Annotated in this window: 87 protein-coding genes, 1 tRNA gene and 1 other RNA gene; 20 read left to right on the top strand and 69 right to left on the bottom strand. The window is 68.9% G+C overall.

Annotation, left to right across the window (positions count from 1 at the left end; genetic code table 11):
* Positions 1-159: 159 nt before the first annotated feature.
* From ACFVV0_RS05410 to ffs, 10 genes are all read right to left on the bottom strand, one after another.
* A complete protein-coding gene (locus ACFVV0_RS05410; protein WP_387059278.1) occupies positions 160-1236 on the bottom strand; it encodes an aspartate-semialdehyde dehydrogenase in 1077 nt (358 codons plus the stop codon).
* Between the two features lie 82 nt (positions 1237-1318).
* Positions 1319-2608: an aspartate kinase gene (locus ACFVV0_RS05405; RefSeq protein ID WP_387059275.1), complete on the bottom strand. Its 1290-nt coding sequence runs from the start codon at positions 2606-2608 to the stop codon at positions 1319-1321.
* Between the two features lie 222 nt (positions 2609-2830).
* The gene (gene recR, locus ACFVV0_RS05400; protein WP_387059272.1) at positions 2831-3427 is read right to left on the bottom strand and encodes a recombination mediator RecR; all 597 of its coding nucleotides are present in this window, start codon (positions 3425-3427) and stop codon (positions 2831-2833) included.
* A gap of 3 nt (positions 3428-3430) precedes the next feature.
* On the bottom strand, positions 3431-5755 hold the full coding sequence (locus ACFVV0_RS05395; protein WP_387059268.1) for a DNA polymerase III subunit gamma and tau: 2325 nt from the start codon (positions 5753-5755) through the stop codon (positions 3431-3433).
* Between the two features lie 75 nt (positions 5756-5830).
* Positions 5831-7096 carry an acyl-CoA thioesterase/BAAT N-terminal domain-containing protein gene (locus tag ACFVV0_RS05390; protein WP_387059265.1) on the bottom strand — a complete coding sequence of 422 codons (1266 nt, stop codon included), beginning with the start codon at positions 7094-7096 and terminating at the stop codon, positions 5831-5833.
* Positions 7093-8394 carry an acyl-CoA thioesterase/BAAT N-terminal domain-containing protein gene (locus ACFVV0_RS05385; RefSeq protein ID WP_387059262.1) on the bottom strand — a complete coding sequence of 434 codons (1302 nt, stop codon included), beginning with the start codon at positions 8392-8394 and terminating at the stop codon, positions 7093-7095. Before ACFVV0_RS05385 ends, ACFVV0_RS05390 begins: the two co-directional genes overlap by 4 nt.
* On the bottom strand, positions 8391-9743 hold the full coding sequence (locus ACFVV0_RS05380; protein WP_387059259.1) for an acyl-CoA thioesterase/BAAT N-terminal domain-containing protein: 1353 nt from the start codon (positions 9741-9743) through the stop codon (positions 8391-8393). The genes ACFVV0_RS05385 and ACFVV0_RS05380 overlap by 4 nt, the downstream gene beginning before the upstream one ends.
* Positions 9744-9771: 28 nt before the next feature.
* Positions 9772-10965: an acetate/propionate family kinase gene (locus ACFVV0_RS05375; protein ID WP_387059255.1), complete on the bottom strand. Its 1194-nt coding sequence runs from the start codon at positions 10963-10965 to the stop codon at positions 9772-9774.
* Positions 10962-13103: a phosphate acetyltransferase gene (pta, locus tag ACFVV0_RS05370; RefSeq protein WP_387059252.1), complete on the bottom strand. Its 2142-nt coding sequence runs from the start codon at positions 13101-13103 to the stop codon at positions 10962-10964. The genes ACFVV0_RS05375 and pta overlap by 4 nt, the downstream gene beginning before the upstream one ends.
* Before the next feature lie 164 nt (positions 13104-13267).
* Positions 13268-13364, bottom strand: an RNA gene (gene ffs / locus ACFVV0_RS05365) — signal recognition particle sRNA small type.
* A 91-nt stretch (positions 13365-13455) separates the two neighbouring features.
* Here ffs and ACFVV0_RS05360 point away from each other — a divergent pair.
* Positions 13456-13543 (top strand) — tRNA-Ser (locus ACFVV0_RS05360).
* A 39-nt stretch (positions 13544-13582) separates the two neighbouring features.
* Here the strand turns inward: ACFVV0_RS05360 and ctaD are convergent.
* The 3 genes from ctaD to ACFVV0_RS05345 all read right to left on the bottom strand — a co-directional run bounded on the left by ctaD (position 13583) and on the right by ACFVV0_RS05345 (position 17623).
* On the bottom strand, positions 13583-15322 hold the full coding sequence (ctaD, locus tag ACFVV0_RS05355; RefSeq protein WP_387059249.1) for a cytochrome c oxidase subunit I: 1740 nt from the start codon (positions 15320-15322) through the stop codon (positions 13583-13585).
* Positions 15323-15495: 173 nt separating this feature from the next.
* Entirely contained in the window at positions 15496-16977 is a 1482-nt protein-coding gene (locus ACFVV0_RS05350) for a DHA2 family efflux MFS transporter permease subunit (RefSeq protein WP_387059246.1), read from the bottom strand.
* 10 nt (positions 16978-16987) lie between these two features.
* Positions 16988-17623, bottom strand: a complete 636-nt coding sequence (locus tag ACFVV0_RS05345) for an MBL fold metallo-hydrolase (protein WP_387059243.1) — start codon at positions 17621-17623, stop codon at positions 16988-16990.
* A 381-nt stretch (positions 17624-18004) separates the two neighbouring features.
* Here ACFVV0_RS05345 and ACFVV0_RS05340 point away from each other — a divergent pair, with 381 nt between their 5' ends.
* A complete protein-coding gene (locus ACFVV0_RS05340; protein WP_387059240.1) occupies positions 18005-18673 on the top strand; it encodes a Type 1 glutamine amidotransferase-like domain-containing protein in 669 nt (222 codons plus the stop codon).
* A gap of 8 nt (positions 18674-18681) precedes the next feature.
* On the opposite strand, the gene ACFVV0_RS05335 is transcribed toward ACFVV0_RS05340, so the two are convergent.
* Positions 18682-19968 carry an APC family permease gene (locus ACFVV0_RS05335; RefSeq protein WP_387059237.1) on the bottom strand — a complete coding sequence of 429 codons (1287 nt, stop codon included), beginning with the start codon at positions 19966-19968 and terminating at the stop codon, positions 18682-18684.
* A 262-nt stretch (positions 19969-20230) separates the two neighbouring features.
* On the opposite strand from ACFVV0_RS05335, the gene ACFVV0_RS05330 reads away from it, so the two are divergent.
* A complete protein-coding gene (locus tag ACFVV0_RS05330) occupies positions 20231-21298 on the top strand; it encodes a peptidoglycan-binding protein (RefSeq protein WP_387059234.1) in 1068 nt (355 codons plus the stop codon).
* 21 nt (positions 21299-21319) lie between these two features.
* On the opposite strand, the gene ACFVV0_RS05325 is transcribed toward ACFVV0_RS05330, so the two are convergent.
* Entirely contained in the window at positions 21320-21706 is a 387-nt protein-coding gene (locus ACFVV0_RS05325; protein ID WP_387059232.1) for a PLDc N-terminal domain-containing protein, read from the bottom strand.
* Between the two features lie 232 nt (positions 21707-21938).
* Between ACFVV0_RS05325 and ACFVV0_RS05320 the strand changes: the two genes are divergently transcribed.
* On the top strand, positions 21939-22268 hold the full coding sequence (locus ACFVV0_RS05320) for a carboxymuconolactone decarboxylase family protein (protein WP_387059229.1): 330 nt from the start codon (positions 21939-21941) through the stop codon (positions 22266-22268).
* Positions 22265-22675 (top strand): hypothetical protein, encoded by a 411-nt coding sequence (locus ACFVV0_RS05315; RefSeq protein ID WP_387059226.1) that lies wholly within the window; start codon positions 22265-22267, stop codon positions 22673-22675. Before ACFVV0_RS05320 ends, ACFVV0_RS05315 begins: the two co-directional genes overlap by 4 nt.
* Before the next feature lie 23 nt (positions 22676-22698).
* On the opposite strand, the gene ACFVV0_RS05310 is transcribed toward ACFVV0_RS05315, so the two are convergent.
* The gene (locus ACFVV0_RS05310; protein WP_387059223.1) at positions 22699-22935 is read right to left on the bottom strand and encodes a hypothetical protein; all 237 of its coding nucleotides are present in this window, start codon (positions 22933-22935) and stop codon (positions 22699-22701) included.
* Positions 22932-23192: a hypothetical protein gene (locus ACFVV0_RS05305; protein WP_387059221.1), complete on the bottom strand. Its 261-nt coding sequence runs from the start codon at positions 23190-23192 to the stop codon at positions 22932-22934. The genes ACFVV0_RS05310 and ACFVV0_RS05305 overlap by 4 nt, the downstream gene beginning before the upstream one ends.
* Positions 23193-23232: 40 nt before the next feature.
* Between ACFVV0_RS05305 and ACFVV0_RS05300 the strand changes: the two genes are divergently transcribed.
* The 3 genes from ACFVV0_RS05300 to ACFVV0_RS05290 all read left to right on the top strand — a co-directional run bounded on the left by ACFVV0_RS05300 (position 23233) and on the right by ACFVV0_RS05290 (position 25462).
* Complete coding sequence (locus ACFVV0_RS05300; protein WP_387059219.1) at positions 23233-23886, top strand: TetR family transcriptional regulator; 654 nt, start codon at positions 23233-23235, stop codon at positions 23884-23886.
* Positions 23887-23940: 54 nt separating this feature from the next.
* Entirely contained in the window at positions 23941-24756 is an 816-nt protein-coding gene (locus ACFVV0_RS05295; protein WP_387059216.1) for an MBL fold metallo-hydrolase, read from the top strand.
* Positions 24757-24925: 169 nt separating this feature from the next.
* Positions 24926-25462, top strand: a complete 537-nt coding sequence (locus ACFVV0_RS05290) for a hypothetical protein (RefSeq protein WP_387059214.1) — start codon at positions 24926-24928, stop codon at positions 25460-25462.
* 22 nt (positions 25463-25484) lie between these two features.
* Here the strand turns inward: ACFVV0_RS05290 and ACFVV0_RS05285 are convergent, their stop codons facing one another.
* The gene (locus ACFVV0_RS05285) at positions 25485-26093 is read right to left on the bottom strand and encodes a GNAT family N-acetyltransferase (protein WP_387059212.1); all 609 of its coding nucleotides are present in this window, start codon (positions 26091-26093) and stop codon (positions 25485-25487) included.
* Between the two features lie 17 nt (positions 26094-26110).
* On the opposite strand from ACFVV0_RS05285, the gene ACFVV0_RS05280 reads away from it, so the two are divergent.
* Positions 26111-26944: a helix-turn-helix domain-containing protein gene (locus tag ACFVV0_RS05280; protein WP_387059208.1), complete on the top strand. Its 834-nt coding sequence runs from the start codon at positions 26111-26113 to the stop codon at positions 26942-26944.
* Positions 26941-27786, top strand: a complete 846-nt coding sequence (locus ACFVV0_RS05275; protein WP_387059205.1) for an aminoglycoside phosphotransferase family protein — start codon at positions 26941-26943, stop codon at positions 27784-27786. The genes ACFVV0_RS05280 and ACFVV0_RS05275 overlap by 4 nt, the downstream gene beginning before the upstream one ends.
* Positions 27787-27790: 4 nt before the next feature.
* Here ACFVV0_RS05275 and ACFVV0_RS05270 read toward each other — a convergent pair whose 3' ends face one another.
* The 8 genes from ACFVV0_RS05270 to ACFVV0_RS05235 all read right to left on the bottom strand — a co-directional run bounded on the left by ACFVV0_RS05270 (position 27791) and on the right by ACFVV0_RS05235 (position 38367).
* Positions 27791-29059: a saccharopine dehydrogenase family protein gene (locus ACFVV0_RS05270; RefSeq protein WP_387059203.1), complete on the bottom strand. Its 1269-nt coding sequence runs from the start codon at positions 29057-29059 to the stop codon at positions 27791-27793.
* Positions 29060-29127: 68 nt separating this feature from the next.
* On the bottom strand, positions 29128-29808 hold the full coding sequence (locus tag ACFVV0_RS05265) for a phosphatase PAP2 family protein (RefSeq protein ID WP_387059200.1): 681 nt from the start codon (positions 29806-29808) through the stop codon (positions 29128-29130).
* Positions 29809-29853: 45 nt separating this feature from the next.
* Entirely contained in the window at positions 29854-31083 is a 1230-nt protein-coding gene (locus tag ACFVV0_RS05260; protein ID WP_387059197.1) for a multidrug effflux MFS transporter, read from the bottom strand.
* Between the two features lie 230 nt (positions 31084-31313).
* Positions 31314-32516 (bottom strand): ROK family protein, encoded by a 1203-nt coding sequence (locus ACFVV0_RS05255; protein WP_387059194.1) that lies wholly within the window; start codon positions 32514-32516, stop codon positions 31314-31316.
* Positions 32517-32646: 130 nt separating this feature from the next.
* The gene (locus ACFVV0_RS05250) at positions 32647-35064 is read right to left on the bottom strand and encodes a beta-glucosidase (RefSeq protein WP_387059499.1); all 2418 of its coding nucleotides are present in this window, start codon (positions 35062-35064) and stop codon (positions 32647-32649) included.
* Positions 35065-35164: 100 nt separating this feature from the next.
* Entirely contained in the window at positions 35165-36037 is an 873-nt protein-coding gene (locus ACFVV0_RS05245; RefSeq protein WP_387059192.1) for a carbohydrate ABC transporter permease, read from the bottom strand.
* Complete coding sequence (locus ACFVV0_RS05240) at positions 36037-37062, bottom strand: carbohydrate ABC transporter permease (protein WP_387059189.1); 1026 nt, start codon at positions 37060-37062, stop codon at positions 36037-36039. The genes ACFVV0_RS05245 and ACFVV0_RS05240 overlap by 1 nt, the downstream gene beginning before the upstream one ends.
* Positions 37063-37071: 9 nt before the next feature.
* A complete protein-coding gene (locus ACFVV0_RS05235) occupies positions 37072-38367 on the bottom strand; it encodes an ABC transporter substrate-binding protein (RefSeq protein WP_387059186.1) in 1296 nt (431 codons plus the stop codon).
* A gap of 182 nt (positions 38368-38549) precedes the next feature.
* Between ACFVV0_RS05235 and ACFVV0_RS05230 the strand changes: the two genes are divergently transcribed.
* The gene (locus ACFVV0_RS05230; protein ID WP_387059184.1) at positions 38550-39581 is read left to right on the top strand and encodes a LacI family DNA-binding transcriptional regulator; all 1032 of its coding nucleotides are present in this window, start codon (positions 38550-38552) and stop codon (positions 39579-39581) included.
* Between the two features lie 16 nt (positions 39582-39597).
* Positions 39598-40848: an endo-1,4-beta-xylanase gene (locus ACFVV0_RS05225; protein WP_387059181.1), complete on the top strand. Its 1251-nt coding sequence runs from the start codon at positions 39598-39600 to the stop codon at positions 40846-40848.
* 6 nt (positions 40849-40854) lie between these two features.
* On the opposite strand, the gene ACFVV0_RS05220 is transcribed toward ACFVV0_RS05225, so the two are convergent.
* Genes ACFVV0_RS05220 through ACFVV0_RS05210 form a run of 3 tightly spaced genes read right to left on the bottom strand, consistent with a single transcriptional unit; the run spans position 40855 to position 43876 of the window.
* Entirely contained in the window at positions 40855-41952 is a 1098-nt protein-coding gene (locus ACFVV0_RS05220) for a Gfo/Idh/MocA family protein (RefSeq protein ID WP_387059178.1), read from the bottom strand.
* The gene (locus ACFVV0_RS05215; RefSeq protein ID WP_387059175.1) at positions 41937-42629 is read right to left on the bottom strand and encodes a ThuA domain-containing protein; all 693 of its coding nucleotides are present in this window, start codon (positions 42627-42629) and stop codon (positions 41937-41939) included. Before ACFVV0_RS05215 ends, ACFVV0_RS05220 begins: the two co-directional genes overlap by 16 nt.
* A gap of 56 nt (positions 42630-42685) precedes the next feature.
* Positions 42686-43876, bottom strand: a complete 1191-nt coding sequence (locus tag ACFVV0_RS05210) for a Gfo/Idh/MocA family protein (RefSeq protein ID WP_387059172.1) — start codon at positions 43874-43876, stop codon at positions 42686-42688.
* A 172-nt stretch (positions 43877-44048) separates the two neighbouring features.
* Between ACFVV0_RS05210 and xylA the strand changes: the two genes are divergently transcribed.
* Positions 44049-45239, top strand: coding sequence for a xylose isomerase (gene xylA / locus ACFVV0_RS05205; protein WP_387059169.1), 1191 nt, complete (start codon positions 44049-44051; stop codon positions 45237-45239).
* A 129-nt stretch (positions 45240-45368) separates the two neighbouring features.
* Complete coding sequence (locus ACFVV0_RS05200; RefSeq protein WP_387059166.1) at positions 45369-46838, top strand: FGGY family carbohydrate kinase; 1470 nt, start codon at positions 45369-45371, stop codon at positions 46836-46838.
* Between the two features lie 109 nt (positions 46839-46947).
* On the opposite strand, the gene ACFVV0_RS05195 is transcribed toward ACFVV0_RS05200, so the two are convergent.
* The 25 genes from ACFVV0_RS05195 to ACFVV0_RS05075 all read right to left on the bottom strand — a co-directional run bounded on the left by ACFVV0_RS05195 (position 46948) and on the right by ACFVV0_RS05075 (position 73535).
* Complete coding sequence (locus ACFVV0_RS05195) at positions 46948-47814, bottom strand: sugar phosphate isomerase/epimerase family protein (protein WP_387059163.1); 867 nt, start codon at positions 47812-47814, stop codon at positions 46948-46950.
* 92 nt (positions 47815-47906) lie between these two features.
* Positions 47907-49067 (bottom strand): dihydrodipicolinate synthase family protein, encoded by a 1161-nt coding sequence (locus ACFVV0_RS05190; protein WP_387059160.1) that lies wholly within the window; start codon positions 49065-49067, stop codon positions 47907-47909.
* A complete protein-coding gene (locus ACFVV0_RS05185; RefSeq protein WP_387059496.1) occupies positions 49067-50191 on the bottom strand; it encodes a Gfo/Idh/MocA family protein in 1125 nt (374 codons plus the stop codon). Before ACFVV0_RS05185 ends, ACFVV0_RS05190 begins: the two co-directional genes overlap by 1 nt.
* Before the next feature lie 117 nt (positions 50192-50308).
* Positions 50309-51010: a ThuA domain-containing protein gene (locus ACFVV0_RS05180; protein WP_387059157.1), complete on the bottom strand. Its 702-nt coding sequence runs from the start codon at positions 51008-51010 to the stop codon at positions 50309-50311.
* A gap of 89 nt (positions 51011-51099) precedes the next feature.
* Entirely contained in the window at positions 51100-51534 is a 435-nt protein-coding gene (locus tag ACFVV0_RS05175; protein ID WP_387059154.1) for a DUF5684 domain-containing protein, read from the bottom strand.
* Between the two features lie 29 nt (positions 51535-51563).
* Positions 51564-52583: a LacI family DNA-binding transcriptional regulator gene (locus tag ACFVV0_RS05170; RefSeq protein WP_387059151.1), complete on the bottom strand. Its 1020-nt coding sequence runs from the start codon at positions 52581-52583 to the stop codon at positions 51564-51566.
* A gap of 54 nt (positions 52584-52637) precedes the next feature.
* Complete coding sequence (locus tag ACFVV0_RS05165; RefSeq protein ID WP_387059148.1) at positions 52638-53234, bottom strand: hypothetical protein; 597 nt, start codon at positions 53232-53234, stop codon at positions 52638-52640.
* Positions 53231-54607, bottom strand: coding sequence for an aldehyde dehydrogenase AldH (aldh, locus tag ACFVV0_RS05160; RefSeq protein ID WP_387059146.1), 1377 nt, complete (start codon positions 54605-54607; stop codon positions 53231-53233). Before aldh ends, ACFVV0_RS05165 begins: the two co-directional genes overlap by 4 nt.
* A 47-nt stretch (positions 54608-54654) precedes the next feature.
* The gene (locus tag ACFVV0_RS05155; RefSeq protein ID WP_387059143.1) at positions 54655-55572 is read right to left on the bottom strand and encodes a BadF/BadG/BcrA/BcrD ATPase family protein; all 918 of its coding nucleotides are present in this window, start codon (positions 55570-55572) and stop codon (positions 54655-54657) included.
* The gene (locus tag ACFVV0_RS05150; RefSeq protein ID WP_387059140.1) at positions 55569-56588 is read right to left on the bottom strand and encodes an SIS domain-containing protein; all 1020 of its coding nucleotides are present in this window, start codon (positions 56586-56588) and stop codon (positions 55569-55571) included. The genes ACFVV0_RS05155 and ACFVV0_RS05150 overlap by 4 nt, the downstream gene beginning before the upstream one ends.
* On the bottom strand, positions 56585-57739 hold the full coding sequence (locus ACFVV0_RS05145; RefSeq protein WP_387059138.1) for a Gfo/Idh/MocA family protein: 1155 nt from the start codon (positions 57737-57739) through the stop codon (positions 56585-56587). The genes ACFVV0_RS05150 and ACFVV0_RS05145 overlap by 4 nt, the downstream gene beginning before the upstream one ends.
* Positions 57736-58446: a sugar phosphate isomerase/epimerase family protein gene (locus ACFVV0_RS05140; protein ID WP_387059135.1), complete on the bottom strand. Its 711-nt coding sequence runs from the start codon at positions 58444-58446 to the stop codon at positions 57736-57738. Before ACFVV0_RS05140 ends, ACFVV0_RS05145 begins: the two co-directional genes overlap by 4 nt.
* Complete coding sequence (locus ACFVV0_RS05135; protein WP_387059132.1) at positions 58446-60404, bottom strand: primary-amine oxidase; 1959 nt, start codon at positions 60402-60404, stop codon at positions 58446-58448. The genes ACFVV0_RS05140 and ACFVV0_RS05135 overlap by 1 nt, the downstream gene beginning before the upstream one ends.
* Entirely contained in the window at positions 60401-61219 is an 819-nt protein-coding gene (locus ACFVV0_RS05130; protein WP_387059129.1) for a GntR family transcriptional regulator, read from the bottom strand. Before ACFVV0_RS05130 ends, ACFVV0_RS05135 begins: the two co-directional genes overlap by 4 nt.
* Positions 61216-62256 carry a Gfo/Idh/MocA family protein gene (locus ACFVV0_RS05125; RefSeq protein WP_387059126.1) on the bottom strand — a complete coding sequence of 347 codons (1041 nt, stop codon included), beginning with the start codon at positions 62254-62256 and terminating at the stop codon, positions 61216-61218. The genes ACFVV0_RS05130 and ACFVV0_RS05125 overlap by 4 nt, the downstream gene beginning before the upstream one ends.
* Before the next feature lie 192 nt (positions 62257-62448).
* On the bottom strand, positions 62449-63222 hold the full coding sequence (locus ACFVV0_RS05120; protein WP_387059124.1) for a GntR family transcriptional regulator: 774 nt from the start codon (positions 63220-63222) through the stop codon (positions 62449-62451).
* A gap of 131 nt (positions 63223-63353) precedes the next feature.
* Positions 63354-64334, bottom strand: coding sequence for an NAD-dependent epimerase/dehydratase family protein (locus tag ACFVV0_RS05115; protein ID WP_387059121.1), 981 nt, complete (start codon positions 64332-64334; stop codon positions 63354-63356).
* Positions 64331-65125 (bottom strand): sugar phosphate isomerase/epimerase family protein, encoded by a 795-nt coding sequence (locus ACFVV0_RS05110; RefSeq protein ID WP_387059118.1) that lies wholly within the window; start codon positions 65123-65125, stop codon positions 64331-64333. The genes ACFVV0_RS05115 and ACFVV0_RS05110 overlap by 4 nt, the downstream gene beginning before the upstream one ends.
* A complete protein-coding gene (locus ACFVV0_RS05105; protein WP_387059115.1) occupies positions 65122-65790 on the bottom strand; it encodes a ThuA domain-containing protein in 669 nt (222 codons plus the stop codon). Before ACFVV0_RS05105 ends, ACFVV0_RS05110 begins: the two co-directional genes overlap by 4 nt.
* Positions 65791-65882: 92 nt before the next feature.
* The gene (locus tag ACFVV0_RS05100; RefSeq protein WP_387059112.1) at positions 65883-67544 is read right to left on the bottom strand and encodes an ABC transporter substrate-binding protein; all 1662 of its coding nucleotides are present in this window, start codon (positions 67542-67544) and stop codon (positions 65883-65885) included.
* Between the two features lie 39 nt (positions 67545-67583).
* On the bottom strand, positions 67584-68720 hold the full coding sequence (locus ACFVV0_RS05095) for an ABC transporter ATP-binding protein (protein ID WP_387059109.1): 1137 nt from the start codon (positions 68718-68720) through the stop codon (positions 67584-67586).
* On the bottom strand, positions 68717-70792 hold the full coding sequence (locus ACFVV0_RS05090; protein WP_387059106.1) for a dipeptide/oligopeptide/nickel ABC transporter permease/ATP-binding protein: 2076 nt from the start codon (positions 70790-70792) through the stop codon (positions 68717-68719). Before ACFVV0_RS05090 ends, ACFVV0_RS05095 begins: the two co-directional genes overlap by 4 nt.
* 3 nt (positions 70793-70795) lie before the next feature.
* Positions 70796-71770, bottom strand: coding sequence for an ABC transporter permease (locus ACFVV0_RS05085; RefSeq protein WP_387059103.1), 975 nt, complete (start codon positions 71768-71770; stop codon positions 70796-70798).
* Positions 71771-71777: 7 nt separating this feature from the next.
* A complete protein-coding gene (locus tag ACFVV0_RS05080; RefSeq protein ID WP_387059100.1) occupies positions 71778-72440 on the bottom strand; it encodes a ThuA domain-containing protein in 663 nt (220 codons plus the stop codon).
* 15 nt (positions 72441-72455) lie between these two features.
* On the bottom strand, positions 72456-73535 hold the full coding sequence (locus tag ACFVV0_RS05075; protein ID WP_387059097.1) for a Gfo/Idh/MocA family protein: 1080 nt from the start codon (positions 73533-73535) through the stop codon (positions 72456-72458).
* A 248-nt stretch (positions 73536-73783) separates the two neighbouring features.
* Between ACFVV0_RS05075 and ACFVV0_RS05070 the strand changes: the two genes are divergently transcribed.
* A complete protein-coding gene (locus tag ACFVV0_RS05070; RefSeq protein WP_387059095.1) occupies positions 73784-74749 on the top strand; it encodes a zinc-binding dehydrogenase in 966 nt (321 codons plus the stop codon).
* A gap of 112 nt (positions 74750-74861) precedes the next feature.
* On the opposite strand, the gene ACFVV0_RS05065 is transcribed toward ACFVV0_RS05070, so the two are convergent.
* The 5 genes from ACFVV0_RS05065 to ACFVV0_RS05045 all read right to left on the bottom strand — a co-directional run bounded on the left by ACFVV0_RS05065 (position 74862) and on the right by ACFVV0_RS05045 (position 82237).
* Positions 74862-76616 (bottom strand): cellulase N-terminal Ig-like domain-containing protein, encoded by a 1755-nt coding sequence (locus tag ACFVV0_RS05065; protein WP_387059091.1) that lies wholly within the window; start codon positions 76614-76616, stop codon positions 74862-74864.
* A 168-nt stretch (positions 76617-76784) separates the two neighbouring features.
* Entirely contained in the window at positions 76785-78212 is a 1428-nt protein-coding gene (locus ACFVV0_RS05060; RefSeq protein ID WP_387059493.1) for an MFS transporter, read from the bottom strand.
* Positions 78213-78284: 72 nt separating this feature from the next.
* The gene (locus ACFVV0_RS05055; RefSeq protein WP_387059490.1) at positions 78285-79265 is read right to left on the bottom strand and encodes a LacI family DNA-binding transcriptional regulator; all 981 of its coding nucleotides are present in this window, start codon (positions 79263-79265) and stop codon (positions 78285-78287) included.
* A gap of 96 nt (positions 79266-79361) precedes the next feature.
* Positions 79362-80708: an APC family permease gene (locus ACFVV0_RS05050; RefSeq protein ID WP_387059088.1), complete on the bottom strand. Its 1347-nt coding sequence runs from the start codon at positions 80706-80708 to the stop codon at positions 79362-79364.
* A 32-nt stretch (positions 80709-80740) separates the two neighbouring features.
* Positions 80741-82237: an arylsulfotransferase family protein gene (locus ACFVV0_RS05045; RefSeq protein WP_387059085.1), complete on the bottom strand. Its 1497-nt coding sequence runs from the start codon at positions 82235-82237 to the stop codon at positions 80741-80743.
* Between the two features lie 174 nt (positions 82238-82411).
* Here ACFVV0_RS05045 and ACFVV0_RS05040 point away from each other — a divergent pair, with 174 nt between their 5' ends.
* A complete protein-coding gene (locus ACFVV0_RS05040) occupies positions 82412-82933 on the top strand; it encodes a hypothetical protein (RefSeq protein ID WP_387059082.1) in 522 nt (173 codons plus the stop codon).
* 20 nt (positions 82934-82953) lie between these two features.
* Positions 82954-83742 (top strand): SDR family oxidoreductase, encoded by a 789-nt coding sequence (locus tag ACFVV0_RS05035; protein WP_387059079.1) that lies wholly within the window; start codon positions 82954-82956, stop codon positions 83740-83742.
* 13 nt (positions 83743-83755) lie between these two features.
* Here the strand turns inward: ACFVV0_RS05035 and ACFVV0_RS05030 are convergent, their stop codons facing one another.
* A complete protein-coding gene (locus ACFVV0_RS05030; protein WP_387059076.1) occupies positions 83756-84025 on the bottom strand; it encodes a hypothetical protein in 270 nt (89 codons plus the stop codon).
* Between the two features lie 20 nt (positions 84026-84045).
* Positions 84046-85161 carry a glutamate--cysteine ligase gene (locus tag ACFVV0_RS05025; RefSeq protein ID WP_387059073.1) on the bottom strand — a complete coding sequence of 372 codons (1116 nt, stop codon included), beginning with the start codon at positions 85159-85161 and terminating at the stop codon, positions 84046-84048.
* Positions 85162-85279: 118 nt separating this feature from the next.
* On the opposite strand from ACFVV0_RS05025, the gene ACFVV0_RS05020 reads away from it, so the two are divergent.
* Both ACFVV0_RS05020 and ACFVV0_RS05015 read left to right on the top strand, forming a co-directional pair.
* The gene (locus ACFVV0_RS05020; RefSeq protein ID WP_387059071.1) at positions 85280-86002 is read left to right on the top strand and encodes a histidine phosphatase family protein; all 723 of its coding nucleotides are present in this window, start codon (positions 85280-85282) and stop codon (positions 86000-86002) included.
* Positions 85992-86867, top strand: a complete 876-nt coding sequence (locus ACFVV0_RS05015; protein ID WP_387059069.1) for an NAD(P)H-hydrate dehydratase — start codon at positions 85992-85994, stop codon at positions 86865-86867. The genes ACFVV0_RS05020 and ACFVV0_RS05015 overlap by 11 nt, the downstream gene beginning before the upstream one ends.
* A 10-nt stretch (positions 86868-86877) precedes the next feature.
* Here the strand turns inward: ACFVV0_RS05015 and ACFVV0_RS05010 are convergent, their stop codons facing one another.
* The 7 genes from ACFVV0_RS05010 to ACFVV0_RS04980 all read right to left on the bottom strand — a co-directional run bounded on the left by ACFVV0_RS05010 (position 86878) and on the right by ACFVV0_RS04980 (position 93798).
* Positions 86878-87405: a GNAT family N-acetyltransferase gene (locus ACFVV0_RS05010; protein WP_387059066.1), complete on the bottom strand. Its 528-nt coding sequence runs from the start codon at positions 87403-87405 to the stop codon at positions 86878-86880.
* Positions 87402-88115 carry an alpha/beta fold hydrolase gene (locus ACFVV0_RS05005; protein WP_387059063.1) on the bottom strand — a complete coding sequence of 238 codons (714 nt, stop codon included), beginning with the start codon at positions 88113-88115 and terminating at the stop codon, positions 87402-87404. Before ACFVV0_RS05005 ends, ACFVV0_RS05010 begins: the two co-directional genes overlap by 4 nt.
* Before the next feature lie 83 nt (positions 88116-88198).
* On the bottom strand, positions 88199-88621 hold the full coding sequence (locus tag ACFVV0_RS05000) for a hypothetical protein (RefSeq protein WP_387059060.1): 423 nt from the start codon (positions 88619-88621) through the stop codon (positions 88199-88201).
* 137 nt (positions 88622-88758) lie between these two features.
* Positions 88759-89181 (bottom strand): hypothetical protein, encoded by a 423-nt coding sequence (locus tag ACFVV0_RS04995; RefSeq protein WP_387059058.1) that lies wholly within the window; start codon positions 89179-89181, stop codon positions 88759-88761.
* A 113-nt stretch (positions 89182-89294) separates the two neighbouring features.
* Positions 89295-91148, bottom strand: coding sequence for an alpha/beta hydrolase (locus ACFVV0_RS04990; protein ID WP_387059055.1), 1854 nt, complete (start codon positions 91146-91148; stop codon positions 89295-89297).
* A gap of 110 nt (positions 91149-91258) precedes the next feature.
* The gene (locus ACFVV0_RS04985; protein WP_387059052.1) at positions 91259-92407 is read right to left on the bottom strand and encodes a cystathionine gamma-synthase; all 1149 of its coding nucleotides are present in this window, start codon (positions 92405-92407) and stop codon (positions 91259-91261) included.
* A gap of 26 nt (positions 92408-92433) precedes the next feature.
* Positions 92434-93798, bottom strand: a complete 1365-nt coding sequence (locus ACFVV0_RS04980) for a cystathionine beta-synthase (protein WP_387059050.1) — start codon at positions 93796-93798, stop codon at positions 92434-92436.
* 48 nt (positions 93799-93846) lie between these two features.
* On the opposite strand from ACFVV0_RS04980, the gene ACFVV0_RS04975 reads away from it, so the two are divergent.
* Complete coding sequence (locus ACFVV0_RS04975) at positions 93847-94515, top strand: metal-dependent transcriptional regulator (protein WP_387059047.1); 669 nt, start codon at positions 93847-93849, stop codon at positions 94513-94515.
* A 10-nt stretch (positions 94516-94525) separates the two neighbouring features.
* On the opposite strand, the gene ACFVV0_RS04970 is transcribed toward ACFVV0_RS04975, so the two are convergent.
* Positions 94526-95776 (bottom strand): Nramp family divalent metal transporter, encoded by a 1251-nt coding sequence (locus ACFVV0_RS04970; RefSeq protein WP_387059044.1) that lies wholly within the window; start codon positions 95774-95776, stop codon positions 94526-94528.
* Positions 95777-95961 lie beyond the last annotated feature (185 nt).

The following is a 95961-nucleotide window of genomic DNA, read 5'->3' as shown; positions in this document are numbered from 1 at the left end:
TTTTCTTTTTCTCCCCTCTCCTTGCGGGGGTTTCGGGGCTGCGGCCCCCCCGCTCGCCCCGCCGTCCCCCGCCCCCCCCCGCCGCCCCCCCCCCGCCCCCCGCCCCCCCCCCCCCCCCCCCCCCGCGACTCGAGGGCGCTGAAGACGGAGTCAGCCGGGTCAGGCGGTGACGGATGCGGGCGCGGCCAGGCGGGCGGCCACCAGCTCGGCGATCTGCACCGCGTTCAGGGCAGCACCCTTGCGGAGGTTGTCGTTACTGATGAAGAGCGCGATCCCGCGGCCGTTCGGAACACCTTCGTCTTGGCGGATACGGCCGACGAAGCTCGGGTCTTTGCCCGCGGCCTCGAGCGGGGTCGGCACGTCGGTGAGCACCACTCCGGGCGCGCTGGCGAGCAGTTGCTCGGCGCGGGCCGGCGAGAGCGGCTTCGAGAACTCCGCGTTGATCGCGAGCGAGTGACCCGTGAACACCGGGACGCGCACGCAGATGGCGCTCACGAGCAGTTCCGGCAGGCCGAGGATCTTGCGGCTCTCATTGCGGAGCTTCTTCTCCTCGTCGGTCTCGTTCGCGCCGTCGTCGACGATCGAGCCGGCGAGCGGGACGACGTCGAACGCGATCGGGCGCACGTACTTCACGGGAGCGGGCATCTCGACCGCCGACCCGTCGTGCACGAGCTGCAGCAGGTTCTCGTCGGCGATGGCCGCGCGCACCTGACCCGCGAGCTCCTCGGCGCCGGCCAGACCGGATCCGGAGACCGCCTGGTAGGTGCTCACGATGAGGCGCTCGAGGCCGGCCTCCTCGTGGAGGACCTTCAGCACGGGCATGGCGGCCATGGTGGTGCAGTTCGGGTTCGCGATGATGCCCTTGCGTGCATCCGCGATCGCCTCGGGATTGACCTCGCTGACGACGAGCGGGACATCCGGGTCCATGCGCCAGCCGCTCGAGTTGTCGATGACGATGGCGCCGGCCGCGGCGAACCGCGGTGCCTGTGCCTTCGAGCCGGTGGCACCGGCCGAGAACAGGGCGATGTCGATGCCGTCGACGTCGGCCGTGGCGGCGTCCTCGACGACGACCTGCTCGCCCCGGAACGGCAGGGTCGTGCCGGCCGAGCGGGCCGATGCGAAGAACCGGATGTGCGCGATCGGGAACTCCCGCTCTTCGAGCAGGCGGCGCATCACGCTGCCGACCTGGCCGGTGGCGCCCACGACGGCGACGGTCAGTCCTGTGGTCTCGGTCACGATGATGTCCTCCGGATCGGTGGTGTTGAGAAGTCGAACGATGGAGGCGCCCCGGGGATTCCCGCCGTGGCGCGATTCGCGGCTAGCGGCCGGTTCCGGCGTAGACGATGGCCTGGGTGTCGCCGTCGAGCCCGAAAGCGGTGTGGACGACGCGCGCGGCCTCATTCACACTGTCGGCGCGGGTGACGACGGAGATGCGGATCTCGCTCGTGGAGATCATCTCGATGTTGATGCCCGACTCGTACAGCGCGGCGAACAGCTTGGCGGAGACCCCGGTGTTGGTGCGCATCCCGGCGCCGACAAGAGCCAGCTTGCCGATCTGGTCGTCGTACTGCAGGGCCTGGAAGCCGACGTCCTGCTGCTCGGCGTTGAGGGCGGTCAGCACGCGCTGGCCCTCCGATTTGGGCAGTGTGAACGAGATGTCGGTGAGACCGGTCGAAGCGGCCGAGACGTTCTGAACGATCATGTCGACGTTGGCTTCGGTCTTCGCGACGATCTTGAAGATCTGCGCGGCCTTGCCCGGCACATCCGGAACGCCGACGACGGTGATCTTGGCCTCGCTCAGGTCGGTCGCGATCCCGGCGATGATGGGCTCTTCCACGTGTTCTCCATCTTTCTGTCTCGCGGCGGCGGCCGCTGCTTCGTTGAGAACGAGCGTGCCCTCAGTGTTGTTGAACGACGAGCGCACGTGCAGGGTGACGTTGTGGCGGCGGGCGTATTCCACGGCACGGATATACAGCACCTTGGCTCCGGCCGCGGCCAGTTCGAGCATCTCTTCGCTGGTGATGCGGTCGATCTTGCGGGCGTTCGGCACGACGCGCGGGTCGGAGGTGAACACGCCGTCGACGTCGGTGTAGATCTCGCAGACCTCGGCGCCGAGTGCGGCCGCCAGGGCGACGGCGGTCGTGTCCGATCCACCGCGGCCGAGCGTCGTGATGTCTTTCGTGTCGCGGTTGAATCCCTGGAAGCCTGCGACGATGGCGATCGCACCCTCGTCGAGTGCGTCCCGGATGCGGCCTGGCGTGACGTCGACGATGCGCGCCGCGCCGTGCTGCGCATCCGTGATCATGCCGGCCTGGCTGCCGGTGAACGAGCGGGCGTCATAGCCCATGCTGCGGATCGCCATGGCCAGCAGCGCCATCGAGATGCGCTCGCCCGCTGTGAGCAGCATGTCGAGCTCACGCGGCGCGGGGATGGGCGTGACGTCGTGTGCGAGGTCGACCAGCTCGTCGGTGGTGTCGCCCATCGCCGAGACGGCCACGACGACCTCGTTTCCGCCCTTACGGGTTTCGACGATCCGCTTCGCCACGCGCTTGATGCTCTCGGCGTTGGCGACGGACGATCCGCCGTACTTCTGCACGATAAGGGCCACGGGCACTCCTGGGATAGGTGGCTGTCAAAGCCGGAAATCTCATTCTAGCCAAGGCCGGGTGCCTCGCCTGGCATGTGACAGAGGTTCGTAGTGCAGGAGAATTCGACCGCCACGCCGGTGATTCGTCCGTCATGACGGAGGAGTCGGGCTGCCCGGGTCGGGTTCTCCGACTTTGGGGTGGAGAGGGCGGTCGGGTGGCGGGCGCGCGGCCGGGCGGGACGGTCAGGAGACGACGCGGCGGCCCTCGAAGGCGCGCCCGAGGGTGACCTCGTCGGCGTATTCGAGGTCGCCGCCGACGGGGAGTCCGGAGGCGAGGCGGGTCACCCGGATCTCCAGGGTCGTCAGCAGGCGGCTCAGGTAGGTGGCCGTGGCCTCCCCCTCGAGGTTGGGGTCAGTGGCGATGATGACCTCTTGGACGGTGCCGTCGGCAAGCCGCTGCATGAGCTGGCGGATGCTCAGGTCGTCCGGTCCGACGCCGTCGATCGGGCTGATCGCACCACCGAGCACGTGGTACAGACCGCGGAACTCACGGGTGCGCTCGATGGCGACCACGTCCTTCGCCTCTTCGACCACGCAGATCAGGGCCGGGTTGCGGCGTGGATCGCGGCAGATCGAGCATGTCACCTGCTCGGAGACGTTGCCGCAGATCTCGCAGAAGCGCACCTTGTCACGCACCTCGAGCAGCACCTCGGCCAGCCGGGTGACGTCGAAGGTCTTGGTCTGCAGGATGTGGAACGCGATCCGCTGCGCCGACTTCGGCCCGATGCCGGGGAGCCGGCCCAGTTCGTCAATGAGTTCCTGGACGATGCCCTCGTACACGCGCTACCTCGATCCGGCAGGCGGAGCGGCCTGCTCTTCGATGAACGTGGCGCCGAGGATCTCGCGCACGACCGACTCGCCGTAGCGTTGCGGCTCCTGGAAGGTGGGGGTGCGGGCGCCGGAGGCGGGGGCTGCGGATGCGGCCTGCCGCGCCGGTGCAGCCTGTCGCGCGGGCGCGCGGGTCGCCGCCGAGGTGTCGGGAGCGGCGTCCCAGTCACCTGCAGGCTCCTCGGGGAGGGGAGGCTCGTACGGTGGCTCGGTCTCCTCCGGAGGGGGGACGTCGTCGTACGGCGGCTCGTCGTTGCGCTCGAGCGTTCCGACCGCCGAACGGTTCGGGCTCGAAGGAGCCGTCGCCGGACGTGCCGGGGAGGACACCTGCGCAACGGCCGGCGCGAGCACGGCGGTGTCGACGGTGGCGGAGGATGCGCCCGACCCCGGGATCGCGACGGTCGCCCATTCGGTCGTCGCTCCGGATGCGCCCGCGCCCGCAGCCGAGGCGGGAGCAGCCGGGGCCGCAGCAGCCGGGGCCGCCGAGGTGCTCGGAGCGGCCGTCGCGGCGCTGGCCGTCGGCGCGGCGGCCGGCGCAGTGCCCGCGGGAGCGGTCGGCGCTGGGGACGCCGCAGCACCGCCCGGCGCACTCGGCGCGTCCGGCGCCGGTGATGGAGCGCCACCGCCACCGCCACTGGCAGGGCCGGACGGCGCGCCGTCGGCCCTCGCGATGTACTTGACCCGGATGCCGAGGATGTCGACGATCGCCTGCCGGAGGTATTCGCTCACGCCGAGCGCTCCCCCGGACTGCTGCTGCTTGAAGCTCGCCACGTCGTTGTCGCTGGGGAAGGAGAGGGTGAGCACATCCCCGTTGAGCGAGCGGACCTGCGCGGTGAAGACGACCATCCAGGCGCTCCGTTTCGCCTTCTGCACGGCGTCGAGGATCTGCGGCCAGGCGTCTTTGACCTGCTGCGTGGTGACCGGCCCGACGGGGGCGGCGACAGGCGCTTCGGCCGGAGGCGATGGGGGCGCAGGCTCGGGAGCGGCTCGTCCGGGTGATGTCGCTGCAACGGGCGGCGCGGCAGCGGGGGCCGCGGCGGCAGGCACGCCGGCAGCAGCGCCGGCAGCAGCCCCTGCCACAGCCGGTGCGGATGCCCCGGCCGCGACGCCGTCGCTCACACCGACCCGGCGCTCAAGCCGCTCGACGCGGGCGAGAGCACCGCGCTCGGTCTCGTCACTCGACGGCACGAGTACGCGCGCGATCATCAGTTCCAGGTGCAGACGCGGAGAGGTGGCGCCGGTCATCTCGGTGAGCGCGGCGTTGACGATGTCTGCCGAGCGTGAGAGCTCGGCCGCGCCGAACTTCGCGGCCTGCACGCTCATGCGGTCGAGTTCGTCTTGCGGGATGCCGCGCAGCACGGCCGCGGCGCCCTCGGCGCTGGTGGCGGCGACGACGATGAGGTCGCGGAGACGCTCGAGGAGGTCTTCGACGAAGCGCCGCGGATCTTGACCCGTCTGCACGACGCGGTCGACGGCGTTGAACGCGCCCGCAGCATCCCGGGCCGCGATGGCATCGATGACCTCGTCGAGGAGAGCCGCGTGGGTGTAGCCGAGGAGGGCGACGGCGCGCTCATAGCCGACGGTGGCGTTTTCGGAGCCCGCCATCAGCTGGTCGAGCAGCGACAGCGTGTCGCGGGGCGAGCCCCCGCCTGCCCGCACGACGAGCGGCAGGACGCCGGGAGCGACCGTGACGCCCTCGGTGTCGCAGAGCGATTGGACGTATTCGAGCATCTGCGCGGGCGGCACCAGGCGGAACGGGTAGTGGTGGGTGCGCGAGCGGATGGTGCCGATGACCTTCTCGGGTTCGGTGGTCGCGAAGATGAACTTCACGTGCTCCGGCGGCTCTTCGACGATCTTCAGCAGAGCGTTGAAGCCCTGCGGGGTGACCATGTGGGCCTCGTCGAGGATGAAGATCTTGTAGCGGTCGCGGGCCGGAGCGAAGATCGCGCGCTCGCGGATGTCGCGGGCGTCGTCGACGCCGTTGTGGCTGGCGGCGTCGATCTCGACGACGTCGAGGGATCCGCTGCCGTCGCGGCTCAGCTCGATGCAGCTCGAGCACTTTCCGCACGGAGTGTCGGTCGGGCCCTCGGCGCAGTTGAGGCAGCGGGCGAGGATGCGCGCCGACGTCGTCTTTCCGCAGCCGCGGGGACCGCTGAACAGATAGGCATGGTTCACCCGGTTGGTGCGGAGCGCCGTCATGAGCGGCTCGGTCACCTGCGACTGCCCGATCATCTCGGCGAAGGTGTCTGGCCGATAGCGGCGATACAGTGCGGTAACCACCCCCTCATGCTACTTCCCGCGGCCGACATCACCCTGGGTGTCGTCCCCGGCGCTTCCACACCCCGACGAGGCCGGTCAGCGGCCCGGCAGGCTCGAGGGCGCGGAGAGCGCGGCAGCGATCGCCTTCCAGAGAGCGACCCGTGCATCCTCGGTCGCCTGGGCGTGTGCGGAGGCGAGGTAGAGCGGGGTGTACGGGGGCACGTAGAAGACGTGCGTGGCGTCCGGCGCCACGACGAAGGCGTCGCCGACGTGCTCGCCACGGGCCTTCCGCCCGGCGGCCAGCCAGGTGCATCCGTTGGCGAGCTGCTCGTCGTTGCCGGCGCAGCCGAGCACCACGGGCCCCTCGATGTCGCCGAGCGGGAGGACCGCGGCCGGGCTCACGTCGGCCGTGCCCGTCGTACACGGAACCCAGCTGCCGCCGAGGGTCACCACGGGGCTTGGAACCGGGGAGTTGCAGATCAGCCCGGTCGTTCCGGCCGGGGCGATCGCGCCGTAGACGAGGTTCGGAAACGCAACGGCCGCCCAGAGGGCGAGCTGGGCTCCGCGCGAGCTGCCGAAGGTGAAGATGCGATCGCGGTCGACGCCCGGCTGAGTTCGCAGCCAGGATATGGCCGAGAGAAAGGTCTCCGCAGCGAAGGTGTGGCCGGGATCCGGCCGGCCGGCCGATCCGTAGGTCGACAGAGCCAGGGTCGGGTAGCCGAGCGCCGCGAGCTGCGACGCGATGAGGCCGCCCGTCGACAGGCCGCTGTCGGTGTTGTCGAAGAGGATCACCGCCGGTTTGAGTCCGGTCGCCCGAACCGGCGGTTCGAACAGGGAGCCGGTCACCCCGTCGTCGAACACCGCCCGGGATCTCACCGTCGTGCTCAACCCGATCCGGTGCAGGCCCGTTCTGGCGACGGTGCGGGCCCCGATGGACGCCTCCAGGTCGACGGTGATACTCGATTCGCCCCATGTGTCGGCCGACGTCGCAGGAGCGCCCGAATCGTTGGCGAGCGACCAGAACAGGCCCATCCCGTCCGCTCCCGTGAACGGGGCCTCGACGGGCGCCTGTGTCGCGAGGTCGACCATCCCGTCGGCCGGCACCGCGTAGACGGCCTGCGACGACCACACGGATCCCTGGGACACCGTGGCGGTCACCGTGACGAGCTGCCCCGGCGGGAGGGAGCGGATCCGGATGTGCACGGGCTCCCACGCCGCGCTCGGATTGTCGTCGACGAGAAAGCGCGGGCCGACACGACCGGAGGCGGCCGCGCATCCCGAGATCGCGGTGACACTCAACAGCACGGCCGCGAGGGCCGCGAGCAAGCGGGTGAGAGGGCGCAGAGAGCGCTGCGTGGTCATCGCGAAGCCGCCTGCAGCATCTCGATGGCGCGCGCCCAGAAGGCGACGCGCGCATCCTCGGTCGCCTGCGCCGTCGCGGAGGACAGACCCTGCAGCCCGACGGGCACGATCGGCGGTGTGCTGATCGAGTGCCCGGCACCCGGCGCAACGTGGAAGACGTCGCCGGGCCGCTCACCGCGAACTGCGCGGCCCGCCGCAAGCCAGTCGCAGGCGTTCGCGAGGATCTCATCCTTCTCGCCGCACGCGAGCAGGACCGTTCCCCGGATGCGGTCGAGCCGCAACTGCGCGGTGTCGGCGATCGTGCGCGACGGGTCCTCACAGGGCACCGGGAGCCCGTCCGCCGTGAGCACCGGCGTCAGCGCGGCCGAGGTGCACAGGAGCGCTGTGGTGCCGCTCGCCGCGATGGCGCCGTAGATCTGCTGGGGCCGGTTGGAGGCGAACCAGAGGGCCAACTGCGACGCGCGCCAGGTGCCGTAGGTGAAGATGCGGTCGCTGTCGACGCTCGGCTGCAGCCGCAGCCAGCTGATGGCGAGATCGAACGATTCCACCGAGAGCGCGGCGGATCCCGGGATCTGGCCCTCGGGCCCGAACGCGGGGAGCACGAAGGTGGAGAATCCGTTGGCGGCGAGCTGCGCGGCCACGAACGCCGCCGACCCTCCGGCCTCGTCGCCGTCGATGAGCACGACGGCGGGACGAGGCACCTCCCGGTCCGGGTCGGGTTCGTAGTATGTTCCGATCCGCACGTCGTAGGTGGTGCCTCCGGGCGACCCTCCCGCCGTCGTGCGGATGAGGTCGCCGGCGAAGATCGCGCGCGTCGAGACCTGATGGGCGAACCCTGTGCGCCGGACGGTGGTCGCGGCGACCTGGCGCCCGCTCTGCACGGCGGTGAGCCGGATGTCCAGGTCGTCGCTCGCCCAGGCCGTCTCGAGCTCGCCCTGGCTCTGGGAGGGTCCGTCGAGATTCCAGATGAGGCCGGCCGGGTCGGGCTTCGAATACGGAGCGAGGAGCGGACGGGCGTTCCACAGGTCGACCTCGCCGTCCGGCGGAACGGCGTAGACGGCGCGGGAGTGGTACCGGCCGGACTCGGTCTCGGCCGTCGCGGTCAGCACGAGCGGCTGGCCGGCCTGCAATCCGAGGACGGAGATGGCGAGCGGGTCGGTGATGCCGGAACGCAGCTGGGTCACCACGAACCGGGTCGATCCGAGGCCGCCTGCCGACCCGCATCCGGTGAGCCCGACCACCAGCGCCGCGGCCACGGCGGCCGCTGCGACGCGCGCCCAGGTTCGGGGTCTCGTCATGACCGCCCCGCCCTGAGCAGGATCCGGGCGACAGCGTTCCAGAACGCGATCCGCGCCTGCTCGGTCGCCTCGGCCGTCACCGGGTCGGCCAGGTCGATCGGGAGCCCCGGAGGCACGGTGATCGGATGCGCTGCATCCCGGGCACGCACGATCCCGTCCCCGGCGTGGACGCCTCGCACTTCCACCGCCGCGTCGAGCCAGCGGCAGGCGTTCAGCAGCACCTCGTCCCGGCCCCCGCAGCCGAGAACCACCGGACCGCGAATGTCGTCCAGGGCGAAGATCGACCCTCGGTCGACCCTCCCCGCATCGGCCTGGCAGGGAACACCGATTCCGTTCTCGAACGCAGCGGACACGGGGCTGCCGGCCATACAGAGGAGTGCTGTCGAGCCGCCCGACCCGAACGCGCCGACGATCCGGTCGCTGAAGCGAACCGCCGACCAGAGCGCGAACTGCTCGGCCGGCCCGGAGCCGTAGACGAAGATGTTGCGGCCGTCGATGTCGTCGCGCGCGTCGAGCCAGTCGAGCGCGGCCTCGACCGTCGAGGCGTTGATCGCGTTCACGGTCTGCGCCCCGTTGGCCGCTCCACCCGACGGCAGCACGAGCACCGCCGCGCCGAAAGCGGCGAGGAGAGGTGCGACGAAATCGGAGGACGCCCCCGGCGAGGTGTCGTCGAAGACGATGACCGCGGGAGTGCGAGGGCGCTCGATGGATCGGGCGCTGTAGAAGTCGGCGACCGGTTCTGTCTCGCGCCCGCCCGACCAGGGCGGATCGGTTTCCGGCTGCGGTAGCTCCAGGTCGCCCGCAGCCACAGCGGCCTCGACGAACTCCCGGTCGTAAACGCGCGAGGGCCGCAGGTTCGCGCCGAGCCCGTCGAGTCGGAACAGCCGGCTCGCCACGATCCGCCCGCCCTGCACCGCATCGATCGTCACCTCGGCCGTCGATCCCATCCACTTCTCGATCTGGGCGGAAGGACTGAGCTCGGGACCGCGCAACGACCAGAACAGGCCGGCGGAATCGGGGCTCGCGAACGGCGCGAGCTGCGGACGGGCGCGCGCGAGGTCGAGAGTGCCGGAGAGCGGGATCGTGTACGTCGCCTCCGACGACCATCGCCCCTGGGGCGTCGGCATCGAGGCCACCAACCGCACGCGGCTGCCCGGCTCGGCACCGATCAGCTGGAGCGGCACGGGCCAGAGCACGGAGGTGTAGTGGATGAGCGGCGGCGTCACGAAGCGCGGCCCGACCTGCCCGCGCGAGCCGGGCGGTGCCGAGCATCCGCTGAGCACCAGGCCGGCGATGACCGTGAACGCGACGACGATCGCCGCCCGCCGCGCATCCCGTCGCCACCGCATGACCGCACCGTCATCCTCTGGCCGGCTGCTAGCCGGCTCCGACCGCCGTGAGCGTCTGCCGCGCGATCTCGAGCTCCTCGTTCGTGGGCACGACCAGCACCGTGACGGGCGAGTCGTCGGTGGAGATGACGCGCACGCCACTCCCCCGCTGCGCGTTCAGTGACTGGTCGATGCGGATGCCGAGCCCCTCGAGCCCCGCCAGAGCCCCGGCACGCACGGCCGGCGCGTTCTCGCCGACGCCGGCGGTGAAGCTCAGCACATCGAGTCCGCCGAGCACCGCGATGTACGCACCGATGTAGTGCTTCAGCCGGTGCAGGTACGTGTCGAGGGCGAGCCGGGCATCCGGATCGCCGTCGTCGGCCGCCCTCTGCACATCGCGCATGTCCCGGTGGCCCGACAAGCCGAGCAGCCCGCTCCTGCGGTTGAGCAACTCGTCGAGGGCGTTCGTGTCGAGGTGCGCCTTGCGCGCGAGGTGGATGAGCACGGCCGGGTCGAGGTCGCCCGACCTGGTGCCCATCACGAGCCCTTCGAGCGGCGTCATCCCCATCGACGTGTCGACCGAGCGGCCTCCGTCGATCGCGCAGGCCGAGGCGCCGTTGCCGAGATGCAGCACGATCTGCTTCAGCTCGCCGAGAGGCAGCCCGAGGAACTCCGCGGCTTTCTGCGACACGTACTTGTGCGAGGTGCCATGGAATCCGTAGCGCCGCACCCGGTGCTTGTTCGCGAGTTCGGCGTCGATCGCGTAGGTGTAGGCCGCGGGCTCCAGCGTCTGGTGGAACGCGGTGTCGAAGACGGCGACGTGCGGCACGTCGGGGAACGCCTTCTCCGCCGCGCGGATGCCCTCGAGGTTCGCAGGGTTGTGCAGGGGCGCGAGGTCGCTGAGGTCTTCGATGTTGATCTCGACCAGCGGGGTGATGACGGTCGGCTCGAAGAACCGCTTTCCTCCATGCACGACGCGATGACCGACCGCGACCGGCGGGAACTCGTCGAGGCTCGGGCCGTCGGACTCGAACGCGTCGAGCATCGCCCGGAAGCCGGCGGTGTGGTGGGGGATCTCCAGCGAGCGCTCGGAGGTGCCGTTCGGCCCGTCGTGGGTCGTGTGCCCGGCGCCCTCTCCGATGCGCTCGATGAGCCCGCTCGCGAGAGGACGCTCGGTCTGCATGTCGATCAGCTGGTACTTGATCGAGGAGGAGCCGCTGTTCACGACGAGGACGGCGCTCACGACAGCTCCGCCTGGATCGCCGTGATCGCGACGGTGTTGACGATGTCGTCCACGAGAGCGCCGCGGGAGAGATCGTTGATCGGCTTGCGGAGACCCTGCAGCACGGGGCCGATCGCGACCGCTCCTGCACTCCGCTGCACCGCCTTGTACGTGTTGTTGCCGGTATTGAGGTCGGGGAAGATGAACACCGTCGCCCGGCCCGCCACCGCGGAGCCGGGCAGCTTCGCCGCGCCGACCGCGGCATCCGCCGCAGCGTCGTACTGGATCGGGCCGTCGACCGGGAGCTCGGGCGCGCGCTGCCGCACCAGGGCCGTGCCCTCCCGCACCTTGTCGACATCGGCGCCCGTTCCCGACTCACCGGTCGAGTACGAGAGCATCGCGACGCGCGGCTCGATTCCGAACATCCGGGCCGTCTCCGACGACGAGATCGCGATGTCAGCGAGCTGCTCAGCGGTCGGGTCGGGGATGACCGCGCAGTCTCCGTAGACCAGCACCCGGTCGGCGAGCGCCATCAGGAACACGCTCGACACCACCGAGACGTCCGGCTTGGTCTTGATGATCTCGAACGCTGGCCGGATGGTGTGCGCCGTCGTGTGGGCCGCCCCCGACACCATCCCGTCGGCCAGTCCGAGATGCACCATCATCGTGCCGAAGTACGACGAATCGGTGACCGTGTCGGACGCCTGATCGAGGGTGATGCCCTTGTGGGCGCGCAGCTTCACGTACTCCTGGGCGAACCGCGCCCGGAGCACGTCGTCGAACGGGCTGAGCACCTCGGCCTTGGAGAGATCGAGGCCCAGCTCGACCGCACGCGAGCGCACCTCGAACGGCTCGCCGAGGATCGTCAGCCGCGCCACGTTCCTGGCGAGCAGGGTCGCGGCGGCGCGCAGGATGCGGTCGTCCTCGCCTTCGGGGAGCACGATGTGCTTGTGCGCCGCGCGGGCCCGTTCGAGGAGGTCGTACTCGAACATGAGCGGGGTCACCACGGAGCGCGGGCTCACATCGAGACGCGCGAGGAGCACATCCGCGTCGACGTTGCGCTCGAACAGGGCGAGCGCCGTGTCGTACTTGCGCTGCGAGTCGGCAGCCAGCCGGCCGCGGGCGTGGATGATGCGCACGACGGTGTCGTACGTGCCGAGGTCGGTCCTGATGATCGGCAGGGTCGAGCGAAGGCCCGAGATGAGGCGCTCGATCGGCTCGGGCAGGTCGAAGCCGCCGTTGAGCAGGATGCCCGCGATCGACGGAAAGGTGCCCGAGGCGTTGGCCATCAGCACGGCGAGCAGGACCTCGGTGCGATCGCCCGGTACGACGACGACGGCGCCCTCGATGAGTCGGGGCAGCACGTTGTCCATCGACATCGCCGCCACCACGACGCCCAGGGCCTCCCGGGCGAGCAACGCCTCGTCTCCGGCGAGCAGTGTGCCCCCGGTCGCCTCCATGACCGACCGGATGCTCGGAGCGACCAGGAACGGATCCTCCGGGATCGCCCACACCGGCACATCCCGACCGCCGTCGACGGATGCCGACGGCGCGGACGCGGAGACTGCGGCCGACACCGCGGCGACGATGCGATCGAGGTTCTCGGGGTCGGCCCGGTTCGCGATGACGGCGAGCAGCGAGGCGTGCTCGTCGCGCAGCTCGGCCATCGCGATGTCGGTGAGCTGACGCAGATCTTCCGGTGTGCGAGGAGCCGCCTGCCCCAGGCGCTCGCCCAGACCCTGTCCGATGCGACCGCCGAGCACGAGCAGAACAGGTGCGCCCAGGTTGGCCGCGATGCGGGCGTTGTAGCCGAGCTCGGTCGGGCTGCCCACATCCGTGTAGTCGGAGCCGATGATCACGACCGTGTCGCACTTGGCCTCGACCGCGCGGAACCGGCTGACGATCTCGGAGAGCGCGGCGTCCGCATCCGCGTGCACGTCGTCGTAGGTGACGCCGATCGCTTCCTCGTAGTCGAGCGGAACGGTGATGCGGCTCAGCAACAGCTCGAGGACATAGTCGCGCTCCTCCGTGGAGCGGGCGATCGGGCGGAACACCCCCACTCGGCCGACCGCGGTCAGCAGGGCTTCGACGACTCCGAGCGCCACCGTGGACTTGCCGGTGTGGCCCTCGGCCGATGTGATGAAGATCGAACGTGCCACGGGTCAGTCGACCCGTTCGATCGACGCCGACACGGTGGACTCGGTCAACTCGGTAGCCATCCAGCTCCCCTACATCTCAAAGGTGCAACTCACAGCAAACCTACCGTCGGCAGCCGGGAGCGCGCCGGGAAAAGAGGAGCCCCTGTCGGGCGCAGTGGCTTAAATGCAAAGACTCCTCACGCACCCGCCAGAGCCCGGTTACCCTTGCTGCGTTTCCGCCCTGGGGGAGTTGGCCTGGATGGCGCCACGTGAGGAGCCTCGACAAGTGTACCGGATGCCCGTGTCACGACCCGCCCCCGGGAACCGGTAGGATGCTATCTGGCGTTGTTCCGGTCAGGAACGACAATCGCCTGGAGAATTCGCCTAGTGGCCTATGGCGCACGCTTGGAAAGCGTGTTGGGTGCAAGCCCTCGGGGGTTCGAATCCCCCATTCTCCGCCATTTTTTCTCTTCGCTCGAAGCGCCGAGACCCACTGATGGTTACTTCACCGTGTTGTCGTCGAGGTCGACGGTGGGGGCGTCAGGTGCATCCTTGCCAGGTCCGATTCCGATGGGGATGCCGGCCTCCGGGTGGTTCAGATCGAACGCGGGAGACTCGCTGCGGATGCGCGGAATAGATGTGAAGTTGTGTCGCGGGGGCGGGCAGCTGGTGGCCCACTCGAGCGAGCGGCCGTAGCCCCACGGATCGTTCACCGTGACCTTCGGTGCATTGCGCGAGGTGAGGTACACGTTCACGAGGAACGGGAGCATCGAGATGGCGAGGATGCCCGCACCGATCGACGAGAGCTGGTTCATCCAGGTGAACCCATCGGTCGGCAGGTAGGTCGCGTACCGTCGCGGCATGCCGATGACACCCAGCCAGTGCTGGATGAGGAACGTCGTGTGGAATCCGATGAACAGCAGCCAGAAGTGCCACTTGCCCAGACGGTCGTTGAGCATCTTGCCCGTCCACTTGGGCCACCAGAAGTAGAAGCCGGCGAACATCGCGAAGACGACGGTACCGAAGACGACGTAGTGGAAGTGGGCGACGACGAAGTATGTGTCGGTGACGTGGAAGTCCAGCGGGGGTGAGGCCAGGATCACGCCGGTTAGGCCACCGAAGGTGAACGTGATCAGGAAGCCGATCGCCCAGAGCATCGGTGATTCGAAGGTGAGCGATCCGCCCCACATGGTGCCGATCCAGTTGAAGATCTTGATGCCCGTCGGTATGGCGATGAACATCGAGGTGAGCGAGAAGAACGGCAGCAGCACCGAACCGGTCGCATACATGTGGTGCGCCCACACCGTCGCCGAGAGTGCCCCGATCGCGATCGTGGCGTAGACGAAGCCTTTGTAGCCGAAGATCGGCTTGCGGCTGAACACCGGGAAGATCTCGGACACGATGCCGAAGAACGGCAGCGCGATGATGTACACCTCGGGATGCCCGAAGAACCAGAACAGGTGTTGCCAGAGCAGCGCCCCGCCGTTGGCCGGGTCGTAGATGTGGGCGTTGAAGACGCGGTCGGCCACGAGGGCGAACAGGGCGGCGGCGAGCACCGGGAACGCCAACAGCACGAGGACCGACGTCACCAGCGTGTTCCAGGTGAAGATCGGCATCCGGAACATCGTCATCCCGGGGGCGCGCATGGTGATGATCGTGGTGATGAAGTTCACAGAGCCGAGGATTGTTCCGAATCCCGAGAGCGCAAGTCCCGCTGCCCACATGTTCCCGCCGACACCAGGCGAAAACGTCGTCGCCGACAGAGGCGCGTAGCCCGTCCAGCCAAAGTCTGCGGCACCTTGAGGTGTGAGGAAGCCGGCGACGGCGATGAGGCTACCGAACGAGTAGAACCAGTACGCGATCGCATTCAGCCGCGGAAATGCCACATCCGGAGCCCCGATCTGCAAAGGCATGATCACGTTCGCGAATCCCGCGAACAGCGGCGTCGCGAACATCAGCAGCATGATCGTGCCGTGCATGGTGAACAGCTGGTTGTACTGCTCCCTGGTCTGCACAATCTGCAGGCCAGGCTCGAAAAGCTGCGCGCGGATGATGAGAGCCAGAAGTCCGCCCACCAGGAAGTAGATGAACGACGTGATCAGGTAGAGGTACCCGATCGTCTTGTGGTCGGTCGAGGTGAGCCACCCGACGAGTACATTCCCTTTTCGCTCGACCCTGTTCGTTGGAGGCACGCCGGTCGGGAGCGCGGGTGCCGGTCGGGGGGTGGTCGTGGTCGACATGAGCTCCTCCTCGCCGTCGTGCGTGCTGGCATCGGCCGTAGTCGAGGCAGTTTGGCGAGTCGGGGAGTGCTTCTTGTGCGAGATCGCGCGGGCCGATTCGCTGATACAGACTCTACCCGGACACTTGTGCTATGGCCAGGGATCAGCCACTCACTCCTCGTCGCTGAGCACGGTCATTTTCCCTGCGGGACGGGACGCTCGATCACCGGCAGCGCGCACGAATTGATCCTGGGCGCCGGGGTCATCGGCATAGCGCCGGGGCGGACATTGGATACGAACACGGCCGCGACGATCGCCGAAGCCACGGTGATCCCACCCATCACAATCATCGCTGCCGAGTATCCGCCGCGAATGGCAGTTGTCAGGCCCCCTCCGCCGGAGCCCCCGATCAGCACCGGGACCAGCGCCGTGATGAGCAAGGCCCCGACCCTGGATGCGCCGTCGTTGATGGCGGATGCCTCACCGAGATCGGCGTCGTCGACGGCCGAAAGCACAGCAGCCGTCAGAGGCGTCACCAGCAGGCCGGCTCCGAGCCCCCAGACAAGGGCACCGGGAAGGATCGCCTGCGCGTAGCTTTCGCCTGGACTCGCGCCCGAGAGCAGGAAGAAGGCCACGGCGACCGCGAGGATTCCGGCCGCCATCAGCCAGCGCGGTCCGAACCGCGCAACGAGCGCTCCGGCGAACGGTGAGAGCGCTAAGAAGACCACTGATTCCGGGATGAGCACGGCGCCCGCCTGCGCGGCTGTGTACCCCAACTGCAACTCGCACTGGAGCACGAGCAAATAGTTGGCGGCCGCCCATGCCCCGTACAACAGCACCGTCGTCACATTGATCGCGCTGAACTGCCGAGACGCGAACAGTGACAGCTTGAGCATCGGAGCCGGCCTACGTCGCTCGACCGGTACAAGCGCGACGAGCGATCCGAGACCCAGCACAGCCGCGATAAGCACAGGTGCAGTCAGCCAGCCCGAGGCCGGACCGTCCGTGAGGGCGTAAGTGACACCCCCCAATCCGACCACCGCCAGTACCCCGCCGAGAAGATCGGCCGATGCCGGTCGAACCGCCCGGCCGACCTCGGGCACGAAACGCAATACGACCAGAGCGATCACGATCACCGGAACGTTGAGCAGGAAGACCCATCGCCACGATGCATGGTCGACGAGCCAGCCGCCGGCAAACGGGCCGAGCGTGGTGCCCAATGTGGCGAGGCCCGCCCAGATCCCGATTCCGCGCGCCCTGTCGGCGACGCGCAACGTGCCGTTGAGCATGGCCAGGCTGCTGGGAACGACCAGAGCACCGCCGACTCCCTGGGCGATCCGCGCGGCGATGAGCCAGCCCACAGATGGCGCCAGGGAGCACAACACTGAGGCGAGCAGCATAACGAGCAGCCCGGCTTCGAGCACGCGACGCCTACCGAATCGATCGGCCAAGGCGCCCGAGAGAAGCAGGAACGACGCAACCGTCAGCAGATAGCCGGTCACCACGAACTGAAGAGCTGTGGCGCTTCCACCGAGATCCCGCTTTATGGCCGGCACGGCGACGATCACCACGTAGGCGTCGAGGAAGCCGACCAGGGAAGCCAGCACGGTTGCAGTGATCAGGAGCGTACCCGTTGTGCTCCGCAACGCGACCAGGGAGTTCCCGTTGAACGTCATGGGGAGTCCGTCACGCTTCGACGGTGCAGCGTTCGCCGGGGAGGAGCTCGGTGAACTCCGCCCGGATGTCTCGCGTGAGGGACCTGACGAGTCCCATCGTCAACTTCAGACCGTCGTCCGACAAGACGCCGGTATGGACGGGAACCACCCATTTCGGACGCACCAAGTGTAGATACTTCTCGACGTCCGAGATCCGCAACCACGGCGCGGAGACGGGCAGCATTAGAAGGTTTACGTCTCCTCCCGGTGGCGAGAACGAGTCGCCCGGATAGAAGATCTGGTCGTTGACGCGGACCGCAAGGTTCTCGGGGCGGGGCCCGTTTTCCAGGATCTCAGCGTGCATGCCGCTGGTGAACTCGAATCGCAGCGAGCCGACCATGTCGCAGCGGTCCGCGTCGATCACTGTCACAGCCGGACCGAGCGTTTCCGCGACCGCCGCGGTCGAGAAGATCCGCCGCGACGAACTCTCTTCGACCAATCGGGCGAGCACCTCTCGATCGAAGTGGTCCGGATGCACATGGGTGACCACCACGGCTTGCGGCGATAACGTCGGCAGCCGCGGAGTGAATGTGCCCGGGTCGATCAGCACCCGGTCCTCGCCGGAGCTCACCATGAAACACGAGTGCCCCCAGAATGTGACTTCCACGGACCCTCCCTTCGGCTTTCGCCTGCCGCCGACCGAATCAGGTCCGCGACCGCATCCGAATGAGAACTGTCGACGCCGTTCGACGGGCCCGCTACTCGCGGATTCCGCATGAGGGCCATGGACGAACAGCGGCATGGGCAAAACACTGACGAGTCGTGCGCCACTCCCATGCCCTGTCATGAGCGAAGTAGGCGGTCGTTTCGGGGCCGCGATGAACGTATGGTAGCGCTGGAACCAAGCGCATGCCTAGCCCTACGCGCGGAGTCGGCCGGGCGCGGGTGACGTCGCCGTTCCCCGCCCTCGGGCGCAGTGCGACCTTGTCGCCGCCTCGGTCTGGTCTATCGTGGACGGCGGTTCCGCGCGTCGATCGGGAGGACGGGGATGAAGCTGCTGCTCACGTCGGGCGGTGTCACGAACGCCAGCATCCGCGAGGCGCTGATCGGGATGCTCGGCAAGCCGATCGCGGACAGCAACGCCCTCTTCATCCCCACCGCGCAATGGGGACAGCCCGCGTGCGGCCCACAGAGCGTCTGGAGGTCGACCGCAGGCCGCCGGGACGACCCGGGCCTGGTCGGTCTCGGTTGGAAGTCGGTCGGGGTGCTCGAGCTGACCGCGCTACCGAGTCTCGCCGAGGAGCGCTGGATGCCGTGGGTGCGCGAGACCGACGTGCTGCTGGTCGATGGCGGCGAGGCGAGATACCTCTACACCTGGATGCGGCAGTCGGGCCTGGCCGCGCTGCTGCCCGAGCTCCGCGACACCGTCTGGGTGGGCGTGAGTGCCGGAAGCATGGTGATGACCCCGCGCGTCGGCAAGGAGTTCCTCGACTGGCAACCGGACGGCCCCGACGACGCACTCGGCCTCACCGATTTCTCGATCTTCCCGCACCTGGACTACCCCGGATGGTCGAGCAACACGCTCGACGCCGCGCGGCGCTGGTCTGAGCGCATCCCGGGCCGGTCGTATGCGATCGACGACCAGACGGCGGTCGCCGTCATCGGCGCCAACGTCGAGGTGATCAGCGAAGGGCACTGGGAGCAGTTCGACCGCTGAATGCTCGTCTAGGACGTGACACGTCGATCCCGCGCACGTTTCCACAACAGATCGACGATCACCGACAGGGCGACGATCACGAGAAGCGCGATCGCGGTGGCCGGTTCGTCGACCAGCGTCGTAGCGCAGAAGACGACGAGGGTGCCCAGGGTCGCCACCAGGCCGATGGCGAGGATGACGATATTGGCGCCGGTCTCCTTGTACAGCCGGAAGTGCCCGATGCTCACCGTGGAGAAGATGAGCAGGGCGACCGCGCTTCCGATCGAGGCGATGCTCGTCAGGTCGAAGCCGGCGACCAGAACGATCGCGAGTCCGGCCATCACCAGCAGACCGACCGGGAAACGGCGGACCGATCTGCCGAAGAACGGCGGGAACTGGCCGATCGACGCGAGCTGCCGCGTCATGCCGATCGACGGGTAGAGCCCAGCGTTCACCGCACCCGTCGTGGAGAGGAGCGCGGTGATCACGATCAGCACGTACCCGGCCTGGCCGAGCGTGGGCTTGGCTGCCTCTGCGATCGCGGTCGGACCGTACTGGACGACCTGGTCGGCGGTCAGCGTACCGAAGACGCCGAGCGACACGGCAACGTAGACCGTGGTCGCGATCGCGAGGGCGAGATAGATGGCGATCGGGAGCTGCCGCTTCGGATTCGGCAGGTCTTTGGCGGTGAACGTGATGACGCCGAATCCGAGAAAGGCGAAGAAGGTGAGGGCAACGCTCGAGATGATCTCCTGCGCGCCGGGGTATCCGCTCGGCGCGAGGAGGGCCGGGTTCCAGTTCGCGATCGTCACCACGGCGAACAGGACGAGGATGACGAGCACGACCGTCACGAGAATCGATTGCACCCTGGCCACTGCACTCGAGCCGATCGCATTCAGGGCGCTCATCACCAGGATGAGCAGGATGCCGAGTACCCTCGCCCAGAACGGGTCGTTGTTCGCGACGACCGAGCTGGCGTACCCGCCGAACGATGAGGCGATCATGGCGACGACGATCGAGCCCGCCGTGAAGAACAGCCACGATCCGATCCCGGCGATGTGACCCTCGCCGAACCCCTTCGACAGGTAGGTCAGCAAGCCTCCGCCCGACGGATACTTGGCACCGAGCTTCGCGAAGGAGTACCCCTGCAGGCCGGCGATCACTCCGGCAATCAGGAACGAGAGCCAGACCGCAGACCCTGCGACCGCGCCGGCTGCGCCCAGGAGAGCGAAGATTCCAGCGCCCACCATCGACCCGACGCCGATGAAAGTGGCCTGGATGACGGTCATTCGTTTGGTCGCCGCCTCGGTGGCCATGCGTGCCTCCTCGTCTGGGCCCGGACACGGAAGTCCACCGGCGCGTCGACGCCATCCTGCCGTGACCGGCCGCCATCGAAATCACCCGGATAGGACTATTTCCAAACGCTTCGCGCGGGTGCATTCTTGTCCCGACCAGGGGTTCGGCGTGAATGATGTCGGGCCCCGGTGCGCGGCATCCTTCAGGCGAGTTCGTGATCAGGGGGTACAGGTGAAGATCGGCTCCGCACGGGGATGGAGGCTTCGCACAGCCGCTGTGGCAGTGGCTGTTCTTGCCGTTGTCGGGCTCGCTGGATGCTCCGACGTCAGCGACGTCGACCGGGCGCAGGCCCAGGTGTCCGCCAAGGAGAAGGCGGCGGCGGACGCAAAAGCAGCCCAGACGGCCGCGTCGGAGAAGTTCTGCGAGTCGAGCAAGACCTACATCGAGGCACTCGATCGGTACGGCGACGTACTGAACCAGACGGCCCCGACGGTCGGCGATGTCACGGATGCCGGCACGGACCTCGCCCGGCCGCGCGAGGATGCGTTCGACAGCGCCGAGGCTGCGGTCGCCGCTCAGCAGGAGCTCGAGAATGCCGAAAAAGAGCTCGCCGAGGCGCATGCGGCGCTCGACCGGGCGATGGCGGGACCCTCGAGCTTGGCCGTGCCTGCCGCCGCGCCCGAGCCGACGACCACCCCTCTGGTTCCGGCCGCCACGGTGGACCGCGTCAAGCAGGCCGAATCGGAGTTCACCGCCGCGGAGGAGGCGATCACCGACAAGACCACGCTGGTGGATGCGTCCCAGCAGTTCAACAGCGCTGCCGTCGCACTCGAGTTCGCCTGGCTGCGCCTGTTCGCCGAGGCGGGGTGCCTGTCCGATCCGCAAGCCGTAGCGAGCGCGAGTGCTTATGTGACCGCTCTGCAACAGGATCTGGCAGCTGCCGGGTACTACACCGGTGAGGTGGACGGCGTCTACGGACCGCAGACCGTCGCAGCGATCGAAGAGCTTCAGAAGGCGAGCGGTCTGCCCGTGACGGGCGCGCTCGACAAGGCGACGACGGCAGCTCTGGATGCGAAACTTTTGGCGCTCGGAGGCGCCGCAGCCCAGCAAAGCACAGCGACGACGGCCGCGCTCCAGCAGACTCTGAACCTCGTCGGGTTCTGGAACGGCCCCGTGGACGGTGTGTGGACGCCCGCCTTGACAGAGGCCCTGATGGCGTTCCAGTCGGAGCTCGGCGTCGAACCGACCGGCAAAGTGGACGCTGCGACCATCAGCGCATTCGAAAGGGAGCTCGCTGAGCTGACGCAGCCGAAACCCACGTCGGAACCGTCGCCGAAGCCGTCCAGTTGAGCGCCGGACGGGCCACCTCGGCTACGCGGCGCCGGCCAGTGCTTTGGCCTTGAGCGAATCGAACTCGGCGGGAGTGATCGTGCCGCTGTCGAGGAGCTTCTTGCCCGACTCGATCTCGGATGCGGCTGAGTGCGTGCCGGCGACCGAACGGACATAGTCCGCGGACGCAGCCTCAGCCTGCCGCGATCCCGCGACGCTTCGCTGGGCCATGTTCTTTCCGCGTGCGATCAGGTAGATGAATGCTGCGAGGAACGGGAAGAACACGAGGAAGAGGACCCACAGGGCCTTCATCCAGCCGTTGAGCTCCGGGTCGCGGAACACGTCGATGATGACCCGGACGAAGATCCAGATGCAGGCGACCGCGATGTAGAACCAGAAGAACCAGGCGAAAAACTCCCAGATGTTCATTGCAGCTCCGTTCTCTCGCAGGGTGCCGATCACGTCTGCGTCGCTTGAAAGCTAGAGCTCGCGTGAATTCGGACGCATCACCCGAACGGAATGATTCGAAGGCGGCGCCGCTGGTGCTGGGCGAGGTGATATCACCCCGATGTAGTGACGAAATGCGTCAGGTTTCGCACTGCAATGGTCAAGTGACAACTCTGCAACGTGATCGAACCATCCGACCGAAGGGAAATTCATCATGACCGACTCCGCCGCTGACACCCCGGTGCTCGACCTCCTCGCCCGCATGACGGCGGACTCGGTCGAAGCGTCGTCCCTCGATCCCGCGACCTTGGTTCTGGTCCGCGTCGCCGCGCTGGTTGCGGTGGGCGCACCACCGGTGTCCTACGCCCTCAACCTCCAGCTCGGCGGCGAGGTCGGTCTCGACGCCGAGGATCTTCGAGGTGTCCTCACCGCAATCGCACCCATCGTCGGTACCGCTCATGTCGCCGCCGCGACCGGCAATATCGTCACGGCGCTCGCGGCAGAGATCGAGATCGCCGTGCTCGAGGACGAGGTCGGATCATGAGCACGATGGAGCGAACCGGATGGGTCGGCTGGGGCAGATTCGCCGCCGTCATCATCCTCGTCAGCGGGATCTTCGGAGTCCTTCAGGGAATCGTGGCGATCTTCTCACCCGACGGGTATTTCATCATCTCGCGAGGAGGTCTGTTCCTCTTCGATCTGACCGGCTGGGGCTGGTGGACGCTCATCCTCAGCATTCTGCTTCTGATCACGGGAGGCGCCCTGCTGACGGGGGCGACGTGGGCTCGCGTCGTCGCCGTCATCCTCGCCATTCTCAGCGCTGTGGGCCAGCTCCTGCTGCTCCCGGCGCAGCCGTGGTGGTCGGCGATCATCATCGCGGTCGACGTGCTCGTGATCTTCGCGCTGACCGTGCACGGGCGCGAAATGCGTCCGGACGGATCCGCATCCTGAGCTCGTCTACCGATGCCGGCACCTCACCGACGACGGTTGCCGCTCCCGACGAGTCGGCTGATCCAGTTCTGCCACGCGACGAGGATACGCGGCGGCGTCTGGTGACGCCGACCGTGGTCGTGCGGGTGCGCGCTCTGGCCATGCGGACGGGGATTGCCGCGGGTCCGATGCGGTCTCGGAGTGGCGGGCAGGTCGCTGTGGGCGGGCACACCCGGCACGTGGTGGGTGGCGTCGTGCACAGCGGATGCGAGCTTGTTCATGGGATCTCCTGGGGGTTCGTTAATCCGACAAGGGTTCCGTCGGGCAGGCGGCCGATCCCGTCGAAACACGGGATCGCCGGGAGTGCTCCCTGAAACGGCGCAGCCGTGTAGTGGCTGCCGGCGACGATCGCACGGTCCACGTTCTCGACCGCGACCGCCTCCACGGTCAGCAGCACCTCGCCCTCTCCGACCTCGGGATCCGGAAAGTCCTCATAGTGCGGGACGGCTCCCGCGTGGTGCACAACCGCCGCTTTCACGTCAGTCCCCTTCTCTCTTACAGTGTTAGAGCATTAGGATATGTCTAACACCGTAAGAGAGATCGCGCAAGGAGGGTGGCGTTTGGCGCTGGATCGGCAGCAGGTCATCGACGCAGCTCTCGAACTGCTCGACGACGAGGGTCTCGAGGCTCTCAGCCTCCGCACGCTCGCCGGCCGCCTCGGGGTGCAGGCTCCCACCCTCTACTGGCACATCGGCAGCAAGGCCGAACTCCTCGACGCTCTCGCCGACGCCATCATGGACGACGCGATCCGGGCGATTCCTAAGACCCGTACGGACGACGACTGGGCGGAATGGCTGTTGGCCGCGCTCATCGAATTGCGCCGGGCAATGCTCCATCACCGCGACGGCGCACGCATCGTCTCGGGCGCACGGCTGGCGCTGCGCCGCGGCGACTTCTCCGAGTCCGCCATGTCCACGCTCGTCGGCCACGGAGTCGACCTGCACCAGGCGCGACTCGTCGTCCTCGCCGGAGAGCGCTTCACTGTCGGGTACGTCCTCGAGGAACAGGCGCCGACGGATGCGACGCAGCAACCGCCCGCGATCGATGAGCTCCAACGCCGATTCCCCACCACTGTTCAGGCGATCGGTGACTATTTCTCGGCCGGTCGCACCTCGGACGACCTGTTCAGTGACATCGTCCGGGTCATCCTGAGCGTGCCGCAGAAAGGCTGACGTCCGGAGCCTCGCGCCGTTGTCGGCCGACGACGGGCGGGCTACTCTTCACCTATGCTGACGCAGGTTGCGGAAGGTGTGCTGGTCCACGAGAGCGAGTTCTGTCAGAGCAACGCTGTGGTCGTGCAGGGGGCGAGAGGCGTTCTGCTCATCGACGCCGGAGTGCTCGACGCCGAGCTGGTCTGCCTCGCGAACGATCTGATCGACTCGGGTCAGACCGTTGTGCTGGGATTCTCGACGCATCCGCATTGGGATCACCTGCTCTGGCACCCCGGTCTTGGAGCTCCGCCACGGTGGGGCACCGCGCTCTGCGCGGACACGGCCCGCGAGCGGCTGTCGCACGGCATCGATTCGCGCCGATTCGGCATCCCCGACGAGGTGCCGCTCGACCTGCTCGGCGGCATCGCCGGCCTACCCGTCGACACGGTGCAGCTCCCGTGGGACGGCCCTGCTGTGCGGATCGTCGAGCATCGGGCGCACGCCCCCGGCCATGCAGCGCTGCTGATCGAAGACCGAGGGGTTCTCGTCGCCGGGGACATGCTCTCGGACGTGCTGATCCCCCTGCTCGACCTGGGCGGCACCACCGACCCGATCGGCGACTACCTCGACGCGCTCCAGCTGCTCGAGAGTGTGGCCGGCGACGTCGATGTCGTCATCCCCGGGCACGGTTCAGTCGGTGGGGCCGACCAGGTGCGCATACGGATCGATCGGGATCGGGCGTATCTGGACGCCCTGCGCGACGCCCGGGATCCGAGCGACCCGCGGATCGGCCCCTCGGCGGCAGAAGGCTGGGAATGGGTGAGCGACGTCCACGCGGGGCAGCGCGAGCGGCTCGCCGAACGAAGCGCGCCCGGGGGTACGGCGGGCTAGCTCCCCCGATCACTTCCCCTGTGTGTACTGCTCGGAAGCGCGGTCCGGTGTGCCCTGGTTACGTGCCAGGCAAATGGCGTCGTGTCCCCCAAAATGCCGCTACCGTTGCACGCCGGAATAGGTGAGGCTCGGTGGAGTGAAGGGGCAATCGCTTGAGCAGGAGAAGGTCGTGACGCAGTCGCGCACGCTGTTGCGACCGCACGCGCACCTGTTCAGACGGGGACTGATCGCCATCTTCGCGCTGACCACGCCCGTGTTCGCCGTGCTGTACTGGCTCACGATTCCCGACGGGGTCTGGCCTCTCCTGCTGGGCATCCACATCCTCGTCGTCGCTGTGACCACACTCGCCGTGCTCTCCTACTTCTCGACCACGATCCAGTTCATTCCCGACGGTGTCCGCGAGCGCGGCTTCTTCGGGCGCACGGTCGAGGTGCGGCACGGGATGGTCGGCTCGGTACTCCTGATCGACCTGTACGAGGGCAGCACCCTCGACACGCAACCGCAGCTGTTCGTGACCGGCAAGGACGGCCGGGTGCTCATCCGGATGCGCGGTCAATTCTGGGCTCTCGCCGACATGGAGCGGGTGGCCGAGGAGCTCGACGTCCCGATCACGAAGCGCGCCGAATCCGTCACCCTCACAGAGCTGCGCCGTACCTCGCCCGAGCTGCTGTACTGGTTCGAGCGGTTCCCGCGCTTCAGCCGCTGACCGCCCTCTTCGCGTCGGATCGCTAGATGAGCGCGTCGGTGGCGATTCCGAGTGACGGGCCCTCGGGGGTACTCGACGGAAGCTCGTGGAAGCCGAGCCGGTTGTAGAAGGCGCGCGCCGACGTGTTCGTCGCAGACACGCCCAGGTGCACGGCGGAGACACCGCGCTCCTCGAGTTCGGCAAGGAGCCGGCGGATGAGCCTGCGCCCGAAACCCTGACCCTGCAGTTCCGGGAGTAGGTCGATGTGCAGATGCGCCGGGTAGTCCCCCAGCTCGGGCACCAGGCGGTCCCCGTAGCTCAGGCCGTAGCGGATCAGCTCGCGCTCGGCGTCGGTCGCTGCGGTATCGAGCGGGTGCCGCTCCGCGAACCCGGCACGCCATTCCCGCTTGTACCAGTCCGCGAACGCGGCGGTGTCCGAGACCCCGATCACGTAGCCGGCGACGTGATCGCCCGTATCGACGACGAAGGCGAGCTCTGGCTGATAGGCGAGATACGGCTCCGCGAAGATGTCGGGCAGGAGGCTGTCGTCGCTGTACAGTCCGGTGGCGTCGGTTCCGCTCGCCCCGGTCCGTACGCAGATCTCGTCGACGGCTTCACGGTCGCTCGGGCGGTAGGGACGGATCGCACTCACCGTGAAAGTATTGCAGCGTGCACGCCCCCACCGCCGCCACCAGCGCCGAGCCGCGCAGCAAAGGTCTGCTGACGCCCGGCGACGGCGCGGCGCCGGTGACGATCGCGCGGCACTGGCCGAGCGACGAGGTCGCACCCTTCGTGCGGCACTACTGGCTGCCACGCTGGGCGCTCCCCGACGGTACGACCCTGCGGCAGGACGTGCTCGAGTACCCGACGAGCAACCTCGTGATCGAGCCTGGCGAGGCGGCACTGCATCGTCCCCTCCGCGGGCGTGGCGGCCGCATCCTCACGGGCGAGAGCTGGGCGTTCGGCGCGATGCTGCGACCGGGTACGGCACGCTCGCTCGTCGGCGGGAGCGTGCGCACGGTCGCAGCCTCTGTTCCGTTGAGCGCGCTCGGAATCCCCGGCGTTCCGGATGCGGTCGAGCGCGTGCGCGAGCGGATGGCGGCCGGGGACGACCTCGGCGCGATCGCGGCGTTCGAAGAGTGGCTGCCGGCGAGCATCCCACCGCCCGGAGAGGACGCCGCGCTGGTCGACGCGATCGTGGAGGCCGTCGAGAACGACCGTGGCATCACGCGGGTCGAGCAGCTCGCCGACCGGTTCGGGCTCGGAGTCCGCCGCCTGCAGCGGCTCGTCGCGGGACACATCGGATTCGGACCCAAGTGGCTCATCCAGCGGTACCGCCTGCAGGAGGCGGCCGCGGCGCTGCGCTCGGGCGAGGCGCCTCCCCTCGCCGAGCTGGCGGTCGAACTCGGCTACGCCGACCAGGCTCACTTCGGCCGCGAGTTCAAGACCGTGATCGGCGAGACACCGGGCGTGTACGCAGCCGAGGCGTCGAGGGCTCGGTGACCGACGCGGACACGGCTGCGACGTCGAGCCTGCTCGCGCCGAGGATCGCGCAGTGGAGCCTCGCACCCGACGGCGACGCGTTCCGCACACCGAGCAGCGTGCTGCAGCCGGTGCTCTTCGGTGGGCGGCCGGCGTTCCTCAAAGTAGCGACCGTGACCGAGGAGGCTGCGGGCGGTCGCGTCATGGTCTGGTGGGCCGGACGCGGTGCGGCGCCGGTCCTCGCCACCGAGGGGGATGCGCTGGTGATCGCTCGTGCGACCGGCTCACGCGACCTTGCGCGCATGGCCGCGGCGAGCGCCGCCGACGACGATGCGGCGACGCGCATCCTGTGCCGGGCGGGACTGCGGCTGCACGCAGTCGACGACCGGCCGCTTCCGGTCGGGGTGGTCGGGCTGGACCACTGGTTCCGCGAGCTGTTCGTGCACGCGGCCGAGCATCCGGATGCCCACGACGGCTTCTACCGGCGAGCTGCGGAGGTCGCCCGGGAGCTGCTGGCGGATCCCGCCGGGCACGCAGTGCTGCACGGCGACCTCCACCACGGGAACGTGCTCGACTTCGGGGAGGACGGCTGGCTCGCCATCGATCCGAAGCACGTCGTCGGGGACCCGGGGTTCGACTTCGCGAACATCCTGTGCAACCCGTCCGCACCGGTGGCGCTCGCGCCGGGGCGGTTCGAGCGGCAGCTCGCGATCATCGGCGACGAGGTGGGGATGGAGCCCGACAGGATGCTGCGCTGGGCCTTCGCCTGGACCGGCCTGTCGTCGTGCTGGTCGGAGCGGTCGGGCCTCGACCCCGAGCACGCGCTCCAGCTCGGGCTGCGCGCCCAGCGCCTCCTGCCCTGACGGATCAGCCCTCGCGCAGCCCCCAGGGCTGGCCGTAGCCACCCTCGGCCGTCGGGCGCGCCATCAGCGTGAGGTACGGTTCGGCGTCGAACGCCTCGGGGCCGAGCACGCCCGTGCCCGTCCACACCCCGGTCGCGAGCAGCTCGAGCGCGATCACCGGGTTCAGCGCCGTCTGCCAGACGACGCACTGGGCTTCGTACTCCCGCATCGTCCACTCGTTGTCGCTGACGTGGTACAGGTACACCTCTCGCGGGCTGCCGTCGAGACCGCGACCGGTGACCCAGACTCCGGCGCAGGTCTTGCCCGTCATCCGGGGACCGATGGTGGCGGGATCCGGCAGAGCGGCGGCCACCACATCCCGCGGCGCCACCTCGACCGGACCATGCGCACTGCGCACCCGCAGCGGCGTGGTCGAATCGAGCCCGAGCTGATGCAGCGTGCGGAGGATGCCGATGAACTCCTCGCCGAGCCCGTACTTGAAGGTGACCCGTTCGGCGTCGAGCCATCGAGGCATGAGGAGTACCTCCTCGTGCTCGACGTTCACGCACTCGACCGGGCCGATCCCCTCGGGGAAGTCGAACACCTCCGGTTCGCTGAACGGCGCGGTCGTGTACCAGCCGAGATCCTTCCCGAAGATCACCGGCGGGTTGAGGCACTCCTCGATGGTGGTCCAGATGCTGAACGACGGAGCGAAGATCTCGTTGCCGTCGGCGTCTCGCACGACCAGGTTCGCGCCGTCGCGCGTGCCGAGCTCGTCGATATGCGAGAACAGCTTGTCCGACGCGTACCGTGCGAACACGTCGCTGAGCCCGGGTTCGACGCCCATCCCGACGAGCGCGAGACGCCCCGCCGCCTCCCAGTCGCCGCGCTGAGCGAACTGGTCGTCGCCGAGCTTCACGCCGGTCTTCGAATACGGGTCGGAGGGATGCGGCTCCGACAGGCTCATGGCCATGTCCAGGTAGTCGGCGTCTGCCGCGAGCGCCCCGGCGAAGATCGTCGGTACGAATTTGGGCTCGACGGCGTTCATCACGTGGGTGGCGCGGTGCTCGCGGGCGACGGCGGCGACCGCATCCGGGTCGGACGCGTCGATGGCAGCGGCGACGAACCGGGAAGCGACCTCGTCACCGTGCTTCGCAGCGATCCACGCGATGGTGCGTTCGGCACGGCTGACGTCGTAGTCGCTCACGACGATGAGTTCGTAGAACGTGCGTCGCGCGGCGATCTTGGCGATGGCGTCACCGACGCCGCCGGCGCCGACGAGGAGGATTCTCATGCGCGCAACGCTATCGGTCGCGGCCGATGCCAGCTAGGGTTCAGCATCGATCGGTCGCTCGCTGGGCGTCACGGTGCGGGTTTCGCGAGGAAGAACGGATGCGGTGCCTGCTGCTCGCGGGCGATCCGGTAGGCCAGCGGCGCCCAGACGATGACCGCGACGCCGGCGCCGATCAGCAGACCCCCGACGGTGTCGCTCAGCCAGTGCGCGCCGAGATAGGTGCGGCTGACGGCCATCAGGATCGCCCAGGCCGCCCCCGCTATCCACACCCAGACGCGAGGGAAGAGGATGCCGAGCACGACCACCATGGTGGCGGCGTTCGCTGTATGCCCCGACGGGAATGAACCCGTGTCCGTGTGCACCAGGATGTCCGTCGGTCTCGCGCGCCCGACCGTGTACTTCAGGATCTGCACGATCACGACCGACAGGATGCTCGCCGCAGCGAAGAACATCGCGCCCCACGGCCGTCGGAAGGCCAGCAGCGTCAGGAAGATCAGCACCGGGATGACGACCGATCCGATGATCCCCCCGCCCGCGTAGTTGAAGAAGAGCGCCGGTGCGAGCCAGAGCGGCGAGCGGTGCTCGATGATCTCGTCCATCCACTCGAGATCGAAGGAGAACGGTTCGGTGCGCCGGAAGGCGATCAGCACGCCGAGCACGACGACGAGCCCGACGGCGACCGAGGCGGAGACGACCGGCCAGCGCCGGGAGATCCTCGCCGCCTGCGCGACATCGGTGTGCTGTTCCATGCCGTTCACGCTACCCGGCACGGGCGGCGGACTCGACGCGTGGACTCAGTGAGCCAATTCGGGTACGGTGCGCGGGCGCACGATGAGCCAGAGCGCCGCGATGCTGATCGCCGAACAGATCGCCATCACGAATCCCATCGGCGCTGCACTCGCCACGCCGAGCAGCCCGACGACCGGCGAGATGATCCCGGCGAGGCCGAAGTTCACCGCGCCGAGAAGGGATGCCGCGGTGCCGGCCTCGTGCCCGTGACCGTTGAGCGCGATCACCTGCACGCAGGGGAAGCCGAATCCGCAGGCGGCGATGAAGAACCAGAGCGGGACGACCACCCCCCAGAGTCCGGCGTGCGCCTGGTCGAGCACGACGATCGCGACCGCGGAGACGAACATGACGATGGTCGAGACGACGAGGATCCACTGCGGACCGAAGTACTTCGTGAGCCGCGCCGCCGACTGCACGCCGATGATGATGCCTATCGAGTTGACCGCGAACAGCAGGCCGTACTGCTGGGCGTCGAAGTCGTAGAGGTCCTGGAACACGAACGAGCTCGACGAGAGGTAGGAGAAGAGCCCGGTGAAGTTCATCGCGCCGACGATGGCGATTCCCACGAAGACGCGGTCGCTGAGCACCGACTTGTAGCGCTGGCCGACCGTCGCATGGCCCGCATCCACTCGCCGCGCCTTGGGCAGCGTCTCGACGATCCAGAGCGAGACGCAGATCACGACGAAGAGGCCGTAGCAGGCGAGCACGATGAAGATACCGCGCCAGGGCATGATCAGCAGCAGCTGGGAGCCGAGCACCGGGGCGAGCACGGGCGCGAGCCCGTTGACGAGGGCGAGCCGGCTGAGCATCCGCACCAGAGGTCGCCCGCCGAACAGGTCGCGCACCATGGCCATCGCCACGACACCGCCCGCCGCGGCACCGATGCCCTGGAAGGCGCGTGCGACGCCGAGCAGTTCGACGTTCGGGGCGACAGCGGCGGCGAGGCAGGAGAGGATGTGGACGATCGTCGCGAGGATGAGCGGCAGCCTGCGCCCGACCTTGTCGCTCCACGGTCCGACGAGCAGCTGACCGACGCCGAACCCGATCGTCGTGGCCGTGAGGGTGAGCTGGATCGCCGCCGTCGAGACGTCGAACTCCTTCTCGAGCGTCGGCAGAGCGGGGAGGTAGGTGTCGATGGTGAACGGGCCGAGTGCGGTCAGGGCGCCGAGGATGAGGATGTAGGCCAAGCGCTGCCGGCCGGACAGCGAGTCACCGGGGTGGACGACGGTAGTCACGAAGTTCCTTGCAGGGGAGAAAACGAACACCGCGGGGTGCGGCCGCGGTGGGAGGACTGGTGGTGCCGGAAAGTCGGCGGAACACATTTCTCGATCGAATCGATTCGAGTGTGGAACGTCCCCAATCCTATCGGAAACACGGCCACGAATGTTACCGTGCACATCCCCTTTTCTGGTGCCGGATGGCGACCACGTTCAGGCGCGACCCGTGACCGGGATGGACCCGCGGGTCAGGCTGCGGACGGCCCGGACGGTGCGGCGATGAGCGGCGCGAAAGCGAGTTCGGCAGCGCCGATCATCAGGATGCGCGACCCGAGCTCCGCCCGCACGATCGCCAGGTGCTCGCCGGACGCGCTGAGCGCCTGCTCGGCCACGAGCGACGCGAGCCGCTCGGGCGCGACGGCGTGCAGCGAGCCGAGGAATCCGCCGAGCACGATCAGCTCGGGGTTGAACACGTTGGTCGCGGTGCGGAGGGCGGTGGCGAGGAAGCCGAGCTGGCGTTCGATCTCGGCCACCACCTCCGGTTCGCCCGCTTCGACGGCGGCGGCGAGGGCACGGTCGAGTTCGTCGGGGTCGGCCGCCGGCAGCCCGAGAACCCGCAACAGGGCGCGCTGGCTCACCTCGGTCTCGAGGCAGCCGACCGCGCCGCAGTGGCACCGGATGCCCGCGGAGTTCACCAGGGTGTGCCCCAGCTCCCCCGCGTATCCGGAGACACCGGTGAGCGGTTCGCCGCCGACGATCACCCCCGCACCGATTCCGGATGCGCCACCGTTCAGGTAGACGAGGTGGGACGCCCCGCGGCCGGCGCCGAAGAGCCGTTCGGCGTTCGCTCCGAGACGAGCGTCGTTCGCGGCGTGCACCGGCAGCCCCGTCGCCTCGGCGAGCTGGGCGGCGAACGGCTCGTCCGCCCACTCGAGATGCGGGGCGAGGCGCACGACGCCGTCGCCCTCGCGGACGAGCCCGGGCACGGCGACGCCGATGCCGACGACCCGCGCGGCCGCCGCCAGGTCGGGACGAAGACCGTCGATGACGGCGGCTGCGATCGCGGCCGCCTCCGGAGCTGTCGGCACGTGACCGGTCGCGTAGCGCACGCGGCGGTGAACAGTGCCGTCGAGGCCGACCACGCCGACCGTGACGGCGTCGACCTCGGGATTCACCGCGAGTGCGACGACCTGGGCATCCGCAGCCACGACGGGGCTGGGCCGGCCGACGCGATTGCTCGTCTCCGGCTCCCGCTCGGCGACCAGACCGAGCTCGACCAGCTCGCCGACGAGAGCGCCCACGGTGGACCGGTTGAGTCCGGTCGCCTGGGTGAGCGCGGAGCGGGCGACGGGACCGCTGCGGTGCACCATCCCGAGCACCGTCGCGAGATTGTGGCGGCGGATCGCGTCGAGATTGGTGCCCGTCTGGCCCCGCTCGTTCGAAGTCTTCATGATCTCCTGAACCCTATCCGCTCCCCGGTCGACTCGTGCCTGTGTCCCCTCCGCCCGCTTCGCAACGCAATCGAGTACACCCGAATTCCCCATTCCCACCGGGGTGAGAGGGGACTTCGAGCGGACTCGATCAGGCGGGGAGGCGGAGGAGGGCGTCGTGGCGGACGGTGACCAGGCGCGGGTCGGATGCAGTGACCCGGTAGAGCGCGCCGGTGACCGCGACGGTGGCGCGCGGAGTGGATGCGCCGGGGAACCGTCTCGCCGGGGTCTGCTTTTCGTTGACGATGGCGCCGCCTGTCGTGCCCTCGTCGCTGTACGTCGCCGCCGACGCCGCGACGTGGGAGGCGATCCAGACCTCCACATCCCCGGGTTCCACCACCTTGACCATGTGCCGGTCACTGAAGGCGAAGCGGGCCGTCGGAACGGAGAACGCGACGCGCACGGAGTCGCCCGCGTCGAGCTCGACGCGCGAGTAGCCCAGCAGCTGCGCCACCGGCCGGGTGACCGTGCCCTGTATGTCGTGACCGTAGAGCTGCACGACATCGGCTCCGCGCCGTGCGCCTGTGTTGGTCACCGTCACCGAGACGGCGAACGAGTCCCCGGCCGTCGCATCCGGGTCGACGACGAGGTCGGAGTACTCGAACGACGTGTACGACAGGCCGAAGCCGAACGGGAGCAGCGGCGTCGAGTCGGTGGCCGTGACATCGGAGGGTCCGCCGAGGATCGGGTGGAGGTACGAGTACGGCTGCGCGCCTGCGGAACGGGGCATCGAGACGGGAAGGCGCCCGGACGGGTTGACCGAGCCCGTGATGATGTCGGCGATCGCGAGACCACCGGCCTCGCCGGGGAAGAAGCCCTGCAGCACGGCGGCCGGAGCGACGCCCTCCGCGCCGAGCGCCCAGCCGATCGCGTACGGCCGGCCGGTCAGCAGCACCATGACGACGGGCGTCCCGGTGGCGATGACGGCCTCGACGAGCGCGCGCTGGAGGCCCGGCAGTTCGAGGGACTCCGAGTCGTTGCCCTCGCCGACCGTGCCCCGGCCGAAGAGGCCCGCCTGGTCGCCCACGACGACGATCGCGAGTTCGGCCGAGGATGCGGCGTCGACGGCGGCGGCGAATCCGGAGTCGTCATCGCCGTCGACCGTGCAGCCCTCCGCGAAGACGAACTCCGGCGCAGCGAGGCCCGCGGCCGCGAAGGCACCGGGCAGCGCCTCGAGCACGGTCGGGATCTCAAAACCGAGGGGAAGCTCCGGATGGCCGGCCAGCACGTGGTTCGCAAATGAATAGCAGCCCTGGAGCGCCTCGGCGCGGTGCGCATTCGGCCCGATGACGGCGACGGTCGACGGTGCCCGCGAACCGGCGTCGAGAGGCAGCGTTCCGTCGTTCGCCAGGAGCACCACGGACTCCTCGGCGAGACGCCGTGCGACCTCCCGGTGACGCGGCGAGTCGAGATCGATCTCGCTCGGGGCATCGTTCTCGAAGGCACCCGGATCGAGGAGGCCCAGTTCTTCCTTCTGCGTAAGGGCGCGCAGTACCGACCGGTCGACGTAGGCCTCGTCGAACTGTCCGGCGCGGATGCGGTCGGCGAGCGGCTGCAGGTAGGCGTCACCTGTCGGCAGTTCGATGTCGATGCCCGCTTCGAGCGCCAGTGCCGCAGCCTCGCCGCGATCGGCCGCGACGGCGTGCATGACCTCGAGGAACGCGACGGCGAAGTAGTCCGCGACGACGGTGCCGTCGAAGCCCAGCACCTCGCGGAGCAGCCCGGTGAGGTACTCGGCGTTGGCCGCCATCGGCACTCCGTCGATGTCGGTGTACGAGTTCATCACCGACTTCGCCCCTCCGTCGAGGATCGCCATCTCGAACGGGGGCAGGAAGACATCGGCGATCTCGCGGGGTCCGGCGTGCACCGGTGCGTGGTTGCGTCCGGCCTTCGAGCCCGAATATCCGAGGAAGTGCTTGAGCGTGGCGTGCACGCCCGCATTCTGGAGCCCTCGCACGTAGGCGGTGCCGACGGTGCCGACCAGGTAGGGGTCCTCTCCGATGCACTCGTCCACCCGCCCCCACCGGGGGTCCCGGACGACATCGAGCACAGGGGCGAGGCCCTGGTGGATCCCGAGCTGCCTCATCGAGCCTCCGATGGCCCCCGCCATCTCCTCGACCAGTTCGGGGTCGAAGGATGCTCCCCAGGCGAGCGGAGTCGGGAAGGTCGCCGCCTTCCACGCGGCCAGCCCGGTCAGGCACTCTTCGTGCACCAGCGCAGGGATCCCCAGCCGGGTCTCGCGCTTCAGTCGCCGCTGCTCCTCCCAGAGCCACGCCGCCCGCTCGGCGGGATCGACCGGACGGGTTCCGTACACCCGGGTGTAGTGCCCGATGCCGTGACGAGTGACGTCTTCGAGGCCGCCCAGCGACTTCTGGCCGGCCGCCATCTCGCCCTGCATGGGTGCGACGACGCCGTTCTGATCGAGCCAGTACCCGACGATCTGCGCGAGCTTCTCTTCGAGGGTCATCCGCGCGTGGAGTGCGCGAACCCGGTCGGAGACGACGGGCATGGGGATCTCTTTGGTCACGGAGATATCACTTTCGTTCACGAGTGGAGCGGCGTTGCAGTGAGCGACGCGATCTGCCGGCGAGCGACCGGCGAGACCGGGGTCACCCCTTGACGGCCCCGGTCAGTCCGCCCACGATGCGCCGCTGGAAGAGCGCGAAGAAGATGAGGGCGGGAATCATGGAGAGGGAGGTGAACGCCAGCACCTTGGCCGTGTCCACCGAGTATTGGGACGAGAAGGCCTGCACACCGAGCGGCAGGGTGAAGGTCGATTGGTCGTTCAGGATGAACAACGGGAGCAGGTAGCTGTTCCAGCTGGCGATGAAGGCGAGGATGCCCGTCGTCACCACCCCGGGGATCGACAGCGGCATGACCATGCGGAAGAAGAACCCGAGCCGGCTGGTGCCGTCGAGCGCCGCAGCCTCTTCGAGCTCGACCGGGATCGCCTTGATGAACGGGACCAGGATGATCACCGTCGTCGGCAGCGCGAACCCGATCTGGGGAAGGATGACTCCGGCCAGGTTGTTCGTCAGGCCCAGATCCTTGACCAGGATGTAGAGCGGCGTGATCGCGACGGTCAGCGGGAACATGAGTCCGGCGGCGAACAGCGAGTACATCGCCGCACGCCCGCGGAACTCGTAGCGGGCGAGTACATAGCTCACCATGAGGCCGAGCACGACGACGCCGATGGTCGTTGCGAAACCGACGATCGCCGAGTTGCCGATCTCCAGCCAGAAGGTCGAACCGGTGAGCACATCGAGGTAGTTCTGGATGAGCCACGGGTTCGGGAGCCCTGCCGGGGAGGACGTGATCTGGGAGTTGCTGCGGAAGCCGCCGAGCACGATGTACAGGATCGGGGCGAGGCAGACGGCGATGAAGACGAGCGCGATGAAGTAGGTGGCGGGGCTTCCCCACTTGTCGCCGCCTCGCGACCTCCGCGGCGCTCGTCGCACCGTGCCGAGCGTCGTTGCTGACATCACTTCTTCCTCTCCGTTACGGCACCGGCCATGTCGCGCCGGAGCACGAAACGCTGGTAGATCAGGGCGATCGCGAGCGAGATCACGAACATGACGACGGCGACGGCGTTGCCGTATCCGTAGTTGCCCGACGTGCGCCCGTTCGCGACCATGTAGGTCGCCATGGTCGACGTGCCCGCCGTCGAGGCGACGTACTGGCCCCAGATGATGTAGACGAGGTCGAACAACTGGAGCGAGCCGATGATCGACAGGAACGCCCAGATGCGGATGGTCGGCCCGAGCAGCGGCAGTGTGATGCGGCGCTGGATCTGCCAGTAGCTCGCGCCGTCGATCGCCGCGGCCTCGAAGAGCTCTTCCGGGATGCTCTGCATGCCGGCGAGGAAGAGGATCACGGCGAAGCCGATGTACTTCCACGAGATGATGACCATCAGCGACCAGATGGCGATGTTGGGGTCGGAGAGCCAGTCGGCCTTGAACGCGCCGAGACCGATCGTCTGCAGCAGGTCGTTGACCGCACCGGACGTCTGGAGCATCAGGCTCCAGCCGGTTCCGACGATGACCTCGGAGACCACGTACGGAACGAAGATCAGCACCCGGATGAGCCCGCGCCCGCGGATCTTCTGGTTGAGCAGGAGCGCCAGGACGAGGGCGACCGGTCCCTGAAGGATCAGGGACAGGACGACGATGATGCCGTTGTGGAGCACAGCCTCGTGGAACGCGCTGTCTGCGAAGATCAGCGCGTAGTTGCCGAATCCGACGAAATCGGTCGGCGCCCCGTAGCCCTTCCATTTGAAGAAGCCGTAGTAGGCGGCCAGTGCGACGGGGAAGATCACGAACGCGACGAACATGATGATCGCCGGTCCGGAGAGGACCGTGATCTCGAACCGCTGGCGCCAATCGGCTGCTTTCCGCCTCGGCCGCTGTCCGGCCGGGGACGACGCACGAGTTGCGTCGTCCCCAGCCGTCTGCGTGCCCTGAGGCGGCTGCTGATCGGTCACCGACTTCACGCCTAGGGAACTACTCATTGTGGCGAATTATCCCTTGGCCGCGGCTTCGTTGACGCTCTTGATGATGTCATCAGAGGTGCCCTTGCCTGCGAGCAGGTCGACGACGCCGGTGTTCATGGCGTTTCCGACGTTCTGCCCGAGGAGCGTGTCGAGGTACTGCGACACGAACGGAGCCTTGTTGTACGCCTCGAGAACCGACTTGAGGTACGGCTCGGTGATGATGCTCTGAGCGTCCTTGTTCACCGGGATCGCGTTGAAGGCCTTGTAGTACGCCTCCTGCACGCTCTTGGTGGTCATGTAGTTGAGGAAGGCGGTGCATTCCTTCTTCGGCGCCTTGGCCGAGCACGAGAATCCGTCGATTCCACCCATCATCGAGTCCGGGTCGCCATCGCCGTTCGAAACGGTCGGGAAGGGGAACCAGCCGAGGTCGGGCAGCGGCTTCTGGTCGGGGGTCAGGGATGCGATCACTCCCGGGTCCCAAGCGCCCATGAGCTCCATGGCGGCCTTGTGGTTCGCCACGAGACCGGCGGAGCTTCCCGCGCCCTGCTGTGCGGCGGTCGTCAGGAAGCCGTCGTTGAACGGCTTGGTGTCGTTGAACGCGGCGAGGTCGTCTCCGGCCTTCGTCCAGCACTCGTCGTCGAACTTCAGCGACGACGCCGACTTGGCGAGCGTCTCTTCGCTGCACTCGCGGAGGGCGAAGTTGTAGTACCAGTGGGCGGCGGGCCAGGCATCCTTCGCGCCGACCGCGACCGGGGCGACGCCGGTGGCCTTGAGCTTGACGATGTCCTCGTTCAGCTCGTCCATGGTCGTGGGCGGTGCGTCGATTCCGGCGGCCTTGAAGAGATCCTGGCTGTAGTAGATGCCTTCAGGTAGCACGTCGACCGGCATCGCGTAGATCTTGCCGTTGTACGACTCGCCCTTGAGCGCGCCCTCGCTGACGGCGGCCTTCGTCGCGTCATCGATGGAGTCGGTCAGGTCGAGCAGCTGGCCGGCGTCGGCCATCGCGGCCATCTTGCCGCCGCCGCGCTGGAGGAAGACGTCGGGAGCATCGCCGGAGTTCAGCGCCGTCTGGAGTTTGCCGTCGAGGTCTTCGTTCTGAATGCTCTGGATCTTGATGGTGACGTTCGGGTTCGCCTTCTCGAAGTCGGCGACGGTCGTCTTCCAGAACTCAGCGCCTGGGCCCGTCGTCGAGTTGTGCCAAAAGGTCATCGAGACCTTGCCGTCACTCGATCCGCCGTTGTCGCCGCCGCTGCAGCCCGTGGCGAGTAGTGCGGTACCCGCGACGAGCGCGAGCATACCCGCGACTCGAATTTTCCTCTTCATTGTGGAAACTCCTTGGTAGTGATTGGGAGACTCGCGGCATCCACTGCCGCGAGCTACACCCTCGCATCCGGATACGGAGGTTGTCAAACGATATCGACAACGATATCGATAACGATTTCGATAACGGTCTCGATATCGGTGTCGAGACCGCCCCCGGCGGCTGCTGACGGTATGGTGACAACATGTCCGCCCCTGTCAATTCTTCGCCCCCGCTCGGCCGAGTGACGATCAGCGACGTCGCACGGGAGGCGGGCGTCTCCATCCCGACCGTGTCCAAGGTCGTCAACGGACGGTACGGCGTCGCCCCGGCGACCTCGAAGCGCGTGATGGAGGTCGTGGAGGCGCTCGGCTACGAGACCTCCCTCGTCGCGAGCAGCCTCCGCCGGCAGCGCACCAATGTCATCGGGATCCTCGTCGCCGAATTCGAGTCGTTCTCCGTCGAGCTCCTCAAGGGCGCCTCGGCCGCCGCGGCAGAGGCTGGCTACGAACTGCTCGCCTACTCGGGCCTCGGCGCCCCCGGGCGTCCCGTCGGCTGGGAACGCCGCTCGTTGTCGCGGCTGGCAGGCACGCTCATCGACGGCGCGATCATCGTCACGCCGACGGTGCTCATCCCCACGACCTCCATCCCGGTGGTGGCCATCGACCCGCACACCGGGCAGGGCGGCCCGTCGACGATCGACTCGGACAACTTCGGCGGCGCGCGGGTCGCGACGCAGCACCTCATCGATCTCGGGCACCGGCACATCGCGCACATCCGAGGGCGCAGCGACCTGGCCTCCGCCCAGTTGCGCGAGGCCGGCTATCGCGACTCGCTGGCCGAGGCCGGCATCCCGTTCGACCCCGCCCTCGTGCTCGACGGCGGCTATCAGGCTGCACAGACGGCGGAGAGCGCCCGGGAGCTGCTGACGCGCACCGATCGGCCGACCGCGGTCTTCGCTGCGAACGACATGTCCGCCCTCGGAGTACTGCAGGTGGCGGGCGAGCTCGGACTCCGCGTACCCGAAGACCTCTCGGTCATCGGCTTCGACGACATCCCCGAGGCCGCGAGCTCGACACCACCGCTGACGACCCTCGCCCAGCCCCTCCACGACATCGGAGCGCAAGCCCTCCAGATGCTCATCGAGCTGCTCGACGGCCGCGAGGTCCCCGACGGAGTGCACCTGCCCGCCGTGCTCGTCGTGCGCGGGAGCACCGGCCCCGTGCCTCGTCGCTGACCGGTACCCGCGCCCGATGCACTCCGTGGCCGTGTCTTCTGCCGCAGCGCCCGCCCATCGGCTCGTCGAGACGAGAGTCACCGTGACGGATGCCGCCGGCGCTCCCCTGCCGGGCGCCGAGGTGATCGTCGCCCAGACCTCCCACGCCTTCGCCTTCGGGAACATCGGCTTCGACTTCATCCCACTCGCGAACGGCGAGGCCGACGAGATCGGCTCCGAGCACCTGGCCGAGTTGTACCTGGACGTCTTCAACACGGCAACGCTGCCGTTCTACTGGGGCCGGTTCGAGCCGCGACGCGGAGAGCCGGACACCGCGCGGCTGCAACAGACGGCGCGCTGGTTCCGCGACCGCGGAGTGGCGCTCAAGGGCCACCCGCTGGTCTGGCACACGGTGCAGCCGGATTGGCTGCTCGGGCTGCCGGTCGACGAGGTCGAGCGGCTGCTGCGGTCGCGCATCCGCCGCGAGGTGACCGACTTCGACGGGCTCGTCGACACCTGGGATGCGATCAACGAGGTCGTCATCATGCCGGTGTTCGACAACGGCGACAACGGCATCACCCCGCTCGCCCGCGCCAAAGGACGCATCCCGATGGTCCGGCTGGCGTTCGAGGAGGCCCGCGCCGCGAATCCGGATGCCCGGCTGCTGCTCAACGACTTCGACCTGTCGAGCGACTACGAACGTCTGATCGAAGAGGTTCTCGACGCCGGCATCGAGGTCGACGCACTCGGACTGCAGACGCACATGCACCAGGGTTACTGGGGCGAGGACGTCATGCTCGCCATGATCGAACGCTTCGCGCGCTTCGGCCTGCCGCTGCACCTCACCGAGACCTCGCTCGTCTCGGGCAGCCCGATGCCGCCGCACATCGTCGATCTGAACGACTACCGAGTCCCGTCGTGGCCGTCCACCCCAGAGGGCGAAGCACGTCAGGCCGACGAGCTCGAGCGGCACTACCGCTCGCTCGTCTCCCATCCGGCCGTCGAGGCGATCACGTACTGGGGCATCACCGACTCCGGCGCGTGGCTCGGCGCGCCGATCGGGCTCGTGCGGGCCGACGGCACGCCGAAGCCGTCGTATGACGCGCTGCGCAGGCTGGTGAAGGACGAGTGGTGGATCGCGCCGACGACCGTCGTCACCGACGCGGAGGGACGGTTCTCCGTCACCGGATTCGCGGGCGACTACGGCCTGCGGGCAGGCGTGGCGACCTCCGCCTTCACTCTCTCCTCGGCGCAGCCGGAGGTATCGGTCGGCATCGACCGACCGTGACGCCGGTCACCAGCTCTCCGGCCGTGCCCCCAATCCGACGGGCGCGGGACGCTCGACGGTCGAATGCAGGGTCACGACCTCGTGGCTGCGGCCGGCCGCGATGACCGACTCCATGATCTCGAGAACGTGGAATGCGAGCTCACCGGATGCGCGGTGCGGCCGCCCGGTCTCGATGGCGCGCGCGAGGTCGGCCAGACCGACGCCGCGGCCCGCATCCGCGTAGCCTGCCGCGACCGGCACATCCTGCCACGCACGGTCCGCGGAGGTCGCGATCGCCGCCGTGTCCGAGAACCGGTTGGGGTCGGGCACCGAGATCGTGCCCTCGGTGCCGTAGACCTCGAACAGCGGCACGCGCGTCTCCCACACCTCGAACGAGACCGTGACGGTCGAGATGACGCCGTTGGCGTGCTCGAGGATGGCGGTCACGTGCGTGTCCACATCCACCGGGATCGCGCTGCCGGCCAGAGGCCCGGTCGCGACGGAGCGCTCGCGCGCCGAGCGGCCGACAGCGCCCGAGACGCGCACGACCGGTCCGAAGAACGTGACCAGGCTGGTCAGGTAGTACGGCCCCATGTCGAAGAGCGGGCCACCGCCCGGCTGGTAGTAGAAGGCGGGCGCCGGATGCCACAGCTCGTGGCCGGGCGCGCTCCAGGCGACCGCGGCGGCGACGGGCGCGCCGATGCGCCCCGCGTCGAGCAGCGCCCTGGCGGTCTGGATCCCCGTGCCGAGCACCGTGTCCGGGGCGCTGCCGACGCGCAGGCCGGTCTCGGCGGCGCGCGCGAGCACGGGAGCCGCATCCGCCGTGGTCAGCGCGAGCGGCTTCTCGCCGTAGACGTGTTTGCCGGCCTCGAACGAGCGCAGTGCGATCTCGGTGTGCGCGGCGGGGATGGTGAGGTTGAGCACCGCGTCGATCCGCGGGTCGGCGAGCAGCGCATCCACGGTCATCGCGTCGACACCCTGACTGCGCCCGACGGCGGACGCGCGGTCGAGGTCGAGGTCGGCGACGGCGGTCAGCGAGAGGTTCGGGAGCTTGGGGAACTCCGCGAAGTACTGCTGGCTGATGTTGCCGACGCCGACGATGCCGATGTTCAGCGTGCTGCCCACAGGAGGCCCCTCTCGATGATGGTGCGGACGTTCGGATCCTCCACGATCTCCAGGCGGTGGCCGGGAGCCGAGACGAAGATGCGCCCCTCGCCCCACTGGCGCGTCCAGATCGCGGGCGCCGTGACCGGGCGGTTCCACGCATCCCACGGCCGCACGGACTGCGTCGTGGTGGCCAGCACGTCGTTGTACTCGTCGCTCAGCACCCAGTACTGCTCGGTGACCAGGTCGAAGTCGTCGATGCCCTGCGTGATCGGGTGCCTCTTGCCGTAGTCGGTGATGTTGACCGTGTACGGGATGTAGTTGTCCGACTGCTCGCCGGTGCGCTCGGCCGGGTCCTTGCCGGCGTGGTGGGCGAACTGGCCGCCGATCATGTGCAGGTAATCGGCGTTGTCGCGGTACGAGTCGGCGATCCCGCCATGCCAGCCGGCCATGCCGGTTCCGTTCAGCACGGCGCGCTGCAACCCGGCGAACTCCTCGGGTTCGATCGTGTTCATCGTGTTGATCTGCAGCACGAGGTCGACCGTGTCCATGTACTCGGCGTCGGTGTAGACGGCCGGCGACTCCTCGACCCGCACCGCGAAGCCGTTGGCCTCCAGGAACGGGATGAAGAGCTCTGTCGTCTCGACGGGCATGTGCCCGTCCCAGCCGCCTCGTACGACGAGGGCGTTCTTGGCCATGGGATCCTTTCGGTTGTCTGGAGCGTTCGATCCGGGCGCGTTCGATCCGGGCGCGTTCACGATGCGGTGGCGGTCCAGGCGCTGCCGGCGGCAGCGCTCCGCTCGACGGCGGCGAGCACCCGCTGCACGTGCAAGCCATCGGTGAACGACGGCTCCGGGTCGGTGCCGCCGGTGATGGCCTCGACGAAGTCCTTGACCTCGTGCGAGAACGCGTGCTCGTAGCCGATCGCGTGCCCGGTCGGCCACCAGTTCGCCATGTAGGGATGCTCCGGCTCGGTCACGAGGATGCGCGTGAAGCCCTGCTCCCCCGCCGGCGCGGTCGCGTCGTAGAACTGGAGCTCGTTCATGGCCTCCAGGTCGAAGGCGATCGCACCACGGGATCCGCTCAACTCGATGCGGAGCGCGTTCTTGCGGCCGGTCGCATACCGGGTGGCCTCGAAGGCACCGATCGCCCGGTCGGCATGACCTCCGGCAAGGCGTGCGGTGAACCAGGCGGCATCGTCGACGGTGACCGTGCCGCGCTCGGCCGATGCGGTACCGGAGAGCCCGACACCCTCGCCCAGCAGAGGGCGCTCGGTGACGAAGGTCTCGACGGTTCCGCTCACGCCCGCGAGCCGTGAGCCGGTGAGGTGCTCGACGAGGTCGATCGCGTGGGCGCCGATGTCGCCGAGCGAACCCGATCCTGCCGCGGCCTTGTCGAGACGCCAGGTCATCGGGCCGTTTTCGTCGGTGAGCCAGTCCTGCAGGTACTGCGCGCGCACCTGCCGGATCGTGCCGAGCCTGCCCTGCTGGACGAGCTGGCGTGCGAACGCGATCGCCGGCACGCGGCGGTAGCTGAATCCCACCATCGAGCGCACCCCGGCGGCGGAAGCACGCTCGGCGGCCGCGGCCATCCGCTCGGCCTCCTCGACCGTGTTGGCCAACGGCTTCTCGCAGAGCACGTGCTTTCCGGCGGCGAGGGCCGCGATGGCGATCTCGGCGTGCGAGTCGCCCGGCGTGCAGATGTCGACGATGTCGATGTCCGGATCTTCGACCACGCGCCGCCAGTCGGTCTGCGCGTACCGCCACCCGAACTTCACCCGCGCATCCTCGACCCGGGATGCGTCCCGCCCGACGATCGTGTGCAGCACCGGCTCGGCGTCGAGGTCGAAGAACCGCGGAGCGACCCGCCACCCCTGCGAATGAGCGGCGCCCATGAATCCGTAGCCGATCATGGCCACGCCGAGAGTCTGCTTCGTCTGATTCATCCGGTGCTCCTTTGCGCAGTGTGCCGTCAGACCGTAGCGCCGCCGCCAAGCGGGCGCAAGTCATCGAGGCTCTGGAAGACTACGGGGTTTCGGTGACCCCGATCGCCTGATAAGTTTATCCACACAACAAATCACCACTCGATTCATCGATGACGCTGAAGGACGCATATCCATGAGCACCACACCCACCCGCGCCGACAAGTTCTCATTCGGCCTCTGGACCATCGGCTACAACGGCACCGACCCGTTCGGCGGCCCCACCCGCCCGCAGCTCGACGTGGTCGAGGCGGTCACCAAGCTCAGCGAGCTCGGTGCCTACGGCCTCACCTTCCACGACGACGACCTCTTCGCGTTCGGCTCGACCGACGCCGAACGTCAGAAGCAGATCGACCGCCTCAAGCAGGCGCTCAGTGACACCGGGCTGATCATCCCGATGGTCACCACCAACCTCTTCAGCGCACCTGTCTTCAAAGACGGCGGCTTCACGTCGAACGACCGCGCCGTGCGCCGGTTCGCCCTGCGCAAGGTGCTGCGCCAGCTCGACCTCGGCGCCGAGCTCGGCGCGAAGACGTTCGTCATGTGGGGCGGCCGCGAAGGCGCCGAGTACGACTCGGCCAAAGACATCCGCGCCGCCTTGGAGCGCTACCGCGAAGCCGTCAACCTGCTCGGCGACTACGTGACCGACAAGGGCTACGACATCCGCTTCGCCATCGAGCCGAAGCCGAACGAGCCGCGCGGCGACATCCTGCTGCCGACGGTCGGCCACGCGATGGCCTTCATCGAGACGCTCGAACGCCCCGAACTCGTCGGCGTCAACCCCGAGGTCGGGCACGAGCAGATGGCGGGCCTCAACTTCGCGGCCGGTATCGCCCAGGCCCTCTACCAGGGCAAGCTGTTCCACATCGACCTGAACGGTCAGCGCGGCATCAAGTACGACCAGGACCTCGTGTTCGGCCACGGCGACCTGCAGAACGCGTTCGCGCTCGTCGACCTGCTCGAGAACGGCGGCCCGAACGGCGGCCCGTCGTACGACGGCCCGCGCCACTTCGACTACAAGCCGTCGCGCACCGAAGACATCACGGGCGTCTGGGACTCGGCCGCGGCCAACATGCGCACCTACCTCCTGCTCAAGGAGCGGGCTGCGGCGTTCCGCGCCGACCCCGAGGTGCAGGAGGCGCTCGAGGCCTCGCGCGTCACCCAGCTGTCGGTCAGCACGCTGAACGAGGGCGAGTCGTACGACGACCTGCTCGCCGACCGCTCGTCGTACGAGGACTTCGACGCCGACGCCTACTTCGGTGGCAAGGGCTTCGGCTTCGTGCGCCTGCAGCAGCTCGCGCTCGAGCACCTCCTCGGCGCCCGCTAGACCGTTCCACCCGGGTTCCTCCGGGGCTTCTCCCGGGGCGAGGGGTGCGTGACATGCGCGCCCCTCGCTCTCCCGTTCCGGCGGGAGTGTCTGTTTCGCAAGAAGTTCGCCAGTAAGAGAGTGAGAGCGATGACGCTCGTGGTTGGGGTCGACTCGTCGACGCAGAGTTGCAAGGTGGTCGTGCGCGACCTCACGACCGGCGAGGTCGTGCGCACCGGTCGGGCGGTGCATCCGGAGGGCACAGAGGTCGACCCGGCCGCCTGGTGGACGGCACTGGGCGCCGCTCTGGCCGATGCCGGCGGGCTCGACGACGTCGACGCCATCTCGATCGCCGGGCAGCAGCACGGCATGGTGGTGCTGGATGCGGCGGGCCGCGTCATCCGCGACGCCCTGCTCTGGAACGACACCCGCAGCGCGCAGGCCGCGACCGACCTGATCGACGTGGTCGGCGCGGAGGCCTACGCGACGCGCGTCGGGGTGGTGCCGGTCGCCTCGTTCACCGCGACGAAGCTGCGCTGGCTCCGGGATGCGGAACCCGCGAACGCTGCGCGCGTCGCGGCCGTCGCCCTCCCCCACGACTGGCTGACCTGGCGCCTGCGCGGGTACGGCCCGGCCGGCGAGAGCGAGCTCGGACCGGTGCTCGAAGAACTGACGACCGACCGGTCGGATGCGAGCGGCACCGCGTACTGGAGCGCGGTGAGCGGGATGTACGACCTCGAACTGTTCGAGCTGGCGCTCGGGCGGGCCGGGCGCGAGGCGCTCGGTTCGGGTGCCGCGGCTTCGGGGCCAGGAGCGGCGGGGCCGGCCGATGCGGTCATCCTGCCGCGGGTTCTCGGACCGGGCGACGCCGCCGGGCGCACGCCGACGGGAGTGCTCGTCGGTCCCGGCGCCGGCGACAACGCAGGCGCCGCGCTCGGACTCGGCGCCGCCGACGGCGACGTCGTCGTCTCGATCGGGACGAGCGGAACCGTGTTCGCCGTCACCGACCACCCCATCGCCGACGCGAGTGGCGCGGTGGCCGGGTTCGCCGACGCCAGCGGCCTCAGCCTGCCGCTCGTCGCGACCTTGAACGCTGCCCGCGTGCTGTCGTCGATCGCATCCCTGCTCTCCGCCGACAACGACAGCCTCGCCGCCCTCGCGCTCGAGGCCCAGCCCGGCTCAGGCGGTGTCGTGCTCGTCCCGTACTTCGAGGGCGAGCGCACGCCGAACCTGCCCGACGCGACGGCGAGCGTCCACGGCCTCACCATCGCCTCGACCCTCCGCGAGAACCTCGCCCGCGCCGCCGTCGAAGGGATGCTGTGCGGACTGGCAGACGGACTCGACGCCGTGCGCGCGGTCGGCGTGCGCGAGCAGCGCATCCTGCTCATCGGCGGCGCTGCCCAGAACCCGGCGGTCGCCACGGTCGCGTCGCAGGTGTTCGACGTGCCGATCGTCGTCCCGTCACCCGGAGAGTACGTCGCCGGCGGCGCGGCCGTGCAGGCCGCGTGGGCGCTCACGGGCACACGTCCGGCCTGGCCGCTCCCGCTCGCCGCGGAGCTCGCCCCGGACGTGCAGCCGCACATCCGCGCTCAATACGCCGCAGCCACCTCGTCGTCCTGAACTGCGCTCGCGCGCTGCCAGCGTCCAGTCGCGGCAGATCGACCTTCCCGCCGTCTCGGAAGGTCGATCTGGCGCGACTCGGGCGATGAGGACGGTGGGCGACCTCCGTCTACCGTGGCGGGTTCTCGGCGGGCGCGTCCGACAGGGGAACGTTGTCGGCGAAGGCCCGCACCGTGCGAGCGACGACGGAGGCGGGCTCAGCATCCCAGATCGCCTGGTTGAAGATCTCCACCTCGACGTCGCCGCGATAGCCGGCCGCATCGACGGCGTGCGTCAGAGCCGCGAAGTCGATGTGGCCGTCACCCATCATGCCGCGGGCGAGCAGCACATCCTGAGGCAGCGGGGTGACCCAGTCGCAGACCTGGAAGCTGACGATGCGACCGGAGGCGCCGGCCCGGGCGATCTGGTCGAGCACCTGCGGGTCCCACCAGAGGTGGAACGTATCGACGACGACTCCGACCGACGCGACAGGGAACTGATCGGCGAGGTCGAGGGCCTGCCCGAGCGTCGAGAGCACGGCGCGGTCGGCGGCGTACATCGGGTGCAGCGCCTCCAGCGCGAGGGTGACACCGGATGCGCGGGCCTCGGGCTCGAGCTCGGCGATCGCGTCGCGCATCCGCTCACGGGCACCGCGGAGGTCGGTCGATCCGGCGGGGAGGCCGCCGGCGACGAGGACGAGCACGGCTGCGGATCCGTCGGCACCGGCCGCGGCCAGCGTCGCCGTCTCCTCGATGGCGGCACGGTTGTCGTCGAGCGAGCGACGGCGCTCCGGGCCCTCGACCGCGGTGAAGAATCCGCCACGGCACAGGCTCGAGACGCGGAGCCCCGAGTCGGCGACGAGCTTCGCGGCGTCTCGCAGCCCGACCTCGGCGACCGGCTCGCGCCAGAGGCCGATGCTCTGCACGCCGGCGTCCGCCGTCACGCGCAGCGCCGTCGCCAGGTCCGCGTACTTGATCGTCGCCTGGTTGATCGACAACCGCGGATGCGCAACGCGATCGAGTCCAGCCGAAGTCCCCGAATGCGCAGCCTGTGAGGGGATTTCGGCTTGACTCGATTGCGTTTCGGGGGTCATGAGGCGAGTCCGTTCAGGGTGAGGAGGGTGCTCCATCGAGCGGCGGCGAGCTCGGGGCGCTCGAGGGCGCCGGACGCGTTCGCGAGGCGCACGATCTCGGACAGATGCGGCAGGCTGCGTGCGGCGTGGAGGCCGCCGATCATGGAGAACGACTCCTGGTGGCCGTTCAGCCACGAGAGGAACGCGACACCCGTCTTGTAGTAGAAGGTCGGCGCGGCGAACACCTGGCGCGACAGTGCCTCCGTCGGCGCCAGCACCCCTCGGTAGCGCGCGGTGTCGTCGGCGTCCAGGGCCTGGATGGCGGCGGATGCGCTCGGCGCGAGGGCCGCGAAGGCCCCGAGCAGCGCATCCGAGTGCGTCGCTCCGTCACCTTCGATGAGGCCGACGTAGTTGAAGTCGTCGCCGGTGAACATGGCGGCGCTCTTCGGGAGCCGCGCACGAAGCGCGATCTCGGCCTGCGCATCCAGGAGGCTCATCTTGATGCCGCTCACACGGTCGGCGTTGTCGCCGATGATGCGCAGCACGGTCTCGCTCGCAACGGCGGAGTCGGTCGAGCCGAAGTAGCCGGCGAGCACCGGGTCGAAGGCGGCGCCGAGCCAGTGCAGGATGACCGGCCGGGACGCCGACTCGAGCACAGCGCGGTAGACGCGTTCGTAGTCCGCGGCCGAGGTGGCTGCCCGCGCGAGATGGCGGCTGGCCATGAGCACGACACCCGCTCCCGCGTCCTCGGTGAAGTGCAGCTGCTCCGTGTACGCGTCGATCACCGCATCGAGGGAGATGACCTCGTCCTCGACGTGGTCGGTGTTGACGCCGACCACGATCGCGCCCCCGACCGAGCGCGCCTCTGCTGCACTGCGCGCGATGAGGTCGCGGGTGGCCCGCGCGTCGAGTCCCATGTTGCGCTGCGCGGTGTCCATCGCGTCGGCGACACCGAGACCCCACGACCAGACGTGGTGGCGGAACGCGAGGGTTGCATCCCAATCGATGTCGGCGGGTGCGCCCGGCACGTTCTCGGCCCACGCCTTCGGAACGACATGCGCCGCCGCGTACGCCGTGCGCGAGGTGAGCGGCCCGGCCGGTTTCGAAAAGTGCGGAGCCTCCTGCAGGGCGACGGATGCGGTGGTGCCGTCTGCGCGCAGCAGTACGAGGTCGGTCATCAGATGCCGACCTCGGGGAGCTCGACGCGCCGGCCCTCGCGGGACGAGAGCAGTCCGCGCTCGGCGAGCAGGACGCCGCGGGCACCGGCCAGGAAGTCGTACGGGTTGGGCGCATCCTCGACGACGTGGCGGATGAACTCCTCCCACTGGGTCTTGAAGCCGTTCTCGAAGACCTCGTTGGCAGGCGACTCGATCCAGTCGGTGTCGTAGTCGTGCTCGTCGGCGATGTCGGGGTTCCAGACCGGCTTCGGGGTGGCGTTGCGGGGTTGGATCTTGCACCCGAACAGGCCGACGACGGCGCTGCCGAGGGTGCCGTCCACCTGGAACTCGACGAGTTCGTCCCGGTTCACGCGGGTGGTCCAGGACGAGTTGAGCTGAGCCGTGATACCGCCTTCGAGCTCGAAGATGGCGTAGGCCGCGTCGTCGGCGGTCGCGGTGTACTGGTCGCCGTTCTCGTCGACGCGCGACGGGATCTCGGTGACCGCGCGCGCGTACACCGACTCGATGCGGCCGAAGAGGTTCTCGAGCACGTAGCTCCAGTGCGGGAACATGTCGACGACGATGCCGCCGCCGTCTTCCGCGCGGTAGTTCCAGCTGGGGCGCTGGGCCGCCTGCCAGTCGCCCTCGAACACCCAGTAGCCGAATTCGCCGCGCACCGAGAGGATGCGGCCGAAGAATCCCGAGTCGATGAGCCGTTGGAGCTTGCGCAGCCCCGGCAGGTACAGCTTGTCGTGCACGACGCCGTTCTTGACGCCGGCCGCCTGCGCGAGGCGTGCGAGCTCGAGCGCGTCTTCGAAGGATTCCGCGGTCGGCTTCTCGGTGTAGATCGCCTTGCCGGCAGCGATCGCCTTCGTGATGGCGGGTACGCGGGCCTTCGTCACGAGGAAGTCGGAGTAGATCTGCCAGCGATCGTCGGCGAGTGCCGCATCCAGGTCGGTCGTGTAGTTCTCGATGCCGTGCCGGGCCGCGAGCTCGGCCAGTTTGGCCTCGCTGCGACCGACCAGGATCGGCTCGACCTGAACACGGCTGCCGTCGGCGAGGAGCACGCCACCCTGCTCACGGATCGCGAGGATCGAGCGCAGCAGGTGCTGGCGGTATCCCATGCGCCCCGAGACGCCGTTCATGATGATGCCGATGGTCGACTCTGACACTGGAACTCCTTCGTTGACGGGAAAGCGCTTACCACGATAGCCCGCCGAGTCGATTCGCGTCAAACACCGACGAGCTGAACGGCGCGGGCCTCAGGACGCGAGGGGCTCCTCGACGCGTCCGGCCAGCCAGCGCACCGCCCGACCGATGATCGCCTGATGGGTCGGGGAGTCGTACGACGCCGTGTCGTGACCGAGGGCGTCGTAGACGACGCGGGCATCCCCGTAGGTGCGCGCCCAGAGCAGCGGATACTCGTCGCCCTCGTGCTCGTGGGTCGCGAGCGGCACGAGGTCGGGTGCGGTGCGCAGGTACGTGTACCGCTCATCCTCGACGTCGAAGTCGGTCAGCCCCGACACGATCGGATGACGGTCGGGATGCACGTGGATGCGCGCCCACGAGTAATCGGGATGCATCGTGGTCCCGCGCACCCAGACAGCGCCGAGGATCCCCTCCCACTCGGGAACCCCGCGCAGCGACGTCGAGGTGACATGCATCGCGAGCAGAGGCCGCCCGTTCGCCAAGTAGGCGAGCAGCCCGTCGCGGGCGCGACGCTCGGCACCGGGTTCCGGATGCTCGGGGTCGGTCTGCGCCGGGTCCCCGATGTTGAGAACGAGCAGGTCGGGGGCTGAGGGGCCGTCGAGCGTCGCGAGTCGCGCATCCACGTCCTCCGAGAGCTCGACCTCGAACCCCTCCTCGCGCAGGATGCCGGCCAACCGCTCGGACGTGTCGGCGAACGGATGCCACGGGTCGCCGTACCGTCCGGCGCCGCTGAGGATGAGAGCACGACTGGACACAGGACCTCCCGAGTGGCGGAGTCAGAGGATGCCGTCGTCGCGGAACAAAGACGGCACGCCCATGGTAAGCGCTTTCTGGCGCCGCGCGATCAGGCGACGGCGGGCGCTCCGCCCGGGTAGGTGTCGCGACGGCCGCCCGGTCCGACGTACTGGGAGCGGCCGTACCCGACAATGAAGTAGCCGATGATGGCGAACAGCCACAGCAGGAGGATGCTGAACACCGCACTCCTGCCGAAGGCCCGGCCGACACCCAGTGCGACGATGATCGCCACGACGATGTTCACCAGCGGGATGAAGTACAGGATGACGAGGGCGCCGTGATACCCGGCGATCTTCACCAGCAGATAGGTGTTGTAGATCGGGATGAGCGCGCCCCAGCCGGGCTTGCCGGCCTTGGTGAACACGGGCCAGAGTGCCAGCACGACGAGCACGTAGCCGATGATGCCGCCGAAGAGCGAAGGGACGGGGTCGTAGGCCGTGGCCTGCGTGGTGATGAGATCGTCGAGCGGGAAGGACGTCAGCATGGGTTCTCCTCAGAATGGACCCCCCGACACTATCGGCGGCCCGCTCCCGGGGTGGAGGCGCGCAGGATGACCGTGCCCTCGAAGGGCATGGCGAGCGCGGGGTCGGCCTCCGGCGAGTCGGCCAGGGCCAGTTCGAGCGCCCGAGCGCCGATTTCGGCGAGCGGGAGCGCGACCGTGGTCAGGGACGGCGTCACGTCCTGCACCAGCGGGATGTCGTCGAATCCGGCCACCGCGATGTCGATGCCGGGGGTCAGCCCGGCGTCGCGCATGGCGGCCATCGCGCCCAGCGCCATCACATCGGTGACCGCGAAGACGCAGCCGGGACGTCCGCCCGCGGCCAGGAGCGCGGCCATGGTCTCGTAGCCTCCGTCACGGGAGAAGGCGCCCGGCACGACCAGCGCATCCGGAACGACGTCGAGAAAACCCGCGGCCCGGTCGCGAGCGGTGAGCAGGTTCTCGGGGCCGGCGAGCACGACGACGTCGTCGTAGCCGCGATCCACCAATGCCTGGGCGAGGGATGCAGCGCCCTCGCGGTTCTGCACCGGCACCGACCTGAGACCCTCTGCGGCCGCACCGATGAGGGCCACCCGCGCCCCGCCGCGCTCGATGGCGATCAGCTCGGCGGTGCTTCCGGAGGGTGCGCCGACGGCATCCAGCTGCCGGCTGCCGGCGAGGATGACGGCCCGGGGCCGCTGACCCTTCAGGGCCGTGAGCGTCGCCGCTTCGCGCGCCGCATCGGCTCCCGTCGCAGTGAGCGTGACGATCAGGCCGCGCTCGTCCGCGACCCGGATGACGCCGGAGGCGATGCTCGAGAAGTACGGGTCTGCGATGTCGCCGACGACGATGGCGACGGTGTTGGTCGTGCCGCGTGCGACCGCCTGCGCCTGCACGTTGGCGCTGTACCCGAGGGCGGCCGCCGACGCGAGCACCCGGTCGTGCAACTCGGCGTTGACCTTGCGCGTGCTGCCGTTGAGTGCGCGGGATGCGGTCGCCAGCGACACCCCTGCATGCGCGGCCACCTGGGCCAGCGTCGCCGCACTCTCACTCACGGCTCCACCCTAGGGGCTGGGCGAGCCACAGGCGGACACGCGCGGTCACGGCGGTCAGGCGGCGAGCATCCAGACGAGGCCGGCTCCGCAGACGACGGCCGAGACGAGCGAGTGGATGCGCCACCCGCGACACGCGAGGAACGCGCGCGCCAGTGCCCACGCGACCACGACCGCGACGACGACCGCCGTCGCGGAGCCGGCCCCGCCCATCCCACCCGTGCCGCCCATCCCGAACCCTGCGCTCAACACGTGCGCATGCGCGCCGACTCGCGGCACATCGACGTTCCCGGCTCCCGGGAAGGTCGAATCACCGCGACTCAGCGCCATCGCGGCCATGAGGAGGAGCATCGCCCACAGGTCGGCGAGGTGCTCGCGCGCCCAGTGGTTCGCCCGGGCGAGCGGGGCGTAGGCGAACGAGAGCAGCGCCAGTGCGATCGCGGCGGCGGCCATGGCCGCGGACCCGTGCCCGGCGAGCACCGCCCACGCCATCACGGCCATCGGCAGCACCTCGTGCGCGAGCGCCCGTCCGGCCGCGATCGCTGCCGCCCCGCCTCGCGCCGACGGGCCCGCCTCGTGCGAAAAGTGCGGTTCGCGGCCTCGAAACCGCACTTTTCGCACGAGCCAACGCGCGGGCGCGGGCGTGAGGGTCACGCGCGCCAGAGGGTCTTCACGTTGGTGAACTCGCGGATGCCGAGGGCGGAGAGTTCGCGACCGTAGCCCGAGTCCTTCACGCCGCCGAACGGCAGCTGCGGGAACGATGCCGTGAGCCCGTTGACGAAGACGCCGCCCGCCTCGATCCCGTCCTGGAACTGTCGGGCCTCGGCGTCGTCCCGGGTCCACACGCTCGAGCTCAGCCCGAAGTCGCTGTCGTTGGAGAGCTCGATCGCCTCGACAGCGCTCGAGACCTTGTAGAGGCAGGCCACCGGGCCGAAGCACTCCTCGCGGTAGATGCGCATCGCGGGAGTGACACCGGTGAGCACTGTCGCCGGATAGAACCACCCCGGCCCGTCCGGAACGTTTCCGCCGGCCAGCACGTTCGCACCGAGTGCGCGCGCATCCTCGACCAGTTCGTGCGCGTCGCGACGGCCCTGTTCGGTGGCGAGCGGTCCGAACGAGGTGTCGGGATCGAACGGGTCGCCGGCGACCTGTGCGCGCATCCCGGCCACGAACGCCGCTTCGAACTCGTCGTAGACGTCTTCGTGCACGTAGTAGCGCTTGGCCGCGATGCAGCTCTGGCCCGAGTTCTGCACGCGCGCGTTGACGCCCGCAGTCGCAGCGGCCGGGATGTCGGCCGACGGCATGACGACGAACACGTCCGTGCCGCCGAGTTCGAGCACCGACTTCTTGATGTTGCGCCCTGCCGCCTCGGCCACCGACGAGCCCGCGCCCACCGAACCGGTCAGCGTGACGGCCCGGATGCGTGGGTCGTCGAGCAGCGGAGCGACCGCTCCCCCCTCCACGAGCAGCGTCTGGAAGGCGCCGACCGGGAAACCGCCGCGCGCGAACAGCGAGCCGAGGTAGAGCGCGCTCTGCGGAACGCTCGATGCGTGCTTCAGGATGCCCGTGTTCCCGGCCATGAGCGCGGGCGCCGCGAACCGGATCACCTGCCAGAACGGGTAGTTCCACGGCATGACCGCGAGTACGGCGCCGATCGGCTGGTACCGCACGCTCACGGCCGAGGCTCCGACATCTCCGGGCTGCACGGGATGCTCGTCGGCGAGGTACTCTTCCGCGTGATCGGCGTACCAGCGCATCCCGCGGGCCGACTTCGACACCTCGTATCGTGCGGTGCCGATGGTCTTGCCCATCTCGGTCGAGACGAGGGAGGCGACCTCGTCGAGTTCGGCGTCGAGGAGGTCGGCGGCGGCGTGCATCCACTCGGCCCGCTGGGCGAAGGTCGTCGCGGCGAGGTCGCGGTAGGTGCCGTGCGCCCGCGCGACGATCTCTTCGATCTGGTCCGCGGTGTGCGGCTCGAACGTCTTGAGCGTCTCGCCGGTGGTCGGGTTGACGGTGGCGATGGCCATGCTGACTCCTTTGTTCTGCGGTTGGCTGTGGTGCGGAGGTGCAAGCTCTAGTCGGCGGAGGTGCCGTGGGTGCCGGATGCGGCGAGCCGGCGGGCGAGCTCGACACCGCCCGCGACGGGCGCGTCTTCGAGCAGCACGACGCCGAGTGACGGATGAGCGGCCGCGACCCGCGCGGAGAACGCGGCGAGCAGGCGCGGCTGGTTGGCGATCACGCTGCCCGCGGCGACGACCGAGTCGCCGACGGCTCCGCGGCGGACGAGCTGCCCGACGAGTGCGGCCAGGTGCTCCGCCGCCCGGTCGATGACCGCAGTCGCGAGCGCCGAGCCGGCATCCGCGGCGGCGAACACAGCGATCGCCCGCGGTCCCCAGTTCTCCGGCGTCGGGGTGTCGTTGACGGCGCGCGCGAGCGACGGAGCCGAGTCGACGCCGAACGCCTGCTGCAGCCCCGACAGGAGGCCGTCATCCGGGAGCCCGTCGTCTCTGGCGGCGAGCGCGGCGATGGTCGCCTCGCGCACGATCGCGGGGGCTCCGCCCTCGTCGCCGATCACCCAGCCCCAGCCGCCGGTGAAGAGCGTCTCCCCGGATGCGTCCTGGCCGACCGCGATCGAGCCGGTGCCGGCGATGACACCGATCCCCGTCTCCAGCCCCGCCGCCGGAACGAGCAGGGCGGCGTCGTTCACGACGGCCGAGCGGTATCCCAGCGCGGTCAGTTCGTGCGCGAGTTCGTGGCAGTGCTCGACCGTGTCGCAGCCCTGCGCCCCGACACCGACGGCGACCACCTGATCGCCGGGCGCGACGACCCGACGGATGCGCTCGACCAGCCAGCGAGCGGCGTCCCCTGCCGGCGAGGCGCTCCAATCCTCGGCCGGCAGGGAGACGTCGGCGATACGCGAGCCGTCGAGAGAGACGACCCGCACGCCGAGCTTGGTGCCACCGGCATCCAAGCCCACGATCACATCGGTCACGCGGCACCGCCCGCGTCGACCGGAACCTTCGTGTCCGCGTTGTGGAACACGAACTCCTCGATCTCGACCCCGCGCACCGCGGCGACGGCCCCGACGAGCACCTGCATGACCATCGCCTCGAGCACGGCCCGCTGGGCGGCGGGCAGCTTCGGCAGCTGCACGACGTGCAGGGTCGGGGTGGAGTCGACGGCCTCGCCCGAGATGAGGATCACGTGGTGACCCGCCTCGGAGAGCGTGGTCGCGAGGTCGAGCTCGCGGCTGTCGCCGAACACGACGTGCACGCCGTCGCCCGCCGACTCCATCGAGCCGTGCAGGTACTGGCGGGTGCTCATGCTCGTGGCGGGGATGCGCGCGACCTCGCGGAACAGCAGGGCACCAGCCTCCGCCGATCCGACCGCGGGCCCGGCGCCGACGAAGTCACTCGACCCGACCGTGCGGAACAGCTCGGCGAGCGCGGTGACCCGCTCGGTGACCGCCGCCTCGATACGGGAGAAGGTCTCGTTGAGGGTGAACCAGCCCGGGTCGATGCGGCCGCCGTCCCAGGCATCGGCGAGCATCCCGAGTGCTGCGACGGTCGCGGTGTACCCGATCGTCGAGGCGTAGCTGTCGTCGAGGTTGCCGAGGGCGATGGTCGAGGCGATCTGCGAGATCGGCGACGGCTCGGTGTTCACGACCGCGAGGCGCAGCTCGGGCGCGACCGATTCGAGCACGGCCAGGGTTTCGGCGCTGCGGCCGCTCTGCGAGATGCCGACGATCGGATGCGCGCTCTCCGGGAACGGAACCGGCAGGTCACCGGCACCGAGCCGCCACGAGTGGATGCCGCGCGAACGCAACTCCCAGACGGCCGCGCACGCCGCCGCGAGGCTGGCGCCGATGCCGACGAACACCGGGCCGGGGCCCTCCAGCTCTCCGGCGGCCTGCCGGTCGGCGAGCTGCGCGGCGATCAGCGGAATGGCCCGGCCGAGCTCGTCGGCCTGGGTCGCCCGCGCTGCCGCGAAAGTGTTGTACCCGTTCATTCGTGTCCCCTTAAGGCTGTCGTCGTGCCCGCGGCGGCGATGGCGGCCGCGGAAGCGTTGGCGGAGTGCGGTGCGGACGGATCCCAGTCGGCGGCGAGCGGTTCGACCGCGGGTGCCGTGCTCCGGATGCGCACCGGCAGCCCGGTCTCGATCGACTCCTCGATCGCGAGCATCACTTCGAGTGCGTGGAGTGCGAGCTCGCCGCTGGCGCGGGGTGCTCTGCCGTCCCGGATGGCGCGCGCCATCTCGAGCACGCCGACCCCCCGGTCGCGGTGCGCGCCGGGCGGCGGGAGTTCGACCCATTCGGTCTCGCGGTCGTCGCCGGCGAGCAGCCGGGTCGCGCCATCGAAGCCGCTGACCGGCACCCCGAGCACCCCGGTCGATCCGGTGATCTCGAAGGTCTGCCGGCGCTGGGGCGAGTCGAAGCTGTAGATGGACGTGCCGACGACACCCGTCCGGAACCGGGTGAGCACGCTGACGTGCGTGCTGACCTCGACCGGGAACGACTCGCCCGCATCCGGACCCGACCCGATCACGCGCTCGGCGCGTGGACGCTGCCCGACCGCCTCGACCGATTCGATGGGCCCGAGGAGCTGCACCATCGTGCTCACGTAGTACGGTCCGATGTCGAAGAGCGGGCCGGCACCGCGGGCGAACAGGAACTGCGGGCGGGGATGCCACGCATCCGGACCCGGCCCCTGCATCAGGGTGAGCAGTGTCAGCGGGGTGCCGATCGCGCCGTCGGCCAGCAGCCGGTGCGCGTTCTGGATGCCCTCGCCCAGGATGGTGTCCGGCGCGTTCGCGACGACGACGCCGCGAGCCGCGGCGGCGGCGAGCAGTTCCTTGGCGCTGGCGAGGTCGAGCGTGATCGGCTTCTCGCCCCAGACGTGTTTGCCGGCCGCGACGGCTTTCATCCCGACCTCGGCGTGTGCCGCCGGGATCGTGAGGTTGACGACGATCTCGACCTCGTCGAGCGAGAGCAGTGCGTCCACAGGTCCCGCGAACGGGATGCCGTACTCGGCCGCCTGCGCCTCGGCGCGCGCGACGTCGAGGTCGGCGATCGCGACGACCTGCACATCCGGGTACGAGGTCAGGGAGCGCAGGTACTCGTCGGAGATGTTGCCCGCTCCGATGATGCCGATGCCGGTCATGCGTTCACCAGCCCGAGAAAGTAGGCCGCGTTCTCGTCGACGAGCGGGAAGACGTCGCCCTCGTGCACGACGACCTCGACGACGGCCAGCTCGAGGCCGGCCGCGAGCGGCAGCACCTGAGCGATGTCGAACGGGTTCTCGTCGTCGTGCTTCACGTGCAGGAAACGCACACGGTCGCCGAGGCGCGGGATGAGCTCGGTCACGTCGGCGCCGCCGACCGCCGCCCAGTAGGTGTCGAGTTCGAGCACCACGGCCGGGTCGAGCAGGTCGACCAGCAGCTCGTACGCCGGGACTCCGTCGATCGTCTGCGCGAACTCGAAATCGTGGTTGTGGTAGCCGACCCGGATGCCGTGGCCGGCAGCAGCGACGGCCGCCTCGTTGATCGCGGCGGCGAGCGCCTCGACGCCCTCCCGGGTGGCGATCGACGCCGGCCGCACCCAGGGCACGATGACCGTCCCGATGCCGAGGCGCGTGGCCGCGGCGAGCACGGCATCCCGGTCGAGCTCGGTGATCTTCGCGTGCGCGGTGACGGCGCGCAGCCCGGACGATCCGAGCGCGGCGGCGAGGCCTTCGGTGTCGCTCAGGATGTCGTACGGTTCGACGTGCGTGAAGCCCGCGGCGGCGAGGCGGGCGAGGGTGGCGGGGAGCGCATCCGGGCCGATGTCGTCGCGCACGCTGTAGAGCTGCACGCCCAGGGGGCTGGTCATCAGTGGTGTCCTTCGTGGTGTCGGTGCGCTCCACCCGGCGCGCAGTGGTCGCTCGTCGACGCGGGGATGTCGAGCGTCGGGTTGCGTCCGAAGAACCCGTGCGGCTTCAGTACGAAGCCGGTCGAGTCGACGGGCATGATCGGCCAGTCCTCGATACGCGGGAAGTGGGTGAGCCCGAAGGTGTGCCAGAGCACGATGTCGGTGTCGTCGACGCTGCGGTCGGCGGCCGTCCAGGCGGGCAGGCCCGCTCCTCCGGGGTGCATGTTGACGAAGTCGCCGGCCGGGTACAGCTCGGTCGGCTCGTAGGGCGTCACCCAGAGGTGCTTCGCCGAGTAGGTGGCACGCGCGTAGATGTCGGACTGCTCGTCCGCCAGCAGCGCCGGCTTGCCCTCGGGGTAGAGCACGTACCCGACACTGCCGCCGAGACGGTTCTTCACGCCGGGGTTCGACACAAGCCAGACCCGCCCGCGGGCGTTGTCGGCCATGCGCTGGGCCTCCGACTCGGTGTGCAGCCGCGCGACCGTCTGCGTGATGCCGGTGCCGGTCGGATTCGCGTCGCCGCGTGGAACGAGCACCGCCTCGAGTTCGTCGACCGCGTTCGAGACGCCGTCGACCATCATGTCGAGGCGTGCGCTGAACAGGTGCTGGTGGTACGGGGCGCCGAGTCCTGGCGCGAGCTCCGACGCGTACGGGTAGCCGGCTCCCGGATACGCCGACGTGAAGACGACGCCGGTCGCCTTGACCTCCAGCTCGATGCTGCCGTCGAGCGAGAAGTACCAGTAGAAGCCGTAGTCGTAGTTGCCGACGGTGACGAAGAACGAGACGACCAGGCGGCGGTTCCGGCGGGATTCGCTCGATCCGTTCCAGTTGTCGAAGTGCTTCCAGAGGATGCCGGTGTCCTCCTCGTGGATGCAGATGGCCTGCGGGATCACACGCGCGTTCCCGGCGTTGTCGGCGAGCACCGCATCCAGGTACGTGATGTCGCCGACGCAGTCGCAGCCGAGTTCGAGCGAGTTCGCGAAGCCGCCGAGCAGGTACTCGCCGCAGTCGAAGAAGTTCTGGAACCAGCGCTGCGGGCTGGGGTCGCCGTACGGCACCATCATCTCGGCGATGGATGCGCGGTACACGACCGGCCGCTGCACCCCGCCGTCATCGATCGAGATGTTGTGGAAGACGAGTCCCTCGCGCTGATCGAACGACACCTGCAGGTTCCAGCCCGCCCAGGAGAGCACGCCGTCGTCGTCGATCGTGAAGCTGGGGCCCTCCGGCTGGGTGATCTCGATCGGTTTGAGCCCCTGACGCGCCGGTCTTCCGACCCACTCGGGCAGGTGGAAGTTGCCGTCCTCGTGGGGAACCGGAAGGTCGACGTAGTCGATCACGTCGAGCACCTCGCGGGTGACCACATCCACCATCACCGTCACACCGTCGACCGGATGCGCCCAGCCGAGATCGTCGGGCGTCTTCTGCACGAAGGTGAAGCAGCGCTGGATGCGGCGGCCCTGCTCATCCGGAGCGAGCACGCCTGCAGAGAGCGGGTTCACCCGCAGCGTGCTGAGGTCGGTGAGACCGCGCTTCGCCATGGCGGCGAGCCAGCGCTCGTCCTGGTGCACGATCTCTTCGACCAGGCCGAACTCGGCGAGCACCACGGGAACCTGGCCCTCGGCCGGATCGAGTTGACGGGACGAGAGGATGCTGTCCTCGGCCGGGCAGACCACCACGTCGTGCGAAGCGCCGGAGCCGAAGTCGACGAGCAGTGCGCGGAAGCGGCGCGCTCGGGGCGTCGCTCCCGGCACGAGCAGCGTGCGCTTGTCCTCTTCGAGCAGCCCGAAGTAGGAGACGTGGGTGTTCTCGCCGAGCAGGCCCTCGCGCACCAGGATGGCGCGCGAGGCGTCGATCTCGCCGGCCGTGAGCGAGGCGAGGGCGCCGGCGGTGGTGGTCGTCACGGCGGTGTCGGTCACTGGAGCTCCGTTCGGTTGTGGCGGGCGAAGTACGTGCGCAGGCGGTAGCGGTCGCCCGCGTACTGGATGGTGGAGGCGAGCACCGGACGGTCGGTCCGGCCACTCACCAGCTGGTGCATGACGAGCGTCGGGGTTCCGACCACGACATCGAGCTGCGCCGCGATCTCGGGGGTCGCCTCCCGCGCCTCGATGGTCGTCTCCGCGTTCGCGAGGTCGTGGCCCGCCTCGGCGAGGGCCTCGTAGAGCGAGTGCACGCGGAAGTCGTGACGTTGCGGATCCGGGATCAGCGTCGCCGGAACCAGCGACAGGTCCACCGCGATGGCGACCTCGTTGAGCATGCGCACCCGGCCGAGCCGGAAGAGGGGCGTTCCCGGCGCGATGCCCAGCTTCTCCGCCTCGTCGATGGTGGAGGCGGACACCTCGGCGCGCAGCACGCGGGACGACGCGACCAGGCCCATCCGGTCGGCCGTCTCGCTGAACGACTCCAGACTGTTCGGCCACTCGTTGCGCTCGTCGGTCGCCCCGGCGATGTACCAGCCGCGGCCGTGGGACGGAGTCAGCACGCCGTCCTCGACGAGGGTCTGCAGGGCTTTGCGCAGGGTGACGCGGCTGATCCCGAGCCTCAGGCAGAGCTCGCGCTCGGGTGGGAGCCGGGTGCCGGGACGCATCGACCCGGATGCGATCTGCGCGCGGATCGCATCCGCCGCCTGCACCCAGAGCGGGTCGGGATAGTCGGTGCGGATGGAGACGTCGCCGACGGTCGGCTGCGTGCTGGTGCCCAGGGTGCCTGTGCCGAGCTGTGGAGTGGTGCTCATCGGTCGAGGCTCACCTTCTCCCACGTTCCGCTCTTCATCGAGGCGTAGCAGGCGTCGAGGATGCAGTTGACGACGAACCCGTCGTCGAACGTCTCGATGGGCGCCTCCCCCGCGGCGAACCGGTCGACGAAGTGCCGCATCTCCTGGCTGAAACCGTAGGCGCGCGCCTCTTCCGGCACCGGGTAGACCCAGCCGGTGTCCGCATCCGCCTTCTCGACCAGATAGCCGGCCGGGTTCTCGATGAAGCCCCAGACCGGGGTCTGCGACGTGTCTGTCACGATGCGGCCGGCGCTGCCGACGAGCTCGTGCCGCAGCTGCATGCCACCCTTCTCGATCCAGGACGACTCGATCTGGGCGAGCTGCCCGCCCGCGAACTTGAGCAGGGCGATCGCGGTGTCCTCACCGGTGGTCTTGTCGGCGTGGACCATCGTGGCGCCCCAGGCGAAGACCTCGGTGACCGGGTTGTCCTTGCCGAAGAAATGCCGGGCCGATTCGACGGTGTGGCAGCCCATGTCGAGCAGGGCTCCCCCGCCGGCGGTCTCCGCATCCCAGAAGTGCGGGGCGTGCGGGCCGGAGTGCGCTTCACGCGCCCGCATGGTGAGCACGTCGCCGATCGCGCCGGCCGCGACCATCTGGTGCGCTTTGGCGATGTTTGGCGAGAAGACCGAGCTCTCGGCGTAGCCGTGCCAGACCCCGGCCTCGGTGACGATCTTCAGGATCTCGGCCGCTTCGGCTCCGGTGCGGGCGAGGGGCTTGGTGCAGACCACGCCCTTTCCGGCCGCTGCCGCGATGCGCACCGCTTCGACGTGCACCTCGTTGGGAAGGGCGATCACCACCAGGTCGACGTCGGGATTCGCGCAGAGCGCCTCCATCGAGTCGTACTGGTTCGGGATGGGCCCCCACTTCGCTGCGAAGTCCTGAGCGCGCTGGAGGTCACGCGAGTAGTTCGCGACGATTTCGGCGTTTCGAACATCCTGCAGCGCGTCCGCGTAGGTGTCGCTGATGAACCCTGAGCCGAGCAGACCGACGCGAATCACATTTCCTCCAACTGAAGCATGACTCTTATCGTACCCAGGTGGTACGGCATTGGTCTACATTTTGAAGAGGTTCGTGCGTCAAATAAATACCTCCTGCTACCTCTTGGTCCACCACACGCACATCGAGTCCGGGAGAAATCCCGTTTTCCCGCGGTGGGAAAGGGGATTCCTCCCGGACTCGATGTGCGTTGGTCAGCGGGAGCGCGCGAAGAAGGTGCGGAGGCGGTAGCGGTCGCCCGCGTAGGTGATGGTGGAGACGAAGAGGGGATGCTCGGCACGATCGACCGCGAGCTGCCGCATGACGAGCACAGGCTTGCCGACAGCGAGGTCGAGGTTCTCCGCAGCCGCGGGGTCGGCCTCCCGAGCCTCGATCGTGGCGTCGGCGCGCAGCGGTTCGATACCCGCCTCGGCGAGCTTCTCGTAGAGCGAGTCGATGGAGAAGTCGGCCTCCGCCAGCGTGGGAGCCAGGTGGGCGGGGATGCGCGTCACATCCAGCGCGATCGGCACATCGTTGAGCAGCCGCACGCGCTCCAGGTGGAACAGCGGCGTTCCTGGGGCGATCGACAGCTCCTCCGCCTGATCGAGCGACGCCGGCCTGGTCTCGGCCCGCAGCACGCGGGAGCTCGCGACCAGGCCCATCCGTGCAGCGGTCTCGGTGAACGACTCGAGGCTGTTGGGGAACTCCTTGCCCGCGGCCCCTGCCGTCTCGGCCACATACCAGCCGCGGCCGTGGGATGCGCTCAGCACGCCGTCTTCGACGAGCTTGTTGAGCGCCTTGCGCAGGGTCACCCGCGAGATGCTGAGCTGCTGGCAGAGTTCGCGCTCTGGTGGGAGGCGCATCCCCGGCTTGAGAACCCCGCTCGCGATCTCGCGGTTGATCAGGTTGACCGCCTGGATCCACAGCGGCTCCGGGTAGTCCGGACGGATCGCGGCTCCCGCGTCCGCCTCACTGGTTTCATCGATCACAGGCGACACCCTCCGCTAGCCCAACGCACGCCTCATTCATACCACTTGTTACCTTTGGTGACCGCTGCCGTCGCCGCCCGACACAGGAATCGTCCAGTGCGAGGGCGACACGGTGAGTCGACGGAGCGGGCTCAGGGATGCTCGATCAGCCGATCGAATGCCGCCGACAACGTCTCGTCGACTCCCCGCGCATCCGGATGCGTCTCGTAGTGCTCGATGATGTCGCGGGCGCCCTGCGAGAAGCTCACCCGCGGAGCGAAGTCGGGCACGAGCCGGCGGAGCTTGGACGTGTCGAACAGCATCGTGTGCCGGAAATCGTGCTCGAGCACTTCGCCCCAGCCCGGCACCTCGACGGCGATCGACTCGCTCGACCGGTGCACGAGCCGCGGCGAGCGCACTCCGGCGGCAGCGGCCAGCGTCAGGTGGATCTGATCCCAGGTCAGGATGTCGCCGCTGACCACGTTCACGCTCTCACCGATCGCGTGCTGGTTTCCGAGCAGCGGCACGAACGCCCGCGCGAAGTCGCTGGAGTGCATCAGCGACCACAGCGAGGTCCCGTCGCCGTGCACGACGACGCCCTGGCCGGCGCGCATCCGCTCGATCGCCGTCCATCCGGAGAGGATCGGGATGGTCGTGCTGTCGTAGGTGTGGAACGGCCGCACGATCGTGAGGGGGAAGTCGTCCGACCGGTAGGCCTCTTCGAGGAACACCTCGGTCGCGACCTTGTCGCGCGCGTATCCGAACACCGGCTGCTTGCGGGGGCTCGATTCGGTGATCGGCAGGCTCGGCACCGGCCGGGCGAACACCGAGCAGGTGCTGATGAAGACGTACTGCGCCGTCGCATCCCTGAAGGCGTCGACGTGTCCTTCGACGTCGGAGGGCGTGAAGCCCACCCAGTTGACCACGGCATCCCACCGCCGGCCCTCGACGAGCGAGGCGACGAAAGCGGCGTCGCGCACGTCTCCGCGCAACTGGGTGATTCCGTCGGTCACCGGCCGCCGTGGCTCCGACCGCGTCACGATCGTGACCTCGGCCCCCTGAGCGACGGCCTCGCGCGCGGCGGCCGAGCCGATCATCCCGGCACCGCCCAGGAACAGGATGCGTGTGCTCATACCGTGGCCTCCCCGACCTCGACGCTCCCCCGCGACAGGCCGTGCCCGACGAGGTAGCGGTAGCTGGATTCGAGCGCGTCGAAGGTGTCGACGTGCAGTCTTTCGAGTTCGACGATGTGCCATTCCAGGCCCGAGGGCGCGGTGAGCGCGCTCGTCCAGTCGATGGCCCCCTCGCCGATCGGCACCATGACGTCGTCGTCGTAGCTGACGGCGGGGCCGTCTTTGATGTGCACGAGGCGGGCGCGATCGCCGAGCCGGGTGAGCACCTCTGCGGGATCGGCTCCGCCCATCCGGGCCCAGTACGCGTCGAGCTCGACGACGACGCGCGGGTCGAGCAGCTCGAGCAGGATGTCGTAGGCCTGGCGTCCGTCGAACGAGTTGCGGAACTCCGCGAAGTGGTTGTGGTACCCGATCGTCAGGCCGCGTTCGGCGGCCAGTGAGGCCGCCTCGTTCACGCGCACGACTCCCGCCTCGATCGCCGACGGCGAGTCGAACTCCTCGCGTTCGAGGCTCCACACCAGGGTGGTCGCGCCGAGCTCGGCGCTCTCGTCGAGCAGCCGTTGAGCGTCGGCGCCCGCCGGGAACGGCGTGTGCGCGCTCGTGATGGTCAGGCCCGCCGCGGCTGCCGCATCCCGCACCCGGCCGGGACCGAACGCCTCGACGAGTCCGTAGGTCTCGAGTCCGACGTAGCCGATCGCGGCGACCCGGGCGAGCGTGCCCTCGAGGTCGGCTTTCGCCTGTTCCAGCACGGTGTAGGCCATCACCGCGAGGCCTGGACGCGTCCCGGTCACAGGATGCCCGCCGCCCAGGCCAGCGCGCGGCGGACCAGGGTGCGCACGGGCGGCTCGCCCCACGACCGCATGTCGTGGCCGAGTGCCAGGTACACGACCCTGCCCTCGCCGACGTTCCGCACGTACATGACCGGGATCACGACGCCGTCGGCGCGGTGCCGCTGAGCGATCACCTGCACATCGTCATCCGCGAACTCGAATTCGTAGTACTCGTCGAACAGCTCGAAATCGTCGAGGCCCTCGGTGATGGGATGCTCGCCCACGATCTCGATCGTGTGGCGGCCCTCGTGGTGGCCGGGCCCGTGCGAGAGGTACCGGTTGCCCAGCAGGTCGAAGTACGGCCGGTCGGCGGGGTCGATCCCGTCGCCTTCCCAGCCCATGATGTTGGCGCCGTGCACACCGACGAAGCCGGTGCCCGCGGCGACCGCGGCGGCGAGCGCCTCCTGCTGTGCAGTCGGGAACTGGCCTCCCGCCGTGTAGAAGAGGTAGACGTCGGCGTCGGCGGTCTCCGGCCGTGCGTCGACGAACCGGTTCAGGCCCATCGCGCGGCGGGTGACCAGGCCGGCCTCGATGCCGAGCTGCTGGAAGACCTGGGAGGCGCTGAGAAGGTCGTGATGGATGTCGTCGCCGTTCACGACGACGAGGGCGTTGCGGGTGTCGGTCATCTCTCGATTTCTGCGATCGGATTGTTGGAGAAAGGGGGACGCACCGTGGGCGGGCCGGTCTTCGCGGCGGGCCCGCCCACGGTCTCACCGGATCAGGAGACCGGCTTGAGCTTCAGCGCCACCACCGGGTTGGGGTACGGCGCGAAGTACGGGTCCTGCTCACTCGGGAAACCGGTGACCTTGGCGGTGCTCCAGTCTCCGTAGTTGCCCCAGTAGAACATGACGATCATCGGCAGCTGGTCGATCCAGATGCCCTGGAGCTGGGCGAGGATGTCGTTGCGCTCCTCGTCCGTCGTGGCCAGCGGGTACTTCGCGAACAGTTCCTTCGCCACCGGGTCGTTGAAACGCTCGATGTTCTCGAACGTCGGCGTAGCCTCCCCGACCGGGTAGTACTTGTTCGGGTTCATCATCGAGTCGTAGATGTTGAACGCGCGCGGTGCCGGGCCGACCGGGTAGCCGATGGTCGACTGGAAGGTGCCGTCTGCCGTGATCTTGTTGATGTCGTTCACCGAGGTGGTGTCGATGTCGAGCTTGATCCCGATGTCCTTCAGCTGCGACACCAGAACCTGGGCGCGAGCGGCGATGTCGGTGTACGAAGCCGGGAAGCTGACCGAGAACTCGACCTTCTTGCCGTCCTTCTCGTAGTAGCCGTCCCCGCCCTTCGTGTAGCCGGCGTCGGTCAGCTGCTTCTCGGCGGCCGGCTTGTCCTGCTTGAACACGAGGTCCTTGTATTTCGGGGCGACCTCGCTCGCGAACGAGGGCATCGGCAGTCCGGTCTGGCTGGTCGCGGCCGGGGAGTCCGTCGCGGCGCCGACCTGTTCGCGGTCGACACCGAGGCTGATGGCGCGACGCACGGCGATGTCGCTGAGCGGCCACTTCTCGAGGTTCGGGATGAGGCCGTCCGAGCCCACGACGGGAGCCCAGTAGTGGTTGTCCTTGCTCTTCGACAGGTAGGACTTCTCAGCGTCGGCGATGTAGGTGCCGCTCCAGTCGGCCTGCCCCTGCACGAGCGCGTTGGTCTGGCCCTGGTTGTCCTTGTACGGGATGAACCGGATGCCCGCGATCTTGGCCGGGTCCTGCCAGTAGTCCTTGTTCGTCTTCAGCACGAAGCTCTGCGGCGAGAACGTGTCGAGCACGAACGGACCGGTGCCCACCGGGTCCTTGTCCGCGTACTTGGTGGGGTCGCCGACCTTCGACCAGATGTGCTGCGACACGATGGCCGCCGACACGAGCGAGGTGAACTTCGTCTCCGACGGGGTCTTGAACGTCATCACGACGGTGTTGGGGTCGGGTGCGGTGATGGTGTCGAAGTCGATGCCGCCCACATTGAGGGCGGGGAACTTCTTCAGCATCTCGTAGGTGAACACGACGTCGTCGGCCGAGAACGGCTTGCCGTCGCTCCACTTGACGCCCTGCTGCAGGTCGAGGGTGAACGTCTTGTTCTCGTTCGACCAGGCCCACTTCTTGGCGAGCCAGGGGATGTCCTTGCCGATGTCGACGTTGTTGATCTGCACGAGCGGCTCGTAGATGAATCCGCCGCCACCCTGGTTGGTGTACGTCGCACCCTGTGCCGTGTTCGGCAGATAGGGGTTGAACGTCTGGGTGAGCGAATCCGACTGGCTGGCGACGTTCAGGATGAGTCCGTCGCTCGATCCGCTCCCGCTGCTCGAGCAGGCTGCGAGCGGGACGACGAGACTGGCGGCCATCGCTGCGGCGACGAGTGTACGTCGCAGCGTTACCTTTCTGCGCTTCATTGCTGTTCTCCTTCAGTGCTTGCTTGGCTTGATGCTTTGCTATTCGGTTGGAGCGTTCGTGGGGTCCGCGGCGACGAGTCTGCCCGCGTTCCGGATCTGGCCGCGTGTGTACACGTCGGCGTTCTGGGCGCGCTTGCCTTCGGCTTCGGCGTCGTCGGCGTAGAGCCAGCATTTGGCCCACTGGCCGTCTTCGAGTTCGAAGCGCGGGGGCGCATCCGTCTTGCACCGTTCCATGGCGAACGGGCAGCGGGGGTGGAACCGGCAGCCGGCGGGCGGGTCGATCAGGCTCGGCGGTTGCCCGATGTCGCGGGGCGTCTCGCCGTCGGTCCGGGACGGGTCGGGCGCCGATGCGATGAGCAGCTGGGTGTACGGATGCGCGGCCTTCTGCGTGACCTGCTCCGACGGCCCGGCCTCCACCAGCTGCCCCGCGTACATGACGGTCGTGTCTTCGGCGAAGTAGCGGGCGGATGCGATGTCGTGCGTCACGTAGAGCAGCGCGACCCCGCGGTCCTCCACGAGGCGGCGCAGCAGGTTCAGCACGCCCAGCCGGATGGACACGTCGAGGCTCGACACCGGCTCGTCGGCGAGGAACACATCCGGATTGGCGGCGAGCGCCCGCGCGATCGAGATGCGCTGCAGCTGCCCACCGGAGAGCTCGTGCGGGTACTTCTCCGTGAACTGGCGGGCGGGCGTGAGGTTCACCTGCGCGAGCAGGTCGTCGATCACCGCACGCTGCTCCCGCGGGGTCTTCTCCTTGTGATGGATGCGCACCGCGCGCGTCAGCGTACGGGCGATCGTCGCCACCGGGTTGAACGAGCCGAACGGATCCTGCAGGATCAGCTGCACCTTGCTCACGTGGGCGCGCAGTGCCTTGCCTCCCCGCGCGTTCACCGGCTTGCCGCGGTAGCGCACCTCACCGCCGGTCAGCGGGTAGAGCTGTGCGAGCAGGCGGGCGAAGGTCGACTTGCCCGAGCCGGATTCACCGACGAGAGCCATGATCCGGCCGGCGTAAAGCGCCAGCGAGACGTCGTCGGCCGCGTGGACCACCTTGCGCGGGCCGCGCTTGAAGAGCGTTCCGCGCACCGGGAAGTGCTTGGTGACGTGCACGGCCTCGAGCACCGGAGCGTCGCCCTGCGGCGCGCTGTATGACGGTGCGGCGGTGTCGATGCTGGTCATCGGGCGTCCTCCATTTCGTGCTGGGCGCCGGTCGACTCGGTCATGAGGGTGCCGTCGATGCCTCCGTCGCCTTCGTAGAGCAGGCAGGCCGCCTCCGACTGGCGCCACTCGGCCTCGCCGGAGAGGGCGAACAGCGGGGGTACGACGGTGTCGCACTTGTCGAACGCGAGCGGGCAGCGGGCCGCGAACGCGCATCCGTTCGGCAGCTTGCGCAGGTCGGGCGGCGAGCCCGGGATGCCCGTGAGCTCGTGCTTCGGACCGGAGAGCGTCGGGAACGACGCGAGCAGCCCCTGGCTGTACGGATGCCGCGGGTTGCGGTAGAACTCCTTGGCGTCGGCGAGCTCGACGACCCGGCCGGCGTACATCACGGCGATCGTGTCGGACAGCTCGATCAGCAGCGACAGGTCGTGGGTGATGAAGATGACCGAGAAGCCGAGCCGGTCCTTGAGTTCGATGATCTTCTCGATGATCTGCCGCTGGATGACCACGTCGAGCGCCGTCGTCGGCTCGTCCATCACGATGATCTCGGGGTCGAGCGCGAGCCCCACCGCGATCATGGCCCGCTGCCGCATCCCGCCCGAGAGCTCGTGCGGGTAGGCGTTGACCCGGTCGGTCTGGATGCCGACGAGTCCGAGCAGCTCGACGACCCGGGCGGCGCGCGCCTGCTGCGTCATCTCCGGACGGTGCGCCCGCAGCGCATCCTCCATCTGTGCGCCGATCGTCAGGATGGGGTTCAGCGCGTGCATCGCGGACTGGAAGACGATCGACAGCTCCTCCCAGCGGAAGTCGCGCAGTTCGTCCTCGCTCATCGAGAGGATGTCGGTCTTCGACCCGTCGGCGTTCGTGTAGATCATCTCGCCGCCGGTGATGTGTGCCGGCGGCTTGTGCAGCCGGGTGATCGCGTATGCGAGCGTCGACTTGCCGCTTCCGGACTCCCCCGCGATGCCGAGCACCTCGCCGCGTCGAAGGGTGAGCGACACATCGTTGACGGCCGGGGTCACGGAGTTCTCGCCGAGGTAGTCGACCTTGAGGTTGCGGATGTCGAGGATCACGTCGCTGGTGACCGGGTCGAACGGCCCGGCCGAGTCCCGCACCGTGCGGACCCGCTGCGGGCGCTTCACGATCTTCGCCCGCTTGGCCTTGGCCTGCGCCCGCTGCGCCTTCTTGGTGCCGATACCGGCCTGGCGCAGACGCGGGTTGATGAACTCGTCGATGCCGAAGTTGACCAGCGAGAGCGCGGTTCCGAGCACTGCGATCGCGAGTCCGGCGGGCACGAACCACCACCACGCGCCGCTGAGCATCGCGCTCGACACCTGCGCCCAGTAGAGGATGGTGCCCCACGACCACTCCGTCACGTTGGTGAGCCCGAGGAACGCGAGGCTGGCCTGCGTGAGGATGGCGCCGGTCACCGTCCCGAGGAAGGAGGCCGCGATGATGGCGATCTGGTTCGGGAAGATGTCGCGGAAGATGACGCTCGAGGTGCGCTCGCCGGTCGCCCGAGCCGCCTCGACGAAGTCGCGCTTGCGCAACGAAAGGGTCTGCGCGCGCAGCACGCGGGCGCCCCACGCCCATCCGGTGACCGAGATCACCAGGATGATGCCGAGCGAGCCGGTCTTCGGCAGGTAGGAGGCCAGGATGACCGTCAGCGGCAGCGCCGGGATCACCAGGAACACGTTGGCGAGCAGCGAGAGCAGCTCGTCCGCGAGGCCGCCGAGGTAGCCGGCGGCGAGGCCCACGATGACCGACAGGATGGTCGCGACGAGCGCCGCGCACACCCCGACGATCATCGACACCTGGGTGCCGTAGAGCATCTGGGACAGGATGTCCTGGCCCGTCTGGGTCGTGCCGAGCCAGTGCTCCGGGCTCGGCGGCTGCAGCGCCGCCTTGCTCACGGCCGACGGGTCGTACGGCGCGATCCACGGACCGACGATCGCGAGCACGCAGAAGATCAGCACGATCACGATGCCGGCGAGCGTCCACGGCCGGCGGAAGGCGCGCATCCAGGCGAAGCGCGAGGTGCCCTCCAGGTCAGACGTTTCGGCCTCGGCGATCGTCGCAGTGGTGATGGCCATGGGTCAGCCCTCTCTTGTCCGGGGGTCGAGGAAGACGTACGCGAAGTCGGCCAGCAGGTTGGCGACCAGCACGGTGATCGTGATGACGAGGAAGATGCCCTGCATCAGCGGGTAGTCCTGAGCCTGTGCGCCCTTGAACAGCACGGTGCCGATGCCCGGGTAGTTGAAGACCACCTCGGTCACGATCGATCCGCCGACCACGAAGCCGAGCGACATCGCGAAGCTGGAGAACGACGGCAGGATGGCGTTGCGCGCCGCGTAGGTGAACATGATCCGCCGCTTGGGCAGGCCCTTCGCCTCGGCCAGCTTCACGTAATCCTCGCTGAGCGTCGTGACCATCATGTTGCGCATCCCGATCAGCCACCCGCCGATGGAGGCCACCACGATCGTGAGAGCGGGCAGCGTGGCGTAGTAGATGGCGCTGCCGATGAAGCCCCAGTTGAGCCCGATCGTCTCGATGACCGAGTAGCCGCCCGAGAGCGGGAACCACCGCAGGATGATCGAGAACACGAGCACGACGCAGATGGCGAACCAGAAGTAGGGGATCGACGACAGCAGGGTAGTGACCGGGATGAGCGAGTCGAGCCAGCTGCCGCGCTTCCAGCCCACGAGCATCCCGAGGCCGGTGCCGATCACGAAGCCGAAAACGGTGCAGACGGTGATCAGCACGAGCGTCCAGCCGATGCTGCTGCCCAGCACGTCGGCCACCGGGGCCGGGTAGTAGGCGTACGAGATGCCGAGGTTGCCGGTGAAGAGGTTGTGCCAGTAGTCGAGGTACTGCTGCCAGAGGCTCGCCTTGCTTTGACCGAACAGCACTCGCAATGCCTCGACGGCCTGGGGTGAGAGTTTGCCGTGGAACTTGGCGATCAGCGCGTCCGCCGGGCTGCCCGGCATGATGCGGGGAAGCAGGAAGTTCAGGCTGATCGCCGCCCACGCCGTGATGACGTAGAAGACGGCGCGACGCAGAAGAACACGCATGTGCGGATCAGTCCTCGTTCTCGTTGGGTTTCGATGCGGCCGTGAGCCAGGCGGCCGCGTTCATGACGGTGGCTCGCACCCCGGGCTCGTCCCACACGCGCAGGTCGTGGCCGAACTGCACGAAGCAGACCCGGCCGGCGCCGTACTCGTGTGCGACGACGAGGGGCTCCGCGCCGTACGGCGCTTCGCGCCAGGCGACGACCTCCACGCCGTCGGCAGGCTCGGTGCGGTAATGCTCGTGGGTGAGCTCGAACGGGTCGAGCCCAGCGGTCACGGGATGAGCCGCGAGGTCCACCCTAAATCGGCTCTCGTGCGGCTGCGGACCGTGGTCGACGTATCGCGCGCCGACGAGGGCCAGCAGGTCGGCGTCGGCGTCGAAGACCGCGGTCGAGTGGATCGCGAGCAGTCCTGCTCCGGCCGCGACCGCATCCGCCAGACCGCGCTGCTCGGCCGGGGTGAAGGTGCCGGCCGCGCGGTAGAGCACGATGAGATCGTCGGAGAGGGGATGCGCGAAGAGGCCCGTGCCCATCCGCACCCTCGTGACGAAGCCAGCAGAGGCCAGCAGGTCCTGCAGCTCGACACTCGCGGTGAAGAGGTCCTCGTAGACGTCGTCGCCCGCGATCACCACCTGGGCGGTGAGCACGTCGCGCGCGATTGCAGAAGGCGTCATTGTCTTCGTCGGTTCCTAGTAGGTGGACCGCAGTTCGCCGACCGGCGACCACATTCCCTGTTCGAGGCCGGAGAGCAGGGCGTTGTCGTGGCGGTCGAGCGGCAGCGTCACCCGGCGGCGCGACCGGCTGCTCTCGTAGGTGGCGAAGATCAGTTCGGCGCCGGCCAGCCCGTGACGCCCCGACAGCTCGGGCTCGCGCCCGGTCTCGAGCCCGTCGACGACGTCGGCGACCGCCGCGGCCGTGCAGGCGAAGATCGCGGGGTCGATCCCGTGGTCCCAGGTGGCCGGGTCGGTGTCGTACGGCGACGCGAACCGGATGTCGTTGGCTCCGAACCGGTGGACCAGCGCTTCCGAACCGCGCACGACGATGCGGCCGCGGGTGCCCTGGAGGATCAGTCCGAGATTGTTCTCGAGGTTCAGGATGGGCGTGGCCGGCTCGCGGCCGGTCGAGACCGTCGCTCGCACGCCATCCGGCCACGCCAGCTGGGTGATCGAGGAGGTCTCGACGAATGCGCCGTACACGTAGCGATTGGTGGTCACGTCGATCTGGCCGATGACCCACTCGACGGCGGCGTCCCCACGGTAGAAGAGGATCAGGTCGAGGATGTGGCTGCCCCAGTCGAGCAGGTTCGGGCAGTATCCCTCGATGCTGACCAGGTCGCCGATCGTTCCGGCCGCGAGCTGCTCGCGGGCGAAGCGGTGCACCGGCTCGAACCGGCGCTGGAGGTTCACGGTGAGCTGAACGCCCGCCGCGTCGGCGACCGCCTGCAGCTGCAATGCGTCGGCGTAGGTGAGCGCGATCGGCTTCTCGCAGTGGATGGCACGCACGCCGGCCTCGACGGCGGCGGTCACCGCGTCGAGGTGGAACGCGGGCGGAGTGCAGATGCTGACGATGTCGGGGCGCACGGTCTGCAGCAGCTCGCGGTAGTCGGTGAAGACGCCCTCGATACCGAACTCCCCCGCAAGGGCGGCGGCGACGTCGCGGTTCACGTCGGCGACGGCCACCAGGCTGACGCGATCGTCGGCGAGGTAGCCGGCCGCGTGGACGCGTCCTTGCCCTCCTGCCGCGATCACCGCTGCTCGATAGCCGTGCATCACCTTCTCCTTTGAACCGCTGAACTTCCGTCGGGATGTATCCCAAAGCTATACCACTTGAGGCCAGCCTAAGACGAAAAAGGGAACGGTAACAAGACATTCGGCACAATTTCATCTCAACGAAACATCCCGGACGCCCTGAAATGGCCAGGAAATGCCTCCGAATGCCCGAATTGACCTGAAAATGTCTTCTTCAGCTCGCAATCCACGTAGTACCACATCCGACCACAGCGTTACACTGGCGGTCGATGCCGAACCGGAAGGACACCATGCTCATCAGCCGCGTCGTCGCCCCTCGCACCTCTCGTGTCGACGAAGTCGCCACCCCCGAACCGACCAGCGGGCAGATCCTGATCGAGGTGCTCGCCAGCGGTGTGTGCACATCGGACCTGAGTCCGTGGCTGCGCGGCCCCGAGGGCGGCGAGCCGATCGAGCTCGGCCACGAGACCGCCGGCCGTGTCGTCGCGATCGGTTCGAGCGACTCGCGCTGGGCCGTCGGCGACCTGGTCACCGGGCTCGGAGGCTCCGGGTTCGCCACCCACGCGCTCCTCGATGCGGACGCTTCCCTGCCCATCCCCACCGGTCTCGCACCGACGCACGCCATCGGCGAGCCGATCGCCACCCTCGAGGAGGCGATCTCCCGTACCCCTGTCACCCCCGGAAGCCGGGTCGCCGTCGTCGGGCTCGGATTCATGGGGCTCGGCCTGCTGCAGCTCGCCCGCACGCGCGCTCCGCGCACGATCATCGGCGTCGACCCCAATCCGGCCGCGCGCGAACGGGCTCTTGCCCTCGGCGCCGACGTGGTCCTGCATCCCGATGAGGTCGAAGCCTTCGTCGCCGCCGCAGAGGCGGGGGCACCGGACCCGCGTGCCGACGTCGTTCTCGAGGCCACCGGCGTCACCCCCGGTCTCGACACCGCCTCGCCGCTCGTGAAGCCGTTCGGCACCCTCTGCATCGTCGGCTACCACCACGCCGGAACGGCCAAGCTTGACATGGAGCTCTGGTACAAGGGCGCCACCGTGGTCAACGGCTTCTGCCCCGACCGCCCGCGGGTGATGCGTGCCATGGATGCGGCACTCGACCTGGTGGCGACCCGCCGCTTCAGCTACAACCCGCTCGTCACCCACACCCTGGGGCTCGACGGCATCGACGAGGCCTACACCCTCATGGAGACCCGCGACCCGGCCTTCGTCAAGGCCGTCATCGTGCCGTAGGCGCTGCGCTCCGGCGCTGCGCTGCCCGCAGCGTCGGAGAATTCGCGGCAAACAGCCCGAATCCTCCGTCGTTACGGACGTTCGACCGGCGCGTCGCCCGATCCTTCCGACGCTACGACGCCGCGCAGACGGCCAACAGGAACCATGCCGAGTGCGGGATCCACTGCTCGGCCCAGCGCCATTCGTTGCCGTCCGGAGCGTCCGCGGGAAGGAAGGCGATGCCGCCCTCGTCCCCCCACCCGCTGGTGATGCCGTTGACGATCCCGCCCGGGCTGTTCTGGTAGACGCCCGAATACTCGACGTTGTTGCGCCCGCGGCCCTGAACCATGCACGAGTCGAACGGGTTCAGACCACCGACCCACCCCACCAGGTCGGCCGAAAGCCGGCGCAGCCGTTCACGGGTCGCGCCATCGCAGCCCGGGGCGACGGATGCGCGACTCGCGGCATACGCGACCGACGAGATCCCGGCGTTCTCGCCCTGCCACCAGTAGCCGGTCTCGTTGTCGTGCGGGAAGAAGAACGCGTCGCGGGTCTCACCGCCGAGCGGCTGCACTCGCTGCCGCAGGTACCCGAACGGATTCGCGACGGCGTCGATCCGCGCAACCGTCCCGCGGATGAGCGTGAGCGCCGTCTCCCGCGCCGCCTGCGCCGCTGCACGGTCTCCCGCTGCCGCCACGCCCGCATCCAACACCTCCGCGAACCGCAGCAGCGCCACCACCGGCAGCCCGGACTCGGCTGCGTGGAAGTACGGTCGTCCCTCGACGTCTCCGACGAGGTACGCCGCGCCCGACGCGTCCTCGCGTACCCGGCCGGCCAGTGCATCCGCCCGCCGTTGTGCCGCGCTGAGGAAGACCGCGGGGTCTGCTCCGCGAGAGGCGGCCGCCTGGGCCAGCTCGGCTGCCGCCAACAGCGCGCAGTAGTCGTCGAGCGCCGACTCCTCCCCGTCGAACAGGTACTCGCGGTTGTGCGCCTCGAGATGGTCGAATCCGCGAACGGCAGCGGCGTAGTAGGTATCGGCGTCGAACTCTCCGGTCTCGCCGATCGTCGATGCCAGCGCCAGAGCAGCGATCGCCAGGCCGCCGCCGTGACGGTACGCGGCCTGCCAGCGCTGAGTTCGCACGCTGTCCTGCAACGGTGCATTGATGACACGCTCGTCGAGGTCTTTCGTGAGGGCGTCGAAGATCGCGGTGTAGAAGTAGCCCTCCGGCGCCTGGAAGCGCACCAGGAAGTCAGCGCCGAAGAGCCCCTCGTCGCGCAACCTCGGATACTGGCTCGTCTCGAACGAGGGATGCGCGCGCCGCAGCTCAGCCCCCGCGGTCAGCAGGGCCCAGGCGCACAGCGGGATCTGCTGCGGACTCATCATCCGCGTGTACGTCAGGTGGCTGAGGAACTTGCTGTAGTCGCCCGACGCGTCCAGCCATCCGCCACGGGCGTCGACCGTGCGGCCGGAGGCGTCGTCGTAGAAGTGCGCGGACGCATCCTTGCGTTCGATCTCCCCGGTCGAGCGCTGCGAGCGGAAGTACGCGGTGACGTCCGAGACCACGAGCGACGGGATGCGGTGCTCGCCGACCACGAACACCTCGCTGCGAAAGTCGACACCGTCCACCGACGCGACCACCCGGTACGCGCCCGGCTCGTCGAGGGCGGAGAGGTCGATGCGGTGGTACGCGGCGGTGCGCCAGGCGTCGACGACCTGCGCCTCGCGCCGTTCGACCGCGAGCGGAACAGCCGATCCGCTGGCCGTCTCGACGCGCACCGCGCCCACAGCCGCCCCGTCCGGAGCCGCGACGATCGCCGCCTTGGGCGCACCGACGTCATAACCGAGGTGGCTGACCAGCACCACTGGTCTCGTTCCGACCGCTTCCATTCGCACTCCCGCCGTAGACACGCGCAATACCACTCACTACCAATACCGTACCGCCCTGCGCCACCGCGCCCCGCACAAGCGCAATCGAGTACGCCCAAAGTCCCCTCAAAACAGCCCGAATAAGGTGATTTCGGGCGTGCTCGATTGCGTTCGGTGGTGCTGAGCGGGCTACGCGCCGGCCCGCGGCGACGCGGGTGGCGCAGGCGCAGCCGCCGGGTCGGTCGCCACCACGGCCGCGGTCGGGCGCAGGATGCGCGGCCCCGCCACGAAGGCCGCCACGCACAGCAGCGCGGTCAGCGCGAACACGCCGGCGAACGCCCACGCTCCTCCGAGCGGCGCGAGTGCGGCGAACACGATCGCGGTCGCGGCGAGCGCGATCGCCGACCCGGTCGAATCCGAGATCGACAGGGCCGAGCTGTTGAAGCCCTGATTCTGCGGGGTCGAGTACTCCAGGGTCAGCACGCCGAGCCGCGGGTAGACCACGCCCATCCCTGCTCCCGCGAAGGCCCAGCCCACGATCGCGACCACCGGCGGCAGCCCGAACAGCGCCATCGCGAGCAACGACCCGATGGCGATGCTCAGCCCGATCGCTCCGACCAGCGCGGCCGTGCGATGGGTGATCCCGGGAAAGCGCCCCTGCAGCCACGACGCCGTCGCCCAGCTGACCCCGGCGGCGGAGAGCGCCAGCCCGGCGACCGCGGCCGACAGCCCGTACTCCGTGACCAGCAGGTACGGCACATAGACCTCGGCCGCGAAGAAGGTCCCGGCGACGACGGCGCGCAACAGGATCACACTCGGAAGCCCTCGCGCCGCGCGAAGCGTGCGCGGCGGAAGCAGCGGTCGCAATGCGAACAGGGCAACCGCCACCGCGACGACGGGCGCGATCCACTGAACCGGCCCGCGTGCCTCGGCGGCGAGGTTCAGGGTCAGCACGGCGGCGGCCACGAGAACGGCCCAGCCGATTCGGCGGACGTTCCACGGCGGGCGATCCTGCGACGCATCCGGGGAGTGCACCCCGCGCATCGCCGGAACCACCATGATCATCGCCAGAGCGACCAGCACGACGACCCCGAGGAATACCCAGCGCCAGCCGACCGTCTCCGCGAGAAGACCGGCGATCAGCGGACCGATCAGCGAGGGGATGACCCAGGCGGCCGCGAATCCGGCGAAGATCCGGGCGTGCAGCACCGGCGGGTACACGCGCGCGACGATCACGTACAACGTGACGGTGAGGGCGCCGCCACCCAGCCCGTGCACCAGGCGGCCGGCCACGAAGAGCCCCATGTTCTGCGCTGTTCCGGCGATCAGCAGACCGGCCACGAAGAGGGCGACGGATGCGAAGAGGGCGTTGCGAGGACTCCCCCGGTCCGACCACGCACCCGCGAGCACCATCCCGACCACGCCGACCGCGAGCGGCCCGGCGAAGGCGAACGCGTACAGGGACTCGCCGTGCAGTTCGTGACTCACGGCGGGCATGATCGTGGTGACGGCGAGGGCTTCGAAGGCGGCGAGTGTGATCAGCGCGCACATCCCGACACTGACCCAGAAGTACTTGGCGCTGAGAACGCCACCGGGTGGCGGAAGATCGGCGGACATCCCGCCAGTCTTGTCGGACTTCGTCGTGGCGTCCAGTTCTTCGGCGGTCACGGCGCGAGCGTGAACCTGCCGTCAGACCGCGCGGGTCGACGACCGCACGATGAGCTCGGGCTGGATGTTGCCCGGCGTCGGCTCGTCGCGTCCCTCGATCTCGGCGACCAGCCGGGCGACGCTCCGGCGCCCGAGCTCGGTGAAGTCCTGCCGAACGGTGGTCAGCGGCGGCCAGAAGTGGGCCGCCTCGGGGATGTCGTCGAACCCGACCACGCTCAGCTCGTCCGGCACCCGTCGGCCGACCTCATGCGCGGCGTGATAGAGCCCGAGCGCGGTCTGATCGTTGGATGCGAACACACCCGTCACCGACGCATCCTGGAGCACCTCGAGCCCCGCGCGGTATCCGAATTCGGCGGTCCAGTCTCCGCGCGGTGCTGCGAGGACCTCCAATCCAGCCTCCCGGACCTCCGCTTCGAACCCGTGCAGCCTCGCCCGGCCCTCGATCCATTCGGTCGGTCCGGAGAGGTGCACGATGCGTCGGTGCCCCAGGTCGATGAGGTGCCGGGTCGCCGCCTTGGCCCCGGCCACCTGGTCGACCGAGAGCTCGATCTCGGCGTAGTCGTGGCCGGCCTGCAGGGTCACGTACGGCACCCCGACGCCGATGGCCGCGATCTCGTCGAGCACAGTGTCCTGCGGCGCGATCACCACGATCCCCTCGACGGCCTGCGCCAGCAGGTGGTCGATGCCCGCTGCGATCCCGCGCGGTTCGAGGTCGGCGAGGTGCGCGACCGTGACGTAGTAGCCGGCCTCGCGGCCCGCATCCTGAATCGCACCGATGCTCGAGACGGGGCCGTAGAGGGCCGCGGCCGACGCCGAGAGCACCCCGATCGTGTTCGACCGGGCGGTGACCAGGGCGCGCGCCGCACGGTTGGGGCGGTAGCGCAGCTCGTCCATCGCCCGAAGCACGCGCTCCCTGGTGGATTCCCGGATGCTCGGATGCCCGTTCAGCACGCGCGAGACCGTCTGGTGGGAGACCCCCGCGAGCTGTGCGACGTCGCGCATGCTCGCTGCCCGGCCCTGCGGCTGCTCTGCTGTCACGGATCCCCCCGGGTCGGTCGTCCGCTCGGGCGCCTCGCTGCGACCGACGTGTTCACGCCATTATGCGGGCGAATGCCGCCGCCGCACGACAAGACCCACCAGCACGGCCACGATCGCGATCCCCACCGGGAACACCAGGTGCCACCCCGCGAGCACGAGGAGGCCGGCCGCGAACAGGCAGGACGCGACGGACATCCACCATCCGACCGACCAGCGCGGAAGCAGAACGAGGGCGGATGCGACACCGACCGCGTAGACGGCCGCTGCGATGCTGGTGTGCACGAGGATGAACGGCTCCAGATCCCCGCTCGTCAGCACGACCACTGAGTACAGCGCCATGACGACCGCCGACAGCACCAATCCGCGTCGCGCGACGCCGCCGTTCTCGGCGCCGTGCCCGAACCAGCGGGGCAGGTCGCCATCCCGTCCCATCGCGGCGCCGAGCTTGCTGAACGCGGCGAGGTACGCGTTGAACACACCGGTCACGACGATCGCCGCGATGACGGCGACGACGATACCGCCCCCACGCCCGGTCGACACGAGCACGAGGTCGAGCAGCGGAACGGCGCTGGTGGCGGCCTTGTCACCGAGCACCAGCACGGTCACCGTCTGGATCGCGAGGTAGGCCACGGAGACGATGATGAGAGCCAGTGCAGTGGCCCTCGGGATGTCCCGCCGCGGGTTGCGGAACTCTCCGCCGATCCCCGCGACCGCCTCCCAACCGGCGAACGCCCAGATGTACAGGCTCACGGCCAGCCCGACGCCCTCCCACCCGTGCGGGAGGAGGGGCTGCAGGTTGGCCGGATCGCCGAGCGGCGCCGCCGCCGCGAGTACGAACACCAGCACTGCGACCAGGGCGGCCGACAGCACGAGCTGCAGCCAGCCCGCGAAGCGCACCCCGAACGCCGTGACGATGACCGGGACCACCATCAGCGCGATCGCGATGAGCACGGCCGTTCCCGCGTCGCCGCCGATCACGGCGACCACGTAGCGCGCCGTCATGAGAGCGGCGATGGGCGCTCCGATCGGCGTTCCGAAGAAGAACCAGTAGCTGATCACCCGGGCGGTCGTCGGGCCGAATGCGCGGCGGGCGAAGGTCGCGACTCCGCCCGCATCCGGATGCCGTCTGGCGAGCGCGGCGAAGGTGGCCGCAAGCGGGATGGAGACGACCGCGAGCGCTGCGACCGCGATGATCGCTCCGGGACCGGCGGCAGCCGCCGCGAGCGCCGGGAGCACGAGGATGCCCGTGCCGAGCACAGCGGCGACGTACAGCGCCGTGCCGCCGGCGAGACCGAGGTGGCCGTGGGATGCAGCGGGCAGTCCTGGTGCTTGCGCCGGCGATACCGTCACGGCACTGGCGTCGGGCAGCCCGTGGGCGTGGGGGATCGGCGGCCCGCTTCTGGTCATGTGCCCATGATGGTGCGCACCGCCGACATCCGTCACACGGTCAGCGTCTTCGAGGTTCCGATGACCGTTCCGTCGGAGTCGAGCGCCTGCACGGTGACGCGCGCGGCCGCGGGAACGAGCAGCGACGTCTCGAACCCGGAGCGCTTGACCTCGCCGACGCCGGTCGGCCCGGAGGCCGCCGTCGACGATGACAGCACCCGCCAGGAGCTGACCTCGGTGGCGCCGTTCCAGCTGGCGAACACGCGCATACCGCTGCCTTCTGCGAGCACAGCGATGTCGGGCGAGGTGGCGGGATGCGCCGTCCACTCCTGCCGGAACGACCGATACGAGATGCCGCCGAGCGCGGCCTCGAACACAGGCTTTCCCCCGGGGGTGAACTCGGTGACCGCAGGGTCGGTGCCCCATCCCACCAGCACGTTGCCGTTCGGCAGGACCTGCATGCTGCCCATGGCCGTGCCGAGGTGTTCGTCGTACTTGTACGTCTGCACCAGCGACGCACGGCTCTCGTCCGCGCTCAGCGCGAACGTCAAGCCGCGCGATTCGCCCTTCTCGGCGCCGTAGCGGTGATTGTCGAAGAGCGTGATCGTTCCGTCGGGGTGGTGACGCACATCGTGCTGCCACGCGAACACCGCATTCTCGGCGACCTCGATGTCGCTCTTCTTGCCCCCGAACCTCCACCGCAGATCGCCGCCGGCGCGGTCGATCGCGTAGATGGCGTGCGTGTGACGAGCCGAGACGAGCAACTGGTCGCCGTCGTCCTCGACCGCATTCAGGTGGTACGGATCGAATGCCCGCCCCGCGGTGGTCCCGTCGTGCCCCGGGTCCTGCGTCAGCCCGAGGTAGGTCTCCGTGATCGGGATGTGGTCGAGCGTGCTCCAGTCGAGCAGCAACCGCTCGGAGGCCACGTCGATCTCCTGAACGTGGCAGTCGTAGATGTAGCCCGCCTTGGCGCCGCCGATGGGGGTGAGGTCCGCCTTCACCGCGGTGTAGACGGTGATGAGCGCCGTTCCGCGGTCGGTGAGCTTGAACTCGTGCAGGTCGGCCTCGAGATCCGCGCCCGCCGACACCGTGGCGATCGGTGTGTAGGTGTCGTCGAGGATGGTGCCCCTCCCCGCCCCCATGCCGCCTGTGCTCTTGCCCGACCAATAGGTGAGCACGGGCTTGCCCTGGTAGGTCTGCACGCGGAGGTCGGTGATGTTCTTCTTCGTCGGCTCGATCCAGACCGGCTCACCGCTCTCGGTCATGATCAAGCCGTTGAAACCCTTCGCCTGCTGGGTGACGAGCAGCAGGCCGGCGGCGGTGGTCCCCATCTTCCTGCTCGTCACCGCGGGAACGGTGAGCTCGGTACTGACGAAGGCGCGCATGTCCGGCGGCGGTGGGGTGGGAGGCGGGGTGGCCGCTGACGTCTCCGGGCCCTCGCGGGTGGCGACGACCACTCCGGCCGCCACGCCGACGGTCAGCAGAGCGCCGCCGGTGATCAGCGCGCGGCGGCTCAGGCTCGGCTCTCTGTGAGAACGTTCAGGTTCCATCGACTCCCACTATCCGCTCACAATCGCCACCCGGCTAGTACTCGACCCGGGCAGCTGCAGCAGCCGTCCGGGGGCGGCGCCAGACCGACCGGGCGATCGTCGGCGGCGGTAGGCTCTGCTGATCCGAGCAGGTCGGTGCACGTGTTCGGATGCGCGACGCGTCAGGAGGGAGGAATGGTGGCAACGCAGCCGGATCGGTGGACTCGATACGCCGATCGCCTGAGGCATTCGATCATCTCGCCGCAGCTGATCTCAGGGACGGTGCTGGTGAGCGTGGTCATCTCCGTCGCGGACGAATCCGGCGGGATCTTCGATGTCTTCTCGATCACCATCCTCACGGTGCTGGTGTTCTGGGTGACCGAGGTCTACGTGCATACGGTCGCCGAGCAGCGACGTCGGGCCGATCAAGACATGGTGAGCCTCCGGCTCTCGTTCCGCGCCGCGCTGCACAAGGCCCGAGGTCTCCTGTTCGCAGCGACGCCGCCGCTGATCTTCCTCCTGGCCGGGCTCTTCGGCGCGCGTCAGGGCGCTGTCGCCTACTGGGTCGCCCTCTGGATCGAAGTGCTCATTCTGGGCGTCATCGGGTGGATCGCCTTCGGCGGGCGGCGCATCCGCTGGTACTGGCGGCTGTGCGGCGCCGTCGCGACGGCCACGCTCGGGCTGCTCGCCGTGCTACTCAAGATCCTCGTCCACTGACGTACCGAGAAGGAGAGAACATGAACGACAAGCCTGTGACCGTCCTGGTGGTCGGGGCCACCGGGAGCATCGGCCGCCTCGCCGTCGCCGAGGCCGTCGGCCGCGGCTATGCCACGCGCGCGCTGGTGCGCGACGCATCCACGGCCGGCCCGCTCCTCCCCGGAGCCGAACTCTTCGTCGGTGAGCTGACCCGTGCCGAGACGCTGAGCGAGGCCGTCGACGGGGTCGACGCCGTGATCTTCACCCACGGCGCACACGACGGCGGGAAGGAGGCGATGGAAGCCGTCGACTACGGCGCGGTGCGGAATGTTCTGGCGGCGCTGGCCGACCGCCCGGCGCGCATCGCGTTGATGACGTCGATCGGCATCACCAACCGCACGGGCGGGTTCAACAGCGCGACGCAGGCGCTCGACTGGAAGCGCCGGTCGGAGCGGCTCGTCCGCGCGAGCGGGAGGCCGTACACGATCGTGCGGCCGGGATGGTTCGACGAGAACAAGCCCGACGAGCATCAGCTCCGGCTGCCGCAAGGCGACAAGCCGCGGGCAGAGAACCCGAGCGACGGGGTCATCGCCCGTGAGCAGATCGCGCACGTGCTGGTCGAGAGCCTCACCTCGGAGGCCGCCGACCACAAGACGTTCGATCTCGTCGCCGAGCGCGGGCCGGCGCCCGCAGATCTCACGCCCCTGTTCGCCGCCCTTCAGGCCGACCCGGCCGATGCGATCGACGGTGTGCTGGACCCGGCGAACATGCCCGTGGATGCGGAGCCGCAGCATGTGCTCGACGACCTGGACGCGGCGCGCGGAGCCTGACGCGCCTCTGGCGTCACAACCCGGCCTGGCCCGCCAGCATCTCCACCGCGAGCCGCCAGTCGCGCACGTCCTCGCCGTTGCCGGTCTCCTCCTCGCCGGGCAGAGTGATGCGGAACAGCAGGTCGGTCGAGCCGGCAGCGTGCACTTCCTCCACGAGACCGAGATACTCGCCGCCGTAGTAGACCTCCCAGGCGGCGGTGGCCGTCGGGCTGTACATCAGGGTGAGCGGGATGGTGCCGTAGCTGTAGACCGCGTGCTGGTGCGCGAGTTCCTTGGCCGACATGTTCGTCAGACTAGGCGTGTTCAGCTGCCTGAGGAAGGGTGTTGCACAAGCCCGTCTGCCGGGTCGCGGTCGGCGTGCGTAGCCGCTATCGCATCCGCGATGACGTCGCTCAGTCGCTCGTTGCGTGCGAATGACGCGCGCTGCACCCCGGCTCCTCCCCCGGTGTCGAGGATGCGCGCGATACCCCTCCGCACGCGCTCACCGTCACCGTTGGCCGCGAGAGCCCGGTCGACGTGCGCGAGCAGGGCTTCGACGGCCTGCTGCGCATCCCCCGCGCGCCCGTGCACCGGATGCGGCAATCGCCCCCCGGCGCCCGTCAGCGCCGCCTGCCAGCTGGCGAGCCGGAGCGCGGCCGATGGCACCGCGACGGGCGCCACCCCGGCCCTCCACTCCTCGGCCGCCGTGTCGACGAGCGCACGCACGACCGCGGCGAGTACGACGGTGTCGCGGGCGTCGAGGCAGACGTCGGCGATCCGGACCTCCACCGTCGGCTGCTTGCGCGACAGTCGCGCATCGAGGTACAGCATCCCGTGGTCGAGGATCACTCCGGTGTCGACCAGCATGTTCTCGAACGCGTCGTACGCCTCCACCGAACCGAACACATCCGTCGGCCCCGCGCTCTGCCACTGGTGCCAGGCGACGTAGCGGAAGCTCGCATACCCGGTGTCCACCCCGTGCGCGAACGGCGAGTTCGCGCTCAACCCGAGCAGCACGGGGAGCCAGATCCGGATGCGGTCCAGCACCGCGACACCCTCCTCGCGCGACTCGATGCCGACGTGCACGTGACAGCCGCAGACCATCGTGCCGGCGGTCGTGCCGAAGCGCTCCAGCATCGCCGTGTAGCGCGGCTTGTCTGTGGTGTGCGGGCTCACGGCGAGCGGTGACATGGCAAGCGCAACGGCTCGCGCGCCCTGCGGCTTCGCGAGCGAGTCGGCGAGCTCGCGACCCGCGAGCACGTCGTCGAGGAGGCCGGCGGCCGTCTCGTGCGGCCGTGTCTGGGTCTCCATCATCTCCTGCTGGATCTCCGAGTCCACAGCGGGCCCGTCTCCTGGATCGGGCGCGGCGGCCAAGGCCTGAGGTGCCACCGGCACCGGTGCCCCCGTCACCGGGTCGACCAAGAGCAGTTCTTCCTCCACCCCGAAAGTCCTCATAAGCGAGTATCTCTCGTCATGCTGGTTCGGCAACAGCCTGTTTGCGTCGTGTGAAGCATCCGACGGATCCTCGGTCGAAAGGGTCCGGGGTACACTCCGCGGCATGGATGCGCCCAAGCTGATCCTCGTCCGTCACGGTGAGAGCACGGCGAACGTCGCCGCGACAGCGGCAGAGGCCGCCGGTCTGGAGACGATCAACGTGGAGTCCAGGGATGCGGACGTTCCGCTCTCGCCGCTGGGCGAGCAGCAGGCGCTCGCGCTGGGCGCCCGCCTCAGCAGGGAGCTCGACGGCCGCCCGGAGGACGCGCGCATCTTCAGCTCCCCGTATCGCCGCGCGATTCAGACGGCGCAACTCGCTCTTGGCGACGCCCGTTCCTTCACGATCGACGAGCGTCTCCGCGACCGTGAGCTCGGCGTCCTCGACGCTCTCACCGCCCGAGGCGTGGATGCGCGTCTCCCCGCCGAAGCCGCCCGGCGGCGCTGGCTGGGCCGGTTCTACTACCGGCCGCCCGGCGGTGAGGCCTGGACCGATGTCGCGCTGCGCATCCGCTCGTTCTCCCGCGACCTCGACTGGTCGGACGGACACCCCGCGCTCGTGTTCGGCCACGACGCCGTCGTGAGCCTCTTCCTCTACGTCTACCTCCATTACACGGAGGCCGAGTTACTCGAGTTCCTCCTGACCCGCGTCGTGACCAACGCCTCCGTCACGATCCTGGAACGCGACACGACCGGCGCCTGGGCGGTCGGCGCCTTCTCCGACGACCGCCATCTGGAGGCTGTCGGCGTACCGCCCACCGCGCACCCCGGGGCCGCCCGTGACCAGTGAGTTCGGCGCCGCCAGCACTGTCGATGCCGCCTTGTTGCGCGGTTGGCCGCTCCCCGAGCCGGGGTCTTCGAAGCGTGAGCGCGGGGACGTGCTCGTCGTCGGCGGGGCGGCCCGCTCCCCTGGCGCGGCACAACTCGCCGGGCTCGCCGCGCTGCGGGTGGGAGCGGGACGCCTCACTCTGGCGGTGGGGTCGTCCGTCGCTTCGAGCGTGGCGGTGGCCGTGCCCGAGTGCGGCGTCGTCCCCTTGGAGGAAACGACCGATGGGGGCATCCTGGGCCGCTCCCTCCTGCGCGTCGCCCGCGAGTTGAAGACTGCGGGCAGCGTGCTCGTCGGCCCCGGGCTCGACGACGTGCGTGAGGCGCGACGGCTGCTGCGCCGCCTCCCCGCGCTCGTTCCGCCCGACATCACGGTCGTCCTCGACGCCTTCGCGCTGGGTGCCCTCGCGGGCAGGCCGGGTCTCGGAAGGGTGCGGCGACGCATCCTCACCCCGAACACCGACGAGGCCGCCCTGCTTCTCGGCCGGGACATCCGCGATCTCGACCGCGACGTGTTGTCGATCGCCCGCCGCTATTCGGCCGTCGTCAGCTGTCACGGCCGGGTGGCTGCACCGAACGGGCGGCTGCTGTTGGTGCGCGACGGCGGCCCGGGTCTCGGCACGTCGGGGAGCGGGGATGCGCTGGCCGGCGCGATCGCCGGGCTCGCGGCTCGTGGGTGCGAGCCCCTGCAGGCCGCTGCGTGGGGCACGTTCCTGCATGCCGCCGCGGGAGAGTCGCTCGCTCGCGAGGTCGCGCCGCTCGGTTTTCTGGCCGGCGAGATCGTGCAGCGGCTGCCGTTCGAGTTGGCTGCGGTGGAAGGCGCGGGCTGACCGGCCTGCGTTATCGTCCGACGCGCCGCTCGAGGATCTGGCCCGGCCATTCGCCGACCGTGAACACGCCCGCGCGCGTGTATCCGCACGACTCGTAGAACCGGACCAGGTCACCGCTGCCGCCGGCGTAGCAGTCGACGCGCAGCTTCTCGACGCCCGCAGCTTCGGCTTGCCCGTCGGCGAACGCCAGCAGTCGCCGCCCTCCGCCTTTCGCCCGCGCATCGCGGGAGCCGATCAGCAGCCGCACATAGAGTTCCGGTTCGGTCGCGGCCGGCACGTAGTCGTTCGCCTCCCCGAGCACGAGCGCCCCGCATACGCCGATCGCCGGATGCTCGGCCACCCACGCGCCCGGCTCAGCGCACCATCCGGTCACCCGGTCGATCTGCCGCTGCTGCGTGGAGAACGGCTCGGTGCCCCACTGTTTCACGTTGCCGATGCTGACGAACCAGGCGATCGCATCGTCGAACAGGCGGAGGATCGCGTCCGCGTCGGCCGGTGTGGCGTGCCGAATGGCGATGGCGTCGGTCTCGCTGGTCACCCGCCGATCGTCTCAGATCGGCGCGCCGCGCGGGCTCCTCCGACCAGCGCGTCGGCGACCTGCTCCGGATGCGACAGCGCGGCCAGGTGCCCGCCGTCGACTTCCACGAGCTCCACTCCCAACCGCTCGCGCGCCACCTTTCGCTGGAATTCGAGCGGGAGGAAACGGTCGTCACGCCCGGCGATCGCCTGGAGGGGCACATCGGGCCAGCCGTCGAACTCGGCCGCGGTGTCGAACACCTCCGCTGCATCTTCGCCTTCGAGCGCAAGGAGCTCATCGGTCTGCTCGGCGGTGAGTTCGAACGTGAAGTAGGTCTCGAGGTCGAATGCGGGGTCGGTGTCGCGCCCGTCGGCCAGATCGTTTGCACGTACCGCCTCGGCGTGACCCATCGACTCGCCCCACTCGCCCGGTGTCTCCCCCGGCCCCGGGATCATCCCGTTGAGGAACACGATCCTCGACACCGGGAGCCGCCCTGCCGCGAGCGCGGCCGTGAATCCGCCCATCGACTGGGCGACCAGGGTCACGTCGCTCCGGTCGCCTGCAGCGGCGACCACCGCATCCGCGTACTCGGCCAGCCCGTAGCCCGGCCCGACTTCGAAGTCGATCGCGACCGCATCCTCACCGCGCTGCCGCAGCTCGTCGACCACCAGGTGCCAGAGCCAGCCGGCCCCACCGGCGCCGGGCAGCAGAAGATATGTCGTCGGTCCCATGCCGCGACACTATGCCCGTCGACCGACACTCGCGGCGCAGGAAGCGCGACCCGCGATCGACCGGGCAGCAGCTGTGCCGCGGCTCATTCGATCCCACTCAGCTTGCCGAGGTCACCAGCCACACAGCGACTGGTAGCGGAGAAGTCGGCATAGCCGTCTGCGACCGTGAACTGCACGAGCAGACCCTCAGGACCACTCCCGGCTAGCCAGGGTGGATCCGAGAGGACCCACCGGGGTTTCGGCAGATCCGCAATGTATTCGACAGTGACCGAATGTCCCTGATCAGCCAAGATCGCCCGTACCGCCTTGGCCACCGACTCGGGATCGGAAGGAAGCAGCTGCTCTCGCCGTTGCGAAAAGATGTTGAACGCTCCCCCCTCGCTTCCGGCTGACGTCGCGCATCCGGTCCAGGTCCAGCCACCAATGTCCCAGTCACCCAGCACAGCATCCCGAGTAGCCTCATACAGCTCTTCGACTTCTTGCTTGACTTCCTCTGGCGTCCGCACCGGGCTTGTCTCCTTCGTTCTGGGTGTTTGAGTTCCACCTGGCAGACCTGCCGACCCGCATCCGAGGAGACTCGTAACGATGGTTAGCGCCACCCCCGGGGCGACATAAGATCTCACCCTTGATGTTGCGGCGCGGCTCACTCGACAAAACTCAGCTCGGCGAGGTCTCCGGCCACGCACCTACTGGTGGCGGAGAAATCCGCATAGTCGTCGCCCACCGTGAATTGCACCAGTAGACCCTCGGGGCCGCTCCCTGCAAGCCAAGCCGGATCAGAAAGGATCCACCGCGGCTGTGGGAAATCGGCGCTGTATTCCGCCTTCACCGGATGCCCCTGATCAGCCCAGATCGACTCGACCATATTCGCCACAGACTCTGGACTGTTGGGAAGCGGCTGTTCTCGCCGCTGCGAAAAGATGTTGAAGTGCGCGCCATCGCGTCCGTCCGACGTTGCACAGTACGTCCACGTATGGTCGGCATAGTCCCAGTCGCCCGGCACCGCATCGCGCGTGAGTTCGTACAACAGTTCGACTTCTTGCTTGACGTCCTCGGGCGTGCGCACCGGACTTGCCTCCTTGGTTCTGAGTGGGTGAGTACTACTTGGCGTTCCTGCTGATCCGCATCCGAGAAGACCCGAAGCTGCGCCGAGCATGAAAGCGAGAGCGAATCCGAGTCTCAGCCTTGAGGCACCCACACTGTTCCCTTCGTCATCATGTCGATGGCGCGATCCTTCAATTGCAGCGCAAGGCGATCGGTCGGTGTGCCCCCCACCGGGAGATCGCGTCCCTGCCCGATCGTGGCCTTGGCGGTGTTGTACATGGCGCTCGTGTTCCTGTCCAAGTAGCTGTACTTGCCCTCTTCGCCGCGGGGAGCGAACGGGCCGTGCTGCGTGATCTTGTTGAGCGGTCGACCTTGATCGTCCAGACTCTCTTCGGAGGTGAAGGCATGGGCGCCGAACGAAGGGCCCGTCGGGTCCTGCCTTTTGCTGCTCGCCTGCCCTGTCACTGCCCATCCGTCGTGATGCCCCTGCGAGGCGAAGACTTCTCCTGACGGAACGTTGAGCGCCTCAGCGTTGGGAATCGTGTTCGGGATGCCGGCCGATCCGAGCATGACCAGATGGTCCGCGTTTGCCTGGGTCAGCGCCAGGGCTGCCACAGCGGTTCCGTATGAATGACCGACCACCGATACGTCTATCGTCGAGCCGGTCGCAGAGTGAACAGCATTGAGCCCGCTCAGTGTCCCAGCGAGACGCCTTGCTCCAGCCTCTGCCAGGTAATCCTGGGCGACACCCAACGAATCACGCGGACCAGGTGGAGAGTAGTCGAGCCAAGCCACCACGGCGTACGCCGACGCATCCGAGCTCAAGAATCCCTTTTGATATCGCCGTAAAGCAAAGGCCGCGTCCACATAACTCCCCACGTTGCCCGCGACATTCGTTCCCATCCCCGGCACGAGGTAGGTGGCGTTCGCCGCCTTGTCGAGGTCACCGACGGAGATCGCCGCCTTGGGATCGGGCTCGAACGAAAGCGAGACGAGCTGCCGGGGCGGAGATTCCAGCACACCCTTGCCGAGTGCCGCCTTCACCGCGTCCAGCGCCCTGATCCTCTCGACATTCTCGGTCGGGTGCACCAACTCATCCGCGAGGGCTCTTTCGAGGAACACATTGTTCGCCCGGTCCCGCGCCCAGTAGGCCACACCGTCGAGGTTCCCGATGACGCCGGGGATACCCGCGATCAGCGCTGCTTGCGCAGCCGACGGAGCGCCCTCGAGTGCGTCGTTCATCCCGTTCCACCAGGCCGCGGCGACGCCGGGGTCGAGCTGGGCGACCTTCTCTCCCAGCGCCGGGTAGACCGCGACAAGAAGTCGAAGATCATTCGCAGACAGCCCCACGAGCATCCCGGCCAGGTCGGCGGGCGCCGTCGTCCGGATCGTCCTGTCGTTGAACTGCCACGTAGCGCCCAGAGCGGCCTTGCCCGACAGCGCATCCGCGCAGACTCGGTCGGCCTGTCGGCGCCAGGAGATCAACTCTTCCCACTGGGCGTCGATCATTTTGAGCCTGGACTGCTCCGCACCGAGGCTCTCGGTCAGCTGCGTCCGCTGCCGCAGGATCGCCGTGGTGCGGTCATCCCTGCGGCCTACCGCCTCCTCGAGCAGCGCCCGGTCATCGCGGTGATGCGACGCATCCAAGGACCGCTGGAACGTCTCCAACGCGCTCAGGGCACGCGAGCGCTGCAACTCCAGCGCCGCTTGCCTGTCTTTGATCTGCTGCACCTGGGCGGCGTACGACCCCAGGGCCTGCGCCTGCGCATCCAGGCCGTTCGCCAGCACCAGCAGCTCCGGTGACACCGATTCCACTGCGGATATGAACGCTACCCGCGACTTGCCGCGCCATTCGGACTCCGACACCGCATTCACGGACGCGGTCACGTCTGAATGCACCGCACGCAACGACTCGGCTTTCGTCGATCGCACGGCCGCTAGCCCACGAATTGCAGCAGGCTCGCCCGCCCCCGGGTCCCTCGTATCCAAAAACAGCGACTCCCCCAGTCGAATGTGACATATAGCACGTCAGTGCACATGTCACACTACTGAGGGAGGGCTGAGCCCGGCAACGAAATCGCCAGTGATATCCGCGTGTTCTACCGCGCGAGCGCCTGCTGAACGTCCGCGATCAGGTCGGCCTCGTCCTCGATGCCGACCGAGAGGCGCACGATGTTGTCCGGAACCTCGAGTTCCGTGCCGCGCACCGACGCGTGCGTCATCTCCGCGGGGTAGCCGATCAGCGACTCGACACCGCCGAGAGACTCGGCGAGCTGGAACACCTCGGTCGATTCGGCGAACCTGCGCGCAGCGGCGGCTCCGCCCGCCAGCGCGACCGACAGCATCCCGCCGAAGCCGCTCATCTGGCGCGCGGCCAGTTCGTGGCCGGGGTGGGTGGGCAGGCCGGGGTAGTAGACGGCGTCGATCGCGGGATGCCCGACCAGGTGCTCGGCGATCGCCTGCGCGTTCGACGTGTGCCGCGCCATCCGCACCGACAGCGTCTTGATGCCACGGGTGGTCAGCCAGGCGTCCATCGGGGAGGACACGGCGCCTGCCGCGAACTGGATGAACTGCACCTTTGCCGCGAGTTCCTCGTCGTCGATCACGAGGGCGCCGCCGATCACGTCCGAGTGCCCGCCCAGGTACTTGGTGGTCGAATGCACGATCACATCGGCCCCGAGCGACAGCGGCTGCTGCAGCGCGGGCGAGGCGAAGGTGTTGTCGACGACCACGAGCGCGCCGACCGCGTGGCCGAGCTCGGCAAGCGCCGCGACATCGCTGATCTTCATGAGCGGGTTGCTCGGCGTCTCGATCCAGAGCACGCGGGTGCGCTCGGTCGACAGGGCCGAACGCACGGCATCCAGGTCGGCCAGGTCGACGGTGGTGTTGCGCACGCCCCAGGCGCCGTGGATGCGGTTGATCAGCCGGTGGGTTCCGCCGTAGACGTCGTTGCCCAGCACCACGTGGTCGCCCGGCTCAAGCACGGCCCTCAGCAGTGCATCCTCTGCCGCGAGTCCCGAGGCGAACGAGAGCGCACGCTTTCCGCCTTCGAGGGAGGCGAGCAGGGTCTCGAGCGAGGTGCGCGTGGGGTTGCCACCGCGACCGTACTCGTAGCCGCCGCGCAGGCCGCCGATCCCGTCTTGCACGAAGGTCGACGTCTGGTAGATCGGCGGGATGATCGCGCCCGTGGTCGGGTCGAATTCCTGGCCGACGTGGATGGCGCGCGTGGCGAAGCCGTGGTCTGTCATGAGGGTGCTTTCTGGTTGCCGGTCAGCTATTCGCTGAGGAAGTTGAGGAGGTCCTGCCGGGTGAGCACCGCGACGGGCTTGCCGTCTTCGGTCACCAGCAGCGCATTCGTGGTGGCGAGAGCCGTTCGGGCCGCGCTCACCGGCTCGTTCACACCGATCAGGGTGAGCGGTTCGCCCAGGAAGGCACCGACGTTGTCGGTCATCTGCGCGCGACCGCCGAACACGGCATCCACCAGCGACGCCTCATCGAGCGCTCCGACGACCTCGCCCATCACGACGGGCGGCTCGGCGGTGAGCACGGGCAGCTGGGAGACCCCGTACGTGTTCATGATCTGGATCGCATCGCGAACCGTGTCCGACGGATGCGCGTGCACGAGGTCGGGCAGGTCGCCGCTCTTCGTGCGCACGATGTCGTGCACCGTGGCCTCGTCGGGCACGTCGCTGAACCCGTAGGAGCGCATCCACTTGTCGTTGAAGATCTTCGCCAGGTAGCCGCGGCCGCTGTCGGGGAGGATGACCACGACGATGTCGTCGGCCGTCAGGCTCTCGGCGGCACGCAGCGCGGCGACGACGGCCATGCCGCTGGACCCACCGACGAGGATGCCCTCCTCGCGCGCCAGGCGCCGGGTCATCGCGAACGAATCGGCGTCGGAGACGGGGATCACCTCATCCACGACACTCGGGTCGTATGCACTCGGCCAGAAGTCCTCGCCGACGCCCTCGACCAGATACGGCCTGCCCGTTCCGCCCGAGTACACGGAACCCTCGGGGTCTGCTCCGACCACGCGCACGCGCCCCTCCGAGGCCTCTTTGAGGAAGCGCCCGGTGCCGCTGATCGTGCCGCCGGTGCCGACGCCGGCGACCAGGTGGGTGATCCGCTGATCCGTGTCTCGCCAGATCTCCGGACCGGTGGTCTCGTAGTGGCTGAGCGGACCGTTCGGATTCGCGTACTGGTTGGGCTTGAATGCGCCCGGTATCTCCTGGGCGAGCCGGTCGGACACGCTGTAATAGGAGTCTGGGTGATCCGGCGGCACGGAGGTCGGGGTCACCACGATCTCGGCGCCGTATGCGGTGAGGACGTTGCGCTTGTCTTCGCCGACCTTGTCCGGCAGCACGAACACGCACTTGTAGCCGCGCTGCTGGGCGACGAGGGCCAGGCCCACTCCGGTGTTTCCGCTGGTCGGCTCCACGATCGTGCCACCCGGCTTCAGCAGCCCGTCCCGTTCAGCCGCGTCGATGATGCGGGTGGCGATCCGGTCTTTCGAAGATCCTCCGGGGTTCAGGTACTCGAGTTTGACGAGAACCGTCGCCGCGATCCCGTCGACAACCTTGTTGAGCTTGACGAGCGGGGTGTTGCCGACCAAGTCGATGATGGTCTCTGCATATTCCACGCGACCAACCGTAACAGCCCCCGGGGAGGGCTCCCATAGAATTACGCCATGCCTGTGTCAGAGCTCTCGACTGTCGCGCAGGACTACCTGAAAGCCATCTGGTCGGCAACGGAATGGTCGGAGAATCCGATCACGGTCAAGCAGCTGGCCGATCGGATGGGCGTGCGGGCTGCCACCGTGTCCGACGGCATCCGGCGCCTCGCCGACCAGGGGATGCTCGTCCACGAACCATACGGCGGCATCGAGTTGACCGACACCGGCCGCCGCCACGCAGTGACGATGGTGCGCCGACACCGGCTGATCGAGACCTTTCTGGTCGAGCAGCTCGGATACGGCTGGGACGAGGTGCACGACGAGGCCGAGGTGCTCGAGCACGCAGTCTCCGACCGGCTCATCGAGCGCATCGACCGACGGCTCGGACATCCCTCGCGCGACCCGCACGGCGACCCCATCCCGAGTGCGGACGGCACCCCTCACCTTCCGGATGCCGTTCCCCTCGTGACCGCGCAGCCCGGCACCGCTTTGGTCGTCTCGCGGATCTCGGATGCCGACCCGGCCGTGCTCCGCTATCTGGCCGATCGCGGCATCCGGCCCGACACCCCGCTCACGATGGATGAGCACCGCGAGTTCGCGGGTGATGTCACCGTGCGCGTCGGCGACGCCGACATCGTGCTCGGCGCCACCGCGGCCGCGGCCGTCTGGGTCACCGCCGCCTGACACGTCCCGGCTATGGCGCGAACCAGCCGGAGACCGTGAGGACGACGAGGGCGGCGTTGAGGGCGACCACCAGAGTGGCGATGACGGCGCCGAGGACGCGGACGCGCATCCGGTCGACCCGCTCACCCATCACCTCGCGCGATCCGGTGAGGCGGAGCAGCGGGATCATCGCGAAGGGGATGCCGAGGCTCAGGAACACCTGGCTCACGACCAGCGCCCAGGTCGGCTCGACCCCGACGGCGAGGATGACGATGGCCGGGATGAGCGTGATGATGCGGCGCGTCAGCAACGGGATGCGTATCTTCAGCAGCCCGGCCATGATCGTCGCGCCGGCGTAGCTGCCGACCGACGTCGAGGCGAGCCCGGACGCCAGCAGCCCGACGGCGAAGATCACGCCGATGACCGGGCCGAGCGCCGACGAGATCGCGGCGTGCGCGCCCGCGATGGTGTCGGTGCCCTCCACACCGTCGAGTGATGCCGCGGCGAGGAGGAGCATCGCGATGTTGACGGCACCGGCGAGCACGAGCGCTGCAATGACGTCCAGCCGCGTCGCGCGCAGCAGCCGGGTCACAACGGTCGGATTCTCGTTGCGGCCATGGCGGTCGCGTGCCAACGCCGAGTGCAGGTAGATCGCGTGCGGCATCACGGTCGCCCCGAGCATGCTCGCAGCGAGCAGAACGGTGGGTGCTCCGTCGAACCGGGGAACCAGGCCGCCGGCCGCCTCGCCCCAGTCGACCGGGCTCACGAAGAGTCCCGCGAGAAAGCCGATCGCGATCACTCCGAGCAGCCCGAGGATGACCATCTCGAACGGCCGCTGGCCCCGGCGCGACTGGATGCTCAGGATGCCGATCGAGACAGCCCCGACGATCAGCCCGCCGAGCGGCAACGGCAGCCCGAACAGCAGGTTGAGCGCGATCGCTCCTCCGATGACCTCGGCGAGGTCGGTCGCCGCCGCCACGAGTTCGGCCTGCACCCAGAACGCACGCCGAGTGCCCGCGCCGAGACGGGTTCCGAGCAGTTCGGGCAGGCTCGATCCGGTGACGATTCCGAGTTTCGCCGACTGGTACTGGATGAATACGGCGATGGCGTTCGCCGCGACGAGAACCCAGACGAGCAGGTATCCGTACTGTGCGCCGGCGGTGAGATTGGCCGCGACGTTCCCCGGATCGACGTAGGCGATCGCCGCGACGAATGCCGGTCCGAGCAGAAAGAACAGGCGCGCAGGCACCTGGGTCTTCGTCTGCTGCACCCCGGCGACCATCGCCCCACCTGCCCTAACGAAATTGTTAGCCGAGCCTAACATGGTGGGCCGCAGGCGAGTCGCGGGGGGGGGGGGGGGGGGGGGGGGGGGGGGGTGTGTAGTGAGCGAAGGGGTGGCAAGAGGGCGGGGGGCAAAACCCCCGGCGCGGAAAAAAAAAAAAAACAAAAAACAAAAAACACAAAAAA

Source organism: Leifsonia sp. NPDC058230 (genome assembly GCF_042882245.1).
Taxonomy (GTDB): domain Bacteria; phylum Actinomycetota; class Actinomycetes; order Actinomycetales; family Microbacteriaceae; genus Leifsonia.
The sequence above is the reverse complement of the archived record's forward strand: the minus strand, read 5'-3'. Positions and strand labels throughout refer to the sequence as shown.

Excerpts from the sequence above, each read along its gene's own strand:
- ACFVV0_RS05060 (WP_387059493.1), bottom strand. The coding sequence starts at position 78,212 with ATGTCCGCCGATCTTCCGCCACCCGGTGGCGTTCTCAGCGCCAAGTAC.
- ACFVV0_RS05325 (WP_387059232.1), bottom strand. The coding sequence starts at position 21,706 with ATGAACATCTGGGAGTTTTTCGCCTGGTTCTTCTGGTTCTACATCGCG.
- ACFVV0_RS05080 (WP_387059100.1), bottom strand. The coding sequence starts at position 72,440 with ATGACGCCTTCTGCAATCGCGCGCGACGTGCTCACCGCCCAGGTGGTG.
- ACFVV0_RS05320 (WP_387059229.1), top strand. The coding sequence starts at position 21,939 with ATGACCGACTCCGCCGCTGACACCCCGGTGCTCGACCTCCTCGCCCGC.
- ACFVV0_RS05385 (WP_387059262.1), bottom strand. The coding sequence starts at position 8,394 with ATGACGAGACCCCGAACCTGGGCGCGCGTCGCAGCGGCCGCCGTGGCC.
- ACFVV0_RS05115 (WP_387059121.1), bottom strand. The coding sequence starts at position 64,334 with ATGAGCACACGCATCCTGTTCCTGGGCGGTGCCGGGATGATCGGCTCG.
- ACFVV0_RS05245 (WP_387059192.1), bottom strand. The coding sequence starts at position 36,037 with ATGTCAGCAACGACGCTCGGCACGGTGCGACGAGCGCCGCGGAGGTCG.
- ACFVV0_RS05035 (WP_387059079.1), top strand. The coding sequence starts at position 82,954 with ATGAACGACAAGCCTGTGACCGTCCTGGTGGTCGGGGCCACCGGGAGC.
- ACFVV0_RS05230 (WP_387059184.1), top strand. The coding sequence starts at position 38,550 with ATGTCCGCCCCTGTCAATTCTTCGCCCCCGCTCGGCCGAGTGACGATC.
- ACFVV0_RS05190 (WP_387059160.1), bottom strand. The coding sequence starts at position 49,067 with ATGACCGACCTCGTACTGCTGCGCGCAGACGGCACCACCGCATCCGTC.
- ACFVV0_RS05265 (WP_387059200.1), bottom strand. The coding sequence starts at position 29,808 with ATGGAACAGCACACCGATGTCGCGCAGGCGGCGAGGATCTCCCGGCGC.
- ACFVV0_RS05310 (WP_387059223.1), bottom strand. The coding sequence starts at position 22,935 with ATGAACAAGCTCGCATCCGCTGTGCACGACGCCACCCACCACGTGCCG.
- ACFVV0_RS05240 (WP_387059189.1), bottom strand. The coding sequence starts at position 37,062 with ATGAGTAGTTCCCTAGGCGTGAAGTCGGTGACCGATCAGCAGCCGCCT.
- aldh (WP_387059146.1), bottom strand. The coding sequence starts at position 54,607 with ATGGCCATCGCCACCGTCAACCCGACCACCGGCGAGACGCTCAAGACG.
- ACFVV0_RS05210 (WP_387059172.1), bottom strand. The coding sequence starts at position 43,876 with ATGAATCAGACGAAGCAGACTCTCGGCGTGGCCATGATCGGCTACGGA.
- ACFVV0_RS05085 (WP_387059103.1), bottom strand. The coding sequence starts at position 71,770 with ATGCGTGTTCTTCTGCGTCGCGCCGTCTTCTACGTCATCACGGCGTGG.
- ACFVV0_RS05270 (WP_387059203.1), bottom strand. The coding sequence starts at position 29,059 with ATGAGAATCCTCCTCGTCGGCGCCGGCGGCGTCGGTGACGCCATCGCC.
- ACFVV0_RS05390 (WP_387059265.1), bottom strand. The coding sequence starts at position 7,096 with ATGACCACGCAGCGCTCTCTGCGCCCTCTCACCCGCTTGCTCGCGGCC.
- ACFVV0_RS05095 (WP_387059109.1), bottom strand. The coding sequence starts at position 68,720 with ATGACCAGCATCGACACCGCCGCACCGTCATACAGCGCGCCGCAGGGC.
- ACFVV0_RS05020 (WP_387059071.1), top strand. The coding sequence starts at position 85,280 with ATGGATGCGCCCAAGCTGATCCTCGTCCGTCACGGTGAGAGCACGGCG.
- ACFVV0_RS05145 (WP_387059138.1), bottom strand. The coding sequence starts at position 57,739 with ATGACCGGCATCGGCATCATCGGAGCGGGCAACATCTCCGACGAGTAC.
- ACFVV0_RS05075 (WP_387059097.1), bottom strand. The coding sequence starts at position 73,535 with ATGCACGGCTATCGAGCAGCGGTGATCGCGGCAGGAGGGCAAGGACGC.
- ACFVV0_RS05250 (WP_387059499.1), bottom strand. The coding sequence starts at position 35,064 with ATGCCCGTCGTCTCCGACCGGGTTCGCGCACTCCACGCGCGGATGACC.
- ACFVV0_RS05315 (WP_387059226.1), top strand. The coding sequence starts at position 22,265 with ATGAGCACGATGGAGCGAACCGGATGGGTCGGCTGGGGCAGATTCGCC.
- ACFVV0_RS05130 (WP_387059129.1), bottom strand. The coding sequence starts at position 61,219 with ATGAGCACCACTCCACAGCTCGGCACAGGCACCCTGGGCACCAGCACG.
- ACFVV0_RS05185 (WP_387059496.1), bottom strand. The coding sequence starts at position 50,191 with ATGAACGGCGTCTCGGGGCGCATGGGATACCGCCAGCACCTGCTGCGC.
- ACFVV0_RS05200 (WP_387059166.1), top strand. The coding sequence starts at position 45,369 with ATGACGCTCGTGGTTGGGGTCGACTCGTCGACGCAGAGTTGCAAGGTG.
- ACFVV0_RS05040 (WP_387059082.1), top strand. The coding sequence starts at position 82,412 with ATGGTGGCAACGCAGCCGGATCGGTGGACTCGATACGCCGATCGCCTG.
- ACFVV0_RS05065 (WP_387059091.1), bottom strand. The coding sequence starts at position 76,616 with ATGGAAGCGGTCGGAACGAGACCAGTGGTGCTGGTCAGCCACCTCGGT.
- ACFVV0_RS05295 (WP_387059216.1), top strand. The coding sequence starts at position 23,941 with ATGCTGACGCAGGTTGCGGAAGGTGTGCTGGTCCACGAGAGCGAGTTC.
- ACFVV0_RS05070 (WP_387059095.1), top strand. The coding sequence starts at position 73,784 with ATGCCGAACCGGAAGGACACCATGCTCATCAGCCGCGTCGTCGCCCCT.
- ACFVV0_RS05340 (WP_387059240.1), top strand. The coding sequence starts at position 18,005 with ATGAAGCTGCTGCTCACGTCGGGCGGTGTCACGAACGCCAGCATCCGC.
- ACFVV0_RS05380 (WP_387059259.1), bottom strand. The coding sequence starts at position 9,743 with ATGCGGTGGCGACGGGATGCGCGGCGGGCGGCGATCGTCGTCGCGTTC.
- xylA (WP_387059169.1), top strand. The coding sequence starts at position 44,049 with ATGAGCACCACACCCACCCGCGCCGACAAGTTCTCATTCGGCCTCTGG.
- ACFVV0_RS05100 (WP_387059112.1), bottom strand. The coding sequence starts at position 67,544 with ATGAAGCGCAGAAAGGTAACGCTGCGACGTACACTCGTCGCCGCAGCG.
- ACFVV0_RS05045 (WP_387059085.1), bottom strand. The coding sequence starts at position 82,237 with ATGGAACCTGAACGTTCTCACAGAGAGCCGAGCCTGAGCCGCCGCGCG.
- ACFVV0_RS05335 (WP_387059237.1), bottom strand. The coding sequence starts at position 19,968 with ATGGCCACCGAGGCGGCGACCAAACGAATGACCGTCATCCAGGCCACT.
- ACFVV0_RS05005 (WP_387059063.1), bottom strand. The coding sequence starts at position 88,115 with ATGGGACCGACGACATATCTTCTGCTGCCCGGCGCCGGTGGGGCCGGC.
- ACFVV0_RS05300 (WP_387059219.1), top strand. The coding sequence starts at position 23,233 with ATGTCTAACACCGTAAGAGAGATCGCGCAAGGAGGGTGGCGTTTGGCG.
- ACFVV0_RS05055 (WP_387059490.1), bottom strand. The coding sequence starts at position 79,265 with ATGCGCGACGTCGCACAGCTCGCGGGGGTCTCCCACCAGACGGTCTCG.
- ACFVV0_RS05105 (WP_387059115.1), bottom strand. The coding sequence starts at position 65,790 with ATGACCGACACCCGCAACGCCCTCGTCGTCGTGAACGGCGACGACATC.
- ACFVV0_RS05030 (WP_387059076.1), bottom strand. The coding sequence starts at position 84,025 with ATGTCGGCCAAGGAACTCGCGCACCAGCACGCGGTCTACAGCTACGGC.
- ACFVV0_RS04985 (WP_387059052.1), bottom strand. The coding sequence starts at position 92,407 with ATGACAGACCACGGCTTCGCCACGCGCGCCATCCACGTCGGCCAGGAA.
- ACFVV0_RS05235 (WP_387059186.1), bottom strand. The coding sequence starts at position 38,367 with ATGAAGAGGAAAATTCGAGTCGCGGGTATGCTCGCGCTCGTCGCGGGT.
- ACFVV0_RS05255 (WP_387059194.1), bottom strand. The coding sequence starts at position 32,516 with ATGAAGACTTCGAACGAGCGGGGCCAGACGGGCACCAATCTCGACGCG.
- ACFVV0_RS04970 (WP_387059044.1), bottom strand. The coding sequence starts at position 95,776 with ATGGTCGCCGGGGTGCAGCAGACGAAGACCCAGGTGCCTGCGCGCCTG.
- ACFVV0_RS05150 (WP_387059140.1), bottom strand. The coding sequence starts at position 56,588 with ATGAACGGGTACAACACTTTCGCGGCAGCGCGGGCGACCCAGGCCGAC.
- ACFVV0_RS04975 (WP_387059047.1), top strand. The coding sequence starts at position 93,847 with ATGCCTGTGTCAGAGCTCTCGACTGTCGCGCAGGACTACCTGAAAGCC.
- ACFVV0_RS05050 (WP_387059088.1), bottom strand. The coding sequence starts at position 80,708 with ATGACCAGAAGCGGGCCGCCGATCCCCCACGCCCACGGGCTGCCCGAC.
- ACFVV0_RS05225 (WP_387059181.1), top strand. The coding sequence starts at position 39,598 with ATGCACTCCGTGGCCGTGTCTTCTGCCGCAGCGCCCGCCCATCGGCTC.
- ACFVV0_RS05215 (WP_387059175.1), bottom strand. The coding sequence starts at position 42,629 with ATGGCCAAGAACGCCCTCGTCGTACGAGGCGGCTGGGACGGGCACATG.
- ACFVV0_RS05175 (WP_387059154.1), bottom strand. The coding sequence starts at position 51,534 with ATGCTGACGTCCTTCCCGCTCGACGATCTCATCACCACGCAGGCCACG.
- ACFVV0_RS05090 (WP_387059106.1), bottom strand. The coding sequence starts at position 70,792 with ATGGCCATCACCACTGCGACGATCGCCGAGGCCGAAACGTCTGACCTG.
- ACFVV0_RS05140 (WP_387059135.1), bottom strand. The coding sequence starts at position 58,446 with ATGACCAGCCCCCTGGGCGTGCAGCTCTACAGCGTGCGCGACGACATC.
- ctaD (WP_387059249.1), bottom strand. The coding sequence starts at position 15,322 with ATGTCGACCACGACCACCCCCCGACCGGCACCCGCGCTCCCGACCGGC.
- ACFVV0_RS05350 (WP_387059246.1), bottom strand. The coding sequence starts at position 16,977 with ATGACGTTCAACGGGAACTCCCTGGTCGCGTTGCGGAGCACAACGGGT.